The sequence below is a fragment of the Streptomyces sp. NBC_00691 genome, from assembly GCF_036226665.1.
GTDB lineage: Bacteria > Actinomycetota > Actinomycetes > Streptomycetales > Streptomycetaceae > Streptomyces.
Window position 1 is genome coordinate 8,077,020 of the sequence record NZ_CP109007.1, and the last position, 111,626, is coordinate 8,188,645.

At 71.3% G+C, this 111,626-nt stretch carries 109 protein-coding genes and 6 pseudogenes (1 of these 115 only partly in view); 66 read left to right on the plus strand and 49 right to left on the minus strand.

From position 1 onward, the window contains the following. Together OG392_RS36105 and OG392_RS36110 are read left to right on the plus strand one after the other, a co-directional pair. Positions 1-198: the 3' portion of an SGNH/GDSL hydrolase family protein gene (locus tag OG392_RS36105; RefSeq protein WP_329286626.1), read on the plus strand. Its footprint begins 780 nt before the window's first position; the window shows 198 of its 978 coding nt (coding positions 781-978); its start codon lies beyond the left edge, outside the window; its stop codon occupies positions 196-198. A gap of 358 nt (positions 199-556) precedes the next feature. After that, positions 557-961 (plus strand): type II toxin-antitoxin system PemK/MazF family toxin, encoded by a 405-nt coding sequence (locus tag OG392_RS36110; RefSeq protein ID WP_329286628.1) that lies wholly within the window; start codon positions 557-559, stop codon positions 959-961. Between the two features lie 149 nt (positions 962-1,110). Here the strand turns inward: OG392_RS36110 and OG392_RS36115 are convergent, their stop codons facing one another. Beyond that, positions 1,111-1,635 (minus strand): ATP-binding protein, encoded by a 525-nt coding sequence (locus tag OG392_RS36115; RefSeq protein ID WP_329286629.1) that lies wholly within the window; start codon positions 1,633-1,635, stop codon positions 1,111-1,113. A 219-nt stretch (positions 1,636-1,854) separates the two neighbouring features. Here OG392_RS36115 and OG392_RS36120 point away from each other — a divergent pair, with 219 nt between their 5' ends. Next, positions 1,855-4,290: a SpoIIE family protein phosphatase gene (locus OG392_RS36120; RefSeq protein WP_329286631.1), complete on the plus strand. Its 2,436-nt coding sequence runs from the start codon at positions 1,855-1,857 to the stop codon at positions 4,288-4,290. A 164-nt stretch (positions 4,291-4,454) separates the two neighbouring features. On the opposite strand, the gene OG392_RS36125 is transcribed toward OG392_RS36120, so the two are convergent. Continuing rightward, positions 4,455-5,822 (minus strand): pyridoxal phosphate-dependent decarboxylase family protein, encoded by a 1,368-nt coding sequence (locus OG392_RS36125; protein WP_329286633.1) that lies wholly within the window; start codon positions 5,820-5,822, stop codon positions 4,455-4,457. Between the two features lie 248 nt (positions 5,823-6,070). Between OG392_RS36125 and OG392_RS36130 the strand changes: the two genes are divergently transcribed. From OG392_RS36130 to OG392_RS36145, 4 genes are all read left to right on the plus strand, one after another. Next, entirely contained in the window at positions 6,071-6,655 is a 585-nt protein-coding gene (locus OG392_RS36130; RefSeq protein ID WP_443055123.1) for a 2Fe-2S iron-sulfur cluster-binding protein, read from the plus strand. Beyond that, positions 6,652-7,635, plus strand: a complete 984-nt coding sequence (locus OG392_RS36135) for an FAD binding domain-containing protein (protein ID WP_329286637.1) — start codon at positions 6,652-6,654, stop codon at positions 7,633-7,635. The genes OG392_RS36130 and OG392_RS36135 overlap by 4 nt, the downstream gene beginning before the upstream one ends. Positions 7,636-7,651: 16 nt before the next feature. Continuing rightward, a complete protein-coding gene (locus OG392_RS36140) occupies positions 7,652-9,823 on the plus strand; it encodes a xanthine dehydrogenase family protein molybdopterin-binding subunit (protein WP_329286639.1) in 2,172 nt (723 codons plus the stop codon). Positions 9,824-9,983: 160 nt separating this feature from the next. Then, positions 9,984-10,298: a hypothetical protein gene (locus tag OG392_RS36145; protein ID WP_329286641.1), complete on the plus strand. Its 315-nt coding sequence runs from the start codon at positions 9,984-9,986 to the stop codon at positions 10,296-10,298. Between the two features lie 24 nt (positions 10,299-10,322). Here the strand turns inward: OG392_RS36145 and ppk2 are convergent, their stop codons facing one another. Beyond that, positions 10,323-11,312, minus strand: a complete 990-nt coding sequence (ppk2, locus tag OG392_RS36150; protein WP_443055029.1) for a polyphosphate kinase 2 — start codon at positions 11,310-11,312, stop codon at positions 10,323-10,325. A gap of 443 nt (positions 11,313-11,755) precedes the next feature. Here ppk2 and OG392_RS36155 point away from each other — a divergent pair, with 443 nt between their 5' ends. The 7 genes from OG392_RS36155 to OG392_RS36185 all read left to right on the plus strand — a co-directional run bounded on the left by OG392_RS36155 (position 11,756) and on the right by OG392_RS36185 (position 16,997). Beyond that, positions 11,756-12,220, plus strand: coding sequence for a hypothetical protein (locus OG392_RS36155; protein WP_329286643.1), 465 nt, complete (start codon positions 11,756-11,758; stop codon positions 12,218-12,220). After that, complete coding sequence (locus OG392_RS36160) at positions 12,217-12,483, plus strand: DUF4235 domain-containing protein (RefSeq protein ID WP_329286644.1); 267 nt, start codon at positions 12,217-12,219, stop codon at positions 12,481-12,483. Before OG392_RS36155 ends, OG392_RS36160 begins: the two co-directional genes overlap by 4 nt. Positions 12,484-12,615: 132 nt before the next feature. Then, positions 12,616-12,885, plus strand: coding sequence for a hypothetical protein (locus tag OG392_RS36165; protein ID WP_329286646.1), 270 nt, complete (start codon positions 12,616-12,618; stop codon positions 12,883-12,885). Between the two features lie 207 nt (positions 12,886-13,092). Further along, the gene (locus tag OG392_RS36170; RefSeq protein ID WP_329286648.1) at positions 13,093-13,662 is read left to right on the plus strand and encodes a SixA phosphatase family protein; all 570 of its coding nucleotides are present in this window, start codon (positions 13,093-13,095) and stop codon (positions 13,660-13,662) included. 276 nt (positions 13,663-13,938) lie between these two features. Then, on the plus strand, positions 13,939-14,142 hold the full coding sequence (locus OG392_RS36175; RefSeq protein WP_329286651.1) for a cold-shock protein: 204 nt from the start codon (positions 13,939-13,941) through the stop codon (positions 14,140-14,142). Between the two features lie 248 nt (positions 14,143-14,390). After that, positions 14,391-15,902 carry a DEAD/DEAH box helicase gene (locus OG392_RS36180; RefSeq protein ID WP_329286653.1) on the plus strand — a complete coding sequence of 504 codons (1,512 nt, stop codon included), beginning with the start codon at positions 14,391-14,393 and terminating at the stop codon, positions 15,900-15,902. Between the two features lie 765 nt (positions 15,903-16,667). Then, positions 16,668-16,997, plus strand: a complete 330-nt coding sequence (locus OG392_RS36185) for a helix-turn-helix domain-containing protein (protein ID WP_329286655.1) — start codon at positions 16,668-16,670, stop codon at positions 16,995-16,997. 306 nt (positions 16,998-17,303) lie between these two features. Here the strand turns inward: OG392_RS36185 and OG392_RS36190 are convergent, their stop codons facing one another. Then, on the minus strand, positions 17,304-17,480 hold the full coding sequence (locus tag OG392_RS36190) for a CsbD family protein (protein ID WP_329286657.1): 177 nt from the start codon (positions 17,478-17,480) through the stop codon (positions 17,304-17,306). A gap of 376 nt (positions 17,481-17,856) precedes the next feature. On the opposite strand from OG392_RS36190, the gene OG392_RS36195 reads away from it, so the two are divergent. Next, positions 17,857-18,474 (plus strand): VOC family protein, encoded by a 618-nt coding sequence (locus OG392_RS36195; RefSeq protein WP_329286660.1) that lies wholly within the window; start codon positions 17,857-17,859, stop codon positions 18,472-18,474. A 131-nt stretch (positions 18,475-18,605) separates the two neighbouring features. On the opposite strand, the pseudogene OG392_RS36200 reads toward OG392_RS36195, so the two are convergent. Further along, positions 18,606-19,052 (minus strand): annotated as a pseudogene (locus OG392_RS36200) (LLM class flavin-dependent oxidoreductase); the annotation flags it as partial. A 128-nt stretch (positions 19,053-19,180) separates the two neighbouring features. Here OG392_RS36200 and OG392_RS36205 point away from each other — a divergent pair. Beyond that, entirely contained in the window at positions 19,181-19,354 is a 174-nt protein-coding gene (locus OG392_RS36205) for a hypothetical protein (RefSeq protein WP_329286661.1), read from the plus strand. Between the two features lie 166 nt (positions 19,355-19,520). Then, positions 19,521-19,694, plus strand: a complete 174-nt coding sequence (locus OG392_RS36210; protein ID WP_329286663.1) for a CsbD family protein — start codon at positions 19,521-19,523, stop codon at positions 19,692-19,694. Positions 19,695-19,845: 151 nt separating this feature from the next. Here OG392_RS36210 and OG392_RS36215 read toward each other — a convergent pair whose 3' ends face one another. Beyond that, positions 19,846-20,985 (minus strand): SRPBCC family protein, encoded by a 1,140-nt coding sequence (locus tag OG392_RS36215; RefSeq protein WP_329286666.1) that lies wholly within the window; start codon positions 20,983-20,985, stop codon positions 19,846-19,848. Between the two features lie 3 nt (positions 20,986-20,988). Further along, the gene (locus OG392_RS36220) at positions 20,989-21,984 is read right to left on the minus strand and encodes a histone H1-like repetitive region-containing protein (RefSeq protein ID WP_329286668.1); all 996 of its coding nucleotides are present in this window, start codon (positions 21,982-21,984) and stop codon (positions 20,989-20,991) included. A 203-nt stretch (positions 21,985-22,187) separates the two neighbouring features. Between OG392_RS36220 and OG392_RS36225 the strand changes: the two genes are divergently transcribed. The 9 genes from OG392_RS36225 (at position 22,188) to OG392_RS36265 (ending at position 27,160) form a co-directional block, all read left to right on the plus strand. After that, entirely contained in the window at positions 22,188-22,550 is a 363-nt protein-coding gene (locus OG392_RS36225) for a gas vesicle protein GvpO (protein WP_329286670.1), read from the plus strand. 28 nt (positions 22,551-22,578) lie between these two features. After that, positions 22,579-23,058 carry a gas vesicle structural protein GvpA gene (locus tag OG392_RS36230; RefSeq protein WP_329286671.1) on the plus strand — a complete coding sequence of 160 codons (480 nt, stop codon included), beginning with the start codon at positions 22,579-22,581 and terminating at the stop codon, positions 23,056-23,058. A gap of 3 nt (positions 23,059-23,061) precedes the next feature. Continuing rightward, positions 23,062-23,778, plus strand: a complete 717-nt coding sequence (locus OG392_RS36235; protein ID WP_329286672.1) for a GvpL/GvpF family gas vesicle protein — start codon at positions 23,062-23,064, stop codon at positions 23,776-23,778. A 24-nt stretch (positions 23,779-23,802) separates the two neighbouring features. Beyond that, on the plus strand, positions 23,803-24,051 hold the full coding sequence (locus OG392_RS36240) for a gas vesicle protein GvpG (RefSeq protein WP_329286673.1): 249 nt from the start codon (positions 23,803-23,805) through the stop codon (positions 24,049-24,051). 69 nt (positions 24,052-24,120) lie between these two features. Further along, a complete protein-coding gene (locus OG392_RS37635; protein ID WP_443055030.1) occupies positions 24,121-24,651 on the plus strand; it encodes a gas vesicle protein in 531 nt (176 codons plus the stop codon). Next, a complete protein-coding gene (locus OG392_RS36250) occupies positions 24,648-25,511 on the plus strand; it encodes a GvpL/GvpF family gas vesicle protein (protein ID WP_329286675.1) in 864 nt (287 codons plus the stop codon). The genes OG392_RS37635 and OG392_RS36250 overlap by 4 nt, the downstream gene beginning before the upstream one ends. After that, positions 25,508-25,723, plus strand: coding sequence for a gas vesicle protein (locus OG392_RS36255; RefSeq protein WP_329286676.1), 216 nt, complete (start codon positions 25,508-25,510; stop codon positions 25,721-25,723). Before OG392_RS36250 ends, OG392_RS36255 begins: the two co-directional genes overlap by 4 nt. Further along, a complete protein-coding gene (locus tag OG392_RS36260) occupies positions 25,720-26,199 on the plus strand; it encodes a gas vesicle protein K (RefSeq protein WP_329286677.1) in 480 nt (159 codons plus the stop codon). Before OG392_RS36255 ends, OG392_RS36260 begins: the two co-directional genes overlap by 4 nt. 259 nt (positions 26,200-26,458) lie before the next feature. Beyond that, entirely contained in the window at positions 26,459-27,160 is a 702-nt protein-coding gene (locus tag OG392_RS36265; RefSeq protein ID WP_329286679.1) for an HAD family hydrolase, read from the plus strand. A gap of 180 nt (positions 27,161-27,340) precedes the next feature. Here the strand turns inward: OG392_RS36265 and OG392_RS36270 are convergent, their stop codons facing one another. Further along, positions 27,341-27,964, minus strand: coding sequence for an SRPBCC family protein (locus tag OG392_RS36270; protein WP_443055031.1), 624 nt, complete (start codon positions 27,962-27,964; stop codon positions 27,341-27,343). Between the two features lie 413 nt (positions 27,965-28,377). Between OG392_RS36270 and OG392_RS36275 the strand changes: the two genes are divergently transcribed. Both OG392_RS36275 and OG392_RS36280 read left to right on the plus strand, forming a co-directional pair. Next, positions 28,378-28,533, plus strand: coding sequence for a hydrophobic protein (locus tag OG392_RS36275; RefSeq protein WP_329286681.1), 156 nt, complete (start codon positions 28,378-28,380; stop codon positions 28,531-28,533). Positions 28,534-28,663: 130 nt separating this feature from the next. Beyond that, on the plus strand, positions 28,664-29,227 hold the full coding sequence (locus OG392_RS36280; RefSeq protein ID WP_329286682.1) for a type 1 glutamine amidotransferase domain-containing protein: 564 nt from the start codon (positions 28,664-28,666) through the stop codon (positions 29,225-29,227). A gap of 194 nt (positions 29,228-29,421) precedes the next feature. On the opposite strand, the gene OG392_RS36285 is transcribed toward OG392_RS36280, so the two are convergent. The 5 genes from OG392_RS36285 to OG392_RS36305 all read right to left on the minus strand — a co-directional run bounded on the left by OG392_RS36285 (position 29,422) and on the right by OG392_RS36305 (position 34,113). Further along, on the minus strand, positions 29,422-29,775 hold the full coding sequence (locus tag OG392_RS36285) for a hypothetical protein (protein ID WP_329286684.1): 354 nt from the start codon (positions 29,773-29,775) through the stop codon (positions 29,422-29,424). A 123-nt stretch (positions 29,776-29,898) separates the two neighbouring features. Then, positions 29,899-31,203: a cation:proton antiporter gene (locus OG392_RS36290; RefSeq protein WP_443055032.1), complete on the minus strand. Its 1,305-nt coding sequence runs from the start codon at positions 31,201-31,203 to the stop codon at positions 29,899-29,901. A 478-nt stretch (positions 31,204-31,681) separates the two neighbouring features. Beyond that, positions 31,682-31,843: a hydrophobic protein gene (locus OG392_RS36295; protein WP_329286686.1), complete on the minus strand. Its 162-nt coding sequence runs from the start codon at positions 31,841-31,843 to the stop codon at positions 31,682-31,684. A gap of 149 nt (positions 31,844-31,992) precedes the next feature. Beyond that, the gene (locus tag OG392_RS36300; protein WP_329286688.1) at positions 31,993-33,711 is read right to left on the minus strand and encodes a PP2C family protein-serine/threonine phosphatase; all 1,719 of its coding nucleotides are present in this window, start codon (positions 33,709-33,711) and stop codon (positions 31,993-31,995) included. 78 nt (positions 33,712-33,789) lie between these two features. Then, the gene (locus OG392_RS36305; RefSeq protein ID WP_329286690.1) at positions 33,790-34,113 is read right to left on the minus strand and encodes a plasmid stabilization protein; all 324 of its coding nucleotides are present in this window, start codon (positions 34,111-34,113) and stop codon (positions 33,790-33,792) included. Between the two features lie 328 nt (positions 34,114-34,441). On the opposite strand from OG392_RS36305, the gene OG392_RS36310 reads away from it, so the two are divergent. Beyond that, a complete protein-coding gene (locus OG392_RS36310; protein ID WP_329286692.1) occupies positions 34,442-35,536 on the plus strand; it encodes a carboxylate-amine ligase in 1,095 nt (364 codons plus the stop codon). 179 nt (positions 35,537-35,715) lie between these two features. On the opposite strand, the gene OG392_RS36315 is transcribed toward OG392_RS36310, so the two are convergent. Beyond that, a complete protein-coding gene (locus OG392_RS36315) occupies positions 35,716-35,988 on the minus strand; it encodes a DUF6296 family protein (RefSeq protein ID WP_329286694.1) in 273 nt (90 codons plus the stop codon). A 371-nt stretch (positions 35,989-36,359) separates the two neighbouring features. Here OG392_RS36315 and OG392_RS36320 point away from each other — a divergent pair, with 371 nt between their 5' ends. Then, complete coding sequence (locus OG392_RS36320) at positions 36,360-37,142, plus strand: sulfite exporter TauE/SafE family protein (protein ID WP_329286696.1); 783 nt, start codon at positions 36,360-36,362, stop codon at positions 37,140-37,142. Between the two features lie 453 nt (positions 37,143-37,595). Then, positions 37,596-38,120, plus strand: a complete 525-nt coding sequence (locus tag OG392_RS36325) for a nucleotidyltransferase domain-containing protein (protein ID WP_329286699.1) — start codon at positions 37,596-37,598, stop codon at positions 38,118-38,120. 39 nt (positions 38,121-38,159) lie between these two features. Here OG392_RS36325 and OG392_RS36330 read toward each other — a convergent pair. Together OG392_RS36330 and OG392_RS36335 are read right to left on the minus strand one after the other, a co-directional pair. After that, positions 38,160-38,297 (minus strand): annotated as a pseudogene (locus tag OG392_RS36330) (IS5/IS1182 family transposase); the annotation flags it as partial. Continuing rightward, positions 38,281-38,436: pseudogene (locus tag OG392_RS36335) on the minus strand (nucleotidyltransferase domain-containing protein); the annotation flags it as partial. The pseudogenes OG392_RS36330 and OG392_RS36335, both read right to left, overlap by 17 nt. A gap of 270 nt (positions 38,437-38,706) precedes the next feature. Here OG392_RS36335 and OG392_RS36340 point away from each other — a divergent pair. Further along, positions 38,707-39,264 (plus strand): DUF3291 domain-containing protein, encoded by a 558-nt coding sequence (locus OG392_RS36340; protein ID WP_329286701.1) that lies wholly within the window; start codon positions 38,707-38,709, stop codon positions 39,262-39,264. Positions 39,265-39,384: 120 nt separating this feature from the next. On the opposite strand, the gene OG392_RS36345 is transcribed toward OG392_RS36340, so the two are convergent. Next, complete coding sequence (locus OG392_RS36345; protein WP_329286703.1) at positions 39,385-40,074, minus strand: hypothetical protein; 690 nt, start codon at positions 40,072-40,074, stop codon at positions 39,385-39,387. A gap of 416 nt (positions 40,075-40,490) precedes the next feature. Here OG392_RS36345 and OG392_RS36350 point away from each other — a divergent pair, with 416 nt between their 5' ends. Next, on the plus strand, positions 40,491-41,105 hold the full coding sequence (locus OG392_RS36350; RefSeq protein ID WP_329286705.1) for a DNA-binding response regulator: 615 nt from the start codon (positions 40,491-40,493) through the stop codon (positions 41,103-41,105). A 34-nt stretch (positions 41,106-41,139) separates the two neighbouring features. Here OG392_RS36350 and OG392_RS36355 read toward each other — a convergent pair whose 3' ends face one another. The 5 genes from OG392_RS36355 to OG392_RS36375 form a co-directional block, all read right to left on the minus strand. Further along, positions 41,140-43,041 carry an ABC transporter ATP-binding protein gene (locus tag OG392_RS36355; protein ID WP_329286707.1) on the minus strand — a complete coding sequence of 634 codons (1,902 nt, stop codon included), beginning with the start codon at positions 43,039-43,041 and terminating at the stop codon, positions 41,140-41,142. Then, positions 43,038-44,855 (minus strand): ABC transporter ATP-binding protein, encoded by a 1,818-nt coding sequence (locus OG392_RS36360; protein WP_329286709.1) that lies wholly within the window; start codon positions 44,853-44,855, stop codon positions 43,038-43,040. The genes OG392_RS36355 and OG392_RS36360 overlap by 4 nt, the downstream gene beginning before the upstream one ends. A 148-nt stretch (positions 44,856-45,003) precedes the next feature. Further along, positions 45,004-45,132 (minus strand): mycelium formation morphogenetic lantipeptide SapB, encoded by a 129-nt coding sequence (gene ramS / locus OG392_RS36365; protein WP_015037662.1) that lies wholly within the window; start codon positions 45,130-45,132, stop codon positions 45,004-45,006. 44 nt (positions 45,133-45,176) lie between these two features. Next, a complete protein-coding gene (gene lanKC, locus OG392_RS36370) occupies positions 45,177-47,831 on the minus strand; it encodes a class III lanthionine synthetase LanKC (RefSeq protein ID WP_329286716.1) in 2,655 nt (884 codons plus the stop codon). 209 nt (positions 47,832-48,040) lie between these two features. After that, positions 48,041-48,877 carry an SDR family oxidoreductase gene (locus tag OG392_RS36375; protein WP_329286718.1) on the minus strand — a complete coding sequence of 279 codons (837 nt, stop codon included), beginning with the start codon at positions 48,875-48,877 and terminating at the stop codon, positions 48,041-48,043. A gap of 512 nt (positions 48,878-49,389) precedes the next feature. On the opposite strand from OG392_RS36375, the gene OG392_RS36380 reads away from it, so the two are divergent. Then, entirely contained in the window at positions 49,390-50,568 is a 1,179-nt protein-coding gene (locus OG392_RS36380; RefSeq protein WP_329286719.1) for a serine/threonine-protein kinase, read from the plus strand. 67 nt (positions 50,569-50,635) lie between these two features. Here the strand turns inward: OG392_RS36380 and OG392_RS36385 are convergent, their stop codons facing one another. Beyond that, positions 50,636-51,811 carry a phospholipase D-like domain-containing protein gene (locus OG392_RS36385; protein ID WP_329286721.1) on the minus strand — a complete coding sequence of 392 codons (1,176 nt, stop codon included), beginning with the start codon at positions 51,809-51,811 and terminating at the stop codon, positions 50,636-50,638. Positions 51,812-52,045: 234 nt separating this feature from the next. Here OG392_RS36385 and OG392_RS36390 point away from each other — a divergent pair, with 234 nt between their 5' ends. Further along, on the plus strand, positions 52,046-53,173 hold the full coding sequence (locus tag OG392_RS36390) for a hypothetical protein (protein ID WP_329286723.1): 1,128 nt from the start codon (positions 52,046-52,048) through the stop codon (positions 53,171-53,173). Between the two features lie 65 nt (positions 53,174-53,238). Here OG392_RS36390 and OG392_RS36395 read toward each other — a convergent pair whose 3' ends face one another. Beyond that, on the minus strand, positions 53,239-54,165 hold the full coding sequence (locus tag OG392_RS36395) for a LysR substrate-binding domain-containing protein (protein ID WP_329286726.1): 927 nt from the start codon (positions 54,163-54,165) through the stop codon (positions 53,239-53,241). A 184-nt stretch (positions 54,166-54,349) separates the two neighbouring features. Between OG392_RS36395 and OG392_RS36400 the strand changes: the two genes are divergently transcribed. The 11 genes from OG392_RS36400 to OG392_RS36450 all read left to right on the plus strand — a co-directional run bounded on the left by OG392_RS36400 (position 54,350) and on the right by OG392_RS36450 (position 66,229). Continuing rightward, the gene (locus tag OG392_RS36400) at positions 54,350-55,765 is read left to right on the plus strand and encodes a 2-hydroxymuconic semialdehyde dehydrogenase (protein ID WP_329286729.1); all 1,416 of its coding nucleotides are present in this window, start codon (positions 54,350-54,352) and stop codon (positions 55,763-55,765) included. Beyond that, complete coding sequence (locus tag OG392_RS36405; protein ID WP_329286732.1) at positions 55,762-56,577, plus strand: 2-keto-4-pentenoate hydratase; 816 nt, start codon at positions 55,762-55,764, stop codon at positions 56,575-56,577. The genes OG392_RS36400 and OG392_RS36405 overlap by 4 nt, the downstream gene beginning before the upstream one ends. After that, complete coding sequence (locus tag OG392_RS36410) at positions 56,574-57,317, plus strand: 2-keto-4-pentenoate hydratase (protein WP_329286734.1); 744 nt, start codon at positions 56,574-56,576, stop codon at positions 57,315-57,317. Before OG392_RS36405 ends, OG392_RS36410 begins: the two co-directional genes overlap by 4 nt. After that, entirely contained in the window at positions 57,314-57,757 is a 444-nt protein-coding gene (locus OG392_RS36415) for a RidA family protein (protein WP_329286736.1), read from the plus strand. The genes OG392_RS36410 and OG392_RS36415 overlap by 4 nt, the downstream gene beginning before the upstream one ends. Continuing rightward, positions 57,754-58,326, plus strand: coding sequence for a 3-hydroxyanthranilate 3,4-dioxygenase (locus OG392_RS36420; protein WP_329286737.1), 573 nt, complete (start codon positions 57,754-57,756; stop codon positions 58,324-58,326). The genes OG392_RS36415 and OG392_RS36420 overlap by 4 nt, the downstream gene beginning before the upstream one ends. Continuing rightward, on the plus strand, positions 58,323-59,345 hold the full coding sequence (locus OG392_RS36425) for an amidohydrolase family protein (RefSeq protein WP_329286739.1): 1,023 nt from the start codon (positions 58,323-58,325) through the stop codon (positions 59,343-59,345). The genes OG392_RS36420 and OG392_RS36425 overlap by 4 nt, the downstream gene beginning before the upstream one ends. Beyond that, a complete protein-coding gene (locus OG392_RS36430; RefSeq protein WP_329286741.1) occupies positions 59,342-60,256 on the plus strand; it encodes an acetaldehyde dehydrogenase (acetylating) in 915 nt (304 codons plus the stop codon). Before OG392_RS36425 ends, OG392_RS36430 begins: the two co-directional genes overlap by 4 nt. Next, positions 60,253-61,329, plus strand: a complete 1,077-nt coding sequence (dmpG, locus tag OG392_RS36435) for a 4-hydroxy-2-oxovalerate aldolase (protein ID WP_329286743.1) — start codon at positions 60,253-60,255, stop codon at positions 61,327-61,329. The genes OG392_RS36430 and dmpG overlap by 4 nt, the downstream gene beginning before the upstream one ends. Before the next feature lie 91 nt (positions 61,330-61,420). After that, positions 61,421-62,656, plus strand: a complete 1,236-nt coding sequence (gene kynU, locus OG392_RS36440) for a kynureninase (protein ID WP_329287670.1) — start codon at positions 61,421-61,423, stop codon at positions 62,654-62,656. A gap of 180 nt (positions 62,657-62,836) precedes the next feature. Next, on the plus strand, positions 62,837-64,606 hold the full coding sequence (locus OG392_RS36445) for a hypothetical protein (RefSeq protein WP_329286746.1): 1,770 nt from the start codon (positions 62,837-62,839) through the stop codon (positions 64,604-64,606). A gap of 90 nt (positions 64,607-64,696) precedes the next feature. Next, positions 64,697-66,229, plus strand: coding sequence for an amino acid permease (locus OG392_RS36450; RefSeq protein ID WP_329286748.1), 1,533 nt, complete (start codon positions 64,697-64,699; stop codon positions 66,227-66,229). A gap of 100 nt (positions 66,230-66,329) precedes the next feature. Here OG392_RS36450 and OG392_RS36455 read toward each other — a convergent pair whose 3' ends face one another. Further along, positions 66,330-67,232, minus strand: a complete 903-nt coding sequence (locus tag OG392_RS36455) for an SDR family oxidoreductase (RefSeq protein ID WP_329286750.1) — start codon at positions 67,230-67,232, stop codon at positions 66,330-66,332. A gap of 331 nt (positions 67,233-67,563) precedes the next feature. Here OG392_RS36455 and OG392_RS36460 point away from each other — a divergent pair, with 331 nt between their 5' ends. Beyond that, positions 67,564-67,947 (plus strand): DUF6479 family protein, encoded by a 384-nt coding sequence (locus tag OG392_RS36460; RefSeq protein ID WP_329286752.1) that lies wholly within the window; start codon positions 67,564-67,566, stop codon positions 67,945-67,947. A 25-nt stretch (positions 67,948-67,972) separates the two neighbouring features. On the opposite strand, the gene OG392_RS36465 is transcribed toward OG392_RS36460, so the two are convergent. Further along, positions 67,973-69,385: a glycosyltransferase gene (locus OG392_RS36465; RefSeq protein ID WP_329286754.1), complete on the minus strand. Its 1,413-nt coding sequence runs from the start codon at positions 69,383-69,385 to the stop codon at positions 67,973-67,975. A 163-nt stretch (positions 69,386-69,548) separates the two neighbouring features. Between OG392_RS36465 and OG392_RS36470 the strand changes: the two genes are divergently transcribed. After that, the gene (locus OG392_RS36470; RefSeq protein WP_329286756.1) at positions 69,549-71,639 is read left to right on the plus strand and encodes a glycosyltransferase; all 2,091 of its coding nucleotides are present in this window, start codon (positions 69,549-69,551) and stop codon (positions 71,637-71,639) included. A 36-nt stretch (positions 71,640-71,675) separates the two neighbouring features. On the opposite strand, the gene OG392_RS36475 is transcribed toward OG392_RS36470, so the two are convergent. Both OG392_RS36475 and OG392_RS36480 read right to left on the minus strand, forming a co-directional pair. Beyond that, entirely contained in the window at positions 71,676-72,353 is a 678-nt protein-coding gene (locus OG392_RS36475; RefSeq protein WP_329287672.1) for a B12-binding domain-containing protein, read from the minus strand. Between the two features lie 153 nt (positions 72,354-72,506). Continuing rightward, positions 72,507-72,710, minus strand: a pseudogene (locus tag OG392_RS36480) (MerR family transcriptional regulator); the annotation flags it as partial. A gap of 315 nt (positions 72,711-73,025) precedes the next feature. Between OG392_RS36480 and OG392_RS36485 the strand changes: the two are divergent. Both OG392_RS36485 and OG392_RS36490 read left to right on the plus strand, forming a co-directional pair. After that, positions 73,026-73,319 (plus strand): annotated as a pseudogene (locus OG392_RS36485) (RNHCP domain-containing protein); the annotation flags it as partial. Positions 73,320-73,342: 23 nt separating this feature from the next. Beyond that, positions 73,343-73,754: pseudogene (locus OG392_RS36490) on the plus strand (RNHCP domain-containing protein); the annotation flags it as partial. A 177-nt stretch (positions 73,755-73,931) separates the two neighbouring features. Here the strand turns inward: OG392_RS36490 and OG392_RS36495 are convergent. The 4 genes from OG392_RS36495 to OG392_RS36510 all read right to left on the minus strand — a co-directional run bounded on the left by OG392_RS36495 (position 73,932) and on the right by OG392_RS36510 (position 79,040). Next, positions 73,932-74,933: an NEW3 domain-containing protein gene (locus tag OG392_RS36495; protein ID WP_329286759.1), complete on the minus strand. Its 1,002-nt coding sequence runs from the start codon at positions 74,931-74,933 to the stop codon at positions 73,932-73,934. 73 nt (positions 74,934-75,006) lie between these two features. Further along, positions 75,007-76,452 (minus strand): Gfo/Idh/MocA family protein, encoded by a 1,446-nt coding sequence (locus OG392_RS36500; RefSeq protein ID WP_329286760.1) that lies wholly within the window; start codon positions 76,450-76,452, stop codon positions 75,007-75,009. A gap of 226 nt (positions 76,453-76,678) precedes the next feature. Further along, a complete protein-coding gene (locus tag OG392_RS36505; RefSeq protein ID WP_329286762.1) occupies positions 76,679-77,635 on the minus strand; it encodes a formylglycine-generating enzyme family protein in 957 nt (318 codons plus the stop codon). 22 nt (positions 77,636-77,657) lie between these two features. Further along, entirely contained in the window at positions 77,658-79,040 is a 1,383-nt protein-coding gene (locus tag OG392_RS36510) for a sulfatase family protein (protein WP_329286764.1), read from the minus strand. Between the two features lie 318 nt (positions 79,041-79,358). Here OG392_RS36510 and OG392_RS36515 point away from each other — a divergent pair, with 318 nt between their 5' ends. Further along, positions 79,359-80,549, plus strand: coding sequence for a spore photoproduct lyase family protein (locus OG392_RS36515; RefSeq protein WP_443055034.1), 1,191 nt, complete (start codon positions 79,359-79,361; stop codon positions 80,547-80,549). Between the two features lie 97 nt (positions 80,550-80,646). Here the strand turns inward: OG392_RS36515 and OG392_RS36520 are convergent, their stop codons facing one another. The 3 genes from OG392_RS36520 to OG392_RS36530 form a co-directional block, all read right to left on the minus strand. Beyond that, entirely contained in the window at positions 80,647-81,414 is a 768-nt protein-coding gene (locus OG392_RS36520) for an anti-sigma factor (protein ID WP_329286766.1), read from the minus strand. Continuing rightward, entirely contained in the window at positions 81,411-81,977 is a 567-nt protein-coding gene (gene sigK, locus OG392_RS36525) for an ECF RNA polymerase sigma factor SigK (protein ID WP_329286768.1), read from the minus strand. The genes OG392_RS36520 and sigK overlap by 4 nt, the downstream gene beginning before the upstream one ends. A 161-nt stretch (positions 81,978-82,138) precedes the next feature. After that, complete coding sequence (locus OG392_RS36530) at positions 82,139-82,573, minus strand: ATP-binding protein (protein ID WP_329286769.1); 435 nt, start codon at positions 82,571-82,573, stop codon at positions 82,139-82,141. A gap of 230 nt (positions 82,574-82,803) precedes the next feature. Between OG392_RS36530 and OG392_RS36535 the strand changes: the two genes are divergently transcribed. Next, positions 82,804-83,196: a hypothetical protein gene (locus OG392_RS36535; RefSeq protein ID WP_329286770.1), complete on the plus strand. Its 393-nt coding sequence runs from the start codon at positions 82,804-82,806 to the stop codon at positions 83,194-83,196. A 222-nt stretch (positions 83,197-83,418) separates the two neighbouring features. Beyond that, positions 83,419-83,544, plus strand: coding sequence for a hypothetical protein (locus OG392_RS36540; protein ID WP_329286771.1), 126 nt, complete (start codon positions 83,419-83,421; stop codon positions 83,542-83,544). Positions 83,545-83,611: 67 nt separating this feature from the next. Here OG392_RS36540 and OG392_RS36545 read toward each other — a convergent pair whose 3' ends face one another. After that, positions 83,612-84,250, minus strand: coding sequence for a cytochrome b/b6 domain-containing protein (locus tag OG392_RS36545; RefSeq protein ID WP_329286772.1), 639 nt, complete (start codon positions 84,248-84,250; stop codon positions 83,612-83,614). Beyond that, positions 84,234-84,947 carry a molybdopterin-dependent oxidoreductase gene (locus OG392_RS36550; RefSeq protein WP_329286773.1) on the minus strand — a complete coding sequence of 238 codons (714 nt, stop codon included), beginning with the start codon at positions 84,945-84,947 and terminating at the stop codon, positions 84,234-84,236. The genes OG392_RS36545 and OG392_RS36550 overlap by 17 nt, the downstream gene beginning before the upstream one ends. A gap of 213 nt (positions 84,948-85,160) precedes the next feature. On the opposite strand from OG392_RS36550, the gene OG392_RS36555 reads away from it, so the two are divergent. From OG392_RS36555 to OG392_RS36575, 5 genes are all read left to right on the plus strand, one after another. Next, the gene (locus tag OG392_RS36555) at positions 85,161-85,307 is read left to right on the plus strand and encodes a hypothetical protein (RefSeq protein WP_329286775.1); all 147 of its coding nucleotides are present in this window, start codon (positions 85,161-85,163) and stop codon (positions 85,305-85,307) included. Between the two features lie 192 nt (positions 85,308-85,499). Next, positions 85,500-86,555, plus strand: coding sequence for an endonuclease/exonuclease/phosphatase family protein (locus OG392_RS36560; RefSeq protein ID WP_443055035.1), 1,056 nt, complete (start codon positions 85,500-85,502; stop codon positions 86,553-86,555). A gap of 67 nt (positions 86,556-86,622) precedes the next feature. Continuing rightward, positions 86,623-87,381, plus strand: a complete 759-nt coding sequence (cseB, locus tag OG392_RS36565) for a two-component system response regulator CseB (protein WP_329286777.1) — start codon at positions 86,623-86,625, stop codon at positions 87,379-87,381. 16 nt (positions 87,382-87,397) lie between these two features. Then, entirely contained in the window at positions 87,398-88,654 is a 1,257-nt protein-coding gene (locus OG392_RS36570) for a HAMP domain-containing sensor histidine kinase (RefSeq protein WP_329286778.1), read from the plus strand. 113 nt (positions 88,655-88,767) lie between these two features. Then, a complete protein-coding gene (locus OG392_RS36575; RefSeq protein WP_329286780.1) occupies positions 88,768-89,739 on the plus strand; it encodes a D-alanyl-D-alanine carboxypeptidase family protein in 972 nt (323 codons plus the stop codon). A 29-nt stretch (positions 89,740-89,768) separates the two neighbouring features. Here the strand turns inward: OG392_RS36575 and OG392_RS36580 are convergent, their stop codons facing one another. From OG392_RS36580 to OG392_RS36620, 9 genes are all read right to left on the minus strand, one after another. After that, complete coding sequence (locus OG392_RS36580; protein ID WP_329286781.1) at positions 89,769-91,385, minus strand: ArnT family glycosyltransferase; 1,617 nt, start codon at positions 91,383-91,385, stop codon at positions 89,769-89,771. Further along, entirely contained in the window at positions 91,382-92,371 is a 990-nt protein-coding gene (locus tag OG392_RS36585; RefSeq protein WP_329286783.1) for a glycoside hydrolase family 26 protein, read from the minus strand. The genes OG392_RS36580 and OG392_RS36585 overlap by 4 nt, the downstream gene beginning before the upstream one ends. Continuing rightward, on the minus strand, positions 92,371-93,975 hold the full coding sequence (locus OG392_RS36590; protein ID WP_329286785.1) for a glycosyltransferase family 2 protein: 1,605 nt from the start codon (positions 93,973-93,975) through the stop codon (positions 92,371-92,373). Before OG392_RS36590 ends, OG392_RS36585 begins: the two co-directional genes overlap by 1 nt. Before the next feature lie 287 nt (positions 93,976-94,262). After that, positions 94,263-95,675: a sensor histidine kinase gene (locus tag OG392_RS36595; protein ID WP_329286787.1), complete on the minus strand. Its 1,413-nt coding sequence runs from the start codon at positions 95,673-95,675 to the stop codon at positions 94,263-94,265. A gap of 206 nt (positions 95,676-95,881) precedes the next feature. Further along, complete coding sequence (locus OG392_RS36600; protein WP_329286789.1) at positions 95,882-96,472, minus strand: hypothetical protein; 591 nt, start codon at positions 96,470-96,472, stop codon at positions 95,882-95,884. 151 nt (positions 96,473-96,623) lie between these two features. Continuing rightward, positions 96,624-97,406 carry a cytochrome c biogenesis CcdA family protein gene (locus OG392_RS36605; protein WP_329286791.1) on the minus strand — a complete coding sequence of 261 codons (783 nt, stop codon included), beginning with the start codon at positions 97,404-97,406 and terminating at the stop codon, positions 96,624-96,626. Then, positions 97,403-97,975, minus strand: coding sequence for a TlpA family protein disulfide reductase (locus OG392_RS36610; RefSeq protein WP_329286793.1), 573 nt, complete (start codon positions 97,973-97,975; stop codon positions 97,403-97,405). Before OG392_RS36610 ends, OG392_RS36605 begins: the two co-directional genes overlap by 4 nt. A 23-nt stretch (positions 97,976-97,998) precedes the next feature. Further along, the gene (locus OG392_RS36615) at positions 97,999-98,814 is read right to left on the minus strand and encodes a thioredoxin family protein (protein WP_329286794.1); all 816 of its coding nucleotides are present in this window, start codon (positions 98,812-98,814) and stop codon (positions 97,999-98,001) included. 259 nt (positions 98,815-99,073) lie between these two features. Further along, entirely contained in the window at positions 99,074-99,625 is a 552-nt protein-coding gene (locus tag OG392_RS36620) for a hypothetical protein (protein ID WP_329286795.1), read from the minus strand. Between the two features lie 62 nt (positions 99,626-99,687). Between OG392_RS36620 and OG392_RS36625 the strand changes: the two genes are divergently transcribed. Continuing rightward, complete coding sequence (locus tag OG392_RS36625) at positions 99,688-99,924, plus strand: CAP domain-containing protein (protein WP_329286797.1); 237 nt, start codon at positions 99,688-99,690, stop codon at positions 99,922-99,924. 8 nt (positions 99,925-99,932) lie between these two features. Here the strand turns inward: OG392_RS36625 and OG392_RS36630 are convergent, their stop codons facing one another. After that, a complete protein-coding gene (locus tag OG392_RS36630; RefSeq protein WP_329286799.1) occupies positions 99,933-100,640 on the minus strand; it encodes a response regulator transcription factor in 708 nt (235 codons plus the stop codon). A 194-nt stretch (positions 100,641-100,834) separates the two neighbouring features. Here OG392_RS36630 and OG392_RS36635 point away from each other — a divergent pair, with 194 nt between their 5' ends. Next, complete coding sequence (locus OG392_RS36635; protein ID WP_329286801.1) at positions 100,835-102,349, plus strand: MFS transporter; 1,515 nt, start codon at positions 100,835-100,837, stop codon at positions 102,347-102,349. A gap of 181 nt (positions 102,350-102,530) precedes the next feature. Here the strand turns inward: OG392_RS36635 and OG392_RS36640 are convergent, their stop codons facing one another. Beyond that, positions 102,531-103,934: a DUF7507 domain-containing protein gene (locus OG392_RS36640; RefSeq protein WP_329286803.1), complete on the minus strand. Its 1,404-nt coding sequence runs from the start codon at positions 103,932-103,934 to the stop codon at positions 102,531-102,533. Between the two features lie 492 nt (positions 103,935-104,426). Between OG392_RS36640 and OG392_RS36645 the strand changes: the two genes are divergently transcribed. The 5 genes from OG392_RS36645 (at position 104,427) to OG392_RS36665 (ending at position 109,301) form a co-directional block, all read left to right on the plus strand. After that, positions 104,427-104,807 (plus strand): hypothetical protein, encoded by a 381-nt coding sequence (locus OG392_RS36645; protein WP_329286805.1) that lies wholly within the window; start codon positions 104,427-104,429, stop codon positions 104,805-104,807. Between the two features lie 16 nt (positions 104,808-104,823). Continuing rightward, positions 104,824-107,088: a telomere-associated protein Tap gene (tap, locus tag OG392_RS36650; protein ID WP_329286806.1), complete on the plus strand. Its 2,265-nt coding sequence runs from the start codon at positions 104,824-104,826 to the stop codon at positions 107,086-107,088. 15 nt (positions 107,089-107,103) lie between these two features. Beyond that, positions 107,104-107,661, plus strand: coding sequence for a telomere-protecting terminal protein Tpg (gene tpg, locus OG392_RS36655; protein WP_329286807.1), 558 nt, complete (start codon positions 107,104-107,106; stop codon positions 107,659-107,661). Positions 107,662-107,908: 247 nt separating this feature from the next. Then, entirely contained in the window at positions 107,909-108,508 is a 600-nt protein-coding gene (locus OG392_RS36660) for a hypothetical protein (RefSeq protein ID WP_329286809.1), read from the plus strand. A gap of 211 nt (positions 108,509-108,719) precedes the next feature. Beyond that, on the plus strand, positions 108,720-109,301 hold the full coding sequence (locus OG392_RS36665; RefSeq protein WP_329286810.1) for a nitroreductase family protein: 582 nt from the start codon (positions 108,720-108,722) through the stop codon (positions 109,299-109,301). Between the two features lie 130 nt (positions 109,302-109,431). Here OG392_RS36665 and OG392_RS36670 read toward each other — a convergent pair whose 3' ends face one another. Further along, complete coding sequence (locus OG392_RS36670) at positions 109,432-110,007, minus strand: CGNR zinc finger domain-containing protein (RefSeq protein WP_329286811.1); 576 nt, start codon at positions 110,005-110,007, stop codon at positions 109,432-109,434. 103 nt (positions 110,008-110,110) lie between these two features. On the opposite strand from OG392_RS36670, the gene OG392_RS36675 reads away from it, so the two are divergent. Beyond that, on the plus strand, positions 110,111-111,283 hold the full coding sequence (locus OG392_RS36675; RefSeq protein ID WP_329286813.1) for an epoxide hydrolase family protein: 1,173 nt from the start codon (positions 110,111-110,113) through the stop codon (positions 111,281-111,283). The last annotated feature ends 343 nt before the right edge of the window (positions 111,284-111,626 follow it).

The following is a 111,626-nucleotide window of genomic DNA, read 5'->3' on the forward strand; positions in this document are numbered from 1 at the left end:
GGCACCCAGGAAGCCGCCAGCTTCGTCGACCTCTACACCTCCTCCCAGAACCACAGCGTCTGCGACGACACCAAGTGGGTCGAAGGCATCTTCACCTCCTCTGGCCAGCCGTCCTTCGTACACCCCAACGCCCTCGGCCACCGCAACGCCGCCGACCATGTCGAAGAAGCGATGCTGAACGCCATCGACGGGAGCTGACCCCCCACCACCCTCAAGGCAATCCAGCAGGGCTGGCCTCGGCACCAGTCAAGAGGCCAACCCTGCACCCCAAACCCACCCCCAATCCGGCTTCTCGCCTCTGAGAGGCAGGCCCTAGCTCAGGCCCGGAGAAGGGCCCCGCCGCTGCCGGTCGACCCGGCTTCGGGGTTCGACCCGTGCGGAACCGGGCCGCCCGCGATCCGGTCCATCAGGCCCTCATGCGGCCCTGCCGGTGGGCAGGGTCTACCCTGCGACCTGCGGCCACTGCATGATCTTCCGTCTTCCCCCACCGATGATCAACGGTGGCTGCACCGTCTCCACAGCCCGTCAGGGTCGCGCGGCGTCTGCCCGCCGTCATGTGTCTGGAGGCGAAGTCTGGTGGGTCCAGTTCGACGAGCGGAGGTTGGTCGTACTGCTGTCGGGAGACGAGCCGGCCGGGATCCGGGTGATGCAGGTCGTCACTCCGGCAGGCGTCGACCTCAGCGGTCTGGGCATCGAAGTGAGGGTCGGCGCCGGTGAAGGACTGCCGTTCGAGGGCGTGCTGCGGCTCGCGTTCTCGCGTCCGGGCTTCACCCCGTGCACGTGGCTGACCACGGTGTCCCGGGACGACCTGATCGAGCGGGCTGCCGTCCTGTCCTCCCTGAAGCTCAACGAGATCGACGACGCCCTCCGACTCGCTGATCAAGCGCAGGAGGGGACCCCGGCCACGACCGCGAAGCTCAGGGAGATGAGGGATGCCCTCCGTCGCGGTGAACCCGGGTAGAGAACATCACTCGAAGCGCCGACATCAGTGCCTTCGTCAGGCAGGCGTAGCCCGCTGCGCGCCTTCACCGGCGGCCCGTACCAGCCCCGCCGGGAGACGGAGATCGCCTGGAGGATGAATCCTGAGCGCGGTTCACGCGGAGGCGGACCTCAACTCTTGACGGCCTGTGCGATCCGCAGGGCGGCCTGGGCGGGTGTGAGGTGCGTCGTGTCGACGACCTCCGCCTCGGCGTGCAGCCATGTACGCGCCGCCTCGGCGTAGGGCTCAAGGTGTCTGAGGCGGAACGGAGAGTCGGGGCCGAGGACGGTGTCGCCCGCGATACGGCCGCGAAGGGTGTCCTGGTCGGCGTGGAGAACGAAGTGCCGCACCGGAATGGCGTACTGCGCGAGCCCCCTGCTGATCTCCCGCCAGTACTGCTCGACCAGGACGGTCATGGGCATCACCAGCGTGCCGCCGGTGTAGTCGAGCAGGTGGCGGGCGGTCTCGACGACGAGGGGCCGCCACGGGGGCCAATGCTGGAAGTTGTCCGTCGTCGGCAGCCCCGGCGTGACGTCCATGAGCGTCTCGCCGACCTTCTCGGCGTCGAACACCCGTGAATCTGGGATCAACTGCTGCACGAGCGCGCTGGTCGTCGTCTTGCCCGCGCCATGGGTGCCGTTGAGCCATACGATCATGGGGCACAACCCTAACCTCGTGCTGACCGAGGGAGCAGGCACAGTCGCCAACCGGTCCTGATTCGGCGTTCCCGGGTGCTGGAGCGTGACCTCGGCAGGCGGCTCCCCACGGAGTCCTGATCTGCAACCGCCCGCAGATCACCTTCGGCACCGCTGACGGACTGATCGCTCTCGCCGGCACGGATCAGGGAGCCGCCGTCTTCACGGCACCCGAGGTCCATGGGCACTCCGACGGGATCGTCGTGCAGGGGGCGGAGGGCGACTGGGCCGGCAAGGACATCACACGGGCGTACGCCGCGCCGGCGTCGTGCGTCATCCACCCGGGACGGTGCCGTCCGCCGACGGGGACGCCACCTTCTTCTCGCCGGCCGCCCCGTTCACTCGAACGGTCTAGTCCACCTCGCTGAACGTGCCCGCCCTGGGCGAGGCTCGGGATCAGGGCTGCGCCGAGTCGTCCAGCGCGGCCGCACACTTCGGCCTGGCCTGGTGTCCGGACTCATTGACGGGTGGGAGGGACGGGTGAAGGGACACCCCGAAGTGCCCCGCGAACAGGGGTCCCGCGAACAAAGGGGCCGCAGCAGCCCTGAGCGCCGTGGCCGACCGGAACCGGACGCCACCGACAGTGAGTACAGCCGCAGGGGTGTCTGGGACGAGGCCATCCTCGAAGCGGTCTTCGCTCAGTCGGACGTGGGACTCCATGTCCTGGACACGAATCTGCGTATCGTCCGCGTGAACGCTGTCACCATCGGCGTGCTCGGTCTCCAGGCAGACACCATGGTCGGACTGCCGGCTGCGGACGCGTACGCGCCCGCCGGGGTTCGTTTCAACGAGGAGGTGCTGCGGGAGATCCTCGCCACGGGACGCCCGGTGATCGAACGACGCGTCACGAGCATTCCACCCACCGATCCGCGGAGCAGGCGGGTCTTCTCGGTCTCCGCGCACCGGCTCCAGGATCACGCGGGGCACGTACTCGGCCTGGTCGTCACGAGCACGGACGTGACCGAACGCGAACGCGCACAGGCCCGGCTTCGACTGCTGCACAGCGCCCGCGAACGGATCGGCTCCAGTCTCGACGTGGAGCGCACGGCCCGTGAACTCGTCGAGGTGACGGTGCCCGGCTTCGCCGACTGGGCGGTGGTCGCGCTGACCGACGCCGTGATGCGGGGGAAGGAACCCGGCCTGCAGGCACGGGACAGCGTTCCGCTCCTGCGCTGTGCGGCGGCCGGGAGCGCGGGCACGAGGGCGGGCGTGAACCTGGCTGTTCCGGAGGCAGGGGCCATCCTGCTGCCGGGAGTCTTCGGCGCCGCCCTGTCAGCGACCGCCTCTTCGGTCATGTCGGCGCCGGGTGGACTCCACGCCGGTACCGGTATCGCGGCGCCATTGGCGGTTCGCGGGCAGATCTTCGGTGCCGTCGCCTTTCATCGGCTGGCGGGGGCCGAATCGTACGGACCCGAGGACCTCGACCTCGTCGACGGCATGGCAGCCCGTACGGTGACCTGCCTGGAGAACGCCCTGCGCTTCACCCGCGAACACATCGTGATGACGGCGCTGCAGAGCTGGCCGCTGCGCCAGGAGCGGGTCACCCAGCGGGCCGTCGAAGTCGCCCAGCGGCATCGGTCCGGCGGCCGCGGCGCCGGCTCGTGGTTCGACGTCATCCCGCTTCCGGGGGCGCGCGTCGCGCTCGTCGTGGGCCAGGTCGAGCAGGCGGGGCCGAGTGCCGTCGCCACCATGAGCCGGCTGCGCACCGCCGTGAACAGTCTGACCACCCTCGATCTCGACCCGCACGAACTGCTCGCACGGCTCCACGCCACCACCCTCCGGCTCGCCTCCGAACAGGAGGATCCGTCCGACGCGGGAGTGCCGAGCGCGAGCTGCACGGTCGCCGTGCACGACCCGGTCGGGGGGCGGCTGGACATCGCGCGGGCCGGCCGTTCGTTGTTCGTCGTCGTCCACCCCGACGGAACGGTCGCCACGAAGGCGGTCGACGACGGCCCCCTGCTCGGAGCCGAGGGGCCGCCCTTCGCCTGCTCCTCACTCTTCCTGCCCGAGGGAAGCATCCTCTGCATGGCCTCCGCGGCGGCCTCGGTCGACGACGGCCCGTCGACGGAAGCCGTCGTCAACGCCCTGGTCCACCCCGGACGCACCCCGGAGGCGATGGCGGACGACGTGGACCGGCTCCTGGCCCCCGACCGCGTGCTGCTGGTCGCCCGCACACGCCATCTGCCGGCGAGTGAACTGGCCCAGTGGACCATTCCCTTCGACTTCTCGGAGGTCGCCACGGCACGGAGTCACGTCGAGTCGTGCCTACGGCGGTGGGGACACCCCGCCGACCCGTTCACGGTGGCGCTCGTCGCCAGCGAACTCGTCACCAACGCCATCCGCTACGGCGCGGCCCCCATCACGCTCCGGCTGATCGCGCAGGCGCCGGATCCACCGGATCTGCCGGATGCGCGCGATGTGCGGGATCCATCGGATTCAGCAGGCTCGACAGGGCTCATCTGTGAGGTCAGTGACACCGGCCCGGCCGCCCCGCATCTCCGGCACGCCAGAGCCGTCGACGAAGGCGGCCGCGGACTGCTCATCTGCGCCACCGTGGCGAAGAACTGGGGCGTGCGCCACTCCGACGACGGCAAGACGGTGTGGGCGGAGATCTGAGCCGCCGGGAGCGACCGCCGCCCGACCGGCATCTCCTGGGCCCCGGCATCCCCTGGGCCCCGGCATCCCCTGGGCCCCGGCATCTCCTGGGCTCCGGCATCCCCTCGGACCAGTTTCAGTCCGCGCGCTCAGGGGTGTGTGAGGGGTGGAGTCGACGGTCGCCGTCAGGTTCCCGCGGCCGCGCGCCGGATGGCGTCGAGTGTGCGCGCCACGTCGTCGTCGGTGGTCGACCAGTTGCTCACCGAGATCCTCATGACGCGTCGGCCGCGCCAGGTGGAGCCGCTGATCCACGCGGTGCCGTCGTCGAGCAGCCGGGCGAGTACGCGGTCGGTGCGTCCGTCGCTGCCGAACTCGGCGCAGACCTGTGTGAACGCGACCTCGTTGAGGACGGTCGCGCCGTCGATCTCGGCGATGCCGGTGGCGAACGCGGAGGCGTGGCGGCACAGCCGCTCGACGAGGTCGGAGACACCTGATCGGCCGAGGGACCTGAGGGCGGCCCACACGGTGAACGCCCTGCCGCGCCGCGAGAGTTCGGGCACCTTGTCGATGGGGTCGCCGTGCTCGTGCTGGATGAGGTAGTCGCCGCGATCGCTCATCGCCGCCCGGACCGCGGACGCGTCGCGCACGATCGCGAGTCCGCAGTCGTAGGGGACGTTCAAGGTCTTGTGGGCGTCCGTCGCCCAGGAGTCCGCGTCAGCGCAGCCCGCCGTCAGGTGGGCGTAGCGCGGCGAGGCCGCCGCCCACAGTCCGAACGCGCCGTCGACATGGACCCAGGCGTCCGCCTCGCGCGCCGCGCGGATGCTCGCGGCGAACGGGTCGAAGGCGCCGGAATGGATGTCGCCGGCCTGGAGGATCACGATCGTGGGGCCCTGTCCGCCGGCCGTCAGCGCCTTCCGCAGGGCCTCGGGCACGATGCGTCCTTGATCGTCCGCCGCCACCAGGTCGGGCCGGCCGAGCCCGAGGTAGCGCAAGGCCAGGTCGATGGCCATGTGCCGGGACTCGCCGGCGATCACACGGAGGGACGGGCTCGCCGTGAGGCCGTCGCGGGCGACGTTCCAGCCGGTGCGCCGCAGCACCGTGTCCCGCGCGGCGGCGAGGCAGGTGAAGTTCGCCATCGTCGCCCCCGTGGTGAAGCCTACGGAGCTGTCCCTCGGCAGGCCGAGCAGATCGAGCAACCAGGCACCGGCGATCTCCTCCGCCGCGGAGTACGCGGGTGAGACGCTGCGCATCACACAGTTCTGGTCCCAGGCGCTGACCAGCCAGTCGGCAGCGAGCGCGGCCGGTTCGGTGCCGCCCACCACGAACCCGTAGAAGCGACCGCTGGGGAACGCGGTGAGCCCCGGCTCACAGGCCGTGGCGAGCAGGTCGACGACGTCGGCGGGCGTGCAGGGGCCGGCTGGCAGTTCGGCACCGAGCGCGCCTACGACCTCCTCGACCGATGCGCGGGCGGGAATCCGCCGGTCGGGCAGGCTCGCCAGCCACCGGACAGCTTGCTCGTACGCCTGTCGGAGCGCCGCCTCACGCGCGTCCATATCTCGGACTATGCGACGGTCGCCGCCGCCCCGCAAGCCGACCGGGGGTCGGCCGGTCACGAGATCCGGGGAGCGGTGCCGTTGCGAGATCCGAATGGTCCACGGGGGGCGGCTCGGCGAGGGCCGTTCGCTGCGCCGTTCGGCGGACGAGCGGGACTCTCGGCGAGGAATCCCGGGAAGCCGGGGAAGTCGGCAAAGGAGACGACGGCCAGCAGGTGACCCCCATCGCCGTCGGAGGAGCGAGGACCGTGGACGAGACCGGGGCGACCAGAGGAAGCCGGACAGCGCGTGAACGAGGGGCGGACGGGCGACAGCCCGACTCCACGTCGTACGTCTCGCTCCGCATCAACGGGAACACGCACGAGCTACGGCTCGACAACCGTACGACCCTGCTCGACGCCCTGCGCGAGCACCTGGACCTCACCGGTGCGAAGAAGGGCTGCGACCACGGCCAGTGCGGCGCCTGCACGGTGCTCGTGGGCGGCCGGCGGATCAACAGCTGCCTGGTGCTCGCCGTCACCTGCGACGAGCCCGTCACCACGATCGAGGGCCTCGCGGGCCACGATCGCCTCCACCCCCTTCAGGAGGCGTTCGTGGCCCGCGACGCCCTGCAGTGCGGCTACTGCACACCGGGCCAGATCTGCTCCGCCGTGGGCATGCTGGCCGAGGCCGCCGCCGGGCACCCCTCACACGTCACACCGCCGGACCGCCCGGCCGGCGGCGGCCCGGAGCTCCTCACTCCGGAGGAGATCCGCGAGCGGATGAGCGGCAACATCTGCCGTTGCGGCGCCTACGCGAACATCGTGGACGCCATCGAGGAGGTCGCCTCGTGAAGCCCTTCGCCTACCTCCGTGCCGACCGCACCGACCAGGCGCTGGCCGCGTACGCGGCACACCCCGGCGCCCAGTACATCGCCGGAGGCACCAACCTCGTCGACCTCATGAAGCTGGGAGTGGCCGACCCGCCGTTCCTCGTCGACATCAGCCGACTCCCGCTGGACGGCGTCGACGAGACCCCCGACGGCGGCCTTCGCATCGGGGCGACCGTCCGCAACAGCGACCTGGCCGCCCATCCGCTCGTACGGACCCGCTACACCGCGCTGTCGCAGGCACTCCTCGCAGGAGCCTCCGGACAGCTGCGCAACGCCGCCACGACCGGTGGCAACCTGCTCCAGCGCACGCGCTGCCCGTACTTCCAGGACACCTCGAAGCCCTGCAACAAACGCGCGCCGGGAACCGGATGCCCTGCCCGCGAGGGCGTCCACCGGGACCTGGCGGTACTCGGCCATTCCACGCGATGCGTCGCCACCCACCCCTCGGACATGGCCGTCGCGCTCGCCGCCCTCGACGCCCGGGTGCACCTCATCGGCCTGGACGGCGAGCGCACCGTACCCCTCACGGAGTTCCACCGGCTGCCGGGTGACACGCCGGAGCACGACACGGTCGTCCGACCCGGCGAACTCGTCACGGCGGTCACGCTCCCGCCGCCCACCGGAACCCACAGCGCCTACCGGAAGGCCCGCGACCGCGCCTCGTACGCCTTCGCGCTCGTCTCCGTCGCCGCCGCCCTCACGGTCGAGGACGGAGTCGTCCGGCACGCCGCCCTCGCTTTTGGCGGGGTCGCGCACGCACCGTGGCGGGCCCGTGCGGCCGAGGAGGTCCTCCTGGGAGCTCCCGCCACGGAGGAGACATGGGTACGCGCCGCCGACACCGAGCTGGCCGCAGCCGAGCCGTTGCGCGACAACGCCTTCAAGGTGCCGCTCGCCCGTGGTCTCGCCGTCCGTGTGCTCACCGATCTCGCGTCCCGTCCCTGAGGAGCCGACCACCGTCATGCCCACGAACTCCCCGCCCCAGGTTCCCTCCGCGCCCGACGAGGACGATGCCGCCGGCCGTGACAGCGCCGTCGGTCGTGACGACGCTGCCGGCCGTGACGACGCCGTCCGGCGTGACGCCAGGGAGAAGGTGACCGGCTCGGCGCGGTACGCCGCCGAGCACAGCCCGCCCGGCTGCGTCCACGCCGTCCCCGTGCCCGCCACCGTCGCGCGGGGCAGGGTGACCGCCGTCCACGCCGACGAGCTCCTGCGCCGCCCGGGCGTCCACGCCGTCCTCAGTCACACGAACGCGCCCCGTCTCGGCGAGGCCGAGGACCCCACGCTGACCCTGCTCCAGACCGATCACGTTCCCCATCGAGGCTGGTACGTCGCCCTCGTGATCGCCGACACCCTGGAGAACGCCCGGGCCGCCGCCGACGACCTGCGGATCGAGTACGCCACCGAGGAGCACGACCCGGGTCCGCCCGCCGGCCACCCCGGTCTCTACGCACCCGAGGAGGCCAACGGGGGTCATCCGGCCCTGCGCGAGCGCGGGGACTTCGACGCGGCCTTCGCCACGTCGGCCGTGCGCGTCGACGCCACGTACACCATGACCGCCCAGCACAACCATCCGATGGAGCCGCACGCCTCCACCGCGTGGTGGGAGGACGACGCGCTGACCGTGTACGACTCCAGCCAGGGGGCGACGAAGGTACGAGACGTCCTCGCACGGCTGTTCCAGGTGCCCCGGCACCGCGTCACGGTCGTCTCCGCGTACGTCGGCGGCGGCTTCGGCTCCAAGGGCACCCCGAGGCCGCAGGCGGTCCTCGCCTCGATGGCCGCGCTGCACCTCGGACGGCCGGTGAAGCTGTCACTCCCGCGCCGCGAACTCGCCGCCGTCGTCGGTCACCGCGCCCCCACGGTCCAGCGCGTCCGCATCGGCGCGAACGCGGACGGTGTGATCAGCGCCCTCGCCCATGAGGTCGTCACGCAGACCTCCACGGTCAGGGAGTTCGTCGAGCAGGCCGCCGTCCCCGCGCGCACCATGTACACCTCGCCGCACAGCCGGACGAGCCACCGGGTCGTGGCCCTCGACGTGCCGACGCCCTCGTGGATGCGTGCTCCGGGCGAGGCGTCCGGGATGTACGCCCTCGAAGCCGCCATGGACGAACTCTCCGTCGCCACGGGCGTCGATCCGGTCGAACTCCGGCTGCGCAACGAGCCCGACACCGAACCCGACAGCGGCAGGCCGTTCAGCAGCAGAGGCCTCACGGAATGCCTGCGTGAGGGCGCGCGCCTCTTCGGCTGGGAGGGCCGCGACCCCCGCCCAGGAGTACGGCGAGCCGACGGACGACTCACCGGCACCGGAGTGGCGGCCTCGACCTACCCGTACCTCCTGGGCCCCTCCTCGGCCTCCGCGCACGCCGCGCCGGACGGCACGCACCTCGTACGGCTCGCCGCCACCGACATCGGGACCGGCGCCCGGACCGTCCTCGCGTACATCGCCGCCGAAGCGCTCGGCGTCCCGCCGGCCTCGGTACGCGTGGAACTCGGGAGCAGCACGTTGCCGACCGCCCCCCTGGCCGGTGGTTCATCGGGCACCTCGTCCTGGGGCTGGGCCGTCCACAAGGCCTGCACGGCCCTGGCAGGCATGGTGCGCGCCCACTCCGGCCCGCTCCCGCCCGAGGGCCTCACCGCCCGGGCGGACACCGCCGAGGAGGCGGGCCGGGAGTCCCCGTACGCACGGCACGCGTTCGGTGCGCAGTTCGCGGAGGTCGACGTGGACACTGTGACGGGGGAGGTACGGGTACGGCGCCTGCTGGGGGTCTTCGCGGCGGGTCGGGTACTCAGCCCACGGACCGCGCGCTCGCAGTTCATCGGCGGCATGACCATGGGGCTGGGCATGGCGCTGACCGAGAGCAGCACGCTCGACCCCGCGTTCGGCGACTTCACGGAACGGGACCTCGCCGCGTACCACGTCCCCGTCTGCGCCGACGTGCCGACGCTCGAAGCGCACTGGCTCCACGAGGAGGACCCCCACCTCAACCCCATGGGCAGCAAGGGAATCGGGGAGATCGGCATCGTGGGGACAGCGGCCGCGATCGCGAACGCCGTGCACCACGCGGTGGGCGTACGTCTGCGGGACCTGCCCCTGACCCCGGACCGGCTCCTCCCGCACCTGCACGGCTGACCATGGCTGACCCAGGTGTCGGACACGGTGGTGCGAGGACCGGTACGCCCCCTACGCGTGGCCGTGCGGCTGCCGGCCCGAGCAGGCCGCGCAACCGATATGCGTTCCGGCGATCGGCGTGCCCGCGCCGATGCCGCCGCGCAATGCCTACGCTCGTCGTATGACGGAGAGTGAGATCCAGCTCAAGGCAATCGCGGCGCTCACGGCCCTGCGCGGGGGAGTGGCTCAGGACTACGTCTCCGACCTGCTCGGCGAGGTGATTCCGACGCGGTTCCTGGTTCCCGACACCGACGACGCGGTGGAGGTCGGAGCCGCGGTCCTGACCCAGCTCACGGAACCGGTCAGTGCTCTGGTCCGCGGCTTCATCCTCGCCTTCGAGACGGTGGCCGACGCGTACGACCGTGCTGAGTCCGGCGAGCCCACCGAGCAGATCCTGCAGGCCCTGGCTCTGGAGATCGCGAGCGAGACCGACTGACCGGCCGGGTCACGGCGGTCGCGCCTACATGTCGCTGTCCGTCTCCGGGTGGGCTCCCGGGCCTTGATGCCGCGGGGCCAGGGGCGTGGGGGAGAGGGTGGACGTCTCCTCGCCCGCCTCCAGGAGGGTGTCCGCGGCGCCGATGACGAGCGGGTCGGGTTCCCCCACGGCCGCGGGGTCCTTGCTCGTGTAGTCGATGCGCCGGAGGAGGCTGCGCATGGCCTCCAGGCGGCCCCGGCGCTTGTCGTTGCTCTTGACGACCGTCCAGGGAGCGTGCGCGGTGTCCGTCGCCCTGAACATGTCGACCTTGGCGGTGGTGTAGTCGTCCCAGCGGTCCAGCGACGCCAGATCGGTGGGGGAGAGCTTCCACTGCCGTACCGGGTCGACCTGCCGGATCGCGAACCGGGTGCGCTGCTCGGATCGCGACACCGAGAACCAGAACTTCACCAGGTGGATGCCGTCGTCGACCAGCATGCGCTCGAACACCGGGCACTGGCGTAGGAACAGCGCGTACTCGTCGTCCGAGCAGAATCCCAGGACACGCTCGACACCCGCCCGGTTGTACCAGGAGCGGTCGAAGAAGACGATCTCGCCGGGGCCGGGGAGGTGGGCGACGTAGCGCTGGAAATACCATTGCCCGGCTTCCCGCTCCGTCGGCTTGTCCAGAGCGACGATGCGCGCGCCCCGAGGATTCAGACGCTCGGTGAACCGCTGGATGGTGCCGCCCTTGCCGGCGGCGTCGCGGCCCTCGCAGACGACGACCACCCGCGCGCCGGTGTCCTTGGCCCACCGCTGCAGTTTCAGCAGCTCGATCTGCAGGATCCGCTTGGCCCGCTCGTACTCGCCCCGCCGCAGCTTGCGGTCGTAGGGGTAGTTCTCCCGCCAGGTACGGATCGGGGCGCCTTCGGCGCTGAGGAGAACGGGCTGCTCGGGGTTGGTGTCGTCCACGCTGAGGCCACTGAGCAGATCCGTCCGGTCCGCGTCCCGGTCGTCGGCGCCGCTGATTCCCGTCACACCAATCACCTCGTTGTCGTGTCGTCGGCCGCGGACCCGGTCCTGCCGCCAGGAGCGGGCCTCTCCAAGGGATCCTTCCCCGATCATGAAGGACCATCGGCCGAGTCGGCGGTGTTCGCGGGGTGCGCCGCGAGTCCACCCGGTCGTGGTGACCGACGGCGCTGCCGCAGGAGCGGAGGGCACACCTGCGGCCATCGGCGTCCGTGGACCCCGGCGATGGCACGGAGACGGCTCCGAGACGGCCCTGAGACCAGGACGGACCGCGAGCCGGGTGGTGCACGGGTGGTCTGCCGATGACGGGGTAGGCGCGTAAGCGAACGGCACTCGCCCCGGGGCTCCGGGCAGCGGAACGCGCACGAGACCGTGGACGGACCGGGTTCTCCACGACAAGCCGTCGGCACCACCCGGCTCGACGCGCGCGAGATGAAGGAGAAGGCACACCGATGAGTCATCAGACGCGAGGCGACGCATCCGGGCAGGCACCCGAGAGACTGCGCAAGATGGTCGCGCACACCCGTGAGAAGCTCGGACAGACCGCGGACGCGCTGTCCGCCAAGGACGGCGTGACGGCCCAGGCCATGGAGAAGGCGGCCGACCTCAGGACGCAGGCCGCCGCGAAGGCCGCCGGCATCACCGGCCAGCTCCGCGAGACCGCGGAGCACGCCGCGCAGCTGGCGAAGGACAAGACCCCCGACCCGGCTGTGGACAAGGCGGCTCACGCGGCCGCGCAGCTGCGCGGCACGGCGGCTCGGGCGGGCCAGTTCGCCAGCGAGCGGACACCGGACCTCTTCGCCGACAAGATCGGTCAGGGGGCGGCCGCGACGCGGACCTACCGGACCCCGCTCCTCGTGGGGGCCGCCGTGCTCGGCGCTCTCCTGCTGGTACGCCGGAGCCGGAGGCATCGATGAAGACCGCCACACTGGCCTACCGCCCGGTGGGCCTGGCGTTCGGACTCGCCGGTGGCATCCTGGCCCGCGCCGCCTTCAACCACATGTGGAAGTGGGCCGGGCACGAAGACGACGCCCCCGACGCGATGGACGAGGAACGCACCTGGCGAGAGATTCTGCTGGCGGCCGCACTGCAAGGAGCGGTCTTCGCGGTCGTCAAGGCCGCCGTGGACCGCGCCGGAGCCACCTCGGTGCGGCGTCTAACAGGAACCTGGCCCAGCTGACGCCCGGGTGCCGCCGTCCGGTACGACGACGGCGGCGGCACCCGTCCGGACCGACAGCGGTCTCCCGGACGCGGGGAGAGAGACCGCGAAAGAACGGCATTCGCCCACGCCGTCAGAGGAAGGTGAACCTGTATGACCACCCAGCAGGAGCCCGAGGCGACGGACGGGCGCGACAAGACGGACCGGCGCCGTGAGACGGCCTCGCGCTACGAGGCGGACGAGCCGCTGCCCCGTGACCCGCAGAACCAGCAGGCGGAGCACGGAGAGGATCCTCTGGCCATACCCGTACCGGACTGGCCCGACTCCGAGGCGCCCGCGCCCGATGCGGCGGGAACCGGACGCCGGGGCGACGCCGACGAGGCGAAGCACACGCACATCGAGGTCGACGAACCGGTGGACTGATGCGAGCGCCCGGCCGCCCGTCGGCCCGGAGCGTCAGGTCGCATGCCCGCGACGGCAGGCGGCATCCCCTGAGCCTCCCGCTCGGCCCGGCTCCCCACGGGCCGCGGCGAGCCCGCCGCATCCGGGTTTCCTCGTCCACGCGATCGCCCTGATCATCTGAGATCGCCACTCCGGGAGGAAAGCATGTCGCCCCAAACCGAAATCCACGTGGCTGCCTCGGGAGCCGACAGCGGCGCCGCGTGCCGGCTGTTGCTCGTGCGCCATGCGAAGGCGGAACCCAAAGGGCGCAAGGACGACTTCGACCGGAAGCTGAGCGCTCGGGGGCGTGCCGACGCGGCCGAGACCGGCCACTGGCTGGAGCGGTCCCCGTACAGGCCCGAGCTGGTGCTCTGTTCTCCGGCTCGGCGAGCCCGCAAGACGTGGCGGCTCGTCGAACCGGCGCTGACCGACCGGCCGCCCACCGTGTACGACGAGGGGATCTACAACGCGGCTCCGAACGAGTTGGTCGCCACGCTGGCCGATCGGGGCAAGGGCCTCGGCGTTCTCGCCCTCGTCGGCCACAACCCCGGTCTCCACCAACTGGCCTCGGCCCTGTGCGGCAAGGGGCCCCGGGAGCTCCTGGAACCCTTGAGGGCGACGTTCCCCACCGCGGGTGTCGTCGTCGTGGACCTCGACGGCGGATGGGACGAGCTGGCCCCGGGCCGAGGCACCCTGATCGACTTCTGGTCCCCGTCCGGCCGGGAGCAGGATTCCGAACACTTCAATCGGAGCCGATGAATACCTGTGCTCGCGGCCTGAGGTTTTAGCGGCCATCGCAGACAGGTTATTTGTCGGCGGCACACAGGGAGACTTTCTCGGCGCCTGCGGACTGCGGTGACGTGCTACCGTCCAACTCGGTTGCAGTTGTGGTACCCGAAAACTTCAGGCTCTTCCCGCCGGCCGCGTGCCACGGGAATTGCTTTGTATTTCCGGTCGTTTTCCGGAGGGCATCATCGCGGCGACATGGCATCCGTACGGTACGGATGCCGGCGTACTGCCCTAAGGAGACATGACATGGCTGCTGGCACTGTGAAGTGGTTCAACGCGGAAAAGGGTTTCGGCTTCATCGAGCAGGACGGTGGCGGCCCTGACGTGTTCGCCCACTACTCGAACATCGCGGCCCAGGGCTTCCGCGAGCTTCAGGAGGGCCAGAAGGTCACCTTCGACATCGCGCAGGGCCAGAAGGGCCCGACGGCCGAGAACATCGTTTCCGCCTGACGCGCGCCGTACGACGTAGCTGGGGCCCGCATCCCTCGGGGTGCGGGCCCCAGCTGCATGCGTGCACAGCGGCCGTGCGTACCCGCACCGCAGCTGCTGCTTTCAGCGGACCGCTTGTGCCGAGATTCATTCGTCCTGGGCCAAGCATCCTGCAATTCACGCTTCACTCGGCCCGTGCCTGCGAATCCCGAAGCTGTTCATCCGCTTCCGGAATTCCTCGATACGCGCCGTATCGAGGAAGGTTCTGAATGAACCCCGCACGCACGGACAGCCGTTCCTCCCGAGGCCACCGCAACGGCGGCCGTCCCTACGAGACTCCTGCCGGGTCCGGTCGGGGAAGTCGCCTCGGCTCGTCCGCCCCGAGCCGTTCGAGCGGCCCGAGCCGCTCCGGCGGTCTCGGCCGTCGGTTCGGAGCGGTACAGGGTGAGTTCACCCTGCCGGAGACCATCAACCCGGCCCTGCCCCCCGTCGAAGCCTTCAGCGACCTCGACATGCCGAAGGCCCTGCTTGCCGCGCTCACCGCGCAGGGGGTCTCCGTCCCCTTCCCCATCCAGGGTGCGACGCTGCCGAACTCCCTCGCGGGCCGCGACGTCCTGGGGCGCGGCCGGACGGGCTCCGGCAAGACCCTCGCCTTCGGCCTGGCCCTGCTGGCCCGCACCGCCGGACAGCACGCCGAGCCCCGCCGGCCGCTGGCGCTGGTCCTGGTCCCCACCCGGGAACTCGCCCAGCAGGTCACCGACGCGCTCAGCCCGTACGCCCGCGCCGTGAAGCTGCGCCTGGCCACCGTCGTCGGCGGGATGCCGATCGGCCGGCAGGCGAGCGCGCTGCGGAGCGGCGTCGAAGTCGTCATCGCCACCCCCGGCCGCCTCAAGGACCTCATCGACCGCGGCGACTGCCGACTGAACCAGGTCGCGATCACCGTCCTCGACGAGGCCGACCAGATGGCCGACATGGGCTTCATGCCCCAGGTCACCGCCCTGCTGAACCAGGTCAGGCCCGAGGGCCAGCGGATGCTGTTCTCCGCGACCCTGGACCGCAACGTCGACCTCCTGGTCCGCCGCTACCTCACCGACCCCGTCGTCCACTCCGTCGACCCCTCCCAGGGCGCGGTCACGACGATGGAACACCACGTCCTGCACGTGCACGGCGCCGACAAGCAGCGGCTGACCACCGAGATCGCGGCCCGCGAAGGCCGGGTGATCATGTTCCTGGACACCAAGCACGCCGTGGACCGCCTCACCGACGACCTCCTCGCCAGCGGTGTCCGGGCCGCAGCCCTGCACGGCGGGAAGACGCAGCCCCAGCGCACCCGCACCCTCACGCGGTTCAAGACGGGGCACGTCACCGTCCTGGTCGCGACGAACGTCGCGGCTCGCGGAATCCACGTGGACAACCTCGACCTCGTCGTCAACGTGGACCCGCCCACCGACCACAAGGACTACCTGCACCGCGGCGGCCGTACCGCGCGGGCCGGCGCATCAGGCAGTGTCGTCACCCTCGTCACCGCCAACCAGCGCCGCGCCATGACCCGCCTCATGGTGGCGGCCGGGATCGCGCCGAGGACGACCCAGGTCCGCTCCGGCGAGGAGGCGCTCCGCAGGATCACCGGGGCGCGGACCCCCACCGGAATTCCGGTGACGATCACCTCGCCGCCCACCGAGCAGCGCAAGCGCGGTGCGGCCTCCCGCGGCCGGCGCGGTCCCGGCTCGGACGCTCGGCGCGTCGGCGGACAGCGGTCGGCCACCGGATCGGCGGCCTGAGCGCCCCGCCGTCCGGAAGCAGACCCACCCTCCAGGAGGCCCGCTGTGACGCCCGTTCACACGCGGCACCACCCGACGCCGTGAACTGACGATCGAACAGCTGAGAGGGCCCGCCCGGCATCCGCCGGGCGGGCCCTCTCTCGTTGTCACTGCTCAAGGCCGATTACCTGCCCACCGGACACGCGAAAGTCTGTCTTGGCGGTAGTAGACATTGGGTGGTGACCTCACTATGGTTTCTCTCGTAGCCCAGAGAGACCGCAGAGCCTGGCAGAGAGATCCGCCAGTATGCGGTACAGGTGGTCGCAGTTCGCAGTTCGCAGTTCGCAGTTCGCAGGAACGGTGCGGCGGTGGAGTTTCGAAGCCAGGAAGTGGCAGGTCGGCGACGGGACTGACGGCCGGACCGGGTGGCCCGCGGTCATCAGGGGCCGCCGCGCGAGGGACCGCAGTCAAGGCAGGAGCGGCACCCGAGCGAGTGCAGTGTGCAGTACCCGTAGCAAGTAGTGGATCATCGAGGGAGAACGGAGGAACCACGCCATCAGGATCGCCCGGGCGGAAAGGTGACCCGGGTACCGCAGGACATCGATAGTGAGGTGGTCTCCGGTCAAGCAATCGCGATCCTCGCATCCCCGGCATTGTTCCGGTCGGGTACGCGGACATAGAACGCCGGCGCAGTGTCAGGGCCGGCAGGTGGTGTAGTAGTTCCTTCGGGGCCCTGGTGCCGGTACGGCACCAGGGCCCCTCAACGCGTTTCGCAGAGAGGTGCAAATGACAGCAGATGACTCGTTCGGGCGTCTCGACGACGACGACTACCCCGCCTACACCATGGGCCGGGCCGCCGAAATGCTTGGCGTCACACAGGGATTCCTCCGCGCCATCGGCGAAGCCCGCCTCATCACCCCGCTGCGCTCGGAGGGCGGCCACCGCCGCTACTCCCGCTACCAGTTGCGTATCGCGGCCCGTGCCCGCGAGCTCGTCGACCAGGGCACCCCGATCGAGGCCGCCTGCCGCATCATCGTCCTCGAGGACCAGCTCGAAGAGGCCCAGCGCCTCAACGAGGAGTACCGCCGCGCATCGGCACCGCCGGACTCGGCCTGAGGTGAGACCGGTCGCCGTGGGCCTCGACTGACCATCCACCGTCTGCGGTGCCTGCTGGTGGAACCATCGCGGATGGACTCCTCTTCGGCCCCGCGCAGCGTGCTCGCCCCCGCCCGTTGGCTGCGCGAGGGCCCTCCGGCGGCGAGATAGCCGAACACGTCCCGGGTGTAATCCCGCCCCATGAGGCCCTGTGCGCCGGCTTCGAGCCCTACGGTCCCTGCTCCCAGGACAGGATCGAGCTTCGCCCGGACGGTCGCGGGAGAAGGGCCCGCCCCTTCGGGGAGGACCCTTCTCTCGGCGGATGGCTCAGTGTTCGTCGCGCTTGCCGCGGAGGGTGTCCTTGGCGTCGGACATGGCTTCCTTCGCCTTGCCCTTGGCCTGGTCCATCCGTCCCTCGGTCTTCATGCGGTCGTTGCCGGTCACCTTGCCGACCGTTTCCTTCGCCTTGCCCTTGACCTTGTCCGTGCGGCCCTTGTCAGCCATGACCTGTCCTTCTGGGGTGGGAAGCAATGTCGATGACAACATAGGACGAAGATGGGCATTCCGCTCATCGAGTCCGGAGTCGCGCACCGTGCGCGGGCAAGGTGCCGTGCGTGAACCGCCCTGCGCCGGTTCGCCTCGCGACCCGACGCCCTCGCGGGTTTAGGGTGGGAATAGCCTGTTCCGCACGAGTGATCCGAGGGAGACGACGGCCGTGCCGACGTCGAGCCAAGAGATCGCGGGCGCCCCGTGCTGGGTCAGCCTGCTGACCCGGGACCTTGCCGCCGCGCAGAAGTTCTACGCTGGTGTACTCGGGTGGGGATTCCGCCCCAGCGGCCTCGGGGAGGGGTTTTCGGTAGCTCTCCGTCATGGGGTGCCCGTGGCGGGGATCGGCGCGCCGGCCGAGCGTCTCGACATGCCGGTGGCGTGGACGCCGTACTTCGCCGTCGCGGACGCCGACCTCACGGCGGCACGGATCCGTGAACGCGGGGCCACCATGGCCGTGGGCCCCCTCGCGTTCGTCACCGGCCGGGCCGGACTGGCCGCCGACCCCGCGGGGGCGGTCTTCGGGTTCTGGCAGGGAGCGGTGGTACCCGACTGGTCGACGGGTCACGGCAGCCCGGCCCGACTGGAACTGCACACCCGCGACGCCCTTGAGGCCTCGGTCTTCTACGGCGAGGTTCTCGACTGGGCAGGGGGAGGATCCGGTTGCTGCGTGGCGTCGCACGAACACGGGCAGGTGGTGCTGCGCAAAGGCCACGACACCGTGGCGCGCATGATCGGCGGCTCGGCCGAAGAGGTCCCCGACCCCGCGATCCGCCCGCGTTGGCACGTCCACTTCCCCGTACCGGACCTGGAGAAGGCGGTCGAGGCCACCAGAGACCTGGGAGGTGCGGTCGTCAGCCCCGTGACGACGTCCCGCACGAGCCGGTCGGTCGCCCTCGCGGACCCGGACGGGGCACGGTTCACGGCGGTCGAGCTCCAGAAGACCTCCTGAGAGGCGCCCCGGCCAAGGGCCCGTACGAGCATGGCGACCACGACAGAAGGGCGGTGCCGGGCCGTGGTGGCCTGCTCGAAGTGGGCCGGGGTCGGGAGGATCTGGTTCAGCTCTCCCGGCAGCTGCTCGGTCGGCCACATGCGGTGCTCCGTGTCGACGGCCGCGTCCCGGTCCCGGCCCCAGCAGACCTTCAGGCCGCCGACGACGGGCTTGCCGGCGCCGCCCGCCTCGCGGAACGACGCGATGGCGTCGTCGTCGCGTCCCATGGTGGCGAAGCCGTCCCCGACGCGTCCCGCGAGTGCGGCGGCCTTGGGGCCGAAGCCCGAGACCGGGATGGCGGGCGGGGTCTCCGGAACGGTGTTGTGACGGGCGTTGCCGACCGTGTAGTGCCGGCCCCGATGGCTGACGTCGCGGCTGGTGAACAGGTGCCGCATCACCTCCACCGCCTCTTCCAGCATGTCCGCCCGTTCGTCGAACGACGGCCATCGGTCTCCGAACGTCCGGGTCCGGCCGCTCCCGGGGAGAATCTCCTGGATCTCGGCCGTGAGCCCTTCTGTGCGCCTGACCGCCGACGTCACGGAGAAACGCCTCGATCGTGCCGGAGCGGGATCTCATCTCTCACCGTGGCCGACCTTCCCGGGCTGTTTCCGGTTTCTCCGCCGCACCACGGGTACCCGGTACGTGTGAGTGTGGGAAGAGGTCCGAGATGAGCGCCAAGGAGAAGGCCAAGGCCAAGGCCGAGCAGATCGTCGGCAAGGCAGTCCAGAAAACGGCCCACGTACGGGGAAAGAGGACCACGGAGGCCAAGGGCGCGGCTCTGAGGCTTCGCGGCAAGGCCCGGGAGCGCAAGGAGAAAGCCAAAGACTTCTTCAAGCGGTGACTCCTTGTGGTGGATCTCAGCGAATTTCGATCGTCGTCCACCGTGCATGCGGGCCGTCAACGCGGGCAGTGGCAGCAGAGGAGACGACTCGCTGAGCGACGTGCGCGGAGAGTGGGCGTTGCTCGCAGACATGCGGGTGCGCAGCCATAGCAGGAAGGTGAGAGTCATGGCCGGAGGCAAGAAAGCCAAGAATGTGGCAAAGACCGCCAAGGGCAAGGTCAAGGAGACGACGGGCAAGGCCGTAGGCAACGAGAGCCTCGAGTTGAAGGGCCGTGCCGAACAGGCCGAGGGCGACGCGAAGCAGGCGGCGGAGAAGGTCAAGGACACGTTCAAGCACTGACCTCGTCGACCGCGACCCCTCAGGCGCGGAACCCGGGACGCGGAGGTCGGCGGGAGGAACAGAGCAGTATCACTGCGACTGTTCCTCCCGCCGACCTCCGCGCGACGATGCGCGAACCCGGAGCCCGGCATCGCCTGCCCGGGCGCGGGGCTCACTGACGGCGTCGGCGCCGACCGCGGCCCGCGGTCTCGTACTCGTCCTCCTGAGCCTCCTCGTCGTCCTCGTCCTCGTCCTCCATGGTGGCGGCGGGGCCTTCCTCGTCGTCCTCCGCCTCCTCGTCTTCCGCGTCTTCGTCGTACTCCTCGTAGGGCTCGCCTTCGTCGTCCTCCTCCTCGCCTTCCTCTTCCGGCTCGTACTCCTCCTCCGGCGCGCCGTCGTCCTCCTCGTCGGTGAAGCCTTCCTCGTCTGCCTCCTCTCCTTCCTCTCCTTCCTCGCCCTCCTCCTCGTCGAGCTCGGATTCGTCCTCGAGCGCCTCCTCGTGCGAACGGACCACCTCGCCGTCGCGAATCTCGCCACGCCAGCCCTCCGGCTCGTCGTCGGTGAGGGTGACATGCCGCCGGAAGTGCTTCAGGTCCAGGCGGAGACGTCGGCCCTGAGCCCGCCAGAGGTTGCCGGTCTTCTCGAAGAGGCCGGAGGGGTAGTACTCGACGGTGAGCAGGATGCGGGTGAGTGTCGGCCCCAGTTCGTGGAAGCTGACGCACCCCCGGACGGATCCCTTGGCGCCTTCGGAGGTCCACACGATGCAGTCGTCCGGGACCTGTTCCTGGACCGTCGCCTTCCAACTACGCGTAGATGGGCCTACCTTGACCTTCCAGTCGCTGGTGGTCTCGTCGCCTTGGGATACGTTGCGAACGCCCTTGGTGAACCCGCTGAAATCCTCGTACTGCGTCCAGTGGTTGTAGACCCTGCGTAGCGGAGCGCCCACGTCGATCGTCTCGACGATGCTGGTGATCTTCTGGCTGCCGCTCTTGCGCTTTCCTTTGCCCGAACCGAACAGGTTCGACGCGGCGTCGGTGACCTTGTCCTTGATTCCCCCGAGTGCCTGCCCCACGACAGCCTTAGCGGGGGAGTCCCCTTTCAGCAGCCGCCCCCCGATGTCGGTGAGCTTGCCGCCGTTCTCCGCCACGTCGTTCAGCTGATCGGTGACGTCGTCGAGTTTGTCCGTCGCCTTCTCGGCCAGTTTCCCGGTCTGCGCGCTGAGGAATTCGCCCAGTTCGCCGATCAGCCGGTCCATTCCGGATTCGGACTTCTGGGAGCCGTCCTGGTCGCGGTCGCGGTCTTCGGATGCCATGACCTACCTCCGCGTGGCCGGCTTGCGCGCCGACGTCTTCTTGGCCGCGGGCTTGCGTGCCGCCGCCTTCTTCGCGGGCGGCTTGCGGGCTGCGGCCTTCTTGGCCGTCGCCTTCTTCGCCGGTGCCTTCTTGGCTGCGGCCTTCTTGGCCGTGGTCTTCTTCGCTGCCGTCTTCTTCGCCGGCCCGGCGGCGGACTTCTTGGTGGCCGTGGCCTTCTTGGCGGGAGCGGTCTTCTTCGCCGGGGATCGGCTCGACGTCGACCGCTTCGCGGGCGTGGCCTTCGTCGCCGTTCTCGACGACTCCTTCTTCGCGGGAGCGCTCTTCTTGGCGGGCGATGCGGCAGGACGTCCTTGGGAGGCCTTGCGGGCGCGGGACGGGGTGGTTCCTGACCGGGAGCGGGACGTGCTGTCTCCGCTCGACCGTGCACGGGACTGCCCGCCGGCGGACCGGCGTGACCGTGGCTTCCTCGGCTCGGCTTCGGGCTCCCTCTCGTCAGGCTCTTCCGCTTCCTCCTCGGGTTCTTCCTCTTCCTCCTCCTCCCACGCGTCCTCTGCGCCCTCGTCCTCGTCCTCGTCCGCGTCCTCGTCGTACTCGTCCTCGGGTTCCTCTTCCTCCTCCCAGTCCTCGTCCTCGTCGTACGGTGCGTTCGCCTCTTCGTCCTCCTCCTCGTCCTCCCGGTCGCTGCCGCTGCTGATGGCGAGTGTCCGCTCGTGGAGGGAGTCGGCCAGGTCCGCGAGCTTGCGGTTGGCCGCCGCGGTCAAGGCCTGCCGGCCGGCGTCCAGTGCCTCCCCCCTCAACTGGTCGCCCATCTCGGCGATCTGGGGTACGTCCTTGAGCTTGGTGAGCCCCTGTGTCACGAGCTGTCCGGGCTCGAGGCCGAAGCGACGGCCCGCGAGGTACGTCGCCACGGTGAACGCGAGGCGAGCCTTCTTCGTCCGTCCCAGAAGGTAGCCGCCTGCCACGGCGGCTGCCAGGGCGACTTTGGTCGTGTCCTCCATGACTTCTGTCCCTTCACCGGGCGACCGGGGCCCTTCCGCCGCTCGTGCGGTGCGCCCTGGGTCGGGTCACGCGTCGGGTGGAAAGCGTGTGAGGACGCCGCGCTGGTGCGGTCTGGGACGAGCCTGCTCTCCCGGACATGGCGTATGTCCCTATAAGATGAAATTCTAGCCTTTAGTTGCTGGACGTCTCGTGGAAGTGTCCTATGGCCACAGCGGATCCCGATCGCCCTCGACGCGGTACCTCGCGTTCCGCAGGTGAGGGGCGTTCCCCCGCACGGCGGAAGCCGGCGCCCAGTCGCCCGAAGGCCGTGGACGCGGGCTCGGCCATGACGTCGGCCACCGAGCAACTGACGAGGCTGCTCGGCCGACTTCCCGAATCCGTCTCCTCGCTCAAGCCCATCGACGACGGGTGGGAAGCGCAGGTGGAAGTGGTGGAACTGGAACGGATCCCCGATACGACGAGTGTGCTGGCCAGCTACCGGGTCACCCTCGACGGGCAGGGCACGCTGCTCTCGTTCGAACGAACCCGGCGCTACACCCGAGGAATGATCGATCGGCCGTTCTGAGTGCCGTTCGGCCGCGGAAGGAGGCGCCATGACCATGGTGCCGCAGGGCGGCAGCGCCGTCAGCAGGGGCGGTGGTGGCTCCACGGGCAGTCTCTACGACGTCCTGGAGCTCATTCTGGACCGCGGGCTCGTGATCGACGTCTTCGTCCGTGTGTCATTGGTCGGGATAGAGATCCTCAAGATCGACGCGCGGATCGTGGTGGCCAGTGTGGACACCTACCTCCGCTTCGCGGAGGCGTGCAACAGGCTCGACCTCGAAGCGGGCCGCAAGGCTCCGGCGCAGCTGCCCGAGGTCGTCGGCGGCATGATGGAGGGCGGGGCCCACGGGAAGTCCAAGGGGGCCCTGACCGGGGCCGTCGAGGCCGTGACCGAGTCCCTGACGGGGAAGGGCCGCGGTGATGACGAGGAGCCGGAGGAGGAGCCGGAAGAGGAGGAGGCGGAGGAGGCACCCGTTCCCCGACGCCGACGGCCCGCCGCCCGCCGCTCGACGCGACGGGAGAAGGAGTGACCGATGGCCCTCTACGTCTATGCGATCACCGGGGAGCAGCACCCCCTCGACATCGATGACCTGTCCGGTGTCGGATCGGAGCCGAGTCCCGTGCGCGGTGTCGCCTCCGGGCCGCTCTGCGCGGTGGTGAGCGACATCTCCGAGGAGATCCGGCCCAAGCGCCGCGACCTGTTGATCCACCAGGAGGTGCAGGAGCGTCTCATGCGCGGCGGACCGGTCCTGCCCTTGCAGTTCGGCTACACCGCGGCCGACGAGCCGACGGTCGAACAGGCGCTCCTGAAGGACGCCGACGGCTACCTCGCCACCCTGGAGCGGCTCGAAGGGTGTGCCGAGTACCACGTGAGAGCGATGCAGGACGAGGAGGATCTCCTGCGGCAGGTCCTGCGGGAGACGCCGGAAGCCCGTGAGCTCAACGAGCGGATTCTCGGCGGGGACCAGGATCCCCAACTCCCTCTTGCTCTCGGCCAGTTGGTCGCCGCGCAAGTGCAGGAACGGCAGCAGGCACTGGCGTCCGGGCTGATCGAGGCACTCGTGCCGTTCGCCCGCGAACACACCGTCCGGCAGACGTCCGGAGCCGACCTCCTCAACCTCTCCCTCCTGGTCGCCGACGACCGGCGGGAAGAGTTCCGCGCTGCGGAGGGCAACCTGGCCCGGCAGATCGGGGACGGGATCGAGTTCAGGCTGAGCGGACCGCTGCCGCCGTACAGCTTCGTGGAGTGAGCACTGCCCGGAAGGAGGGCGACGATGGGACTTCTGACACACCTGCTGACCCTTCCCCTCGCCCCGGTGCGGGGCGTGACCTGGGTCGCCCAGAGAGTGCTGGACGAGGCCGAGGAGCAGTACTACGACCCGGCTCCCGTCTGGCGCGAGCTCGGCGAGCTGGAGGGTCGGCTGGTACGGGGGGAGATCGACGAGGAGACCTTCGAGCACCGCGAGGACGAACTGCTGGACCGGCTGGCGGAGATCACGGCCTTCCGCGCGGGCACACCATGACCGGGAATCGAGGACGTCGCCGTGTCTGACCCCCTGCCCGACCGATTCGGGACGGCACCCTCCAGGGCGTTGCCGACGCCTTACGGGCCCAGCTCCTCCGCGAACCTCGCCGACATCCTCGAACGCGTCCTGGACAAGGGCATCGTCATCGCGGGGGACATCCGCATCAACCTGCTCGACATCGAGCTCCTGACGATCAAACTGCGGATTCTGGTCGCCTCCGTGGACAAGGCGAAGGAGATGGGGATCGACTGGTGGGAGCATGACCCCTCGCTCTCCTCCAAGCACAGTGGAGGGCCGCTGGCTGAGGAGAACCGCCGGCTCCGCGCGGAGCTGGAGGCACTGCGGAGCGCGGCACCGGTCGCGAATGAGCCTCGGATCCCCGGGACCGACCGGGTCCTCGAAGCGGATGCGGCCCTTGAGCCGTACGACACCGGAGCGTCGGACGAGGAGCTTGAGCCGGACGAGGAGCCTGAGCCGGACGAGCGAGAGGAGCCGGACGAGCGCGAGAAGCGGGACGCCAACCGAGCACCGGGCGAGCGCAAGGGCGGCGGGTCGGCACCGCGCCGGAAGCCGGCACGACGGAAGCCCGGCACATGACCGGCAGCGGGAGACTCACCTACGTGTACGCCGTGGTGCCGGACGGCCAAGTGCTGCGGACGGTCCTCTCGGGCGTCCACGGGGTGTCCGGGGCACCGGTGTCCCTCCTCGGGGCCGACACACCGGGCACGCCCCCGGAGGGACCGGACCCCGCGTTCGTCGTCAGCCGCGTCGAGGCGCAGGAGTTCGACGAGCGGACGCTCAAGGCCCGCTTCGAGGACCTGGAATGGCTGGAGTCCGTCGCGCGCGCCCACCACGAGGTGGTGCAGGCGATCGCCGGCCACGACACCGTGCTCCCGTTGCGGCTGGCCACCCTGTACCAGGACGACGACCGCGCCCGCGAGGCGCTCGCCGCCCAGCGGAGCGTCTTCGCCGAGCGACTGGCCCTGCTCCGTGGCCGCAGCGAGTGGGGCGTCAAGGTGTACATCAGTGCGCCCGGACCCCGGGAGGACCGAGACGGTGCCGCTGGTCCCGCGAGCACCACGGAGCTCAGCCCCGGCAAGGCCTACCTGCGGCGCCGCAGGGCCCAGCACACGGTGCAGGAGACCCACTACCGGAACGCCCAGGTGGCCGCCGAGAGCATCGAGGCGCTCGTCTCCCGGTACACCACCCACCGTGTGCGTCATCCCGCTCAGCGCGGAGCACTCGCGGGGCCCGAGGAGAACGTCCTCAACGACGCCTACCTGGTTCCGGACGACCGGGCCGAGAGCTTCCGAACCGCGCTCGCCGCGGTGGCGGTGGACATCGACGGCGTACGCGTCGAAGTGACCGGCCCGTGGGCCCCCTACTCCTTCGCCATGCCGCCCCCGCCACCTGACCCGCCCCAGGAAGACGCCGTACGGGACGGCCCCGCGCCATGAGTGCCGCCCGGTCCACGGAACAGCTGCCCGGCCGCCAGGTCGCCCTCGTCGACCTCCTCGACAGGTTGCTGAGCGGCGGCGTGGTCCTCTCAGGTGACATCGTGCTGTCGATCGCCGACATCGACCTCGTCCGCATCTCGCTCCGCGCGCTGATCGTGTCCGTCGGCTCCGATGCGGATCCGCTCGGACCGTCCACCCAGGGGCGCGCGTGAACGGGCCGGGAGAAGGGCCGGCACCCACGCCCGGCGAGCCGGGCAGCGCCCCGGGTACGTCTCCGCCTCCGGGCTCCTCGTCCCTCGCGGGTACGTCTCCGGCCCTGGAAGGCGTCGGAGCGGCCCTGGGCGACGCCTTCCGCCTCGTGAAGGCACCTCCCGCGTCCGCCGGCGAACCCCACCGTCCCGCGCACAGGCTCCGGACGGACCACGAATCCGTCGAGGAGGACCTCCTCAAGCTCGTTCTCACCGTCGTGGAGCTCCTGCGCCAGCTCATCGAGAGACAGGCGCTGCGGCGCGTCGACGCCGGCGACCTCACCGACGACCAGGAGGAGGAGCTGGGCGCCACCCTGATGGCGCTGCACGACGCGTTGACCGACCTCTGCGCCGAGCACGGCTACACACTCCAGGACCTCAATCTCGACCTCGGCCCGCTCGGACCGTTGCTCCCTCCGGCAGACCGCGGAGAGGGGTGAGGACGGAGCGTCCGTTCCGTCGGCTCCCGGGCCCACGGCCTGCCTGCCAGACGGTGAAGCGGACCCAGCGCGACGCATGGGGCGCGCTTCGCCGGGTAGCCGCAGGGGAATCGCCGGACGTCCGCGACGACGTGGAAGAGGCGTGACCATGAGCGGGTTCGAGCGGACCATCGACGCCGATCGTCCCCTGCGGCCCGCGGACAACCAGTGCACTCAGGTCGACGCGTCGCCACGCCGGCCTGTACAAGGAGCCGAGGACATGGACCGTGCCGCACTGTTCGACGTCGACGGGACCCTCGTCGACTCCAACGCCCTGCATGTCGTCGCCTGGTGGGAGGCCCTGCGTCAAGGCGGGCACTTCGTCCCGACGCACGCCGTTCACCGCGCGATCGGCCTGCCGGGAGACAAGCTTCTGGAACACCTGCTCGGCCCCGACCGCGACCGGTCGCAGGACAGCCGTCTCAGCACCGCTCACGACACCCTGTACGGGAGCTGGTTCGAGCGGCTTCACGCCTTCGACGGCGCCGCGGAGCTGCTGAGTACCCTCGCCGGGAACGGCTGGAAGGTCGTCCTGGTCACATCGGCCAAGGACCGGGAGCTGGAGGCGCTCCGGCGGGCGCTGGACGCGGACGCGGCGATCGCGGCCACGGCCACCGCCGACGACGTGGAGGAGGGCAAGCCCGCCCCGGATCCGATCGAGCACGCGCTCTCGCTGGTGGGAGTGGCCGCGGAGCGGGCCGTGCTGGTCGGGGACAGCGTGTGGGACATGAAGGCCGCGAGTCACGCGGGTGTCGTCTGCGTCGGCCTCTTGTGCGGGGGCGTTCCGCGTGCGGACTTGGAGGACGCGGGCGCGGCCGCCGTGTACGACGACGCGACGGACCTTCTCGCCCACCTCGGTACGGGGCCCTTCGCGAAGGTCGGGGCAGAGCGCGAGGGGCTTCGGGGCCCGGCGCTTCCGTAGGGCCGACGTTGACACGGCTGAGGCGATCCGCCCCCCCTGGTGCAGGGGGGGGCGGATGGGCGACGGGAAGGGATGGACGAGCAAGGGCGGTTGGGGGCGGAGCCCGCCCGCCCCCAGATCACGGGGGCGGGCGGCAGACTGTGGACGGCGCGGGCGGTGCCGGCCGCACTCGCCCTGCGGTCAGCCCAGGCGGGGGCCGTCGGGGTCGCGGGGCGGCATCGGCCAGGCCTCCTGTGCTCCCGAGGGCGTGCTCGTCGGACCAGGAGCGCCCATCGTCCCCGGGGCCTCCCGGACCGGTGCGTCGGTCGGTGTGAGCGCGTCACCGCGGGTCGGACTGCCGGTGGTGTCCGAGGGCTGGACGCGGCCGCGCCAGCCGCCGGTCTCGTGACCGTGGTCCTCGATGAAGCCCTTGAACCGCTTGAGGTCTCCCTTGACGCGTCGGTCGAGGATGCCGAGCGCGTCAGCCGCCTTCTCCGCCATGCCGTCGGGTTCCACGTCCATGGCGAGACTCACCCGGGTGTGACCTTCGTCGAGCCCCTGGAAGGTGACGACGCCCTTCTGCTTCACGTCGCCGCCGATGGTGCGCCACGAGATGCGCTCGTCGGCCAGCTGGTCGACGATCTCCGTGTCGAACTCGCGTCGGACGCCTGCGATCTTGGTCTGCCAATGGCAGTGCCGGTCGTCGAGCTGAGTGACGTCCTCGACGCCTTCCATGAAGCTGGGGAACTCCTCGAACTGCGTCCACTGGTTGTAGGCGTTCCGCACGGGAACGTCGACGTCGATCGTCTGCTTCACCATGCTCATGTTGTGCCTCCTGCCGGTGTCGTGAACAATTCGGTGTCTTTCCGCGCGTACCCGGCGAGACCGACCCCAATCGTGGACGTCCGATGCGGTGTTCTCCCGCTGCGTCATCCGGCATGAGGACACGTGCGGTGGCCATCGCCGATCACCCTCGTCAAGGTCGAGTCGTGGTCAGGGCTCCTCACGGCGCATGCCCGCTGCTCGATCGCGCAACCGCCGGGACACCTCGATCCCGCGACTGTCGGGACACCTCGATTCCTCGACCGTCGGAAGGCGCGGTTCTCCGCCCCCGTCCGGCTCCTCGGGCGACGTAGGCATGAAGCCGTGGAGAGCGGGCACCCGCCAGGGGCGACGGAGGCCGCGCGCTCGCGCAGAGGGCGGCCCGACGGCCTTCGGCGGTATTCGGAGGTGGCGTCATGGTTCCCCTGCTTCTCGTCCTCCTGGTGATTCTGATTCTCTTCGGCGCGGGCTTCGCGCTCGACGTGCTGTGGTGGGTTGCCATCGCCGTACTCGTGGTGTGGCTGCTGGGGTTCCTGATGCGGAGCGGCAACAGTCGCTGGTATAGGTGGTGACCTTGCTCCGACGTCCGGCATGAGGGCGGTGGCGGTGGCCCGCCCTCGTCACCGCGGAAGGAGCGACGGGTGTCCGCCGGACGCCCGGAGGGACGACGGAACAGTCCGGACGCCCGGCAGGGAGGCAGACGTGTCACTCGACGGCAGGAACGTACTCATCCTCACGACCAACTACGGGACGGAGCAGGACGAGCTGACGAAACCGGCGGCCGCCCTGCGCGACGTCGGCGCCCAGGTCACGGTTGCGGCGCAGAAGGACGAGGCGGTCCAGACTCTCGTATCGGACCGTGAACCGGGTGCTCTGGTTCAGCCGGACACGACCCTGGCGAAGGCGACGGCGAACGGATTCGCCGCCGTGGTCGTACCCGGTGGCACCGTGAACGCCGACCGGCTGCGGACGGACGGGGACGCCCGGCGCCTCGTCTCGGCCTTCGCCGAGGCCGGCAAGCCCGTCGCCGCGATCTGCCATGGGCCCTGGCTGCTGGTGGAGAGCGGGCTGGCAGGATCCCGCCGACTCACGTCTTACCCGTCACTGCGCTCCGACCTCGAGAACGCGGGGGCCACCTGGCTGGACCAGGAGGTCGTCGTGGACACCTCCGGTCGTCATCCCCTCATCACCTCCCGCAGGCCCGGGGACCTCGACGCCTTCGCCGCGGCGATCGTCGACGCCCTCGACAGCGGACAGCGCGCATGACACGGGAGACGGACTGCCGCACCGACCGGGCTCTTTGACAGAGCGGAGGCCAGGAGGGATTCCTCCTGGCCTCCGCTGTGGTGTGCACGCGCCGTCCGGCTGTCAGCCGACGTGTCTCAGCCGTCCCGCTGCCGGCGTTCCCGCTGTCGACAGCCGCTGCTGCGCAGGTGCCAACGGGCGGCGTTGCACGGGTGTCAACGGCCGCCGCTGCGCGGGCTGCCGACGCTCCCAGGCTCGTCCGCGGTGAAGACCAGGGCCGCGCGCCCTGCCCGGAGCGTCTCCAGTTCCTGGATCTGCCGCTCTGCGCGCCGCAGCAGCTCCCGAACGCGTGCGACGTCGATGCGCCGTTCGGTACCGGCCAGCGCTTCCAGCGAGCGCCAGGCGCAGGCCTTGCCTTCCACACCCAGTCGCATGGCCTCGAGTTCGACCACGTCACTCAGGGGTGAGCGGGAGAGGACACGGCCGTTGAGCTTGAACCGGCCGGCCTTCTCGGCGAGCCGCCCGAGCGCCACGCGGCGTCGCAGCACAGGGAGGTCGAGGTCGGCCATGATGCGGCACAGGCTGTCGCGGTCCTGCGCCGCTTCCCGCGCGAGCGAGGCCAACGGCGCGCCGAGGGCCGTCCCCCGGTGGGCGCGTGCCGCGCGGCGGAACAGATCGACACCGGCAGCGGCTCAGGGCGGGATGTCGGCCGGACGGGCGTCGCGCAGCCGGTCCAGGCGGCGGATGGCCGGTGTCGCACTGATGCCGTGAACGAGAACGGACAGGGCCACCGTGACTGTCGTGAGCGCCCACAGGTCCCGGACCTGCCCTTCGAACCCGTGGTGGCCGAGCGCGTAGGAGAGGTAGTAGAGGGAACCGATGCCGCGCAGCCCGAAGATGGCGGTGACCACCCGCTCCCGGGGGCCGGTGACGAAGCCGACCTGTGCGATCCACCCCGTGACCGGGCGGACTATCACGATCAGTGCCAGGGCGAGCAGGACCATCTCCCAGGTCAGTGCCGTGAGCGCCTCCGTGACCAGATAGTGGCCGAGGAGGAAGAGCACCCCGGCGGTCAGGAGGCGTTCGATCTGCTCGGTGAAGCCGTGCAGCACCTTGTGATAACCGTGACCGCGTTCCGCGGCCCGTATGGCGCAGGCGGTGACGAAGACGGCGACGAAGCCGTATCCGTGGGCGAGTTCGGTGAGGCCGTAGGAGAGGAAGGTCGCCGCGAGGGCGACGAACCCCTCCATGTGCTCGGACAGCCTGAGTGACGACGCGCCGGCCCGGAAGAACATCCATCCCAGCAGCCGGCCGAGGGCGAGACCGACCGCGACGCCGATCGCGGCTTTGGCGAGGAGGTCCACCCCGAACCATCGCGCCCAGTCCACCTGTGCCCAGCTGCCTCCAGCGGCGGCGAGCGCGAGGGCGGCGAGGACGAAAGGGAAGGCGAGACCGTCGTTGAGGCCGGCCTCGGCGGTGAGCGTGAAGCGGACCTCGTCCTCGTCGTCCACGTCGTCCGTCGGTTCCCCCACCCGTACCTCCGCCGCCAGTACGGGGTCTGTCGGCGCGAGCAGGGCGCCGACCAGCAGCGCGGTGGCCCAGGGCCAGTCCAGGAGCAGCCAGGCGAGGGCGGCCGTCGCGGCGACCGTGAGGGGCAGGGTGATGCCGATCAGCCGTCTCGGTCCGGCCCAGGCGCGGAACCCGAAGGGACGGTTCAGGGCGAGGCCCGCGCCCATGAGGGAGACGATCACGCAGAGTTCGGTGAGGTGCTCGACCCAGACGCGGTTCGCCACGACGTCCATCTCCGGCAGGCGGAGCGGCAGCAGTCCGGAGAGCGCGCCGGCCGCCAGGAACACCATGGGCATGGACAGAGGTCTGCGGCGTACGAGCCGGGGCAGGACGGCTGCGGCGAGCGCTCCGAGCCCCAGGACCGCGTAGGAGGTGCCGGAGAGATCGGTGGCCGCGGCGACGGTGCCGGAGAGATCGGTGGCTGCCACGAGTGTGCCGGAGCTGGACAAGCACTAAGCCCTTTCCGTCACGGCCCTGCCGCGGACCTGAACATTCGGGAGGAGTACGCCGTCGAGCGGCCCGATCCGCGCCCCGAAAGGCGTCGGCACGGGTCAGCCGGTCGGCACGGGTCAGCCGGTCGGTCGGTACGGGTCAGTCGGTCGGTTCGCCGGGGACCGAGGGTGTCCGGGACCGATCGGTACGTCACGACTGCCCGACCCGACCGAACGTATGCGCGGCGACGCCTCGACGCCGCCACCAGGTACACCCCGGTGGGGAGCAAGAACAAGGACCGCACCACCGAATGGCCACTCGCCTCACCTGTTCGAGGGCGGTCCGGCGGGCGTCGAGCAGGGAGCGGATCCTGGGCCTGCCCCTCACACGACGACGCCTGTGGCCGCCCCCGAAGGAGCGGCCACAGGCGTCGAGTGCGGCGAACCGCCGCGGAGCGCCGGGAGACGCCCGGCGCTACCAGCGGTACCAGCGTCTGCTACCGCCCTTGGGGCGGGCCACGAAGCCGAGCAGCCACAACACCAGGACGATGATGGCGACCCACCAGAGGGCCTTCAATGCGAATCCCGCGCCGAAGAGGAGCAGGACCAACAGCAGGACGAGAATCAGGGGAACCATGAATATCAACCTCCGGGGCTCCGCGTGCCCCTGCTTTCGTCCCGTACACATGCGTCTTCACAAAAAAGTCGGACTGTCATGAAAGCGTTGGGCGGCGCACGCCCTGACCGAGGCCGTCACCGCACCGCGCCACCTCTGTCCGTCCAGGCTCAGTCCACCCGGATCCCCAGGACACAGGCATCGTCCTCATGGCCCGCGATCTCCGGGTCGGACAGGAGCGCGTCGATCACGCCCTGCGGCTGCAGTGAGGCGGCGGCCGCCACCGCCCGCGCCAGCCGCGCGATCCCTTCGGTCACGTCCTCACCCCGGCGCTCGACCATGCCGTCGGTGTAGAGCACCAGAAGATCGCCCGGTCTCAGCTGTGTCGACGCGGTCTCGTACGCGTACCCCGGCAGCGCGCCGAGGAGCGGGCCGCGCTGCTCGGCCGTCAGCGGCTCGGCACGGCCTTCGTGCAGGAGCAGCGGCGCGGGGTGCCCGGCGTCGGCCCAGTGCAGGACCTTGTCCTCGTCGAGGTGACCCACGACCACGGTGGCCGTCTGCCCGGCCGGGTCGCTGCACACCAGCTCGTTCAACCAGGTCGTGATCTCGCCGGCGGACGCGCCCGTCTGCGCCAGCCCCGCCAGCGCGTGCCGCTGCTGCGCCATCCGGGCCACGGCGTCCAGACCGTGGCCCGACGCGTCCCCGATGGCGATGAGCACCCGGCCGTCCGGCAGCAGCCGGCACTTGTACCAGTCACCGCCGACCGCGGCGTCGGGCTCGGCCGGGCGGTAGGAGGCCGCCACCGTCAGCCCGACCGCGGCCAGCGCCTCGGAATGCGTGGGAAGAAGCGCCTCGCGCAGCGCGTCCGCGACCCTCCGCTCCGCCTCCGTCTGCCGCCTCAGCCGATCGGACTCCCGCTCCGTCTCTGCCAGCCGCCTTCGGCTGCGGATCTGCGGTGTGAGGTCACGGGCCACCAGGTTGATCGCCCAGGCCCTGCCGTCGGTCCCGGTGACCGGCCGCCCGAGCAGGTCGAGCGTGCGGAGCTCGCCGAGTACGAGGAACCGGATCCGCGTCCAGGCGGGCTCCTCGCCCGCCAGCACGGAGCTGAGGAACTCCGCGAGGGCGGTCAGATCGTCCGGGAGCAACGCGTCGCACAGCTGTTCCAGGGTCCACGGCATGCGCACATCGGCGTGGAAGATACGACTGAGCCCCTCCGACCAGGTGATCTTCCCGGAGAGCAGATCCCAGTGCCCCCACCCCATCGACGCCAGGAACTGCGCGTCGATGGTCAGCAGCTCAGCCTGCGTCTGTACGGGCTGCCACGTCGCCAGCACCTGTTCACCGCAGCGGGCGGCGGAGTACAAGAGCGGCGCCCGGTGAATCCGGCCGAGACGCTGTTCCGTGTAGTCCACGACCAGCCCGTCGAGGGGCTTGCCGGTGTCCACGACGTCCGCCAGGGCGGCCAGCAGCCCGGAGGCAGCCGCACCCGGCCGCGCCTCCAGGAACCGCTGGCCGACCTGGCGGTCGGGCGCCTCCAGCCAGTCCGCGGACCGGACGCGGTTGCCGGCCACGATGCGGAAGTCCAGGACGGCGTCCGTGTCGTCCTGGACCGGTTCGAGCAGCACGGCCGAGGCGGGGATCGCGGCGAGCACCGAGCAGACGCCGCTGCCGCCCGGCTCATGGGCGCCGCATAGGCAGGGGGAGGCCCCGTCGGTCTCCGCGGACGGCGGAAGCACCGCCAGGGACTGCAAGGGCGAGGCCAGCTCCGCATGGGCCGAACCGCCGAGCGGGCGCTCCGCGTGCCGGCGCACCGCCGTGCGCAGCGAGGTGATCTCGCGGCCGATCATGTCCTTGAGGGCGTCGACGCTGTCGGGCAGGGGAAAGGTCATCGTTCGCCTCCGCGAACTTCAGGACGTGAAGAGAGTGTCGTGAAGAGAGTGTCGTGACGAGAGTGTCGTGACGAGAGCTCAGTGCCCCAGCGACTTCTTGAGCTCGGACTTGTTCATCGACGAGCGCCCGTGGATGTCGCGGCGCTTGGCCTCCGCGTAGAGCTGGTCGTACGTGGGGCTCTCCGAACCGCTGGAGGACCGCTGCCCGCCTCGCTTCGAGGACGACGTGTCACGCGTCGACGACGTGCTCGCGGTCTTCGACTCTCCGGAACGCGCCCGCTCCTTGTTCACCGTCCGCGCGGCGATCTCCTCGGCACGCCTCGTGCTCTCCCCGCGACCCTCCGCGCTCTCCTTGATGTGTTCGTACTGTCGCTCCCGCTTCGGACTCGATCCACGAGGCATGACGCTTCCTTTCGTGTTCCGTCGGACAGGCGGCGCGCGACGCGTGCGCGAGTGCGTACAGGGCCGCATCCCGACCTGCCGCTGCCTGCTGGGCCGGACGCCGATCGCTCGCCCTCCCATGATCTCCGTAAACCCCGAATGAGGTGCCCCGGGCGAGGCAGTCGGCGGTGTGAAGCCCACAGGACCGACTCGTACGGGTGGCGCGTCCGAACCGGGGAGGTACGCGATGTCCGGTACGCCCGCGACCTCGGGCCCCCTCGGCGGCCGAAACCGGTCCTCGTCGTGGCGTCCACGGGGTGATCATGCAGTGTCCGGGTAGACGCAAGGCGTGATCACGCTCGGAGTGGAGGAAGAGTATCTGCTGGTGGACCCGGCAACGGGCGTCCCGACCCCGGCGGCGAAGGACGTGCGCCGTGCGGCGGGCCTCGGCCCCTTCGCCGAGGGCGCCGAGATTCAGGACGAGCTGTTGCAGGCCCAGATCGAGGTGGCCACCCCCGTGTGCTGGAGCCTCGACGAAGTGGGGGGCCATCTCCTGCGGTTGCGCCACGCCGTCGCCTCGGCCGCCGAGGCGAGCGGCTGCCGCGTCGCCGCCACGGGTGCGGCCCCGGTGCGTGGTGGGACGCCCATACCCGTGACGCCCACACCGCGCTATCTGAGAATGGAGGGGGAAGCCCGGCAGCTGGCCGACGAACAGCTGATCTGCGGGATGCACGTGCACGTCGGCGTCCCCGATCCGGAGACGGGCGTCGCGGTGCTGAACAGGATCCGTGGCCGGCTCCCCACGCTGCTCGCCATGTCCGCCAACTCACCTCTGTGGGACGGGCGCGACACCGGGTTCGCGAGCTGGCGCACCATTGTCTTCGGTCGCTGGCCCGTGAGCGGCGTCCCACCCCACTTCGACGGACTCTGCGACTACGAAAGCCGTCTGCAAGCGCTCGTGGACTCGGGGGCGATCGCCGACCGGGGACAGGTCTACTGGCAGGCGCGGCTTTCCGACCGCTACCCCACCATCGAGGTGCGCTGCCTCGACGTCCAGCTGCGGGCCGACGACGCCGTCATGCTCGCCGGGATCGTCCGGGCGTTGGTGACCACGGCGATCGCGGAGGAGAAGGCAGGCCTGCCGCTGCCGGTGGCCGCGCCGGAGCTGACACAGGCCGCGAACTGGCACGCGGCGCGGCACGGCCTGGACGGGACTCTGCTGGACCCGCTCGGCCGCCCGCACCCCGGCGGAGAGGCACTGCACGCACTCCTGCGGTCCATCACGCCCGCACTGGAGGAGGCCGGAGACCTCCGTGGAGTGAGCGGCCTCGTGCACCGTCTCCTGAGAGTCGGCAATCCCGCCCACCGCCAGCGCCGCGCTCTCGACGAGAAAGGGCTGCCGGGCCTGCTCGGCCTGCTGACCGGCACCGACACGTGCGACTGAGCGCCACGACACTGCGGAACGCTGCGCCGAGGCCTGGGGGACCGGCCGGGACGAACCTGGCGGCATACGGGTGCGGGTCCGCTGACGAATGCGCGGGTGATGGAAGCTCCGTCGAGCAGGACGGAAGCGTCGTGCCCCTGGCAAGGGCGGCAGATCGGCCGGGTCGCGCACCGGGTCAGTCAGGTCGCGGGGGTGGACGGGCCGCCGGAACCGTTCGGATCCGCGTCGGTGAGACGGCGGGCCAGGACATGCTGAGTGGGAGCCTGATGCCCGCCCGAGGCGAGGATGCGTACCTCGTCCTGGGCGCTGATCTCCGCGCGGATGATGCCGGTGGGGTCGGCATAGACCGGATGGCCGCCGGGGCCCTTGGAAGAGGTGCGCTCGACGATCACGATGTCTTGGGGGGACCCCGTGTCTTCGGAGAACACCAACTCGTATCGGACTGGGTTCATTCATCCTATTTTACGCGGAAGGGTCGGCCGTGCCCCGGCTGGCCGGACCTGCGGTTTCCTGCCGGACGCACCGAGTGGCGGACGTCTGCCGAGCAGATGCCGGGATTGCCCCGGCGGCACAGCAGGTGGACAGAGCTGTTGTGGGCGACTCAGGAGCCGTAAACGCGCTCCGACCAGCCGCCGCACCCAGCGCATCCGTCACTCAGGGTGCACGCTTCACGGAGAGTGAGCCAGAACCCGAGTTTGGACGGCAGTTGTTCACCGTTTCGGGAGGCGGTTGGATAGGCGCGGGGCGGATGTGCACGAGAGCGGGAGGCACCTGATCCGGGGGCCGGCCCCCGGATCTCGTCGGAGAGTGCCGAGGGGGCGTCGTGGAGTGGCCGATGGGGTTGCTCGGGTTCGCTGCCGGGCTCCTGATATCAGTGGCCACCGCGCCCGTGGGCGTTTCCGGCGCGGTCTTCCTGCTCCCCGTCCAGGTCAGCGTGCTGGGCGTGCCCAGTCCGGCCGTGACACCAACGAACCTCCTCTACAACGTCGTGGCCGGCCCCGGCGCGCTCCTGCGCTACTGGCGGGCCGGACGGCTGGGCGGGCCGCTGACCCGGCTCCTGATCGCGGGTACCGTGCCGGGTGTCGTCGTCGGTGCAGTGATCCGCGTCTTCGCCGTCCCCGGCCCGCGCGTCTTCCGTCTCCTCATGGCCGTGCTGCTCCTGCCGCTGGGTCTGTGGCTGTGGCTGCGGACCCTGCGCCCGGCCCCACCCGGCACCCGAGACCTGCCGTCGTCCCGTGCGACGACATCGCTGGCGTTGGCAGTCGGTGTGGCCGGCGGCATCTACGGGATCGGAGGCGGTTCTCTGCTCGGTCCGATCCTCGTCGGTCGCGGCGCACCGGTCGCCACCGTCGCTCCCGCCGCACTGGCCTCCACCTTCGTTACGTCCGTCGTGGGCGCGGCCACCTACGCATTGCTCTCCCTCGCCGCCACCGGCGACGTCGCCCCCGACTGGCTCCTGGGCATGACCTGCGGCGTCGGCGGCCTCCTCGGCGGCTACCTTGGCGCCCGCCTCCAACCACGTCTGCCCGAGACAAGCCTCCGACTTCTTCTCGGCACCCTCGCCACCGGAATCGGCGCTCTGTACGCAGTCCAGATCCTTCGCTGACCGTGCAGGTCCCCCCAGGGCACCGAAGTGCCGCCGAAACACGTGCAATCCTGGAGAGCGACAGCGATGCGGGGGGCGACGGTGGGGCGACAGGTACGACGAGCCGCGGGGACGCAGTCCTTCATGGACCTGCTCAGGCATCCGACTCGCCTCATCGGGCAGCTCACAGGAGATGCCGGGCCTGGCTCTCGTCCGCGCTGCGCTGCGCGGACGTTGCACCGAGGCCTAGGCCGTTTCTTTCAGATCATCTGATTGTCGGTTGGTGTGTCATTGGCTGACGCGCAGTGGGCGCGGATGGAGCCGTTGCTGCCGGATCGGACGCCGAGGTAGGGCGGGTGACGGCGGGATTACCGGAGGCCGCGCGCTACGCCGAAGTCCGTCGCAGGGGACCCGGTTCGGTGAAGTCGTGAAAATCGCTGGATGCGATGTCGGTCCGACCTCTACCTTCGCACGGTGAGCCACTATGCGATGTCAGCCGAGGACGCACTCGCGCTTCTGGAGCGGCTTCACGCCCACGGCGTAGATGCGTGTGTGGGTGGTGGGTGGAGCGTGGATGCACTGCTCGGGAAGCAGACGAGAGATCATTCCGACCTCGATCTATGGGTGCCGGCCGTACATCTTGACCCGCTGTTCGTTGCGTTCGGGGAGGTCGGCGTCGACCGAATCTTCCCGTGGCCTGGTGACAGGCCGTGGAACTTCGTTCTGCACGACGGCGTAGGGTTGCGGGTCGACTTGCACCTCTACGAGGCTCTTGCGGATGGATCGCTGCACTACGGATCCGTGGTGGATGGCGCTGCCTTTCCGGCTGAGGCACTCGCCGGACACGGTTTCATCGCCGGGACCGCGGTGCGTTGCGAGTCGGCCGAGTGGGCGGTGCGCTGCCATACGGGATACCCGGCTCGTGATGTCGATCGCCATGATGTCCCTTTGCTGTGCCGAAAGTTCGGGATCCCGCTGCCTGAGAGTTTCGAGCCCTGAGTCCCCCAAGCCATTTCATGGGGATCACCTGGCTGACGTGACTGCTCGGATTCCGCGCCGTCGCAGGTGGCGGCGGATCGCCCGCGAGGAGTAGGCCTTGTCGGCCAGGACCACGTCGGGGGTGATTCTGAGCCGGCTGACCGGTCTGGGCACTCGTATCCGGTTCATGGTCCTGTCGATGCATCAAGTCCAAGTCGCGGTGATCCCCCGTCTGTTCACCGATCAGCGCGTCGATGCCCCACCCTCCACCGATCCAGACATCCACCTCCGCCCGCCGCAACAGAGCCAGGACCGACAACACATCTGCAGCCGTCATCACGGGACGCAGGCTAGGAGCAATCACCTCGGGCGGGGAGCGCATTCCCTGTACCGGCCTACCCGGGAAGCCACTTGGTCTGGGAAAACGCAACTTCGACAGAGGTCTCGGAGGCAGCTACCTTCACCTACGTCTTCGGCGATCGCCCGCCGTCGCACAGGAGTTCGTTCCGGCGTGGTCGTCTGCGGCGGGGGAGTGAGTCCCCCCGCCACGCGGCCTCGCCCGTGCGGCATCGCACGGCTCATCAGGCCCCCCTACCAGGAGAGACGTATGCCCCGACTCGCGCTGTACACCTTCGGTGTCCTGAAGTCTCCGCTCACCGATCCCACGCCTCTGACGGGTGAACTCCTCGACAGAGGCAGGGCCGTCTACCGGCACATCGGTGAACACCCCGGGTACCTCGGACGTGCTGAGGCGGCGGGAGGCGGCCCGGGCACGCACTTCGACCTGGACTGGGGTGCGTGGGGAGAGTTCGTCGTGCCCGCCTGGTACGGCAAGGGCCGTACGGTGCGGACGGCAGCCCTGGACGCGACCCTCTCGCTGTGGACCGACTCGTCCTCCGCCTGCGACGCCATCTACACCGGAGTGCACCGAGAGGCCCTGAGCAGGCGCTACGACTGGTTCGAGCGGACAGGACACCCGAGTTACGTGTGCTGGTGGGTCTCCGACGACGAGATACCGCGCTGGGTGGACGGGGTCTCCAAGCTGGAACACCTCCACGACCACGGCTCCGCGCCGCACGCCTTCACCTTCCACCACTCCTTCACTCCGCAGGGAACTCCGGCCACGATCGAAGCCCTCGGGCCGAGGAGCCACCGGGTCCAGTGACAAGGACCCACCATGCCTCCAGACCCCCCGTGGGCCTGTGGAGCGCCTCCCATGGCTCGGGCACACGCTTCCCACCCCCGACACTCCGGCGCTGGAGCCGACGGAAGGGACGCCCAGCCCTCAGCCGGGACGGTTCGACGTGGCCGGAGTGAGGGAACCGGGGGCCGCGAGTGCCGCACGTTCCAGGGACCGCAGCATCGCTTCCCGGTCCGCCGGTACGTACTCGTCCGCGGCGGCAGCCGCGTCCAGCACCTCCCGGATCTCGGCGGCCGTCAGGCTGCGCGTCTCGGCCGCCGCCACCAAGTCGGCCGCCCTGCCGCGCGGCAGGCCGCGCTCCGAGGCGATGACGTCGCGCAGCAATTCCTCGCGCACCGCGAAACGGCTCATTCCGCAGTCGAGGCCGTCATCGTCCAACTCGTCCGGGTAGGGCGCACGCGCCCAGGCGCCGTTCTCGTACCAGTACACACAGCCCAGTTCCCAGCCCTCCAACAACTCGCGGAGGTGCTCGTACGGCAGCCAGTCCGGCGCCTGCGCCAGCATGTCGATCGCGGGTTCATGCCACTTCACGGCACTGGACTCGTCCTCGCCGTACAGCAGATAGCGGCCGTCTCCCAGCTGCTGGAACGTCCACCAGGTGCAGCCGCGATCGTCGAGGTGCAACCCCTGCCGGTCGATCCATGTGCCGACGCGGCGGTCACCCCGAGTCTCCGACTTCGCCGTGGCCTCCAGCACGGCGACCAGGGCCCAACGCGCCCACAGCACTTCGGCCGCCGGCAGGTTCTCCGGCCGGCCAGGCCTGTCGATCGCCATTCCGTCCCCCAGTCCATCCCGTACGCGTACAGCGTTCCGCATGATCGCAGAACCGTGATCGTAGAACAGTGCCGGTACGCATCAGGAACGGGCGAGGGCAGCCGGGGCAGGCTCAGGTCGGGCAGCCGCCTCGGTGGACCGGCTGCACAGGAAGAGGCTCCTTGTAGGGGGCGCACTCCCGTCTCCCGCGCGCCGTACCGGTTCGATCTGGACATTTCTGGTTCGGTGCGGTCGACATCACATGCCGTGGGCCTGCTTCACCTTCGAAGTGACGCACCGGATCTGGCCGAGGTGCTCCGGAGTGCGCCCCCTGTGCACCCGGTGCCGTGTTCCGCCTGACGCGGCAAGGGCAGAGGGGTGGGGGTGGCTGCTCGCGTCGTGCACCCCTGGCACGACGGAGGACCGAAGGGGTGGGAATGATACGAGTGACGGTGGTCTACGAGGCGCAGCTCCTGCGGACCGCGCTGGTCGAACTGCTGAGGTCGGGCGGGGTCATGGTGGTCTCCTCGCTGCCCAGATGGCCGCAGGGCCCGGCGACGGGGCTGCCGGAACCCGACGTGTACGTGGCGGACGCCGAGTGTCTGCCGCCCTCGGCGACGCGGCCCGTGGCCGCTGCCGCACCGCCCTCGGGGGAGGGGTCCGGTGTCCGTCCGGCCCTGCTGGCTCTCGTCCCCGGGCTGCGGCCGGGGGTACTGCGACGGGCCCATGCCGCGGGGGCGACCGGCTTCGTCGACCAGAACGCCCCGAAGGGTCGATTACTCGAGGCCGTGCACCGTCTGGCCAGGGGGGAGCGCTACATCGACGACACCCTCGCGGTCGGGTTCCTCCAGGCCGCGGAGATGCCCCTGACCCGGCGTGAGCTGAGTGTCCTCTCGCTGGCCGCCGACGGAGCGCCGGTCGCCGAGATCGCCGCGACGCTGTTCCTGACCAAGGGCACCGTCCGCAACTACATGGCGAGTGTCATCCGCAAGGTCGGCGCACGGAACCGCGTGGACGCCATCCGGATCGCCCAGGGCGCCGGGTGGACCTGAGCACCGTCGCGGCGTCCTCACGGGCACGGTCCGCTCACCCTTGGACCTGGCTCCAGTGCCCCACAAGATCGCGGTAGAGAGCGGAACGCGCGAGCAGCTCGTCGTGCGTTCCGTACTGGGCCCGGGTGCCGTCGAGGACGAGGATCCTGTCGGCCCGGAGTGCCGACGACAACCGGTGGGCGACCACGACCAGGGTTCCCGGCCGCGCGCTCAGAGCCCGCTCGGCCGTGGCCTCCGCGACGGGGTCCAGGTGGCAGCTCGCCTCGTCGAGCAGCAGCAGCGGGGCGGGGGCCAGATGGGCGCGCCCCAGCCCGATCAGCTGGCGTTCGCCGAGGGACAGGGCGTCGGGCGTCAGCGTGCGGTCGAGCCCGCCCACCCGGTCGACGAGCGGTTCCAGGGCGAGCGCGTCCACGGTCCGGTCGACGGCGGACCGGTCGGCGCCGGGCCGCAGGTACCGCAGGTTGTCCCGCAGGGTGCCCGTGAAGACGTACGCCTCCTGGGGGATCAGCGCACGCAGGGCGGTGAGCTCCGAGGGCGGGCAGGCCGCGACGGCGCGCCCGAAGAGCCGTACGTCGCCGCGATCGGGGGCGAGCATGCCCGCCGCGACGTGCAGCAGGGTCGACTTGCCGATGCCGCTCGGGCCGACCACGGCGATGTGTTCCCCCTGCTCGACGGTCAGTTCCAACGCGTCCAGTACGGCGCGTGCCCCGGGGCCGTAGGCGGCGCGTACGTGGCGCAGCTCCAGCGCCGTGGCCGCCCGGTCCGCCCGGCGCGTCCGGCGCGTCCGGCGCGGGGAGGGCGGGGCGGAGACGGGGGGAGGGGCCGGGGGCAGTGGCTGGGTGAGGCGGTCGAGGACGACGAAAAGCCGCGCGCCGGCCGCGCCCAGGACGGTCATCAGTGTGTGCAGCGCGGGGAGCAGCGACTGGAGGACGTAGGTGAGGGCGCCCACCACGGCCCCGGCCGTGACGCCCTGGCGGAGAAGCCACGGCGCCGTGGCGAGCAGCAGGAGGACCGGCAGCTGTCCGGCCGTCGCCACCGAGAACGTGCGGACGGATGCCCAGCGGGCCAGGGCGCGCTGGGCGGCGGCCGCCTCGTCGACGGCACGGCGGTTCTGCGCGGCGGTCGCCTCCTGGGCGCCGCAGGCCACGATGTCCCGCAGAGCGGTGCGGGTGGTCTCGGCGCGCCGTCCGACTGCCTCGTCCGCGTCGAGGTACCGGTGCTGGGCGCGCGCCATGGGCCGCAGGGAGGCCGTGAACAGCGCGAGGCCCAGGACCAGCGGCGGCAGCACGACGAGGAGGAACTGCGGCGCGAGCGACAGCAGGCCGACGAGGGCCCCCACGGCGACGAAGACGAAGGAGCGCGTGGCGAGCACCAGTCCGGCGAAGCTGTCCCGGGCGATCTCGGTCTGACTCGTCAGCCGGGACACCGCGGTGGCGTCCACGCCCCCGCTCCCGCCCATGGCCGTGGTCGTGGCGGTGCGCAGGGCGCGGACCACCGACCCCCGTACGAGCTGGTCGCGCAGCGGTTCCGTGAGGTGGGGGAGCTGGGCGAAGACGCCCCGGACGACGGGAGCGCCGAGCAGGATGGCCACGGCGGCCCCGGCCAGCCAGAGGAGCCCGGTCGAGGGCGCGCCCTTCAGGAATCCGTCGTCGAGGGAGCGGGCCACGCAGTAGCCGCCGAGGAACGTCTGCGCGGATTCTGCGGCGGACCAGACCGCCAGCTTCGCCAGGACGCCTTTGCGGCGCAGGAGGAGGGACCGGAGCGAGGCCGTGACGCGCCGGGCGGGGTCCGTCTCCCGGGATGCGGACGCCGGAGCCGGACGGGTGACGTGCCGGGCCGGGTCCGCCTCGCCGGTGGCGGCAGCCGGTGCCGGACGGTCCGTCGCCTTCGGCGTTGTCGGTTCCTTCGCCCGCCCCGGGCTCAGATCGGGTGTCACTCGCCCGCTCCCGTCCCGGAAACGGCCGACGACGGCAGAGCGTCGGAGCCGGCGCCCTCCGGGGGAGAGTCCGGCGAGCATGGGTCGTCCGCGGACCGGGCCTCCGCGGTGAACACCGCGCGGTACTCCGGCTCCTCCCAGAGCAGGCTGTGCGGTCCGGACCTCCGCACACGGCCCGCCTCCATCCAGACGACCAGGTCCGCCCGGGCGGCCGTGGACACCCGGTGGGCCACGATCAGCCTGGTGCACGCCCGTGACGGCGTCGCGAGGGCGGTCTCCACCTGACGTTCGGTGGCCGTGTCGAGGCTCGACGTCGCGTCGTCGAGGATCATCAGACGGCCCCGGCCGATGAACGCCCTTGCCAGGCCGAGGCGTTGGGTCTCGCCTCCGGAGAGCGGGACGCCGTCCACCGGGGTCTCGTAGCCCAGCGGCAGCAGTCGGACGAAGGTGTCGGCGCTGGCGGCCGTCGCGGCGTCCCGGAGGCTCGTCGCCGTGGCCGGGCTCCGTGCGGGCCCGGCCCCGGCGGCCAGCGCGGCGCCGACCGTGGGGGTGGCCCCGCCGTCGAAGACGGGACGCGCGAAGGCGTAGGAGGTCGCCCCGCGCAGCTCCGGGCGGGACAGTTCCGCCAGGTCGACTCCGTCGAGGCGGACGCTCCCGGCGTCGGGGTCGGTCAGTCGGCCCGCGACGGCGGCCAGGGTCGATTTGCCGGCTCCGGAGCGGCCCACGACGGCGACCGTCGATCCGCCGTCGATCGCGAGCGTCACGTCCGTGATCAGGGGGACGCCGCCGCGCGTCACCCGCACCTCCCGCAGTTCCAGGTCCCCGGGCGCGTCGGGAGGCAGGACCGCGGAGCCGTGCGCCATCGGCGCCAGATCGGCGAGTTCGGCGGTGCGGCGTCCCGCGCCGCGGGCTCGGACCAGGGTGCCGAGCGGTGCCGCGATGCCTCCGATCCCGGCGGCGAGCGCCGCGTATCGCGAGGCGGCGAGCAGACCGCCCACGCTGACCTCGCCCGCGGCGAGACCGACCCCCGCCACCGCGACGACGGCCGTGGTGAGCAGCGGGAGGAGGACGCCGCTGCGGGCCACGGCGCGGCCGTGGACGAGCCACATGCGGGTGCCGTGCCGTGTCATCTCCGGCAGCGGGGCGAGGACGCGCTCCTCCTCGTGCCGTGCCGTGTCGGCGGCGGCGATGGTACGGGCGCCGGCCAGCGCTTCGGCCAGCCGGGCGGCGACGGCGCCCTGCGCCCGCTGGTAGTGGCCGACCGAGTCGGAGGAGTGGGCGGCGAACGCGCGGAGCAGCAGCAGGAGCAGGGGCAGACCGGCCACGAAGACGGCCGCGGTCCAGGGGTGGATGAGCGCCAGGGCCACGAGTGCGCCGATCGGCACGAGCACGGACGACACCGCGGTCGCGAGGGCCGCCGGGGCGGTGCCGCTGTCGGTGGCGTTGACGCACAGCCGGGCGGCGACGTCGCCGCCCGAGTGGGGTGCTGCCCGGTGGGGCGCGGTGCCGAGCAGACCGCCCAGGGCGCGCAGCCGGATCCAGGCGGTGGCGCGGGCGTTGGCGAGCTGCGTCAGAAGCACCGCGCCGGTCTCCAGGAGCACTTCGGCCGCGAGCAGTGCGGCGGTCCACAGCAGCCACGTCCCCGCCCCGGGCTGGTGACGCAGCAGCAGGTCCAGGGTCCTGCCGGTGAGCGCGGGGACGGCGAGCGAGCAGGCCGCGCCGGCGACCGAGCAGAGCAGCAGCGCCGCGGTGGTGCGTGCCGTGTGCCGTACGGCGCCGCGGAGCAGCCGGTCGGAACCGGTCGGCGAGGCCATCCGGCCCCCCTTTCTTCCCCTCCGGGAGCGACGTTCCCGCCGGGCCGCCGGTGTCCGGCCCCGACGGCCGGAGCCCCGGGAGCAGCGCTCCCGGGGCCCCGTGACTCCTCACCGGCGCTCGGCGCGCCGTGCGGGAAGCCGGATCGGGTCAGTTACAGGTCGTGACGCTGAGGCTGCTGTCACCGCAGAGCAGGAGGCTCGCGCGGCTGCCGGTCTCGACATCGCCGATGGCCTCGTCCTTGGGGGTCTCCAGCGACTGAAGGTCGAAGAGGTTCATGATCGTTTCCTTTCGTAGGGGACGGGTGGTGCGGGGCGACCCCTTTACGGGGCCGGTTCGTGGGGCCGCGGAAGCGGCGGAAGGAACGGCAGGTGGGCCGGGCGGTCGCCCAGGGCCGAGGAGAGGGCGAGCAGGACGCCCGCCGTACCGGTGGAGAGGTCCATGGAGAGGCGCATCATCTGCTCACCGGGGAAGGCGAGCCGGCCCTGGTAGGACATGGCGTGCCAGCTCAGGCAACCGACCTGGCGGCGTACGTCCCCCGGAGACGTGCCGGGCCCGCCGACGTTCGTACGGGCGAGGTGGAGCACCATCCCGGCGACGCCCCGGAAGAGACCGGGCTGGGCGTAGAAGGTGGCCTGCGCCGCCCGCACGATCTCGCGGCGCGCCCGGTCCAGGGCGGCGTCGCGCCGGTGGAGCAGATAGTCGTCGATCACCATGCCGATGCCCACGCTGCCCGCGCCGAGGTACGGCATCGTGCGCCAGCCCTCGTCGACCTGCAGGGTTCCGGAGGCGCCGCGGACGCAGCGGCTCAGGTCGTCGTGGAGCGCCTCGGCGGCGAGGTCGAGGAGGGCGGTGTCCCGGGTGCGCTCATAGAGCCGTACGAACAGCAGGGCCCGTCCTGCGGAGCCGTGCAGGAGTCCCGTGCGCACCTTGCCCGCCGGTCCCGCCGGTCCCGCCGGTCCCGCCGGTCCCGCCGGTCGGGCGGGCGCCCGGAGCGGGCGGGCGGACAGCTCGGCGCAGCGCAGGGCCGCCGCGTGGAGGCCGCTCTCACCGGTGGCGGTGGCCAGGGCGTCCAGGGCGAGGCCGATGCCGGCCGTCCCTCCGTACAGGTCGGGGGCGAGGCCCTCGTGGTCCTGTTCGGCGACGAGTGACGCCAGTTCGAGCGCGGCAGCCGGATGCCCGAGCCGTTCGAGGGTCCACGCGACGCCGGCGAGCCCGTCGTAGAAGCCGAACGGTGTGCCGGAGTCGGGCTGTTTGGCGTGCCGCAGGAGCCTGTCCTCCGCCTCCGGACATCGGGGCGCCCCGCTCTCGTGCAGGGCGTGGAGCACTCCGGCGGTGCCGTGTCCTACCGTCATGCCCCCGCCGGCCGTGGCGAACTGCGCGATGTCCCCGGGGAAGAACCGATCCTCCCTCTCGGGCGTAGCCGACGCCAGGATCGCGCCCACCATGGAGTCACGGCTGTTCGGCCAGTCGCCCGGCTCCGTGGGCAGGAACCGCGAGCGGCCCGCCGGACGGTCGGGTGCCCGCGAGCTCCCGCCGGACCGGCCGCCGGCCGGGTCACGCGTGATCTCCCGAACCGCCTCGTCCAGGAAGCCGGGGGGCACCGGGAACCGCGCCGCGGCGGTCTCCGCCAGGTGCGCGGCCTTGCCCCGGTCCACCGCGAGCAGACTCGTGAGCGGGATGAACAGCGCGATCCGGAGGCACGCGAGGGCGTAACGGTCCACATCGAAGCCCCGCCGGTCGGCGGGCGCCACGAACGCCGGGTTGGCGACGGTCTGGCGGCCGCCCTCCGCAGCGGGCTGGGCCGCCTCGAAGTCCAGCAGCACCACCGAGGACTCGTCCTCGGACACCATGATGTTGAACAGATGCAGGTCGTTGAAGACGATCCCGCGGGCGTGCACCGCGGCCACGGCCCGCTCGACGAGCCCGTGGATCCGCAGCGCCCACTCCGTGTACTCGGCGAGGCGCTCCGCCGGCGGATCGGCCTCCATCAGCGGATGCCTCCGCGCGAAGAAGGTGTTGAGCGGCTTGCCCTCCACGAACTCCAGGGCCAGGAAGTGGTGGTCGCCCACCGTGAAGCTGTCGAGGACCTCCGGCGTGCAGGCGAGCCCCGAGAGCCGTTCCAGCGCCTCGCGTTCGCGGTGCAGCCGCGTCACGGCGTCCGCGCCGTCGGCGGCGAGGCCGGCGTACGGCCGCGCCTCCTTCAGGACGACCCGCCGCCCGGTCCGCCGGTCCAGGGCCTCGTACACCCCACCGCCGTTGGAGAAGTGCAGGGCCTTCTCGATGACGTACGGCATGTCCTGGACGGTCACCGAGGCCCGGGCCTCCAGGTGCGGACGCAGGAAGTCGGGGGGAGTCACCCAGGCGGGCACGTGGAAGACGGGATCGCGCCGGTCGGGTACGAGCGTGCCGGACCCGTCCTCGACGGCCGGCCGCAGCTCCCCGTGCTCGTCGTAGCAGTGGCGGAGGGTGAAGCTGCCGTACCGCAGATGCACGGGCCCGCGGCCCCAGCGCAGATCGCTGAGGATGTACGGCCCCGGCCGGCCCTCCAGCAGGCCCGCCAGACCGTTGGCCACGCGCTCGCACTGCTGGTCGTCGGCCGGATACACGGTGATGAACTTGCCGCTCGCGGAGCGGTCCGCGTACTTGGCGTTGCGCTGGTGCAGCAGGTAGCGGCTGGGGACGAACTTGAAGGCCACGTCGTGCCCCAGACAGTACGCGCGGACCGTGTCGAGGATCGCCTCCGCGTTGTCGAGACAGGCGGAGACGTGGATCTTCCAGCCCTGCGACGGGAGCGCGTGGTCCAGGGGGCGCAGGGCGAGCCAGTCGCCCGTACGGTGGGACGTCCAGCCCTCGGGTACGGGGAGGGTGGCAGCCCGGTAGAGGGAGTCACCCGCTCCCTCGGCGAAGACCAGACGGTGCGGCGCGTCGTAGAAGTGACGGTCGGCGTCGCAGAACACCGCGTACCCCTTGTTCACTGCGCACTCCCTCGGTCGGTGACGGACACGACGCTGTCACGTCTCCCGAGGGCCCCGAAAGTCGCCGCTGTCACCTTCCAGCTATGCGGAACGCACAGGTAACAACAGCCCCGCGGATGCCTCCGGTCCGCACGGCCGGTCCCACTCCGGCGGCCGACGGCGGGGGTGCGGCGTGGGCCTCACGGCCCAGGACGTGGTGCGACGGTCCGTCACACCGCGGGCGGTGGCCCGTCGACCAGAGCCCGCGCCGCGGCGTACTCCTCGCGGGCGGCCTGTTCCGCGACGTCCAGATAGCCGTACGCGTCGGCGCCGACCGGGATGCGCAGGGGCGTGGGGCCCTCGGCGTGGACGATGGCGAGGACCCGTGCGGCGAAGTCGTCGGGACGTCCGGTCTCGGGGCTGTCGGCGAGTCCGCGCGCGCCTTCGAGCATCTCGCGGTTGGTCACGTCGTAGGCGGGGACCCGGTGGGCGGCTTCCGTCATGGCGGTGCCGTAGCGGGTGGCGAACATGCCGGGTTCGACGACCGTGACACGGATGCCGTGCGGGGCCGCCTCCACCGCGAGAGCCTCGCTCATCCCTTCCAGCGCGTGCTTCGCGGCCACGTAGGCGCCGAGGCCCGGGAAGGCCATCCGGCCGACGACGGACGAGACGTTGAGGATGTGTCCGTGCCCCTGGGCGCGCATCAGGGGCAGGGCGAGCCGCGTGAGTCTCCAGGGCCCGACGACCAGGATCTCCAGCTGTTGCCGGAGTTCGGCGTCGGATACCTCCTCGACCGCGCCGAACAGACCGACGCCGGCGTTGTTGACGAGGACGTCGATGCCGCCGAGGCGGTCGACGGCCGTCCGGACGGCCTCCTGGCAGGAGGCCGGGTCCCGCAGCTCCAGCGGGACCGGGACGATCCGTCCCGGCCAGTCGGCGGTGAGGTCCTCCAGATCCGCGGTCTTGCGGGCGGTGACCACGAGTTCGTGGCCCGCCCGTGCCGCCGCGACGGCCAATGCCCTTCCGAGGCCCGAAGAGCACCCCGTGATCAACCAGCGCCTGCCCATGGTTCCCCCCGTATGGATCGCCGAAGTGGTGACGCGCGAACGGTCCTGCCCTATCGCGCCGCCGGACGCGCATCGTCCCGTCCGCGCCGGGCGGGACGTGACGCGCTTCATCGTGGAGGCGAGATCCGGCCACGGCCATCCCTCACGCAGGGGCGCGTGGACGCACGGACGGGCGCAGCGGCGCCCGCTCCCCGACCCCTCCGACACAGCGAACCCCCTTGTCGGGGACGAGAGTTACTGCCGCCTCGCCCGGGAGCAGCCGGAAGCCGGCCTCCACCGCCCGAAGGCGGGCGGCAGCCCGCGTCGGCCGCGTGCGCGGACGTCACAGGGATGTCCCGGGGTATCCGGGGCAGCCGTACCCCAGGTCCGCGCGCGGCGGCCGTACGGCCGCGACGTTCGGAGGCGACCACCGCCCGGGGTGCGAAAGGTCCGCACCGGGCGGGGGCGGCACACCGCTCGCCGACGAAAGGGCGGACGGCAGAAGGCGGCAACGGAACACAGGGAGAACCGAGATGCAGGTCCGTCCGTGGCGCGTCCAACCCGACTCCCGGCTGACGGCTCACGCGGTCGCCGGCCGGTACCGGCTCGACGGCCTGCTGGGAAGAGGGGGAGCGGCCGACGTCTACGAGGCCGTGGACCTCCGGCTGCGCAGGCCCGTCGCGGTGAAGGTCTTCCGCCGCGGCGACACCCGGGCGGAGGAGCACTCCGACGGCGAAGGACGTCTCCTCGCCCAGCTGCAGCATCCCGGTCTGGTGACCCTCTTCGACTGCGGTCACGACGAAGGCCGTCCCTTCCTGGTGATGGAGCTGGTCAGGGGGACGACCCTGCGCCGGCGCCTCGCCCGTTCCGCGCTCTCGGTGGCCGAGACCTGCCGCATGGGGGTCGCGCTGTCCTCCGTGCTCGCCCATGTGCACGGAGAGGGAATAGTCCACCGTGACGTCAAGCCGTCGAACATCCTCCTGGACCCGACCGACGCCCCGCGCCTGACGGACTTCGGGATCTCCCGCCGCTTCGTCACCACCGACGACCCCGCGGCCGCGCCCGACGCCGCGAGCAGCGCGGCCGACCCGGTCACCGGCGGCGAGGACTTCCTCATGGGGACGGCTTGCTACATGGCACCGGAACAGGCACTCGGCTGGACCACGGGGCCGCGGGCCGACGTCTACAGCCTCGGACTGGTGCTCCTGGAGGCACTCAAGGGCGAACGGGAGTACGGGGGCCAGCCCCTGGAGGCGGCGCTCGCTCGGCTGCACCGCCCGCCGGCGCTGCCCGACGGACTTCCCCCGGGACTCGGCGCGCTGTTGAAGGCCATGACGGCGCACGAGGCCTCCCACCGACCCGACGCCCGCACCTGCCAGGAGACGCTGGCCGCGCTGCCGATCCCCGACGCGGGCGACCCGCGGCACGCGGCACAGCCGGTGACGGCGCCCGGGGCCCCCGGGCACCCGTCCGGAGTCCGCCGCTCGCCCGGTACGCTCCCGAGCGCGCGGACCACGCCCACGAAGGCGGAGCCGAGGACCAGGTCGCTCCTTCGCCCCGGGCGACTGCTCGCCAAGAGCGCGGCCCTGGCCGCCCTCGGCGTCACGCTGACGGGCTCCATCGGCGCCGCCCCCGCCGGGAGCGGGAGTGTCGTGGACCCGCTCTCCCGCCACGTGACCGACCAGCAGATACCGGACGCGGCGGGGCGGTGACGGTCGACTGACCCGTACGCCTCGACGCCGAGGGCCGGGGGTGGCGGCAGCGGCTGTGCCCGGCCGTCTATTGCAGGACGGCTTCGGCCCGCATGGCGAGGAAGTTCGCCTTGTAGGCATCGTGTGTCGCCGCGCCGGCGAGGCGGATCAGTGCCTCGTCGTTCTCCCGCAGGGAGGACGTGTCCAGGTTGTGCGAGCCGGTGAAGGTCCACTTCGTGTCCGGGTGGCCCGCGTAGTTGCCTTCGACGAGAAGGTACTTGGAGTGGACGAAGTAGCCGGCGGCGTCGAGGTGGTACGGCTTGATACGGGCGTGGCCCTGCAGGGCGGCGAGGTCGTTGGAGTCCTTGTAGACGATCTCGATCCAGCAGTCCTGGTCGGCCAGCGAGCGCAGCTTGGCCGCGATCGCGTCCCGGTGCAGGGCCCACGCGGAGATCCGCACGATGGTCTTGTGGGAGGTCGTGCCGGTGGTCGTGTTCCCGGTGCAGGAGACGTTGTTCAGGAACCCGAGCACGACGTCACCGGTCTGCTGCGGGAAGAAGTAGTACTTCGCGTCACCGGCTTCGCCCGTGCGGTAGTAGTCGCTCGTCTTGCTCATGGCGGCGAGATCGTTGAAGTACTCGGTGTAGGCCGTGTAGAGGGCCGTGTTGCCGACCACGGTGTACGCGTTGTTCCACTGCCGGGTGGTGGACGAGACCGTCTGGTTGGCGGAGCTCTGGATGACCACGTCCTCGGCGACGCCCGCATCGCCGATGCGGGAGAAGGTGAAGAACTTGTTGTGGTTGATCGGGTTGGTGCCGCCCGCCGCGATGCACGCGCCGCCCGCGGTGCACACCTGAACCCAGGAGCCCTGGGTCTTGTCGGTCCCCAAGGCGGCGATGAGGTTCTGAGCGGGGGCGGGGGTGGGAGCTTCGACGGACTTGTGGTCCAGGACGACACGGACGTTGACGCCGCGCCCGTGGGCGGCGACCAGGGCATCGGTGAAGTCCTGGTCCTGCATGACGTACAGGGCCGCCCGCAGGGTGCGTCCCCCCTGGGTGTTGTCGATCGCCTCGATGATGTGGTTCTTCACGGCGTCCTGCTCGGCCGCCGCCCCCTTCGGGTTGTTGAAGACGGCGCCGGTGACGACGGGGGGTGCGTCCTCGGCGGCGGCGGGGGCGATGCCTGAGAACACAAGGGCGAGGGCGACCGACACGGTCGCCCAGAAACGCTGGCGGATGACTCCTCCTCGGCTGGATGGTGGCATGAGCCTGCCATGACTGTCCGAGAGCGGGAACGAAGGGCCACCCGACGTCTCCGGACGGAGTACGCCCGCTCTGATGACGAGCCATCAGGACAAGTGGTCCGAAACGGACTTGAGGTCATCGTGCTCGCGCCCCGCCCTGAGCTGTTCCGAGAAACTTTGAAACATCTTCCACGGGTCGGCGCGTCAAAGGGGGAGAGCACGTACGACACCCGACTCCCTGCGAGGAATCCCGTCATGAACCTTTCCCTGCCCCGTGCGGCCACCGCCGTCGCCGTCGGCCTCGCCTCGTTCATCGCCGTCGCCGCGGCCCCCGCCGCCGCGGAGACCCAGAACTGGCGGAACGTCAGCCCGACGGGCAGCGACGGCAGTGTGCTGTTCGACGTCGAGACCGCGGGCGGCGCGACCTGGGCCGTCGGCAAGCGCAACGACGCGACCACCCGGCCCTTCGCGCCGGTCGCGCTGCGCTGGACCGGCACCCGTTGGCAGGCGCCCCCGCAGCCGGCCGATCACGGACGCCTGGAGGACCTCGCCGTCGGCGCGCCCGACCAGGTGTGGGCCGTGGGCACCCGCTACGAAACCGTCGGCGAGGACGACTGGGACCAGGGGCGCGCGCTGCTCCAGCACTGGAACGGCAAGGCCTGGAGGGCGGTCGAGCTGCCCTTCCCGAAGGGGGCGGAAGGCACGTCGCTGTCGGCCGTCGACGTGGACGCGCGCGGTGCGGTCTGGGTGCACGGCGGATACACCGACGCGACCGGCGAGTACCGGCCGGCCCTGTTCCGCGGCCGGGCGGACGGCAGCGGCGGCTGGACGCGGCTGCCGGCGGACACCGGGCTCAACTGGGTCTCCCAGCTTGAGGTGGGACCCGGCGGTGTCGCCTTCGCCATCGGCGACGGCGTCTCGCGGTTCGACGGCACCTCGTGGACCAAGCAGCAGCTGCCGAGCGGGCTCGACGGCGCCATGTACGACGGCATCGAGCGGCGGTCGGCGAACGACATCTGGGCTGTCGGTCACATGCGGGACGAGAACCTGTGGCGTCGTCCCGTCGTCGTGCGGTTCGACGGCCGAACCTGGTCCACCGTCCGTACCCCGGCCGAGACGGGCCAGCTGTTCGACATCGCCTTCGACGGCTCCGGCGGCCCGGTGATCGTGGGGGAGACCATGAACCCCGACGTCAACCCGGCCGGCAACTACGTCCTGACGCTCGGACCCAACGGCCTGCTCAAGCGTACGGAGAACCCGGGCGGAGCCGGCTTCCTCTACGGCGCCGCGACCGACGCGGCGGGCCGTGTCTGGACGGTCGGCGGCGCCGAGGGCGCGGAAGGCGGCATCTCCCCGTCGGCCTACGCGGGCATCCGCCGCTGACCCGAAACACCGGGGAGCCGGGCGGAGCCGCTCTGGTCCCGTGGACGGCAGCGACGGCGTAGCGCTCAGAGCGTCTCGCGCAGCAGCGCCGCCTCGTGGTCGAGGTGGTGGAGCAGGGCCTGGAGAGCCGGCGTACGCGTGCGGTGCGCCGCTTCCGTGGTGCCCACCGTGCGTCCCACCGAGGGGAGTTCGACCGGCAGGGCAGCGAGCTCCCCGTCGGCGCGCAGGACCAGCTCGGGCAGCAGCGCGACCATGTCCGTCTGCAGGAGCAGCGCGCGCATCGTGAGGATGGACGTGCACTCGACCCGGTCGGCGGGCAGCGCGAGGCCCCGGTCGGCGAAGAGGGCGCCCAGCTCCTGCCGGAGTGCGGTCTGTTCGACCGGGAGGATCCAGGGGAAGTCGAGGGTGTCCGTGAGCGTGACGCCGGCGGTCTCCAGGAGCGGGTGACCGGACCGGACCGCGAGCCGGATGCGTTCCCGGTAGAGCCGCCTCAGGCGCAGCCCGTCCCCTTCCTTGGGGGCCGGTCCCACCCGGCCGATGATGACGTCCAGTTCGCCCGCGAGGAGTGCCGGATGGAGGGCGTCCGGTGTGCCCTCCCGTACGACGACGGTGACGCGGGGCCGTTCGCGCTTCAGCTGGGCGATGGCCCGGGGGAGCAGCACATTGGTGCCCGCGAGGAGCGCGCCGACGGTCACGGTGCCCTCCTGGCCCTGGCGCAGCCCGGTGAGGTGTTCCCCGGCCCGGCGCATCTCGGCGATCACGGCGCGGGCGTGCTCCGCGAAGGCCTCTCCGTAGAGCGTCGCCCGCATGCCGCGCGGCAGGCGGACGAACAGAGGCAGGTCGGCGATGCCCTCCAGTTCCCGGAGGGTGCGGGTGGCGGCGGGCTGGGTGAGGTGCAGGGTCTCGGCCGCGCGCCCCACGCTGCCATGGTCGTGGATCGCGACGAGCAGGGTGAGATGCCGGAACTTCAGCCGGCCGTCCAGGAGGTCCATCGCCGGGGCTCCTTCCGAGAGCGGTTCCAGTGAGCCGGAGTCACGCATACCTGAATCGGTATGGACTGAGTGCCTTTTGGCATTGGTTCGGTATGGCTCGGTGGGTGCACGATACCGACACACGCCGGGGGACCAGAACCGAATCCCCGGCCCGGTAGCGGAGGTCTGCAAGGTGCGTCCACCTGTGCGGCATTACGTAGGGGGCGAGTTCGACGCTTCGGGCGTCCCGTTCCCGCTCATCGACCCGGTCCGCGGGGCCGTCGTCGGCGAAGCGCACGCGGCTCCGAAGGAGTTGGTGGACCGCGCGGTGGGTGCGGCGCGGGAGGCACTGCGCGGCCCGTGGGCGAGCTGGAGCCCGGTGGACCGGTCCCGGCTCCTGCACCGGATCGCCGACGGCATCGAGCGGCGTTTCGACGAGTTCGTCACCGCCGAGTGCGCCGACACGGGGAAGCCGCGCGAACTCGCCTCGACCATCGACATCCCGCGTGCGATCGCCAACTTCCGCTCGTTCGCCGACCTCCTGGCCGGCCGCGCCGAGCGGTCCTGGCACACGACCACCCCGGACGGCCGGGGCGCGCTGAACTACACGGTGCACAAGCCGCTCGGCGTCGTCGCCGTGATCTCGCCGTGGAACCTGCCGCTGCTGCTGCTCACCTGGAAGGTGGCCCCGGCGCTCGCCACGGGCAACACGGTGATCGCCAAGCCCTCCGAGCTGACACCGCGCACGGCCTGCCTGCTGGCCGAGGTGATGGCGGACGCGAACCTGCCCGCCGGGGTCTTCAACCTCGTCCACGGCGGCGGCGCGGACGCCGCGGGGCAGTGGCTCACCGAACACCCGGGGGTGGACGCCATCGCCTTCACCGGCGAGTCGCGCACCGGCGGGACGATCATGCGGGCCGCCGCCGCGCGACTGGCCCCCGTCTCGTTCGAGCTGGGCGGCAAGAACGCCGGGCTCGTCTTCGCCGACGCGGATCTGGACCAGGCGGTGGCGGGCACGCTCCGCTCGTCGTTCACCCACAGCGGGCAGGTCTGCCTGTGCACCGAGCGGGTGTACGTGGAACGACCGGTGTTCGACGCGTTCGCCGAGGCGCTGGCCGCCGGCGCCCGGTCGCTGAGCGGATACGGCCCGATGGTCTCCGCGGCTCACCGCGACAAGGTCCTGGGCTACCTCGGCAAGGCCGCGGCCGACGGCGAGGTGCTCGCGGGAGGGGGCGCGCCGCGCTTCTCCGACGAACGGGACGGCGGCTTCTGGGTGGAACCGACCGTGCTGGCCGGGCTTCCGGAGGACCACCCGGTGGTACGGGAGGAGATCTTCGGTCCTGTCGTCCACCTCGCGCCGTTCGACACCGAGGAGGAGGCGCTGGCCCTCGCGAACGCCGGGCCGTACGGGCTGGCCGCCACGGTGTGGACGGGCGACGTGAGCCGCGCGCACCGCGTCGCACCCGCCCTCGACGTCGGGATCGCCTGGGTCAACAGCTGGAACCTCCGTGACCTCCGCACCCCCTTCGGCGGGGTGAAGGCCTCCGGCATAGGCCGTGAGGGCGGCGACCACTCCCTCGACTTCTTCTCCGAACCGATGAATGTGTGCGTGAAACTGTGAGCACGGTGGACGAAGCGGTGGCGAGCGCCGCCGAACGCCTCGACACGGCCCGCCTCACCGGCGTTCCCTGCGACCCCGTCCGCGCACTGCTGCCCCCGGGGGACCTGGCGGCGGCCTACGCCGTCCAGACCGTCCTCGGCGAGCGCCGACGCGCGGAGGGGCGCCGGATCACAGGCTGGAAGATCGGGCTGACCTCGGCCGCGGTCCAGACCCAGCTCGGCGTCGACACACCGGACTTCGGGCGCCTCACGGACGACATGGCGGTGCCGGACGGAGCCGAGATTCCCTGGGGAACGGTGCTCCAGGCCCGGGCGGAGGCCGAGGTCGCCGTCGTCCTCGAACACGACCTCACCCACGAGCGGCACACCGTGGCCGACGTGATCAGAGCGACCGCCTTCGTGCTCCCTGCCGTGGAGATCGTGGGCAGCCGGATCCGGGACTGGGACATCACGGCCGTCGACACCATCGCCGACAACGCATCCAGCGGCGCGTACGTCCTCGGCACCCGCCCCGTCACGCTGCGGGAACTCGACCTGCGAACCGCCGGCATGGTGCTGGAGCGGCGCGGAGAACCTGTGTCCACCGGCGCGGGAGCCGCCTGTCTGGGCCATCCGTTGCACGCCGCCCTGTGGCTGGCCGACACGCTCGTACGCCTCGGCCACCCGCTGAGGGCCGGGGACACCGTGCTCACCGGCGCACTCGGCCCCATGACGACCGTCGAGCCCGGTGATGTGCTCGAAGCCCGCATCGACGGCCTCGGGTCGGTACGCGCGGCCTTCGGGCGCACCGGACGGGAGGGAGACACCCGATGAACATCACGGCACTGGCCGAGGCGCTGGACTCGGCGGCGCGTGAGGGCCGCCCGCTGGCCGGCGGCGGAAGCGGACCGAAGGACACCGGCGAGGCGTACGCCGTGCAGGAGGCGCTGGTCGCCCGGCGGCTGGCCCGGGGAGAGCGGCTCACCGGCTTCAAGCTGGGCTTCACCAGCGTGGCCAAGATGCGGCAGATGGGCGTGTCCGACCTGATCCACGGGCGGCTGACGGACCGGATGGTGATTCCCGACGGCGGGCGCCTCGACCTCTCCGGCCTGATCCACCCCCGGGTCGAGCCCGAGGTGGCCTTCCTGCTCGGGGACACGCTGCGCCCCGGTGGCGACCCCATGGCGGCGGTCGCGGGGGTGGCCACGGCGCTGGAGGTCATCGACTCGCGCTACCACGGCTTCCGGTTCTCGCTCCCCGAGGTGATCGCCGACAACACCTCCGCCGCGGGCTACGCGGTGGGCCCCTGGAACGCGCCGGTTGACCTGGACGACCTCGGTGTCCTGTTGGAGCTCGACGGGCGCCTGGCCGAGACCGGTTCCACCGCGGCCATCCTGGGGAGCCCCCTGCGGGCCCTCGCCGCCGCGGCCCGGCTCGCCGGTGCGCTGGAACCCGGCACGGTGATCCTCGCCGGCGCGGCGACCGCGGCCGTGCCCCTGCCGCCCGGAACGCATGTGCGGGCCACCGTCGCAGGCCTCGGCACCGTCGGCTTCACCACCGGGGAGGGCGCGTGATCGTCCCCGGTGCCGCCCCGCCGCGCGGCCGGTTTCCCCACTTCCGGCGCGCGGGTGACCTGGTCTTCGTCTCCGGCACGAGCGCGCGCCGCCCCGACGGCACGTTCGTGGGCGCGCGTGCCGACGCGATGGGGGTGACGGACCTCGACATCCGCGCGCAGACCCGGGCCGTGCTCGACAACATCGAGCGAGTGCTGGGCGCGGCGGGCGGCGGCCTGGCCGACCTGGTGTCCGTCACCACGTATCTGGTCGGCATGAACGACTTCGGCGGCTACAACGAGGTCTACGCCGAGTACTTCGACGAGAGCGGTCCCGCCCGCACCACCGTCGCCGTCCACCAGCTTCCCCACCCGCACCTGCTGATCGAGATCAGCGCCGTCGCCCACATCCCGCAGCACACCCCCGTGTCCCTCTCCCGGAACAAGGAACCGCGACCGTGACCATGAAACCGTTCAACCTCCACGCCTGGATCGAGGAACACCGGCACCTGCTCAAGCCGCCGGTCGGCAATGTCCAGATCTGGCAGGACGCCGACCTGATGGTCACGGTCGTCGGCGGCCCGAACCGCCGCACCGACTTCCACGACGACCCGATCGAGGAGTTCTTCTACCAGCTCAAGGGCGACATGGTGCTCCGCGTCATGGACCAGGAGGGGAGCCCGCCGCGCGACATCCACATCCGCGAGGGTGACGTCTTCCTCCTTCCGCCGCACGTGCGGCACTCGCCGCAGCGGCCCGAGGAGGACAGCGTCGGCCTGGTCGTCGAGTTCGCCCGCCCGCAGGGCAGCCGGGACGCCTTCGAGTGGTACTGCATGGAGTGCCACCACCTGGTCCACCGCAGCGAGGTACAGCTCACCTCGATCGTCGACGACCTCCCGCCCGTGTTCGACTCCTTCTACGGGGACGAGGCGGCGCGCACCTGCGGAAACTGCGGCGCGTCGCACCCGGGCAAGGACTGGCCGGAGGCGCTGCGTCCGCACACGCGCCGCGACGAGGCGGGCGGCGCATGACCGTCGTCGACATCCACGCCCATGTCTTCCCGGAGATCGGCCGTGCCGAGTCGCGGCTGCTCACCGGCTCCGACGACGGCCCCTGGCTGCGGACCACGGACGGTCCGGACGCCGGGATGATGATGGCCGGCTCCGCCGAGTACCGGCCGGTGCGCCGCACCCTGTGGGACCCTGCGGAACGCGTCGCCGACCTGGACCGGCTGGGCGTGGACATCCAGGTGCTGTCCAGCACCCCGCTGCTCTTCGGCTACGGCCTGGAGGCCGGGCGCGCCGCCGACTGGTGCCGCACGGTCAACTCCCGTCTCCTCGCGTATGGTTCGCACGCCCCGCACCGACTGCCCCCGCTGTGCCAGGTGCCGCTCCAGGACACCGAGGCCGCCTGCGCCATGCTCAGCGAGGCGATGCGTCAGGGGTTCCACGGCGTCCACATCGGCAACCACCTCGGCGACCGCGACCTCGACCACGGCGCGCTGCTGGAGTTCCTGACGCACTGCGCAGAGGAGGACGCGGCCGTCCTGGTCCATCCCTGGGACCTGCCGACCGGGCCGCGTTTCTCCCGGTACATGCTGGCCTGGCTCGCGGGCATGGCTGGCGAGACCCATCTGACCATCCTGTCGCTGATCCTCTCCGGCGCCTTCGAGCGCCTGCCGGCCTCGCTGCGGCTGCTGTTCGCCCACGGCGGCGGGAGCTTCCCGTACCTCCTGGGACGGGCCGACAACGCCTGGCACCGTCGTGATCTCGTCCGCGCCGACAGCCCCCACCCGCCCTCGCACTACACCCGGCGCTTCTCCGTCGACTCCGCCGTCTTCGACCCCGGGGCGCTGCGCCTGCTCGTGGACGTGATGGGCGCGGAACGGGTGCTGCTCGGATCCGACCATCCCTTCCCGCTCGGCGAGGAGGACATCGGCCGCCTGGTGCGGGAGAGCACGCTCACCCCGGAGGAGACCGAGGCCGTCCTCGGCGGCAACGCCGTCCGCTTCTTCGGCCTCACCCCGCTGCTGAAGGAGGCAGTCCGATGAAGGCAGCAGTGATCGGGTCGGGCAACATCGGCACCGACCTCCTCATCAAGATCGTCCGAGGGGCGGGGAACGTCACCGCCGCCGCGATGATCGGCATCGACCCGGAGTCGGAGGGACTCGCACGGGCCCGCCGCCTCGGGGTACGAACGAGCGCGGACGGTGTGAAGGGGCTGCTGGACCTCGACGACTTCGACGACATCGACCTCGTCTTCGACGCCACCTCGGCAGCCGCCCATCACCGCAACGCGGCCGCGCTCGCGCCGTACGGCAAAAGGATCGTCGACCTCACCCCGGCGGCCATCGGCCCGTACGTCGTCCCGCCCGTCAACCTCGACGAGCACCTCGACGCCCCCAACCTGAACATGGTCACCTGCGGCGGGCAGGCCACCGTCCCGATCGTCGCCGCCGTCTCGGCGGTGGCACCGGTGCACTACGCCGAGATCGTCGCCTCGATCGCCTCGCGGTCGGCGGGCCCGGGCACCCGGGCGAACATCGACGAGTTCACCGAGACCACCAGCCGCGCCCTGGAGCGGGTGGGCGGCGCGGCCCGGGGCAAGGCGATCATCGTCCTCAACCCGGCGGAACCGGCGCTGCTGATGCGCGACACGGTGCACTGCGTCGTCGACGACTGCGACACGGAACGGGTGGCCGCCTCCGTGCGGGCCATGGCGGCCTCGGTCGCCGCGTACGTGCCCGGCTACCGGCTCAAGCAGGAGCCGCAGTTCCGCGCGCTGCCCGAGGGCGACCCGCTCACCCGGCTCGCCGGCGGCGGACGCCTGCTCGTCTCCGTGTACCTGGAGGTGGAGGGCGCCGCCCACTACCTCCCGGCCTACGCCGGCAACCTCGACATCATGACCTCCGCCGCGCTGCGCACCGCCGAGCGCCTGGCCGAACGGAGTCCGGTCCGATGACCTCGGTCTACGTCCAGGACGTCACCCTTCGCGACGGCATGCACGCCGTGTCGCACCGCTACACCCTCGACCAGGTGCGGGCCGTCGCGGCCGCCCTGGAGGCCGCCGGCGTCGACGCCGTCGAGGTCGCCCACGGCGACGGTCTGTCCGGCTCCTCCGTCACCTACGGGCCCGGTGCGCACACCGACTGGGAGTGGCTGGAGGCGGCGGCCGAGGTGCTCGACCGGGCCAGGCTCACCACCCTGCTGCTGCCGGGCGTCGGAACCGCCGACGACCTGCGCCGCGCCCACGCCCTCGGGGTCACCTCCGTCCGCGTCGCCACCCACTGCACGGAGGCGGACATCGCCGCCCAGCACATCGGTCTCGCCCGGGACCTTGGGATGGACGTGGCGGGCTTCCTGATGATGTCCCACATGGCGCCGCCGGCTGAACTGGCCTCTCAGGCACGCCTCATGGAGTCGTACGGCGCGCACTGCGTCTACGTCACGGACTCCGGCGGCCGACTGACCATGGACGGGGTACGGGACCGGGTCCGCGCGTACCGCGACGTCCTCGACCCGGCCACCGAGATCGGCATCCACGCCCACCACAACCTCGGTCTGGGCGTCGCCAACAGCGTCACCGCGGTGGAGGCGGGCGCGTACCGCGTGGACGCCTCGCTCGCGGGCCAGGGCGCCGGAGCGGGCAACGCGCCGCTGGAGCCGACGGTGGCGGTCTTCGACCTCATGGGCTGGGAGCACGGCTGTTCCCTGTTCCCGCTGATGGACGCCGCGGAGGAGCTCGTACGCCCGACGCAGGACCGGCCCGTACGGGTGGACCGGGAGACCCTGACCCTGGGCTACGCCGGGGTGTACTCCAGCTTCCTCCGGCACGCCGAGGCCACCGCCCTCCGGCACGGTCTCGACACCCGGGACCTGCTCGTCGCGGCCGGACGGAGGCGGCTCGTCGGCGGGCAGGAGGACCTCCTCACGGACATCGCGCTGGACCTCCTCCGCGACCGTGACGCCTCCGCCGCCGCACCCTCCCTCGCCGCAGCACCCTTCCCCGCCGCCTCTCTCGCACCGACGGAGTGACCCCGTGCCGACCGGAACACCGATCGAAAAGCCCACCGGAACCGCAGCACCCTCCGAGCGGCCCACCGCGCCGCCCGACGATGACCCCACCCTGCTGGACGGACGCGCGGCGGCGCTGGACGCCGCCGACACGCTCGCGCACGTCAGGGACCGCTTCCTCCTCCCCGAGGGCGTCGTCTACCTCGACGGCAACTCCCTCGGCGCCCTCCCCGCCGCCGTCCCCCCGGCGGTCGAGGACGCCGTGCACCGGCAGTGGGGCACCGACCTGATCCGCTCCTGGAACGCCAACGGCTGGTGGGAGGCGCCGGTACGGACCGGCGACGCCATCGGCCGCCTGATCGGCGCGGCCCCCGGCCAGGTGGTGGCCGGGGACTCCACCAGCGTCCAGCTGTTCAACACCCTGCTCGCCGCCGCCCGGCTGCGCCCCGGCCGACGGCTGCTGCTGACCGACCCCGACCACTTCCCGACCGACCAGTACATCGCCGACTCGGTGGGCCGGCTCCTGGGACTGGAGGTCCGCCGCGTGCCCGCACGCGAGGCCGCCGCGGTGCTGGCCGCCGAGGGCACGGACGTCGCGGTCGCCGCCTACGCCCCGGTGGACTACCGCACGGGCGAGCTGTACGACATGACGGCGCTCACCGGTGCCGCGCACACCGCCGGGGCCCTGGTCCACTGGGACCTGTGCCACGCCGCCGGGGCCCTGCCGATCGCACTCGACTCCGTGGGGGCCGACTTCGCCGTCGGCTGCGGGTACAAGTACCTCTCGGGCGGCCCCGGCGCCCCGGCCTTCGCCTACGTCGCAGAGCGCCACCAGCAGGCCTTCGACCACCCCGTCACGGGCTGGCACGGGCATGCGGAGCCGTTCGCCATGTCCGGCGCCTACACCCCGGCCGCGGGCATCACCCGCGCCCGCATCGGCACCCCGGCCCTGCTGTCGCTGGTCGCCCTGGAAGCGGCTCTGACGGCGTACGACGGTGTCGACATGGAGTCCGTACGGGCCAAGAGCCTGTCCCTGACCGGCTTCTTCCAGGAGTGCGCCGACCACCTCCTCGACGGGATGGGCTTCACCCCGGCCACCCCGCGCGAACCCGGGCGCCGCGGCAGCCAGGTCGCCCTGCGGCACCCGGAGGCGTACCCCCTGGTCTCCGCGCTCACCGAGCGCGGTGTCATCGGCGACATGCGCGCCCCCGACCTGCTCCGCTTCGGCTTCAACGCCCTCTACCTCACGCACGCGGACGTCCTGCACGCCGTCCGCGAGCTGCGGGACATCGTGTCCACGGGCGCCCATCGGGCCGCCGCGCACCAGCGGCGTCCGACGGTCACCTGACCGTTCCGCACGACCACCCGGCCCGCGCGATCCCCGAGGTCACTCCACCCCCTGACCGCCGCGCGACCGGGGCCACACCGGTCGGACCCCTCCGTACCGGCGGGCCACGCCGTGCTTCCGCACGCCCGGCCCACCCCTTCGCACGTCCATTCTCCGCCGCCGAGACCCCTAGGACAGTCCATGCGATCCCTCCGCACCAGAGCGACCCTGGCCACGGCGGTCGCCGCCGCCACGGCCGCGACCCTCCTCGTGCCGGGCAGCTCCGGCGCCACCACCGCGGCCGCCGGCACCACCGATCCGAACATCCCCGAGGTCTGCGCCGACCGACGCCCCGGACCGGCGGACCCCGGCGCGTACGGCATGCAGCTGGACGACAGCTTCCGCCATCCCGCCCTCACTCCCGTCGACGAGGAGCACGAGCACTCCTTCCCCGGCCGCAACAAGGAGTACGACACCCGCTCGTACATCAAGAACATGAAGGTCGAAGCCGCCTACGAGGGGCCGGACTTCACCCCCGACTACTTCCACACCTGGCAGAACATCGTCGACTTCGACGGCCGGCGCTACATGTTCCAGTACGACCGCTCCGAGGGCCGCGTCTACGACATCACCGACGTGAGGAAGGTGAAGGTCGTCGAGCGGATGAGCCGCGAGGACGTGGACGGCGACGAGACCAGGGCGAACGGAGCCTGGGCGGCCAACGACTACTGGGGCGCCTCCACCATCCAGTGGAACAAGAAGCTCGGCGCCTACGTCATGGTGCAGAGCTTCGAGGACAAGCGGCAGATCCGGGAACTCACGGACGACCCGGCGCACGACAAGTACAGCAACCCCGAGGGCGTCAGGAAGCTGCGCGAGAAGCCGGGGCTCAAGGGCTTCAAGGTCTTCCGCCTGGACGGACCCCGCAAGAAGGACTGGAAGCTCCTCGCGACCGTCTCCACCGACGCCACCCAGAAGGACCCGCTCAGGAGCGACCCCGGCACGGCGCAGCAGGGCTCCGGCTCCCTCGACACCCCGTACTGGACCGGTCAGCGGTACATGTTCATCGCGACGGCGCCCGACGACACGTACTCCCGCACCGAGTACCCCACCAACCTGCACTCCGCCGGCTACCAGTCCTGGGACATGGCCGACCCGGCCCACCCGAAGCTCCTCGACACCTGGCACCTGCCGGGTCAGCGGACCGGCGAGGACGCGGCGTACCGGAACAACCCGCGCTGCGGCAACCGCACCAGCTGGATGGGCGCGCGCATGCCGCTGTTCATCCCCAAGCCGGTGGAACAGGGCGGGCGGTACGCGTTCGCGGCCATGGGCGGCTACGGCCTGACCGTCCTCGACATCTCGAACCCGGCCGACCTGCGGACCGTGAGCCACCTGGACCTGCCGCCGTCGGTCTCGGGCACCGAGGGCGACAACATCGACGTCTCGCAGTACGAGAGGACCGGGATCGTCTACTACTCCGGCTACCCCCTCACCGAGGACTGTTACGAGCCCTACAAGGACGTCTACCAGATCGACGCCAAGGACCCGAGGAACCCCCGTGTCGTCGGCGTCCTGCCCCGGCCGACCCCGCCGCCGTCGGCCGGCTTCACCGACTTCTGCCAGCGCCGCGGCAGCTTCGGCCCCAAGCGCACCGGCTCCTACACCAACCCGGGCCGGCACACCCCCGGCGTGCTCGGCTACGGCTTCTACAACGCGGGCGTGCAGTTCTTCGACGTCTCGGACCCGGCAGCACCGAAGATCGACGCCTACTTCGTCCCGAAGGCGTACGGCAGCGGCACCCCGGACTACGCGTACGGCAACCAGACCCACGGGGTCTACGTGGAGTGGGACCGCAACATCGCCTGGGTGCTGACCAACCACGGCATCTACGCACTGTCCTCGCCCAAGGTCCTGGGCAAGCCCGACCTGAACCGCCCCGAGAAGCCCTTCCGCAACAGCGAGTTCTGAGCCGCGGCCCTCTGCGGGGGCCGGTTCCGCCGGCCCCCTCCCACCCCCACGGGACCTTCCCGCCCCGCACCCGTACAAAGGACTCCTGCCATGACCGCTCCCGAAAGACCCGCCCAGGGCCCCGCGTCCCCTCCCGCCTCGGCGGTCCCCTCCACGCCTTCCTCGCCGTCCACCACCTCCCCGTCCGGCGGGAACGCCGGGAACGCCGACAACGGCCGGACCGGCGCGAACACCGGGACCGGCGAGCCGGGTAGGGCCACAGGCCTCGTCCGCTCGCTCACACCCCGCCAGACCACGATGATCGGCCTGGGCTCCGCGCTCGGCACCGGCCTCTTCCTGGGCTCGGGATCGGCGATATCCGCCGCGGGCCCCGCGGTGATCCTCTCGTACGCCATCGGCGCCGTCCTCGTCGCGGTCATCGCGGTCCTGCTGGGCGAGATGTCCGCCGCGCATCCCGTCCAGGGCTCCTTCGGAACCATCGCGCACACGTACCTCGGCCCGTGGGCCGGCTTCGTCACCCGCTGGATGTACTGGTTCAGCGCGGTCGTCGTCATCGGCACGGAGGTCGTCGCCTCCGCGCTCTACATCCGCTGGTGGTGGCCGGGCGTACCGATGTCGGCGGCCATCCTCGCCGTCGCCGCGGTGGTGCTCGCGGTCAACGTCATCAACGTGAAGTCCTTCGGCACCACCGAGTTCTGGCTGTCCACCATCAAGGTGACCGCGCTCTGCGCGTTCATCCTGTGTGCCGCGTTCCTCGTCTTCCTCGGACTGCCGGACACCGAGGCCGCGGGCTTCGCGCACCTCACCGACGACGGCGGGTTCGTGCCGCAGGGCGCCAAGTCCGTCTGGATCGCCATGTCCGTGGTGATGTTCGCGTACGCGGGATTCGAGGTCGTCGCCATCGCCTCGGCCGAGGCCACCGACCCGCAGCGGTCCATCCGCACCGCGATGCGCCAGCTCGCCTGGCGTCTCAGCGTCTTCTACGTCCTGGCGATCACCCTGGTCGTGGCCCTGATTCCGTGGCGGCGCCTGGCCGCCGGCGACGGCAGCGTCGAGGCCAGCCCGTTCGTGCGGGTCTTCTCCGACATCGGCGTCCCCGCCGCGGCGACCCTGACCAACGTCGTCGTGCTCATCGCGGCCGTCTCCGCGGCGAACGCGCATCTGTACGGTGCCTCCCGCCTCCTGCACTCCCTCGGCGACGACGGCCTCGCACCGGCCCCCCTGGCCCGCCTCACCTCACGCGGTGTCCCGGCCAACGCCCTGGCGGCCTCCACCCTGGGAATCGCGGCCGCCGCACTGCTCGCGTTCTACGACATCGGCGGCATCTTCGGGATCCTGATGTCGATCGCCCTCTTCGCGGTGCTGCTGGTCTGGCTGCTGATCCTCGCCTCGTACATCGCCTTCCGGCGGCACCGGGACACGCACCCCGAGGACTTCACGGGATTCAGCGTCCCCGGGGGCAGCAAGCTCGCGGTCGTGGCCGGAGCGGGCGTGCTGGCCGTCGCCGCCACCGCGGTCGAGGTCCCGGACATGCGCCAGGCCGCCGGCATCGGCCTCACCTTCACCGTGGTCCTGCTCGGCTGCTACGCCCTGACCTCGCTCCGCCGGGCCCGCCGGGCCTGAGCGAAGCGGGAGGGGCGGACGCGAGCGACGGCGGGCCGGACCTCCGGCCCGCCGTCGCCGAGCGCCTGCCTCTGACATCGCCGGATCGACAAGAGGCCCGTCAGCGCCCCCGTCCGTCGGCGGGGTACCGGCCGAGTGACGTCTCCTCGACACGGCCACCTTCGCCGAGCAGCCCGGTCTGCTCGAACCTGTGCTCAGCCATGAGGCGGGGCAGCTCCCGCCGGGAGAGCAGGTCGACGACCAGGGGGAAGAACGGGCGTCCCAACTGGGCGAGTCGGAGCCAGGGCGGGGCGTACACGGCTGCGGAACGCCGGTCGACCCCGTGGGCTATCCAGCCGGAGACCTGGGCGACCGGATAGACGCGGCGGGCAGGAGCGGGCATGTGCCCCCGCAGTTCCCGGAGCACCGCGTGGCGGTCCACATCGCGAATCATGTCGGTGTCGGTCCAGTGGAGGTAGGCGACGCCGACGGCGATGCCCTCGTGCGCCACTTCGGCGCGAAGCGACCGTGCGAAGGCCTCCGCGCCGGCCTTGGACGCGCAGTAGGCACTCATCATCGGGGCAGACCCGAACGCCGCGGTCGAGGCCACCTGGAGGAAGTAGCCACGGGTGGCCCGCAGTCCGGGCAGGAAGGAACGGGCGGTGACCGCGCTTCCGATGAGGTTGACTTCGACGACGCGACGCCATGTCCGAGGATCGGACGTCTCGAAGGGCCCTCCTTCGGCGATCCCGGCGTTCGCGATGACGACCGACGGAGCGCCCAGATGCCGCCGCACGTTCTCCGCGGCGAAACCCATCGCGGCATCGTCGGTCACGTCGACCTCGACCACGTGCGCCGGAGTGCGGAGCGTCGCGGCCACCGACTCCAGAGTCGAGGACTCTCGTCCGAGAAGCGCGACGCGCATCCCGCGATCGGAGAGCTGCCGAGCCAGGTCGGCGCCGAGACCGCGGGCCGCCCCTGTCACCACCGCGGCGCGTCCATCCAGTTTCCATGAGCCCGTCATGACCACTCTCCTTGCGTACAGGCGTGAAACCACCCCTCTGGGCTGGTGCGGGAAGATCCGACCGTTCCTCGGCCCTCCCGCGGATGGCTTGACGCACGCCTCACAGGTTCTTCCGGTCACAGCGGCATCCGGATGCACGAGCCCGGGCGAGGAGCTTGCCTTCCCTCGGCTCCTGACCGCCCGGGCGGATCGGGCGGACGGAGAGCGCCCCACCTCCGTGCGCATCCGTCACCGCCCCGAGAGCGGAAGAGGGGATGTCGGTGCCGAGCCCGGTGCCGTCCCGGACCTCGTCACGGTGTCCGGGACAGGTCCACAAGGACGGGGCAGCTTCATGCACACGCACATCCTCGATACCTCGACGCTGGCCGCCGGTGTCTGGCAGTCCGGACTCGCCCAGGTGCTCGGAGGCCTGATCGTGGTCGCCGTTCTCATCGGCGCCTTCATGTTCGGCATCAGGGTGAAGAACAAGGAGCTTCCGCCCCCGGACCCGGAATCGCACCCGCACCGTCCCGACACGGGCCAGCCGCCCGGCGAGGTCTCCGAGTACCGCAAGCCCGCGGAGATGCCGCACACCGACGGTGAGCACCGCCTCATGCCGTACAACTTGAAGAGCTCCGGTGAGGCCGACACCGATCCGCCGAGCGAGGAGAGGCGCAAGTGGCGCGGGATCTCCAGCGGCGGCTTCGGCAGCGGTGGCACCGGACACGGCGACTGAGCGACGCCCGAGCCGACGGTCGGTGTCAAGCTCGGCGGGCTTCTGAATCGTCTGCGGCCGTGCCACCGGCCATGGTCCTCAGAAGCCGCCGGGCCATCCAGTCGGGTCCTCGACGCCGCACTGTCCGCGTCCAACGCGGCAGGCCACCGGGAGGGTCGGCGAGCAGCCGGCGCAAGGCCGCACCCACCGCGTGCTGATCCAGGCGCGACGGATCGAGGCTGAGTGCGAGCCCGGCCCGCTCGGCGTCGTGCGCGATCGAGAACTGGTCGCTGGAGAAAGGCAGGATGAGGGCCGGTGTCGCGGAGGCGAGACATTCGGTGAAGGAGTTGTTCCCACCGTGATGGACCATCGCATCGACCCGCCGCAGCAGCCACCGTTGCGGGACGACGTCCGCGACGTGCACGTCCGGCCCCGACAGATCCGACAGCGATGCCGCGCGGTCACCCGCCGCGACCACCACCGCGCAATCCGGGACGTGGGCACGTACTGCCCGGACGAGCAGGGCCAGCACATCCGCGCGAGCCGAGAGAAAGGTGCCGAGAGCGATCAGCACCAACTGCCGGTGGGACGCCCTGAGCCGACGTACCACCCGTTCCCACTCCGCTCCGGGACCCGGCTCCTGGGCGGGGGAGCAGTGCCCTCCGTAGAGGAAGCGGGTGTCGCTCGGCAGGCGCTCAGGCAGCCACGGAAACCTCGGGTAGTTGAACACCACCGCATGCCGTGACGCGAGAGCGAAAGCACGCCCGGGAGGCCGCGCCGCGGCATGGCCGCGAGCGACCTCCGCGAAACGTCGCGTGAACGCCACCTCGTTGGCCAGAGCGGCCCGCCGCAGTTCGGCGAGGCTGTCCTCCGAGGGGCGGATCGCCGGCGGCCAGGCGTACGGCACGCCGAACAGCGCGTCCGGTGAATGGGGCAGATAGGTCGGATGACCCGGGCAGAACGTGGCGAACGGAAGACCGAGGCAGTGCAGAGCCAGCGTCACCGGATAGCTCAGCTGATCCACCACGTACCAGTCCGGTGCGAAGCGCTCCTGCAGTGCCCCGATTCCTGAAAGCACCTGTGCGGGGTCCGCCAGCATGTCCTCGCCGCGATGACGCGACTGCGTCAGCAGAGCCGCGACCGCCCCCCGGCGCGTAGAAGCGAGGAACTCCTCCAGACGCTCCGCTTCCCGCGCCCCTTGACGGGTGCTCCGGGCGATTCCGGTGTTCGCGTTACGCGTCACGGTCAACGGCACGAACCTCACCGCACCGCCCGACCCGTCCTCCCGGCCCTCCGCGAGCGGAGCGAACGCGGGAGCACTCACGAACAGCACGTCCGCCCCCGCCCCCGCCAGTGCGCGCGCCAGCACCGACAGCGGCTGCGCATGCGAAAGGAACGGGGGACTCACCACCGCGATCCGCGGCCCTCGGCCTGCACCGACGCCCTGAGAGGGTTCCATGCCGCATCATTCGGCCCGCCGGGACGCGACGGATGCACCCGCCGCCCGCATCTCCCGGAATCGTGCATCACGAGGCGGGGTGGGCCGGAGAGCTGCTCGTGCATCCGTGCACCGGAGCCTCGACGAATTACTCCAGGCCGAACGTCGTCGTCGAGGAGATCCCATGTCACGATTTCCCTCCGCTCCGGCCGTGGCGGAGAGCACCCCGGCCGATTCACCGGCAGAGCCGCCCGACCTGCCCGTGACGACCGTGCCCCCCGACCCGTTCGTGGGAGCCAGGGCCGGCTACTGGAAGCAGGCCCTGAGCAGCCCGCCGGTGTGGGACAGCTCCGCGCCGAACCTTCTCGCCGAACTGGTCCGTGCCGAGTACGGCCCGCACGGCGCACGCCGCACACGTCCCGCTGTCGCCACGCCCTCGGACCTGGTGCTGGCACGGCTGAGGCGCCGCCTGAGGGAGGGCGGAGTTCCGCCACCGCAGGAGTGCGTCCGGCTTCTCACCGGCTGTGACCACGCCGTCGCGGCCGTCTTCGACGTATGGCCGGACGTTGTCCGCCGACACGGGCGGACACAGGCCGCGAGCGCACTGCGACGGAGCCTCCATGGCGCCCACAGCCCTCGAACGACGGCTCTGGCGCTCGATCTCGCCGAAGCCACAGGACTGCGTCCCCTTCGCCGGCACGAACTGCTCCCGCTGTGCGCAGCGGACGAGCGGGAGATACGCCACGCCGCCCGCAGGCTGCTCTCCGCACACGACACCGCCTTCCCCGCAGACGACACCGCCTTCCGGGCACATGGCAGGGCCGGTGAACCCGAGGACATGTACGAGCGCCTGCTCGGCGAAGCCCTGCGAGCCGCCCCCTCGCATCTCGCGGATGCCGTCGGCCTCCGCCCCGGTCTGTTCATCGCACAGTCCATGCTGATGGGGCATCTCGACCGTCCGGGTGAGGGAATGAGCGGTGGGCTCAGCGTTCTGCTGGGATCCCTCGGGGACGCTCTCGCACGCAGTGACCACGTCGCCGGGGTCCTCACCGTGGTCACGGCCTGCGTCCCGGAACTGGAGGCGGACCCCGCGCTCCTTCGCCGCCGTGACGCCGGCCACTGGGTCCTCAGGATTCCTGTCGACAGCCCGCACCCGGTGGGCGCCGAGGAGATGGGACGCCACCGGGAGGCGATGGCCTGGTGGGCGACGCGGCTCTTCAGGTCCTTCGGCAGACCGATCGACGTCCTGCATGTCCGATACGCCGACGACGGCTCTCTCGCCCTCGCCGAGGCGGCCCGGAGGGCCGGGCTCGGTCTTGTCTTCACCGCCACCCCCGATCCCCACCGCCAGGTGACCGAGCGCCACGACGTCGCTCATCCGGACGCGGCCGCACTCAGACAGGACCTCCACCGCGTGTTCATCGCGGACCGGCTGGTCGACAGGGCCGACCGTGTCGTCGGAATCGCCGGAGGAGGCCAGGGCGCCACAGAGCTGCTCCGCCACTTCCCGCAACTGGCCGCACGCGGCCGCGCCGGCACTCTCAGCGCACCGCCGGAAGGCATCGCCCCCTACCGGCCGTCCGCGGATCGATCCCCTCGGCGCGAACCGCTGCTCGACACGATCGATGCCGCTGTGTCAGCGCACCCTGCCGAGAGACCGGCAGTGCTGCTCAGCGTCGGACGGCTGCACCCTGTCAAGCAACAGGACCTGCTGGTCCGTGCCTGGATCGACTCCGGATGCCATCAGGAGTCCCTCCTCGTGATCGTCGGCGGGAGCCCGAGGCCCACGGACCCGCTGGAACGCGCGATGCGCGCACGTATGGACCAGGCCGTGGCCTCCTGCGGTGAAGCCCGCGAACGACTCCTGTTCCTGCCGGCCCTGCCCAACTCCGAAGTGCGCATGCTCGAACGGTCTCTCGCCAGTCCGGCCAGGCGATTTCGCGCCCGGTACGTGTGCCCGAGCGCGAAGGAGGAGTTCGGTCTCGCGGTTCTCGAGGCGATGGAGGCGGGACTCCTGGTGGCAGGCCCCCTCCGAGGCGGCGTTCCCACCTACCTCGTCGACGGGCTCAACGGCATCCTGATGGACACCAGCAGCGCGAGCACTCTCGGCGACGGCCTGCGACGCCTGATCCAGGTCGACGACGACCACGCCAGATCGATGGCCGCACGGGCCCAGCACCTCGTCCGTTCCACCTACTCGTCGACAGCCATGGCCCAGGCCCTGGCGCGCCACTACACGGCTGTGACCGACCGCGTGCGGCGGAACACCCTCTGACCGATCGACGGCGGGCAGCCGTTCGAGCCGGGGCCGTCAGCCGAACGCAGCGCGGGACGGTTCCTGGGCGAGCCGACACACCACGTCCAAAGCGCCTCTCAGGCCGGACGGACTCAGAGCCGTGGCCGGGGGGATCGTCTGCCCGAGCCAGCCGGGACCTGCCAGAAGTACGTGAGGAGCCGTCCGCGCCCCCCGCACGCCGTACGCGGCGTCGGCGATGCGACCGGCGAGCGACATGTCCGCGGTCGGGCTGGTCTGCGACCAGAGGACGACAACCGCCGGCCCGATCCGCCTCACAGCCGCGTACAGGGCCTCTGACGGGACAGCCGCCCCGAACATGCGCACCAGTCGCCCTCTTTCCGCCAAGCCGACGGAGAGCGCTTCAAGGGGCAGCGTGTGACGCTCGCCGGGGACACAGGCCAGCACGACGGGGGAAGCCGCGCCGTGCGTCACCGCCCTGCCCACGCCCGCTCGCCGCAGCGCCGCGGACACATGCCAGGAGAGCAAGTGCTCCACGTCCACGAAGCGATCGTCGGAGGAGGCCCACTTGCGACCCACCGCACGAAGGGTGGGAGCGATCACCTCTTCCCACGCGACGACCAGACCGTGCTCAGCCAGCAGCCGCTGGAGCGACACCTCCATGACCGGACCGTCCAGGCGCATCGCCGCACGGGCCAGGCCGCGGCACTCCCGTCCGACGACGTCCAGCGGCACCCGGGTCCCCGCCCCGCCACGGCGAGCCCCGGATTCCGCCTGGTTCTCGGATCCCGTCACGTTCGCCGCCTGCCGGTCCAAGCGCTCCAAGGGCACCCCGCCGGAGACTCCCGCCGCCTCCGATCGCACACGCAGGGCGGCGTGGGCCGCCTCGGACGGCGGGACCCCCGAGGCCGTCATACGACACATCGCCTCCAGTACGGCCACGTCCGCCTCACGCCACCGCCGGTGACGCCCCTTCGCGTGCTCGGCGGGCCCGATGCCGTAGCGCTGGTCCCAGGAGCGCACCGTTGCCGGTGACACGCCCAGAAGACGCGCGACGGCTCCCGTGGTGATCCCATGAGTCGTACGGGTCATGCCTTTCACCGTCTCGATTCAGAGAAGCAGCGGTGCGTGAGGCCGCCGCGCCCGCTGCGCGGGGGCGTCGGCTCACGCGGATCTCACCGGGCCAGGGAGGTGACCACCCGCGGTCGAACCTCGTTCCGGCCGACGGGTGACGCGGTGCCCGATCAAAGCGACATTGATGCTTCGGGAAAGACGGCACGGTCGGATGCACGGATGCACGGATGCACGGATGCACGGGTGTACGGGTGTACGGATCGAAAGACACCGACACGGACACGGCACGGGCGCGGCGTCGGGCTCCGGGCGCCGGGTGCTGCGCAGAACACCGCCGCGTACGCCGCGGACGGCGCGCCACGCAACCACTGCCCCTCCTGCCTGCACTCCCGGCACGTCATCGATCATGTCGAGGGCGGTCCCAGCGGATGTGAGGGCCGGATGCCCCCGATCGCCGTCGCCGTGCTCCGCACCGGTGGCTGGACGGTCATCCACCGCTGCGTGCGCTGTGACGAGCTCACCTCGCATCCGGTCCGCGCGGACGACAACCAGCTCATCCTGATGCGCATGGCGGTCCGCCCCCTGGCCCAACCTCCGTTCCCGCTCGAAGCGTTCGGATCCTTCTGACCGCCCGTGAGGGAGGAGCACCCATGTCACGCAACAACAGCCCGCGCGGGCGGCGCCGTCCGCAGCGGCACAAGGACGTCCTGCACGCGCGGGACGGGCACCGGGGGAACGCGTTCCGGTGCGTCCTGCCGGCTCGACGTGCCGCTGGACGCACCCGGCACCGCGCACCGCAATCACTGCCCCGGCTGCCTGGGCAGCCTGCACGTCGACCGGAGGATCCCCGGCGACCGTGGCGCGGACTGCCGCGGCCGGATGGAGGCCCTGGGCATGTCCGTCCGCCCAGACGGTGCGTGGATGATCATCCACCAGTGCGTCTCCTGCGGTGCGCTCAGCGCCAACCGCATCGCGGGAGACGACAACCCGTACGCCCTGGTCCGCCTCGCGCTCAGACCGCTAGCCGATCCCCGGACCGCTGGTCGCGCCCTGCTGAGCCTGTCCTCCCCCCGCGACGGCCGTCAGCGGTCCGGCCAGGGTGCGGACATCGTCGGCACCACGGCCGCCGATCACTCGAGCCGCTCGTGGGGCGACGTGCCCTGAACCGTCCGCCCCGGTGCCGTCGGCCGACGGAGCAGGTATCCTCCGTCGGCCGACTGCGCGAGCACCTGGCCGGGGTTACGGCGCCAGGGCGAAGGCGAAGAAGTGCATGCCGGCATGGGCGGGCAGCACGACGACGTCGACCCGCTTCGTCGGGTCGAGTGCGATGGAGTGCGCGAACACGCGGTAGGCGATCCCGGCGTTGCCGTACCCGGTGGGCCGGTTGCGGCCGTCCGTCGACTTCACCAGGGTCGCGCCATGGCTGGCCGGATCCTGGAAGGACCAGTTGGGGAAGCCGATCGGTCCGGCGGTGCTCGATCCGTCAGCATAGATGACCGTTACCGTGCCGGAAGCGTCGAGTCCGCTACCGGAGCCGAGGAAGACCAGTCGGCTTCCCTTGCCGTCGGCCTTCACCGCCTGCCCGCCGCCGGCCACGGCGTTCCTGGTGCCAGGTGCCGTAGCCGGCCAGGTCAGCTGAGCCCCGAGGGCACTGACGGACGCTCCGGGAGTCAGTCCGACCGCAGCGAGCTTCTGCGCCGAGAAACTGTTCCCCTCGCCGTCGAAGTCGCCGGCCTCGGTGTCGCTCTCGTCGGTGATCGCGACCTCGTCGTAGGCGGCGGAGAGACTCTCGAGCGCGACGCCCGAGCGCTCCAGGCGTGTGCCCGTGGCCGCGCCCCGACCGTCGCCACCCCGGTAGGTGGCGGTGGCGGTGAACGTTCGCAGGGTGAATCCGGCCCGCCGTTCCGGAACTTGAACCCGGAATCCCACGGCCGTCGCGGTGCCCGGCGAGAGTGATCCCTCCACGCTCTGGACGGCGGGCTGCACAGCCCAGCCGACGGGGCCGCCGAGGGTGACTCTGAGCCGGGACAGACGCTGGGATCCCGGATTGGTGACCGTGACCTTCACCTCCGATATGGCCGGACCGTTCAGGTCCACCGGCGCGATCGTCACCTGGGTGAGCGCCTCCGACACCCCAGGGCCGTCCGCCCCCGCGGCGGTCCCAGGGCTGGAGACGAATGCCAGGGCCGCCACCGCCAGGGCAGCGACGGTTCTTCGTACGGTGGTCATGTGCAGGGACATGTGTGCTCGCTCCTTCTCGGTGGTTCGGGCGGTACCGCCCGAGGGCAGGGGCTCTCGCCGGGCCGGGGCGGCGTCACACGGGTGGCATCTCCGTCATGCGCGAGTCGAGGCCGAGACGGAGGTTCACCCATGCTCCACGGGTGAAGTCAGGCACGGTCACCGGCTTCCCCTTCCGCTCGAGCGACATGACGCTCAGGGGTACCGGTGCGCACCAGGCCGCGGAGTCGTAGACGTCGATGTCGGGCACGAGACCTGCCCGCATGAGCTGGACGGTTCGCCACTGGAGGACGTAGTCCATGCCGCCGTGTCCGCCGTTGTTCGCGGCGTCGTCGCCGATCTTCTTCCACAGCCAGTGGTCGAACTCCTTGCGGTAGGAGTCGAAGGCCCGCCAGGTGTGCCCGCCGTGGTCCGGCTCCACGTAGACACGACCGCCACTGCTCGTCATCACTCCCGCGTAGTCCTCGAAGATGCCCCGGCTTCCGGCGAGGGTGTTGATCCGGCTGTACGGGCGGGGTGAACTCACGTCGTGCTCGGCCCGGATGATCCGGCCCTTTGCCGTTTCGATGAGACAGGTGACCAGATCGCCGTTGACGTAGGTCTCGTTCCAGGACGGGTGGTCCCTGGGCACGAACCGCTCCCGGTAGTCGGCCAGGCCCTTCGGCTCGGTCGCCGTGGCGGTCAACGTGGTCAACCGGTCGCCCCGGTTGATGTCCATGGCAGCGGCGATCGGCGCGAGGCCGTGCATGGCGTAGAAGGAGGCGGTGCTGCGAGTGTGCCAGAGGCGGCGCCAGGAATCGGTGTAGTACGTGCTCGAGAACAGCAGGGCGCGCAGGTCGTGCAGGTACCCGCCGTGCCCGTTCGTGATCTCACCGAACAGCCCCTCGTGCGCCATCTTGAGCATGGCGAGCTCATTGCGGCCGTAGCTGCAGTTCTCTGCGAGCATGAGGTGCCTGCGGGTGCGCTCGGACGTGTCGACGAGGTCCCACAGCTCGTCGAGCCGCGTGGCGATGGGGAGCTCGACCACCACGTGCTTTCCGGCGAGCAGCGCCGCCTTGCCCTGCTCGTAGTGGAACTCCCAGGGCGTGGCGATGTAGACGAGATCGATGTCGTCGCGGAGCAGCATCTGCGCGTAGGCGTCCGCGGAGCCGCCGTACTCGGCGGGGCGGGGCTTGCCCGCCCTGACCAATTCGTCCGCGACTCGCCCGGCACGGTCCGCGCGGATGTCACAGACCGCGGTGACCCGGCAGCCGGCCACGACGGACCAGCCCTGCGTCATGCCGAAGCCGCGGTTGCCGAGGCCGATGACGCCTACCCGGACCTCCTGGTGGGCCTCGTAGGGCACGTTGACCATGGAGGTCTGGCCGGGGCGACGGCGAGGCTCGGCTGCGGCCGCTTCCGGACGACCGGGAGCGGCGAGCGCCGGAGCGGACGCGGCGACTCCGAGACCGACCGCGGCGGCGCCTGTGGCCACCGCTCCTCCGAGTACAAGACGTCGTGAGACTGCGGGGACATCAGACATGACGGGACTCCAGATTCGGAATGGTCGGCATGGCTTGCGGAACGACTGTGGCGGGCATGACACCTGAGTGTCAATACATGCTTGGAGAGGGGCTCAACTGTGCATCATCGAGCATTCTTTGTGCTTGCAGGTGCATGTTCTCCGGCAAGCCGCCTCGAGTCGCGCCTACGGAGGGGGTTCGCGGCCCGGCGGCCGCATCCTCGCCTTCGCCATCGTCGTGATCGCCTCACGCCGGGGCCGAGCCCGCGGCATCCGACGGCGGATCCCCGGCGTCCGCTGCCACCCGGAAGCCGATGTGGCCCGTCGAGGAGTCCGGTGTGTTGGCGGTCCTGGCCGAGCAGCGGTAGCGGTTGCAGTACGAGGCGTGGCACAGGTGCGAGCCGCCGCGCAGGGCTCTGGCGGGGGAGTCGGGCGTGAAGCGGTCGACCGTCCACTCCCAGACGTTGCCGACTGCGTGGTGCAGGCCGTGGCCGTTGGGCGCGAGGGAGCGTACGGGCGCGGTGCCGACCTCTGCGGTCGGCCGGTCCGGGAACTCGCCGCGGAAGATCACCGCGCGGTCCGGCGTCGGCGGTTCGTCGCCCCAGGGGTGGCGGGCCTGTTCGAGGCCGCCGCGGGCGGCGTACTCCCATTCCGCCTCGGTGGGCAGGCGGCAGCCGGACCAGGCGCAGTACGCCTGCGCGTCGTTCCAGGAGACGTGGGTGACGGGGTGGTCGAGACGGTCCTCCGAGGAGGACCCGGGACCTTCCGGCTCCCGGTGCCAGGCGCCCGGAACCGCCAGCCACCAGTCCACGCCGGGCACCGGCGCGGCCCGTTCGCGCGCTTCGGCGGTGACGCGGCCGCGGAAGACGAAGGAGTGGCCGAAGCGTTCGGCGTCGGTCCGGTAGCCGGTGGCGGCGACGAAGGTACGGAACTCGTCGTGGCTGACCGCTGTGGCGGCGATCCGGAACGGTGCCACGGTCACGGTGCGCACCGGCCCCTCGCCGTCCTCGGGGAACACGTCGTGGTCCCCCGTCCCCATGAGGAACGCGCCGCCGGGGAGCGACAGCAGCGGCGCGAAGGTGCCGGCCCCCCGCTCCCCGGCGGCGTGGTCGCCGCACTGCCTCCGGACACCCGGGTCGATCAACGGGAGCGCGTTTCTCTCCCGTGCGGCCGTGCGGCCGGGTGTGCAGCAGTCGCGGCTCATCGGTGCTCTCCCCGAGATGTCGTCAGGCGGTGCGGTCGGAGGCCAGCGCTGCCGCGAGGCCGGGGATGCCGAGGGTCTGCTCGTCCGCGGGTGTGGCCTCGTGGAGGCTGTTCCGCAGCTGGTACGGGTCCGCCTGGAGGTCGTAGTACTCGCGGAACCTCACCTGCCCGGTGCCGCTCACCGTGCCGGCGCCGTCGGTGTGAAGGTCGTAGTACTCCGTGTACTGGCGGTCCTTGGCGACATAGGACGACCAGGTGTTCTTGGGATCGGCCCCGGTGCCCTGCTTCCACCACTCGATGAGCAGGTGGTCGCGGGAGTGGGTGCCGAGGAGTGAGCGTCCGTCGTGCGGAGTGTTCGGGGTGATCCCCGCCGCGTCCAGGACGGTGGGGGCGATGTCGATGTTCGCGACGATGCGGTCGTCGGTGCTGCCGCTGCCGAGTCCTCCGGCGGGCCAGGAGAGGTAGAAGGGCACTTCGTGGGCAGGACGGTAGGGGACGGCCTTGCCGGTCAGGCCGTGGTCGGCCCAGTTGAACCCGTTGTCGCCGATGTAGATGACGAGGGTGTTGTCGAGTTGTCCCAGGGCCGCCAGCTTGTCGTGGAGAGCCTGCACGGCGTCGTCCACCGAGCGAAGGGTGCGCAGCTGCTTGGCGCGGATCTGGCGGCCGTCTTCGAGTGTCTGGGTGGCGTTGCGTACGTAGGCGGGCTTGTCGCTGCGGTCGCCCTCGGGCACGGAGGGCCGGCCGTCCCAGGCGGGCACCTCGCTGCCGGCGTACTTGGGTTCCGGGGTGAAGGGGCCGTGGGAGGCGTACGGGGTGACGTAGGCGAACCAGGGGCGGCTGTCGGTGCGGGATTTGTCGAGGAACGCGAGGGTGCGGTTCTTGATCACGGTGGTGGTGTAGCCCGGGATGGGCTGCACGGTGCCGTTCACGTTGAAGGTGCCGTCCGTGTACGAGGGCCGGAGCAGCGCGAATTCCTCGAAGTGCGGCGGGTTGTCGGCGATGTCCCAGGCGTTGAGGTACTTGCCGAACAGCCCCGTCCGATAGCCCGCCTGCTTGAGGTACCGCTGCAAGGTGGTGTGCTGGTCCAGCGAGTGCGAGGCGCTGTTGTTGCGCACTCCGTGGTTGTGCGCGAAACGACCGGAGAAGACCGAGGAGCGCGAGGGGGCGCACAGCGGGGTGGTGACGTGCCCGTTGGTGAAGCGCACGCCCTGGCCGGCCAGCCAGGCGACGGTCTTGGGGGTGGCCCACTCGGTGTGTTTCGGCTGGTCGTCGGTGACGATCAGCAGCACGTTGGGCCGGCCGGCGCCGGCGGCCCGGGCGGGGGAGGCGGCGAGCGCGGGCAGGGCGGCACCGGCGGCCACGGCCGCGGCGGTGCCCAGGACTCCACGGCGACTGGGACCGGACAAACTAGACGTGCCCATGACAGTGAGGACCTCTCGTCCATGTGCGGGGTCGGCGGGAAAGGCGCCGAGGAGGAGGCTATGGGCGTGCCGGGGCGTGTTCCATGCACGCGGCGCTAAGGGTTCGTTGCCGGGACGTTGCGACGCGGCCCCGCAGGGGCCGGCCCTTCGGATCCGGGGGTCGACCGGCCGAGCCCGGTCGATCGCCCACCGAAAGCTCCGGTGTGTCAGCCGCCCTCCGTACCCTTGGTGCACGCCTCCGCCCGTCGGCCCCGTCCGGCCGGTCGCGCGGACAGCGGTGGCGTGCGTGACAGTGGAGTGGAGATGCGACAGAGTTCCGGAGACCCCGGCCCGCCGGGGGACGACGCCGACGGGTTGTTCAGCATGAGCGACCTCGCCGCCGCCGCGACGCCGACGGAAGCCACGGACGGGCGTCGGTTCCGCGAGGGGCCGCAGGCGCGCAGGCTGCTCGACGTGAGGGAGATCCACGCCGAGCCGGCCGCCGCGGACTCGTTGCGGGGGCGGCAGATCATCTCGCGCTTTCCCGAGGCCCGGCTCATCGAGACCGACTCCCACTGGCGCATTCCGCATCTGCACGGCAATGAAGGAAACGTGGAGCGATGGGTGAGGGTCAAGCGCGACACCCTCGTCCTGGGCGAACGGAAGTCCTTCGGTATCCGGCCCAACGGACGCTCCGCCGACTGGATCGCCCCGGGGCTCTCCAACGGCTGCGCCATGGCCTGTGCGTACTGCTACGTCCCGAGGCGCAAGGGGTTCGCGAACCCCATCACGGTGTTCACCAACGTCGAGCGGGTCCTGGGCAGCCTGAGTCGCCACATCGCCGGGCTGGGGCGCAAGCAGGAACCCAGCCAATGCGATGAGCACGCCTGGGTGTACGACATCGGGGAGAACGGCGACTGCTCGGTCGACGACCTCATCAGTGACAACACCGCCGACCTGATCCGCGCGTTCCGACGGTGGCCCACCGCCAAGGCCTCGTTCGCCACCAAGTTCGTCAATCCCGACCTGCTACGGCTCGATCCGCGGGGCCGTACCAGGATCCGGTTCTCGGTCATGCCGTCCGACGACTCCCGGCTCCTCGACATCCGGACCAGTCCCGTCCCGGACCGTCTCGCCGCCGCCGCGGACTTCCTCGACGCCGGGTACGAGGTGCACTTCAACCTGTCCCCGGTGGTGATCCGCACCGGTTGGCAACAGGCCTGGGCCGATGTGCTCCGGGCCATGGACGACGTGCTCCCGCGGCGGGTGAAGACCCAGGCGGCGGCGGAGATCATCCTGCTGACCCACAACCAGGACCTGCACCAGGTCAATCTCGGCTGGCACCCGCGCGCGGAGGACGTTCTCTGGCGTCCGGACATCCAGCAGCCCAAGCGCTCCGAGAACGGCAGCTGGAACGTGCGCTACCGCAATGCGATCAAGGCGGAGGCCGTCGACACGTTGACCCGTTTGGTCGAGGATCGCGCCCCGTGGCTGCGGGTGCGCTACGCCTTCTGACGCCCGACGCGCCCGCGCACCGCGGGACCATGCCGCCGACGCGACCTCGATGCGGACCACCGGGCAGGTGGGGAAGACGGGAGTGTGACGACAGGCCCTAGGCCTCGGCGCTGATGGGGATGATGCCGAGGGGTTCCGTGGTCGGCTGGTCGGAGCCGCCCGCGGGCTCGACGGTGATCCCGACGGCGACCGCGTTGCCCAGGGGGCCGTCGAGGACGCGCGTGGCGCGCTCGCCGTCATCGGCCAGAAGGCCCGCCGGGCGCAGGTCCCCGGCCTCCCCGGCGTACCAGAGTTCGTACACCGCGCCACTCGGCAGCGCCGGGAGGTCGCGGGCGCTGAAGGCGGCCTTGGCCTCGGCGCGGGAGACGACGACCGCGGCCTTGGCTCCGTCGGGGAGCTCACTGGTGTGCACGGTGGCGTCGGGGGCCGTGAGAATGTCCGCGAAGGCTCCGCCCGCGGTGCGAGCCTGCTCCCGCGCCTGGACCGCCTGGGCACGCGCTTCGTCGGCCTCCTCGTGCTGCCGGACGGCGACAGCGCCGAGCGCGGCCGCCGCCACGACGCTCGCAGCGAGCGCGAGGCGCCATCCGTTCCGGCGGAAGAATCCGCCATGGGGCCGGGCGGTGGGATGCCGACGGTCCTGCGGCGTGCGGGACACCTGCTCCATGACGCGCGCACGCAGGCCGACGGGGACCGGGGCGCTCTCGGCGGAGGCGAGCGCGGCGGCTGTCCTCTCGAACACGGTCACGTCCTCGCGGCAGACATCGCAGCCGGCGAGATGATTCTCGAAGGCGGCTTCCTCCGCCGGTGTCAGCGCGTGCAGGACATACGCCCCGGCACCGAGGTGCGGATCCTCTGCCGTCGTCATGGTCCGGCCTCCAGACAGGTGCGCAGCTGATCGAGGCCCTTCCGCATACGGGATTTCACCGTGCCCTCGGGGGTGGACAGCGAGCGCGCCACCTCGAGACAGGTCATTCCCTGGTAGTAGGCGAGCACCAGTGGCACTCGCTGGAGGCGGGCCAGGGCCGCCAGACAGCGGTGGACACGGCGCCGCTCATCGAGGTTCTCGACGGTCTCGGCGACCTGGTCGAAATCCCGGTCCGTCGACAGCATCCCGGCACGCACCTCGCGGTCCTTGCTCGCCTGGACGGAACGCACCCGGTCCACGGTGCGCCGATGGGCGAGAGTCAGCACCCATGCTTTCGCCGTTCCGAGGTCAGGCCGGAAACGGTCCGCCGTCCGCCACACCTCGATCATGACGTCCTGGGTCACCTCCTCGGCCTGGCCGGCGTCCCGCAGGATCCGGCAGGCCAGCCCCATCACCGGCTGGACCAGCGCGTCGTAGACGCCGGCGAACGCGTCCCTGTCGCCGTTCGCCGCCCGGAGCATCAGCGTGTCGAGGTCGGCGTGCGGTTCGCGTGAGTGAGGCAATGGTCTTCCCCCATCGTGCCTCTGGTGGTCGGTCGCCCCGGTGTGTGTGGCCGGGTCGCCCTGCTCGAAGCGGCCCGACCTGTCCGACTCTGCCGCCTGGGACGGGGTCGTGCCGTGTGGCCGCGCCAGCCGGGTGAGTTCCGGCTCGGGGCCGTAGCCCTTCACGGCGGCCTCCGGCGGTCGTGTGCCGGGGCCTGGACCCGCAGCGCGACGTGGACGGTCTTGCCTCCGATGCGGGGCACCACCCTGACGGAGTCGCCCAGATGGTGCATGATCTCCAGGCCGAAGCCGCCTCGCTGGTCGCCGCCGGCGGGCCGGTGCACGTCGGGCATGTCCTCGCTGTAGTCGGTGACGGCGATGTCCAGGGACTCGCCGTCCTCGGTGAGCGTCAGGAGACACGGGCCGCGGGTGTGGCGGACGGCGTTGGTGACGAGTTCGGACACGACCAGGACGACGTCGGCCGTTCGGGTGCATTCGGTCTCTTCCAGCCACCGGACCGCGATGCGACGGGCCGCGGCCGGAGTCCGCAGGCCCCAGGGCAGAGCCACGACGAGGCGCGTCACGCTGGACGCTGAGGGTGATGCGACGACGGCCATGACCGCTCCCTGGGGACGGGGACCTTCTGTGAGGGATTCGTAGCCGTCCCGGGCGCGGATGAGCCCCGGGCGCCGTTCCCCTCCGATCCGCACGTTTTCCGGCGCTCCTTCATCTGCCGGTGGATCGGCTCCGAATCCCTGATGACCCCGCACGGCGAGTCAGCAGGTCGGACCCCACGGCATCGCTCGTCGTGCTCACGGAAGTCGATCAGTAGAGGGAGGTGTGTCCGATGACCGCGTCCATGCGCGCCCGTCGTCTGGTGGCAAGTGCCGCAGCGGCGGGACTGCTGGCCGGCGGCGCCGCGCTCGGCATGTCCGGCACGGCGACCGCGGCACCCGCGCCCGCATCCGTCGCGACCGTCGTGGCCGGTGACGGTCAGGACCACCACGACCGTCACGACCGGTGCGAGTGGAAGAAGGGGCACTGGGAGAAGAAGTGGGTGAAGGGCCACTGGGAGAAGAAGTGGGCTCATCACAAGACGTGGCACCCCGGCCATCACGACAAGCACGGTGACTGGCACAAGGGCTACTGGAATCACGATCGCCAGTACAAGTGGGTCTACGTCCCCGCCCACTGGGATCACCACTGGGTGAAGGGCCACTGGGACTGCCACCACCGGTGACCGCCGGTGAACGGTCGACCTCGTACCCCTGCCGCTGAGGGCCAGGCCTTGTGCCTGGCCCTCAGCGCGGGTCTGGGCGAGGATCAGCCCGTCCGGGTGGTTGTCCGGCCCGGCCTGTCCGGCGGCGTTCCGCCTCAGCCCGTCCGGTGGACCGTGACGCGGTCGATGCGGCCCGCGAAGTACCACGGGGGGCCGCCGTCGTCGACGTTGCGGCCGGCCCACATGCCGCGACATCACCGGTACGCCGCGAGCAAGACGGTGGAGGTGTACCCCTTCAACGGCCACGAGGGCGGAGGACGCGTGCACGAAAGCACCCAGCTCGCTTTCGTCCACGACCGCATCGGCTGACGACCTAGGGTGGTCTGGGAGGCCGTCCGCTCCGTCGGATGCAGGCGGAGCAGGCCGGCGGGGAACCTCAGGGCACCGTCCCAGGTGCCGACTCAGCGGGCCGTTCCTGCTCCCAGTGCGGATGCTCCCGTACGGCCCAGCCGCGGTCGACCAGTCCGGTGCGCATGCCGAGCCGGGCCTGGGGATCCCGTACCGCCATCCAGATGTGTCCTGCGGTCACCGCCGCGACGGCCCAGGCGAGCCAGTCATGGACGAACGTCGCACCCGGCCGCAGCGACGGCGGCGCGAGGTGGGTGAGCCACATCAACAGTCCCGTGCCGAGCATCACCAGCATCGATCCGAGCGTCCACTGCGCGTACAGCTTCTGACCGGCGTTGAACTTCCCCGCCGGGCGGTACGCGGTACGGGTCCGCACCGCCCGCAGCCACGCACGGTCCACAGGGGCGAACCGGCTCAGCCGGGCCACGTCCGCGCGCAGCGCCCGGAAGGCCAGCCCGCACAGCAGGGGCACCGGGAGGGCCACGCCGGCCCACACGTGCACGGTGGTGACGAGCCGCCGACGCCCGACCAGTTCGGCCAGGGGCGTCACATAGAGGCAGGCCGCGGTGAACAGGCAGGTCAGCATCAGCCCTGCGGTGGTCCGGTGCGCCCAGCGCACCGGGCGCGCGAAGCGGAGCAGACGGTCGGCATCAGGTGGTCGGCGCATCGTCTCGCCCGTTCGACCGGCCGACCCACGCGTCGACCTCGTAGCCGTACTGCTCCCAGTAACCGGGCCGCACCGTCGACGTGACGGTGATGCCGGACAGCCACTTGGCGGACTTGTAGAAGTACATCGGAGCCACGTACAGGCGCACCGGCCCACCGTGGGCATGGGAGATCGCGGCGTCCTGCATCCGCAGCGCCACCAGCACGTCGTCGCGACGTGCCTGTTCGAGGGTGAGGCTCTCGGTGTACGTGCCGTCGAAGCAGGTGAACCGTACCGCCCGAGCCTCCGCCCGAACACCCGCCACATCCAGCAGGTGCGCGAGAGGGACTCCCTCGAACGGTGTGTCCGGGACCCGCCAGCCGGTCACGCACTGCACATCACGCACGATGCGGCGCTGCGCCATGGCCCTCAGATCGGCCAGTCGGAAGCGGGCCGGACGCTCGACCAGGCCGTCCACGGTCAACGTGTAGGTCTGCTCGGTGCGGGCGGGCACCGAGGAGACCACGGAGTAGTACCGGAAGCCGCCACCGCCTGGCAGCAGCCCGCTCAGTCCGGTCGGATCCTTTGCGGCGAGAGTGCTCTGGGCCTGCTGGAGGTACGGCCCGGTCACGACGCCGGCCGCGCCGAGCCCGAGCAGGCCGAGCACGACGCGGCGGCCGACCGGGGCGCCTCGGGGATGTTCTCCTGCGCTGTTCACCTGCCCGATCCGACCAGCTCTCTCCGCTCACGACCAGGGCCGGAGCCGTTCCGTCAGACTTTCGTCATCTCCGTACGGGGTGTGCGACGCGACCGGCCCCGGTGTCAGACGGCCGCCGTCGGCGAGGGGCGTGACGTCGAAGTCCCCGCCAGGCGGGGAACCGCATCGGGCTCTCCCGAGTCATGACGTGCAGGGCGTAGGGAGGGGAACACCGTGGACGATGAGCCGACTTGGGGAGAACTCCTCCTGGGGTTCCTTCTCGTTGCGGGCATACCTCTGGTGATCGTCGGAGGGGTCATCTACGCGGTCGTGGGCCTGGTGTTCTGGGTGACCGCGCCGGAGCGCCGGTGGAGACGCTGATGGCAACGGCAACGGCAACGGCAACGGCAACGGCAACGGACCGTCCGGACCGCGGGAGCGTGCGCGTCGATACGCATCTGAAACACAGCCGTGGGGTGCTCGAAGCGGTGCTCGGGCCGGCTGGAAGGGTGGCCACGTGACTCTGTGCCGGTACCCGATTCCCGGGTGCACGTGATGCCGGAGGCCGATGTCGTGCTGAGTACTCCCCACCGCCCCGATCCCGCCGCTCCTCCTGCCGAGGAGGAGCCTGCCGCCCCTGCGGAGCCCACCACCCGGGCCGGGTCCGCCGACCCGTCCCGGGACGGGGGACGGTGGCGGCGCGCGGGCTGGATCCCGGTGGGTCGTCGTGGCCGCGTGGTCGCCGCATGCGCGTTGTGCAGTGCGGTGCTGATGCTGCTGCACGCCCGGATTCCCAACACGCCCGGCCATCTGGGCAGCCTCGTCGCGACCTTTCTGCCGTGGGCCGGGCTGAGCGTTCCGGTGCTGCTCGTCGTGGCTGCGGTTCGGCGGTCCCGGCCGGCGGCCGTCGCTGTGCTCGTGCCCGCGATCGTCTGGGTGTCCCTCTTCGGTGGCGTGGTGGCCGACAAGACCTCCGCCGGCGGCGACCTGGTCGTGGTCACTCACAACGTGGGGGAGGCGAACCGGGATCCTGGGCGCACCGCACGGGCGCTGGCCCGGTCCGGCGCGCACGTGCTCGCCCTGGAAGAGCTGTCCTCGACGACCGCACCCGTGTACGAGCGTGAGCTGGCCGCCGACTACCCCTACCACTCGGTACACCTCGGCATCGGACTGTGGAGCACGTACCCGATGCGCCGCGTGGAACCCGTGCCGATCATGCCCTGGACCCGTGCGGTACGGGCCACGGTGCACACCCCGAAAGGGCCCGTCGCCGTGTTCGCCGCTCACCTCGCGTCGGTACGGGTGACCCCTGCCGGTTTCGCCACGGCCCGCCGCAACGAGGCGGGCAGGAATCTCGCCGATGCCGTGCGCGCGGAGCGGCTGCCCCGGGTCGTCGTGATGGGCGACTTCAACGGGACGAGCGAGGACACGGCGCTGAGGCCGCTGACCTCACAGCTGCGCTCCGTGCAGGGGGAAGCGGGCGCCGGCTTCGGCTTCACCTGGCCGGCGGCGTTCCCGCTGGTACGCATCGACCAGATCCTCGTCAGGGGAGTGACCCCCGCCTCCTCCTGGTCGCTGGCGGCCACCGGCAGCGACCACCTTCCCGTCGCGGCCTCGCTGCGGCTGTGAACCGGACCCCTCGACCACCTGCCTAAGATGACAAAAGCATATGCTTGCGCACGAATAGATAGGTCGTATGTCGGTCATCCCCGTACCAGGCCCCGTCAGCCTCCTCGTCGTCGAGGACGACGCCGTCATCCGCCGAACCGTCCAACTCTTCCTGGAGCGCTACGGCTACCGGGTCGAGGTGGCCGCGGACGGACTCTCCGGCCTTGAGGCATTCCGGGCCGACGCCCACGATCTGCTGATCCTGGACGTCATGCTGCCCCAGCTCGACGGCATCGGGCTGTGCCAGCGGATCCGGGAGGAGAGCCTGGTACCGATCCTGATGATGTCCGCGCGTGGCGACGCCCTCGACGTCGTCGCAGGCCTGGAAGCGGGCGCTGACGACTACGTCGTCAAACCCGTCGACACCGCCGTCCTCGTCGCCCGCATCCGTATGCTGCTGCGCCGCGCGAGCTTCCAGCGGCCCGAACCGGCGGGGAGGGCTCCGAACCGCCCCCCGGACACCCACGCGCGCGCGGGCCGAGCCGGTGGGGGAGCCGCCGACGTCCTGGTCTTCGGCGACCTCACCGTCGACACCGTCGGTCTGGAAGTGCACCGCGACGGCCGGCCCGTCCCGCTGACCCCCACCGAACTACGTCTCCTCCTTGAGTTCGCCGCGTCACCCGGCACCGTGCTGGACCGCCGACGGCTGCTCCGCGACGTCTGGGACTACGGCTGGGAGGGCGACACCCGGGTCGTGGACCTGTGCGTCCTACGCCTCCGCAAGAAGATCGGAACCGGCCGGATCGAGACCGTCCGCGGCTTCGGCTACAAACTCGTCCGCGACTGAGAGGCCGGCCCGGCCCATGGCTCTCCTCAACCCACGCGCCCTGCGCTGGAAGATCGCGGCGTTGACCGCGGCCGCCTGCTGCGCGGTGGCCGCGGTGATCGGCCTGCTCGTCCACCAGGCCATATCCGAACGCGGCGACCGCACCGGCGAACAGCGCGTCGCCGCCCGCCTGACCGCCGCGGAGCGTGAGTACACCCGCACGGGCACCGCGCCTCTCGACATCGAGATCCGCACTCCCCAACAGCTGGACGCGCACCTCGCACGCGCCCTGACAGCCAAGGGGCCGAGCGATCTGTACGTGACCTGGTACGACAAGAAGCCCCCCAACTGGTACTGGCTGTGGGCGGCCATGCCCGTCGACGGCAACCGGGTACTCGTCGCCCGGACGGACATGAGTACCGAGGTACGCAGCCTCCAGCTCCTGGACCGCAGCATCGTCAAGGCCGTGCTGGCCGCCCTCGCGGTCATCGTGCCGCTCGCGGCCCTGGCCACCGAACCCGTCAACCGCCGGCTGCGCCACGGCTCCCGCACCGCCCGGGCGATCGCCGACGGGGACCTCGACGCACGGATCGGCTCCCGCGGCCGGGCCCGGGACGAGATCACCGAGATGTCGGCCGCCATGGACGTGATGGCCGGAACCCTGCAGCGCAAGCTGGAGAACGAGCGGCGATTCACCGCGGACGTCGCCCATGAACTGCGCACCCCGTTGATGGGGCTGTCCACCGCCGCGGAACTGCTCCCGCACGACGACGAAGCGGCTGAACTCGTACGGGACCGGGCCTCGGCACTGAACGGTCTGGTCGAGGACCTCCTGGAGATCTCCCGGCTCGACGCCGGGGCCGAACGGGCCCGGACCGACGTCGTACCCCTGGGGGAGCTGGTCGCCGACGTCGTGCGCCGCACCGGTACGCAGACCCTCGTCACGACCGGGGACGCCCAGGTGGTGGAGACCGACCCGCGCAGAGTGGAACGGATCGTGGTCAACCTCGTGACCAACGCGCACCGGCACGGAGCGATCCCCGTCGAGGTCACCGTCACGGGCACGCGGATCGTGGTGCGGGACCACGGGCCCGGCTTCCCCGCCACGATCCTCGACGAAGGCCCGCAGCGCTTCCGCACGGGAACCTCCGAACGGGGACGCGGCCACGGCCTCGGCCTCACCATCGCACTCGGGCAGGCCGATGTCCTCGGAGCCCGGCTGACCTTCGCCAATGCCCCCGACGCGGGCGCGACCGCCACCCTCGACCTGGCACCGCTCTCCTCTGAAACGTAACCGCGACAAGACTCCGCGGCGACGGAAACAGGGGCGTGCTCCTGCGGAAGTACGACCCCTCGAAGGTGAACTCAGGTGCGGGACACGCACCCGACTCGCCTTGGAGGTCGCCCATGTCCACCAGCCCTCGCCGTCGCCGCCCCGGGCTCCGCCCGCCCGTCGTCCCGTACCTGGCCGCCGCCCTCCTCGTCACCGGCGCGGCCACGTGGTACACCTCCGGTGGAGAAGGGCCATCCAGCCCCGGCGGCGCCTCGGAGATCGAAGCGCCCGCCGCCCCGAGCTGGTCGGCGGACCTGCCGTGGCCGACGGAAGGACAGTCGAGCGCGGAGGTCGAAAGCCTCGGCAGCCTCGGGACCAGGGGCGAACAGACACCGGTTCCGATCGCCAGCATCACCAAAGTCATGACCGCCTACGTGATCCTCACCGACCACCCCATGTCCGCGGACGAGGAGGGCGCCACGGTGACCGCCGACCGGCAAGCCGCCGACGAGTCGTACTCGTCGACCGAGTCGACCGCCCCCCTCGTCGCCGGCCGTGCGTACACGCAGCGCCAGCTCCTGGAGCTCATGATGCTGCCCTCCGGAAACAACGTCGCCAGACTTCTGGCCCGCTGGGACGCGGGCAGCCAGGAGGAGTTCGCCGAGAAGATGAACAAGGCCGCCGCGACGCTCGCCATGGACCGCACGAACTACACGGGAGCCTCGGGCATAGAGCCGAGCACGAAGAGCACGGCGACCGACCAGCTGAAACTGGCCCGCGCCGTCATGAAGAACGAAGCCTTCCGCCGGATCGTCGCCACACCCACCGTCACGGCCCCCGGCGTCGGCGTGGAGATCCGCAACAGCAACAGACTCCTCGGCCGAGACGGAGTGATCGGCCTGAAGACCGGCTCCTCCACTCCGGCCGGCGGCAACCTCATGTGGGCCGCCACGCAGAACGTCGGAGGAACCTCCCGCCTCATCCTCGGTGTCGTGCTCCACCAGCAGGCCGGCACCAACCCCACCCAGGCGATGGCCGCCGCCTTCGACGCCAGCCACACCCTGATCACCGCCATCCGCAGCGCCCTGCCCCAGGCCCTCGCGTAACGGGAGACGAGGGCAGAGCGGCGCCGAGGTCAGTGCCTGACCCAGATCCGGTAGCGGTGAGGATCCCGGTTCCCGCCCGGTTCCCCGGACGTCAGATGGGCGAGCAGCCGGTAGTGCGGGTTGTTCCGCAGCGACTCCGTGACGACGCGGTCGACGCGTGGGTTGGTGAATCCGTCGAGCACGACCAGGTCGAACGTGCCGTCCCGCACGGCCGCACGATAGGCGTCGTCCCCGGTGTACCGGTGGCCGCCGGGGTCGGTGTAGTCCATGCCGAAGACGCTTCGCCACCGGTCGTGCGAAGTCCTGTCCCGCAGGTAGTACACGGGTACCTCCGGGGTGGAACTCAGGTAGAGACCCTTGTCGTTCACGTCCGCGGCGATCGTCCGGACCATCGCGGTGGAGTCGGGCCAGTTCGCGAAGCGACTGTCCGACTGCGAGATGCCGAGGCACAGGGCGGTCGTCCACAGTGCGAGGCCGAGCTGCGGGTGACGGAAGTGCGCGCCGACGAGCCTGGTCAGGCCCACCCCGGCCATCGGCGCGGCGAACAGGAGCCCGAAGCCGACGTGCTTGAACAGCGATACACCGGTCCCGAGATGCACCTGGTAGACGGGAGCGAGGAGCGCCGTGCCGCACAGCAGCAGGCCCAGCAGGGCCCGGCGGCGACGGCCGGGTCCGCCGAGGCGCCAAGCGGTCGGTGACTCGTGCAGCCGGCCGCGCCGGGCGTACGAGACCGCGCCGCCGACCGCCGTCAGGAACAGCAGGGCGCCCCACTCGGCGGACCGGCCGAGCAGGAGCGCGGCCCCGTCGGTGCCGTGGTCGCGGGCGGTGGTGGTCTGCCGCACGCCGGCCAGCAGGTCCGTGCCGTGGACGCCGAGCGCCAGCAGAGCGCTCGTGGTCGCCACGAGCAGCAGGGGGCGCAAAAGCGCTTTCGCACCCCGGCCGGGCGGCGCCGTGAGCAGTGCCAGGGCGACCAGGGTCGGCAGGTACAGGCCCGCGGCGTACTTCACCCCGACGGCGAGGAGCATGACCGGCGCGGCCAGCAGTACGGCCGGTGCGGGGGCCCGCGCGGTGCGGACGACGATCCAGGCGGCCAGTGCCAGCAGGAACACGGTGGGCGCGTCGTAGGTGGCGAAGTAGCCCATGACCACCGTCGACTGGAGTACGGCGAACAGAGCGGCGGCGGCGAGACCCGTCCGTTCGTTGAACAGCCGTCGCGTGAACGAGTACAGCAGTCCGGTGGCTCCGAGCATGAAGCACAGGCTCATCAGCCGCGCGCCGTGGAGTCCGAACCGGGCGTCCACGAGCGCGGCGAGCACGGGGTACAGCTGGGGTGAGCCGGAGAAGTAGGCGGCGTAGTCGCGTGGTGCCGGAGCGCTGTGCAGCAGATGGTCCAGCTGGGCGTGACCGGCCGTCAGGTACAGGGCCTCGTCCTGGAACGCGGTGTTGGACAACCGCAGGGACAGCGCCGCCTGCAGGGCCAGGACAGCCAGCAGGGCCGCCCGGCTGACCCAGGTCCGCCGCGGCCCGCCGGCATCGCTCCAGGCGGACTCGGGAATCTCGGTCAGGCAGTAGGCGGGGGCCCGCTGGTCGCCCTGCTGCGCCGGGAACGGGGCAGCGGTCCGGAGCGGGGTTTCCGGGCGTGTCATCGCGCTCTCCGCACGTCGAAGCCGTAGAGGTCGTTCGCGGCGAGGCGGCGGAACTCGCCGACCCCGTCGGCGCTCGTGGACAGCCGCCAGTCGGCGCGCGCCTTGCGGTCGAACCAGGCGAAGCCCACGATGTCCGGGGCGGCCGTGACGCCGTCGAACAGGGCACGGACGTCGTTCCTGCGCTGCGGTCCCGGCATGGCGCCCGTCTCCAGCAGAAGCCGGGGTTTGTGGCTGAACCGCTGGACCTCGGCCAGGGTCGCCCCGAAGAGGCCGTCGAACGTGTGCGGATCCCAGCGGGTGAAGTAGCCGACCAGACCGACCCAGTCGACGTACCCGTCACCCGGATAGAAGCGGCTCAGATCCTCCTGGGTGTCCGGTTCGATGATGTTCGGTGACCACACCCAGATGACGTTCGTGGCACCGACGTCCTGGAACACGTCGTGGACGTGCCGCCAGGCCCGGACGTACTCCTGCGACGTCGTCCCGCGGGTGCCCCACCTCTCCCAGTCACCGTTCATCTCGTCCGCGAAGCTGATCCCGATCGGGAGGTTGAGGGTGCGGACCGCCTTCGCGAACCCTCGGAGGTACCCGTCGGTGGATCCGTCCGCGATCCGGGTGAGGCTGGCGTTCCGCGGCTCCCAGGAGACGACGGTCAGGGCCCCCGCGTTCCAGGCGTCGCGGGTGCCCGCGGCGTCGAAACCGTCACCCCAGGCCGCGTAGTAGGCGATCAGGTTCGGGTCCTTGCCGACCAGCCGGGCCCAGTCCTTCGCCGGCTCCATCGAATGGGGCGCGCCGGGCCGGGAGACACCGAGGTACTTCTTCTGCGGCCGGAGCAGCGGGCGTACGTCGTACGGCACACTTCCCGCCACCGGCGCATCGGCGGCGGGCCGGCCCCCGGGTCCCTGGGAGCATCCGGTCAGCGCGAAGGCGAGGACGAGGGCGACGAGGGAGCAGAGCAAGGCGGCAGGGGTACGGGGCGCGGGCATCATTGGGCTCCTTTCGCCCGGGGGAGCAGCAGGACCCGCGCCACGATCAGCGCGTAGAAGAGTCCAGAGGACAGGAGGAGGGCGAAGTCGACGGGGTCGCCGGTGAGCGTGCGCCAGAACCCGGCGGACACCCACGCCACCGCGGTGCCGCCTCCCCACAACCACACCGCGGTCCGGTGCCGGGTGGCGCCGCCCCGTCGCGCCGCGGACGATCCGGTCGCCTGCCAGCCCAAGCGCCGGCCGCGCAGGGCGTCCCAGAGGGCGAAGACGTGGGCCCAGCCGTACATCATGCGCGCCGCCCACGCCTCCAGGCGGTAGGGGACGCGATGCCACGACGGGAACACGATCGTCGTGTAGAGGACGCTCGGGAGGACCAGCCAGAGGCTGTCCACGGTGGCCTTGTCGGGGAACGCGATCAGCAGGAGCAGCGGGACGAGGGGCGCCACGAAGGTGAACAGGGCGGTGTGGAGGTAGTAGAGGAAGCCCGACAGGTAGCAGAGCCTGCTCGTGACACGGAGGTCCGCCTCGCGGAACTTGGTGCTGCCGAGAAGGCTCATCGAGCCGGCGCACCAGCGGTACTGCTGGTTGAAGAACGCCTGCGCGTTGTCGGGGCACACGCCCGCGGACAGCGCGATCGGCACGTACCGCAGATCCCAGCCGAGGCGGCGGAGGTCGAACCCGGTGTGCACGTCCTCGGAGTGCTCGATGAGGGTGGTACCGCCGTTCTCCTCCAGGGCGCTGCGCCGGTAGACCGCGCAACTGCCCACGCAGATCGCTCCGTCGTTGCTCTGCCGGGACACTTGGACGGCCCGGTAGAACAACTCCTGGACGGCGCCGGCTCCGCGCTCGATCCAGTTCTGCGCGTCGAGGACGCGGAAGTACTGCGGGGACTGGACGATGGCGAGCCGTCCGTCCGCCTCCAGGTAGGGGAGGAGTTCGTGCAGCAGGTCGGCGCGCGGCGCGAAGTCGGCGTCGAGGACCAGGATGTAGGTACCGTCGGTCCGGTCACAGCCGAAGCGGAGGTTTCCGGCCTTCTTGAACCAGCCGCGATCGGGCCGCGCGGCATACCCGAAACCGAAGTCGGTCGCCATGGCACGCAGCGCGGGGTCGTCCGAGTCGTCCAGGACGAGCGGCAGGCAGTCGCCCGGGTAGTGGTCGGCGAGCGTCCGTACGTGGGTCCACGTGTTGTGCAGCAGCTCGATCGGTTCGCCGCACACCGGGAGGAGGACGTCGACCCGGGGAGGGCTCGCGGGGCGCCAGCCGTCGACGAACGCACGGTGCGTCGGCAGGTGGAAGTCGCGACTGAACAGATTGGTGTACAGCGAGATGAGGTAGTACAGGGCGGTCAGGAGCAGGAACGGGGCGAACACCCACAGGACCGGTGTGGAGACGATCAGTCGGCACTGGCTGACGGCCAGGCATCCGACGCTCACGAGCGAGGTGAGGGTCAGCCACCACAGTCGCCGCCGGACGTAGCCGTACTTCTCGGCGTCGGACGGCGGTACGGGCAACAGGCCGCCTCGTATCGTTCCGTTCGACGGGCGCTCGCCTGGATGTCGCCGCACCCGCGGCGGCACCTCATGGGTGGTGTCGACTGCACTCATAGACGCCTCCGGACGGGCTCGCCCCGAACGGATCGCGGCGATGTGTCTGGAGAATGTAGGCGGGGCGAACGGGTGGAGGGCGGTGACGCGATCGGCAACGCCCGTGGTTGCCCCGAATTGGCGACGCGTCCGCCGTGGCCGTGGACGAGACGGTGGAGAGCGGATCTTCGATCGGAGCGGGGCCGTATACGCGGAAGTGCTTCGCCGCCGTCGCAGATGAGTGGATGAAGTACCCGCTGGCGACGTCGGGTCTCCCCCCCCGGCCGCCGGGCTCCCCGGGCCGGCTGTCAGTCGCCCGCCGCGCCCGGCGTCGTCCGGGCCGCGGTCGCCCTCCGGCTCCTGCGGCGCGAGCGTGGACGCCCGGGCACCGTGCCCGTCGACAGCTGGAACGTGACCGCCACGCGGGCGCCGCCCAGGGGGCCGTGCGTGATGCGGACGGTGCCCCGGGCGGCGAGGGCCGCGCGGCGGGCGATGTCGAGCCCGAGGCCGGTGGAGCCCGTACTCCCGCCGCGGGCGAGGGCGCCGTCCGGGTCGGCGATGCCGGGGCCGGCGTCGTGAACGGTCAGTTCCACGGTGTGGGCGGTGCGGCACACGGAGACCTCCAGGGCGGTGCCCCGCGAGGTGTACCGGAAGACGTTGCCCACGAGCGCGTCCACGACGGCCGTGATGTCCGCCTCGGGGAGACGGACGGGGGTCGTCTCGTCCGTGATCTGGAGCGTGCAGGGACGCTCCTGCTGACCCGCGAGCACGGCCCAGAAGGCCGCGCGCCGACGGACGACGTCGGCGACCTCGCAGTGATCCCCGCTCTCCCGCGGCCCGTCGGGTGACTCCTCGCCCCGCAGGGCCCGGCCCATCGGGCCGACGGCGAGCGGGGTGCGAGCCTCGGCGATGATCGCGTTGAGCTCCCGCTCCAGTTCGGCGACGGCCGTCTGGATCCGTCCGGTGTCGGCGCTCGGCGCGATCCGCTCGACCGCCAGGTGCAGGGCGGTGAGAGGAGTGCGGAGCCGGTGGGACAGGTCCGCGACCAGTTCCCGTTCGACGGCGAGCAGGTCCGTCATGCGGTCGGCCATGGTGTTGAACGCCGTGCCCGCCTCTTTCAGTTCCGGCGGCCCCTTCGGCTGGACGCGGGTGTCGAGGCTGCCGGTGCCGAGCCGACGTGATGCCTCGGCCAGCCGCTTCGCCGCCGTGACGACGGCGGAGCCGAGGCGGTCGGCGACCAGGACGGAGCCGCCGAGCAGGACGACCGCCAGACCGGCCATGACGCTCCATGACAGGGCGACGCCGCGGGTCAGGTCGTCGTCGGCGACGAAGTTCTCCACCACCGCGACCCGGTCCTGGGGCAGGATCACCGGCTGCAGGTAGATCCAGCCGCCGGGCACGTCCCGGGAGATGGACTCGCGTTCCTCCTCGGCCCGGCCCAGCAGGTCCGGCGGAGCGTGCCCCATGCCGCCCACCGTGCTGTGGTCCGGCAGATGGATGACCATGTGCTCGGCCGCGCGCAGCCCCGCCCCCGCCTCGCGCAGCTCGGCCGCGTCCGTCGTGAGGGTCAGGATCGGCGCCATCGCCGCCGCGCTCTGCTCGGCCGCCGTGATGCTCTGCTCGCGGGCGAGCGACATCACGAGCAGCCCCAGCGGGATCAGGAACGACAGCGCCACCATGGACGTGACGGCCAGCGCCACCCCTGCCAGGGAGCGCCTCACCTCGGGGCCCAGGGCTCGGCGTGGCGTCTTCGGGGCCCTCGGCTCACGGGTGCGGCGCTCCAACGGGTAGCCGTGCGCTCAGCGCCACGGTCGGGGGATGCGGGTCCGGCGGTCCAGGCGACGGGCCTCCGGGAAGTCTCCCGGTACGGCGTCCGCCGGGAGTGGCGTGTGCCGTCACCGGCCCCCTGACCCGGCACGACGGGCCGTCAGGAGGTGCCGAACGACAGGCCGTGCTCGCCGGTGCGCAGGGACACCGGCCGGTCGGCCACCGGGATCGTACACCCCTCGGTCGAACTGCAGCTCGCATAGCCGATCAACACCTTCGCCGCGCCCGGAGCGGTCGCCCGGATCGGCAGCGTCACCGTGACGGGGCCGTCGGGATAGACCGGTACGGCGGCCCGCACGCCCGGCACCGTGATGCTCTTGACCGGCTTGTCCACCGTCATCTCACCGGCGGTGGCGACCGAACCGACGGGACGGACCTCGGTCGGCCGCCCCACTCCTTCGACCCCCTCGGCGGGGAGCGCGGTGCTGTAGAGGTGGAAGCCGGCTTCGTCGGGCGTGAACGTGGCGACCAGGGTCCCCGCGTCGGACTCCCAGTCGGCCACGCTCAGCCGGACGGTGACCCCGTTCTCGTTGAACTCCGTCACGGCGCCGGTGTGCGACGGCGCGTACGCCTGGCCGCAGCCGGCCAGCGAGACGGCGGCCAGCAGCGCGGCCCCGGCCCAGGCGAGGCGCGGGCGCGCCGAGCGGGGCCGGCGGGGTGCCGGGTGGGGCGCGGGCATGGAGTGTCTCATGTCGTCTTTCCAGGTCTTTCTCGTGTTTCGGGGAGGTGGGTCGCACGCCGGGTGCGTGACCGGCCCCCTTGGGTACGGGGGTGGAGCCGTCCGGTCCGCTGGGGGAGTCGAGCCCTTCCGGGCGCGTGGCGCCGGTACCCGGTACCGGCGCTCACAGGGCCGCGGTCGTTCCCTGCAGCCGTACCTGCAACGCGTACACCAGGTCGGTCCACAGGCCCGTGACCAGCAGGACGCCGACGAGGACCAGAAGTGCGCCGCCGGTCCGCATGACGGTCCCGTGGTGGTCCCTGACCCAGCGGAAGGCGCGCAGAGCCCGCTGGAAGGCGAGTGCGGTGAGGAGGAAGGGCGCGCCGAGACCCGCGCAGTAGCAGACCATGAGGAGGGCGCCGCGCCCCGCGCTGGCCTCGTTCCAGGCCAGGGCCTGCACCGCGGCCAGGGTCGGCCCGATGCAGGGGGTCCAGCCCACGCCGAAGACGACGCCCAGCAGGGGCGCGCCGGCCAGGCCGAAGGAGGGCCGGCGGCTGCTGCGCAGCTCGCGCTGGGTGAAACCGGGCAGCCAGCCCGCGAACGCGAGGCCCATGACGATCGTGAACAGGCCCAGGACCAGTGTGATGCCGTCCTGGTAGGCGAGCAGGTTGCGCCCGACGAAGCCGAACAGGGCACCGCCGGACACGAGAACGCCGCTGAAACCCAGGACGAACAGCGCCGCTCCGGCGACCATCCGCCCGCGCCGCCCGCCGTCCGCCTCGGCGAGGTCGGACACCGACAGGCTGGTCACGTAGCTCAGGTAGCCCGGCACGAGCGGCAGGACGCACGGGGAGAGGAAGGACACCAGACCCGCGGCCACGGCCACCGGCACGGCGAGGAGCAGCGTGCCCGACACCGCGCCGGCGGCCGGCCCGGAGGCGAGCGCCGCCCACGTGGGGCCGGTCACGCGTCCTCCCCGGCGACGCGGTCCACGAGGGGCTCCAGGAGTGCGCGGGTGACCGGACCGGAGACGGCGACGGCGATCCGGCCCTTCCGGTCGATGACCAGCGTGGACGGGACGGCCCGCGGGTTGAGCACCGCGGGCGGGAAGGCCAGCAGCAGCTTCCCGTCGGGATCGTGGATGCTCGGGTACCGCAGACCGTAGGTCCTCTCGAACTCCCGGGCCGGCCCGGTGGAACGGTCGCGGACGTTGACGCCCAGGAGTTCCACGCCGCGCGGCGCCGCCGCACCGCGCAGCGCCTCCAGGTCGGCGGCCTCGGCGCGGCAGGGTGCGCACCAGGAGCCCCACACGTTCAGGACCACGACCTTGCCGCGGTACGAGCGCAGCGCCAGGTCCCGGCCCGTGAGGTCCCGGCCGGAGCTGTCGGGTGCGGAAGGGCGTTCGGCGACCGGCAGCACCGTCGCGGTCTCGACGGTGCGCGCTCCCGGCGCGCCGCCTTCCGCCCCCGCCACGGCGCCCCCGCCACAGCCGGTGGCCGCGAGGGCGAGGAGGAACAGGGCGACCGTCGCCGACACGCCGCGTCTGTGGCCGCGAGACCTCATCGGGCCCACTTCCGCAGGAACGCGCCGAGGCCCGTCTCGGTCAGCTCGGGGTTGCCGGTCGAGTGCGTCTCGGTCACCACCTTGCCGTTGCCGTCGAGGACGACCAGGACGGGCATCTTGTACGCGCCCTCGCCGGAGCAGTAGTCGCGCAGGAGGTCGAAGGCCGAGGAGTCCTGGCCGCCGATGTCGACCTTGACCACGTGGTACGAGGCGTCCAGGAGCGCACCCACGTCGCTCGTGGCGAACACCCGGTCGGCGGCCTTGCAGTTGCCGCACCAGTTGGCGCCGAAGTCGATCAGGACCTTCTTGCCGTCGGCCCTGGCGGCGGCGACCGCGGCCGTGACGGCCCCACGGGCGTCCGCACCGGACGGGTAGCCGCTGGTGAAGCCCGAGGAGCCGGAGACGGGAGCGCGCTTCTTCACGGCGGGCTTGGTCGGGGCGGGAGCGGTCGGGGCGGGAGCGGCCGTCGTCCTGGCGGGGCGAGGGGCGGCCTTGGTCGCGGCCGCGGGGCGCTCGGCAACGGGCGGGGAGGCGGAAGCGCTCGGCCGGGTCGTCGGCGTGACCGACGTCGCCGTGGCGGTGGGGGAGGCGGGTGCCGTCGCCGCCTCCATGGGAGCCGGGGTGCCGGTTCCCTGGTCGGAGGGCGCGTCCGGAGCCGCCGCCACGGACACGCTCTGCGCCGCGTCGTTCTTCGAGCCGCCCACGCCGCAGGCCGTGGCGACGGCGGCGGAGGCGACCGTGAGGGAGACGGCCGAGAAGCGGACGAAGCCCTGGATGCCGGCGGTGCGTGGTGTGCGTCGGTGTGCGGCCATGACGGATCAACCCCTTGTGTCGGTGAGTCCTCCGGGGCCTGGCGGCGGCCGATGCCGGAGCGGGCGCAGGACGCGGCCCGGCGTCCTGTCCGCCTGGGCCGGAGCGATCGTCCTGACCGACCGTGAGCCTAGATGCCGAAAACGCGTCCTGGACCGTCCTGATGCCACCCATCAGGCACGCTTAAGGAATTGCTCAGGTTCGTGACCGCAAGCCCTTGACCAGGGCTTCTCCGGCCGTCCGCAGCACCTGTCCGAGGACTCACAACCGGGTCTCGCGCACGCTGGCCTGAGCCCTCGGCACGACGGTCGCCGTGATCTGCGAACGATGGTCGTCGCTGGTGAAGACGACCACCAGGGTGCCGGGATCGCTCTGACCGGTGCTCGTGCGGAAACCCGGATCGGGAACGGCCGAGACGAAGCACACGCTGTCGCTGCCGTACTGGACGGTGACCTTGCCCCCCTCGGAGGGGACCGTGTGCAGCCCGGGGCCGCCGCCGCACTTGGAGGCCGACGGCCGGGGCGTGGACGTGACGGGCGTCCGCGTGGCCGTGGGCGAGGGAGTCCGGGTGGTCGGCGGCGGTGACGACGGGGACGCGGGCGGGGTGGTGGGCGCCTTCGGGGTGGTCGCGACGGACGAGGCCGGCACCCCGACGAGGACGGACGGGGAGGGGTACACCGCCTGCACCGACCGCGCGGCGGGCGGGGTCGGTCGGGTCAGGCCGATCACGAAGTACACCGTGAGCATCACCGCGGTGACGCTGGCCGCGGTGCACGACAGCCATATGAGGAGATAGCGCAGGAGGCGTGGCACCGCATCAGTGTGGCCGACGCCTGCCGCGCCACCGTTCCCGCCCTCGCCCTCACCCACGGAGAGTGGCACGTGTTCCGGACGCGCCGACGCGACTGCGGCGGCCCGACGGGGCGACCGCCCCCGAGCGGGTCCCGAACATCGCCGAGGGACAGGCCGACGCGGCCGCCGTCACGGATGCCTGGATGCACAGCCCCGGCCACCGGGCCGACATCCTCGACTGCGGTTTCACCGGGATCGGCGTCGGCGTCAGTACCGACGGAGGCCCCCTGGTGGACCCAGGACTTCGGAACCCCTCCTGAGCCTCTGCTCAGTGCGGCGCCACCAGCTTGATGCCCACCCCGCGCACGGTGCGCAGATAGCGCGGTGCCGAGGCCCGCTCACCGAGCTTGCGGCGTAGCGCGGACACGTGCACGTCGATGGTCTGGTCCTCGATGTAGGCCTCCTGCCAGACCTCCGCGAGGAGCCGGTGCCGGGACACCACCGTGCCGGCATGCCGGGCGAGAAAGGCCAGCAGGTCGAACTCCCGGCGCGTGAGAACCAGTTCGCGCCCTGCCAGATAGGCCGAACGCGCCGGCGGATCCACGGTCAGCTCACCGACCGTCACCAGACTCGACGGATCGGCGGGCGGGGCCTGCCCGGCGACTGCGGCGGGCACCGCGGTGCGCCGCAGCACCGCCGACAGCCGGGCCAGGAGCTGCGCCCCGGAGAACGGTTTGACGAGGTAGTCGTCCGCGCCCGCGTTCAGGAGCTTGACGATCTCGCTCTCGTCGTCGCGGGCGGTCGCGACCACCACGGGCACGTCGGATATCCCGCGGATCATGCGCAGCGCGTCGCCACCGTCGAGATCGGGCAGGCCGAGGTCCAGCACCACCGCGTCCTGCGAGCCCTGCGCCACCTCGCGCAGCGCGCCGAACCCGTCGCCCGTACTGCGCACGGAATGGCCGTGCTCCGCGAGGATCTCCATCAGCGAGGCACGGATGCTGGGGTCGTCCTCGACCACGAGTACGCGGGGCATGGCGGACACCCTACAACCGGCCGTCCGTCAGCCGGACAGCCTCACCAGGGCCGGGCCGGGGCCTTCCGGAGCACGGGTGATCGCCCTGGCAGCGCCGCCCCGCGCGCCCCGTACCGGAGAAGGCGTCCTGACCGCGCGGACATGACTCCTCCGGAGCGGGGCACCCGCAGGAAGGCGCCCAGAGAGAGGGAGTCATGACCGAAGACACGAGGCGGGGCACATCCGTTCCCGCAGCCACAGGAACCGTGACCACGGCCGTACCGGCCCGACTGGACCGCCTGCCCTGGTCGCGTTGGCACTGGATGATCGTGATCGGCCTCGGGACCGTCTGGATCCTGGACGGCCTCGAAGTCACCATCGTCGGAAACATCGCCGGCCGTCTCGCCGAGAGCGGCAGCGGTCTGGACATCACCGCCGCCCAGGTGACCGGAACGGCCGCCGCGCTGTACGTCGCCGGTGCCTGCTCCGGAGCACTCTTCTTCGGCTGGCTGACCGACCGTTACGGCCGCAAGAAGCTCTTCATGGTGACGCTGGCCGTCTACCTGGGGGCCACCGCCCTCACGGCCCTGTCGATGGAATCCTGGTGGTTCTTCCTCTTCCGCTTCCTGACGGGCTTCGGGATCGGCGGCGAGTACGCGGCCATCAACTCGGCGATCGACGAACTGATCCCCTCCCTCTACCGGGGGCGCGTCGACCTCATCATCAACGGCAGCTACTGGCTCGGAGCCATCGGCGGGGCCCTGCTCTCCATCGTCATGCTGGACACCGACATCTTCGCCCTCGACATGGGCTGGCGGCTCAGCTTCGCCCTCGGCGTCGTCCTCGGCCTGGTGATCCTCCTGGTCCGACGGCACGTCCCCGAGAGCCCACGATGGCAGTTCATCCATGGACGCGGAGAGGAGGCCGAGGGACTGGTCTCCACCGTCGAGCGCGAGGTCGAGGAGGAACACGGCCGCCCGTTGCCGGCGCCCGCCGGCGAGATCACCATCCACCAGCGACGCGGCATCGGCTTCGGACTCATCGCGAAGACCGTCTTCCGCCGCTACCCGCGCCGCGCCGTCCTCGGCCTCTCCCTCTTCATCGGCCAGGCGTTCCTCTACAACGCCATCACCTTCGGTTTCGGCACGATCCTTTCCACCTTCTTCGACGTTCCCACGGGCCGGACGGGCTACTACTTCGCCGTCGTCGCCGCGGGCAACTTCCTCGGCCCGCTGTTCCTCGGCAGGTTCTTCGACACGGTCGGACGCCGTGTCATGATCTCTTCCACCTACCTCCTGTCCGGCCTCCTGCTCTTCGGCACGGCATGGCTGTTCGGCAGCGGCGTCCTCAGCGCCACCACGCTCACGGCCTGCTGGTGCGCCGTGCTGTTCTTCGCGTCCGCCGGTGCGTCCAGCGCCTACCTCACGGTCTCCGAGGTCTTCCCGATGGAGACCCGCGCGATGGCCATCGCCTTCTTCTACGCGATCGGCACCGCGGCAGGCGGTATCAGCGGCCCACTGATCTTCGCCGAGCTCACCGAGTCCGGCATCCCGTCGGAGACCGTCCTCGCCTTCCAGATCGGCGCCGGCCTCATGTGCGCGGCCGGAATCGTGGCCGCCTTCCTCGCGGTCAAGGCGGAACGCCGCTCCCTGGAGGACATCGCCGAGCCCCTCTCGACGGCCCCCGCCGAGGCGTCCGGCACGTCCGACGCCGTTCCGCCCCGAGCCTGACGGAACCGCGCGCGGACGCCGCGGCCTCGCACGCCCGCACAGGTACCTCCCCGCCGCGGCGGGGAGGTACCTGTGTCAGTGGCGACGGGGACGCGGATCAGCGGCGGCGGCCGTGCCACAAGGCCGGTACGGCCGCCGCCTCCCGCGCCGTACGCCGGTCTCCTCCCCCCCCCCCGTCTCCTCAGGACCGGGGCACGCAGGGGGCGCAGCAGGCAGGCGCGGGCTCGACGCAGACGACGACGGAATCGGTGTTGTCGGACGGGTCGGGGTCCTTCTCGACGGCCGTGACGGTGGCCGTGTTCGTCAGACGGGCGGCCCTGGCGGCCTTCGCCCGCAGGACAAGGGTGGCTCGGGCGCCGACGCCAAGTTCGCCGACGGACCACTGCCCGGTCTCCGGAACGTAGGCACCGGCGCTCGCGTCGGCGGACAGGAAGACGAGCCCGTTCGGGAGCCGGTCGGCGACGGTCACACCGGTCGCCGGGCTGGGACCGGCGTTGTGGACGGTCAGCCGGTAGGTGACGGTCTGCCCGACGGTCGCGGTGGTCGCGTCGGCCGCCTTGACCACGTTCAGGTCGGCCGCCGGCCTGACCTCGGTCACGGCCTCGTCGGACGTGGACGTCAGCGGCTCGGGGGTGGCGCCGAGCCGGTTCTCGTACGCGGCGACGGCGGTGTTGACCACCCGCGTACCCGCCGTCTCCAGGCCGAGGACCACCCGGTACTCGACGGTCGTCCCCTCCGGCAGTGCGGCCGTGTTCGCCAGACTGCCGCCCTGGGACGCGGAGGCTCCGGTCCCGAGCCGGAAGACGACCGTGTCGCTCTCGGCGTCGTAGGCGGCCTGGTCGTCACCCGCCCGATCGGTCTTCACGCCGGCGTTCGGCCCGTCGACGACCCTGAGGGAACCGGGCACGTACGTCGTCCCCGGCGGCAGCACGTCCGTCAGCGTCAGTCGCTCGGCGGCCCCACCCCCCTCGTTCCTGGCCGTGATCCGGTACGTCACGACATCGCCGACGTCCAACGGGCCCTGCGGCACCGCGGTCTTGGTGAGCACCACGAGCGGAGCCGTACCGAAGAACACGCCGTCCAGGAAGTTGCCGATCCCCTGGTTGCCCCCGGCCGCCGACACCGACCGGAACGCGAAACGCGTGATGCCCTGCCTGGCCGGCACCGTGTACGTGCCCGTGTAGTACCCCCACGCCGTGTTCCCGTCCGTGAAGGAGCGCTGCTCGACCACGTTCCCCGGCGCCCCGATGTCCAGCGCCATCGTGTCCTGCCCCTGCCGGCCCCGGTGGTAGAGCCGCCAGTACAGCTTCGTGCCCGGCGTGGTCGGCAGGTCCTGGTAGAGCGTGGACACCTGATTGGCGTTCAGCTCGGCGAACTGCTCGCCCTCCGCGGACGGCACGCCGTTGAATCCCGAATGCCACAGCTCGACCATGTGGTCGGTGGCCGTGGTCAGCCAGCCCGGAACATGCCGCGGGGCCTGCGTCTGCGACGCGTCCGGCAGAAACGCCATGTCGGTCACGGCCGGCTGCTCGAAACTCCCGTTCACGAGAGCGACCCGCAGCGGGAAGGAAGGAGGTGTGCTCATGGTGCCATCTCCGATCGTTCGACGGTGCGCGAGAGACCCCCAGCCCCCGGACACGGGGCGAGGGGGTCGGAACACCCCGTAGCTCAGCGCCCCCTCCGCCCCGGGTACAGCCGTGGCGGAGGTGTCCCGGCCAGCACCGAACGGAGGGTTTACCCGGCCCGCCGCGCACCTGACGGCCTCGCTGCCCCTTCTCCGGCCTCGCCGGTGCCCTCGTCGGACACCTCAGGCCCACCGCCCTCGTGCGAACCTCCGACACTGACCGGATGGCATGACTCCCTGGCGTTCACACGCCGCCCGGAAGGGTGAATCATGGCCCGTCAGGTTGACGGCTCTGCGTGGGCGAGGCTGGGTCTTCAACTGGCCCGGTGTCGAGCGCGAGCCGGCCCGCCAGCCGCCCCGCCGAGAAGCCGCACCCTCCGTCCCCTGGCGACTCCGACATTCAACGAATCAACGTTTCGTTGTTCTCTTGCTTGCTGCGCTAGGGTGGAGATCATGCCGGAGGAGCCCTGGACCGCACCGCGAAGCCGCTTCGCCGGCCTGCCCGAACTCCCGCCCCGTGAGGACGCGCCCGCCCATGTGCTCCAGGGGCATGCCGTGCTGCTGGGGGCGCTGCTGGCCGCCACCGAACGGAGCGGCGGGGTGGAAGGGCAGACCGTGGCGGACGACGAGGTGGCCGCCGCTCTGGGCTTGTTCGAGGATATGCGGACCGCGCTGGACCGACTGGAGGCGCAGGTCGTCATCGAGGCCCGGCGACGGGGTATGGAATGGCGTCAGATCGCCGGTCATCAGGGAATGAAGTCGTCTCAGGCGGCGTCGCAGCGTTATCAGCGACTGGTGACCCGGCTGGAAGAGATCCGCCAGGGCATCAGGTGAGTGCAGGAGATCGTCCGTGAACCACCCCTCTTCCGATCCGCTCGATGCTGTCGAGGCGCTCCTGGCCGCTGTCGACGAGGGCCAGGTCCTGCCCGCTCCGGCCGAACGGGTCCGCCTGCGGGAGGCCGCAGGCCTGACCCGGGCCGCTGTCGCGCAGGCGCTCGGCGTCCGAGTGCCGAGCATCGAGGCGTGGGAGGAGGGTCGCGCGGAGCCGAGAGCGGAGCGTCTCCAGGCGTACCGCCGCCTCCTCGACGGCCTCGCTCAGCGCTACCCCACCCCGATGCCCGCCCGGCCCGCGGCACCGGCATCGGGCCCGGCGTTCGCTCCGGCCCCGATGCCGTCCCCCGAGCCGGTCACAGAGGCTCCGTTCACCAGCCAGGCTGCTGCCAGGGCCGCCACGGCACCCGAGAGCACCCGGAGCCACGAGAACACCGAGACTCAGCCGGCGGCCGCGGCGGCCAAGTCGCCTCCGGCACGCAGACCGTCGTCGACGCCACGCCGTCCGGGCGAGACGAACCCGGCCCCCGCCGGTACGCCGGCAGGCGGCTCCGATCCGCGGTTCGCGCACGGCCCCTTGGCGGTCGTGGACGTCGACGCCGACGGGCAGGTCGTGGCGTACTGCACGGGCGGCCTGGTCCTCGACGTACCCGCCAAGAGCCTCCCGGCCCTGGTGGACTGGACGCTCGAGGAGGCGAGGCTCGGTCAGCCGAAGCTTGCCGGGCCGGGCAAGGACGCCGATCCGCTGCTCGTGCTCACCGAGGCCGCGTTGGAGCGTTACGGCCTGCCGACCGCGCTCACCGATGCGGAGCGGCTCGCCGGGCGGATCCCGGAGAACCACAAGGTCGTCAGGCAGCTGCTGCGCGCGGAGTGGAAGCTGACCAAGCGCGGCCTGGGGCCGTGGGCGCGGATCTACCGCCCCGCCACAGGTTCGGAGCGTGCCTGCGTCCAGTTGTGCATCCCGTCGTGGAACGCGCTGGACACCCGCAACTGGAGCGAGACCGGGAACCTCCCGCCCGTGGACCTCGCCCGCGTCCTGGGCGTCTACGCCTCCCGCGTGATGACGCCGCGCGGCTCCACGGCCGTGACCGGTCTGGAGCTGATGACCGCCCTGCACCCGCCGACCCGCGCCTCCGCGCCCGACGCGGCCGGCAAGCGGCACTCCGAACACAATCCCGGCTCCCTGGGCAAGGACCCGGTGGACTGTGCCCCGTGCGAGGCCCCGGACGGGCACCCACTCCTGGCGGACCTGCCGCGCTTCCATATCCGTGGCCCGGGGGAGAAGCTGTTCGAGGAGGCGTACGACTGGGCACGGCCGATGACGGACGCCGAATGCACCCTGCGTCACCTGGTCGGCATCGACGTCAACATGGCCTTCGCCGCCGGCGCCAACGGCCTGACCGTCGGCCTCGGCGCACCCACCCACGTCACCGCCCCGGTCTTCGACCCGAAGCTGCCCGGCTCCTGGCTGGTGGACCTCTCCCACGTCGACCTGTCGAAGGTGAAGACAGGCAAGGAACGGGTCCGGCTCGACGGCTCCCTGCTGCCCTCCCCGTTCACCCCGAAAGGCGAGACCCCCACCGGCCCGGCCTGGTACGCGACACCGACGGTCGCCTACGCGGTGGAACTCGGCTACGAAGTCCGCCCGATCGAGGCGTACGTCCGCCATGACAACGGCCGCTACCTGGACGGCTGGTACCAGCGGCTGCGCGACGCCTACCTCGCCACCATGGCCGACCTGGGCGTCGGCGCCGACCTGCCGCCCGAGGACTTCCTCACGGCGATGGACGGCCACAAGGACCGTGACCCGCAGCTGGGACTCGTCGTCTCCGCGATCAAGGCGACGGTCAAGGGCGGCCTGGGCAAGCTGCGCGAGCGTCCGCGCGGGGAGGGCTGGCGGCCCGGCGAACCGTGGCGCGCTCTGGCCCGCCCGACGTGGCGGCCGGACATCCGTGCGGCGGTCATCTCCCGTACCCGGGTCAACCTGCACCGCAAGATCGTCAAGCACGCGGCGTTCACCGGTCAGTACCCCGTCGCGATTCTCTCGGACTGCGTCGTCTACGCGGCGGAGGGTCCGTCACCGCTGGACTTCCTGCCCTACCGGGAAGGCAAGCCGCTCCCCGGCGGATTCAAGCTCGGAATCAACCCTGGCCTGGTCAAGCATGAGGGCACCCAGAGCGTCCTGTGGGGCGAGGAGGTCAGGGACCGTTTCGACGCACCCGAGCTCAACCTCGCCCGGTACATCAAGGACGGCACCGTCACCGACGCCGACAACGGCGAATAGGGGAGAGAACAGCCGATGACCATGTTCGGGGACGGCCTGGACGCCGCGGTGCACAAGGCGTTCACCCGCCCAGCACCCAAGAGCGCGGGCGCGCGGATGCGCTACCTGGTCAGAAAGCTGGGCGGCACCAAGGCCGTCGCCGACATGCTGCGGATCTCCCAGCGCACCGTCGAACGGTACGTGAGGGACCAGATCAAAACCCCCCGCCCCGCCCTCGCCGTACGTCTGGAACGCGAGGTGAAGGCGCGCTGGCAGCCACAGATCCGGGCCAAAGCCCGCCGGAAGGCAGCTACCACCGGCGGCATCGTCATCGACACCCGCGCCCGTCTCGGCTACACCGCCCCGATCGGCTCGAGTGACCAGGACCGCATCCGGCACCTGACCGTCGCCCTGCCACCCGTCTACGCCGCCCGCCTCTTCGACGCCCAGGAAGCAGGCGCCGGCGACGCCCACCTCCAGCAGATCGCGGCCGAGGCACTCAAAGAGGTCTACTTCCAGGACGGCGGCCGCCGCGCCGGCTCCCTGGAGGAGGTGCGGTTCACCGACATCGAGCACCTGGAGTTCGACCTGTAACACGCCCGAGGCGTTGAGGTCGGTGAGGAAGGCGCGGTCGGCAGATGTCAGTGGGTGCCCCTACGCTCGTGTCCGTGACGATGGATGATCTTGAATGGAAGGGGAGCCGTTCCGGCGGCGCCGCCGAGGTCCATGTCGAAGCGGTCCTACGCCGGGCAGGGTGGCGCTTCTGCCGGACTGGCGCCATCCCCCGTATGCCCAGGCGGGTATCCGTCCGCCTCCGAACCGCCGAAGGGGACGAACCGTCATGAACCGCAGCAGGCAGGCGATCCGCCTCGCCGGGCACCTGACCCGGACGACCGCCGTCCATGTCGAGCTCGCCCACGTCAGCGGCGCCCTGTGGGCCCTCCAGTGGCACGATGGTCCGCACCGTGAGGAGATGCGGACGCACCTCGACGCCGCCCTCGCCGAAGGGGACCGCTTCGCCGCCATGAGAGACCGCAGGATCGGCTGCTCGCGTTTCCAGTCGCTGCCGGCCTGGGCGACCCTGGCCGCCGCCGCCCGCCGCGGGGGCGGTCTCGCCTCGGCCCTCGCTGAGAGTGCCGTACACAAGGGCGAAGAAGAATCCGACGAGGCGAACGCCCTGTGGCGTTACGTGAGGCAGCTCTGGGAGACCACCTCCTACCCGGAACGGGTGGGCGACCCCGAGGACGTTCCCCTCATCGAGCAACTCGTCTCCACCAGTCGCCGGACCCACCCGTCGGGCCGGTCCTTCGAGACCAGCGAGCTCTACATGGCGCAGGCACTTCTGGCGAGGTACGGAGACGCGCCTTCTGGAGGAGGCGACGCGAGCGCCCTGTCTGACTGGCCCGAGCTGAGCGGCCGCTCGATCCTCTCCGGCAAGTGACCGCCGCAGCCGCGTCGACAGCCTGAACGACGCATTTCGGGCGTGACCGCGGTCCGCAAGGGTCGTTGACCGTCAAGGTCGGCGAAGCCCAGGTAGGCCCCGAGGCACCCCGGGGTCTTCCTGTCGCCTACGCGCGAAGGCGGAGACGTAGGCGGTGCTTGCGCTCGCTCCGGCCGGAATACCCACTCGCGGTCGCCGGTTGCAGCGGAACATGCGCGATCATCAGGGGCCGCCCAACGGCATACACCCACTGCTTGCCGGGCGCTTCAGCCCGGGCCGGTTCGATCCCTCAGCGGTTGTCGACGACCACGCCCTCGGGCTCCTGCTGGAAGCCGCGCGGTGGGCACCGTCGGCGGGCAACTCCCAGCCGTGGAGCTTCTTCACCGGCAGGCCCGGTGAGCCGGACCACGACCGGATGCTTCCTCACCTTGCGCCGAGTTCGGCCCGCTGGGCGACGGACGCGGGTCTGCTCGTCGTCACGCTGACGCGCCGGTACGTCGATGACACGCGGCTGCTCTACTCCGAATTCGCGGACTACGATCTCGGCCAGGCCATCGCCCATATGACGGTTCAGGCTCAGGCCATGGGGCTGGCCGCACACCAATTCCGGGCCTTCGACCTGGAAGGGCTCGCCAAGGAGCTGGATCCGAACCCGGGCTGGTCGATCGTCTCCATGGTCGCGGTGGGCAAAGCGGCCGGCGGCCCCCCGGAGGGCCGTGACCGGCTCAGCGTCGCGCAGTTGCGATCCGCCCCTTGGTCACCGGCGGAGGAACAGCAGGGGCGTGATCATTGAGCGGCCTGGACGCTCCTGCGGAGAAGGAGCGCATCTCCTTCCCCGACTTCGGCGGTCCGGGTCACCGTCTGCTCACCCTGCCACTCCCTGGGCGGCGTCACCGCCTACCATGCCCTCACCGAGGTGACGATCACCCTGCTGTTCTGGGGTTCTTGCGCTTGTTCGCAGTGAAGCGTGCTTGCTTCTGACGATTCCCGCACGTGTTCATGTCGCGCCATCTGCGGGTGCGACTTCGACTGGTGTCGAAGAAGACGGCTTGGCAGGTCGGTGATGCGCACAAGGCCAGTTTTCCGTCTCGTTCGCCTGCGATGAGGCCGATCGCGTCGGAGGCGATCACGCTGAGGGCATCTTCGACGCAGGAGGGCGAGCTGAGCCGCCATTGCCGTTGACCCTCGGCCGTCAGGATCGCCGCGGCCCGGCCTTGAGCGCTGCGGTCGTTGATGACTTGGACAGCACATGCGGGGAGAGCGTCCTGGAGCGCGGCCGCTGTCGCGGCGGTGTGAATCGACTTCCTCAGCTCCCGAGCGAGGTCGAGCCGGGCAGTGGTGCAGAAGTCCACGGCGAAGCCGTTCACCACCAGCCAATCGATGAGTCGGTGCGGCGTGGGGATGCGCTCCACCGCGGCGCCATGACGCTCCGACAGGGTCCCGGTGAAGCTGGTCGCCAGCACGTTACCGAGGCGGAAGTCAGGGAACGCAGCACACATGGAACCACCTCAGCCGGTTACGCGCTGGCGTGAAGGCACGCGCGAGCCGCCTCAGCCGGTTCACGCAAGTGCGCAACCGGTGACGCGATGGCCAGGAGGTCTCATGCCCCGCCCAACCAGCGACGTGCAGGCATGTGAAGCCCACGCACCTGACGCCGACCTCGACGATCTGCGCGCGCGACTGGCCGCGGCGCGGCTACCGGAGGTCGAGACGGTCTATAGCGCCGCGCCCGGCCCGCGCAGATGGGAACAGGGAGTTCCTCTCGCCGACCTCGTCGATGTCGTGAACTACTGGCGTACCGGGTACGACTGGCGGTCGTTCGAAGAGCGTCTCAACCGGATCGGCCAGTTTCGCACGACCATTGATGGTCTCGGAATCCATTTCCTGCACCGCCGATCCGCGCGCGCGGACGCCACTCCTCTGATCCTGACGCACGGATGGCCGGACAGCATCGCTCGGTTCATCGACGTGGTGGACGAGCTGGCGGATCCGAAGGACACGCATGCGCCGGCGTTCCACGTCGTGGTCCCGTCGCTGCCAGGTTTCGGCTACAGCGACAAGCCGGCCGTCACCGGATGGGGAACCGAAAAGATCGCGGCCGCATGGGTGGAACTGATGGGAAGGCTCGGATACAGCAAGTTCGCAGCCCACGGCGGTGACTGGGGAGGCAATATCACCACGGTTCTCGGCGGCAGATTCCCGGCGCACGTCCTCGGCATCCACACGACCTTCGCGGAGGCACCGCCCGGATTGACAACGGACGGGCTGACGGCGGCTGAGCGCAAATGGACCGAGGAGACCCGCGACTTCTGGCGCCACCACGCGGCGTACGCGAAACAGCAGGCGACCCGACCGCAGACCATCGGCTACTCGCTCGTCGACTCACCGGTCGGTCTTCTTGCCTGGATCCTCGACAAGTTCGCCGAGTGGTCAGACACCGAGGACAGCCCGTTCGAGACGATTTCCAGAGACCGCGTTCTCGACGACGTCACCCTGTACTGGCTGACGCGGACCGGCGCGTCGGCGGCGCGCATCTACTACGAGAGTCACAACTCGCTCGACCCCGAGCTTCGGGTCGACGTCCCGTCAGCGCTCACCATGTATCCCCGCGACGTGGAGAAGTGTCCGCGGCCCTGGGCACAGGAGCGGTACCGAAACATCGTGCGGTGGGGATTGCCCGAAGCCGGGGGACATTTTCCGTCGCTGGAGGTTCCCGACCATTTCGTCAAGGACCTACGAGAAGGACTCACCGCCATACTGGCTGCCGAACGGTGAACGCGGCTGGGTGCGGGCGCTCGGATACCGCCCCGTCCGATGCGATGGGACGGAACGTGGCGGCCACGGGTGTGGGGTCGTATGGGTAGGTCAAGTCCGAGTGCGGAGGCGCCTCCTGGGAGTTCCGGGACACCTGCGGCGACCACCCCGGCAGGTGATCTCCGTCTGGGCTCGGCGTCCTTGACGGACCTCACCGAGTCCAGCCGTGGAAGCGCGCCCGCGGGGGACCGCACGCGCCGTCGGCGAGCGCCTGGTCGTAACGCCGCTGCACGGAGGCATCGACCTCGGCCTCGGACGTATCCATGGGGAGGTACGACCCGGAGTAGACGACGCATGACGCGTC

Excerpts from the sequence above, each read along its gene's own strand:
- OG392_RS36115 (WP_329286629.1), bottom strand. The coding sequence starts at position 1,635 with ATGATCGTATGGCTCAACGGCACCCATGGCGCGGGCAAGACGACGACC.
- OG392_RS36120 (WP_329286631.1), top strand. The coding sequence starts at position 1,855 with ATGGGCACTCCGACGGGATCGTCGTGCAGGGGGCGGAGGGCGACTGGG.
- OG392_RS36125 (WP_329286633.1), bottom strand. The coding sequence starts at position 5,822 with ATGGACGCGCGTGAGGCGGCGCTCCGACAGGCGTACGAGCAAGCTGTC.
- OG392_RS36140 (WP_329286639.1), top strand. The coding sequence starts at position 7,652 with ATGCCCACGAACTCCCCGCCCCAGGTTCCCTCCGCGCCCGACGAGGAC.
- OG392_RS36145 (WP_329286641.1), top strand. The coding sequence starts at position 9,984 with ATGACGGAGAGTGAGATCCAGCTCAAGGCAATCGCGGCGCTCACGGCC.
- OG392_RS36155 (WP_329286643.1), top strand. The coding sequence starts at position 11,756 with ATGAGTCATCAGACGCGAGGCGACGCATCCGGGCAGGCACCCGAGAGA.
- OG392_RS36160 (WP_329286644.1), top strand. The coding sequence starts at position 12,217 with ATGAAGACCGCCACACTGGCCTACCGCCCGGTGGGCCTGGCGTTCGGA.
- OG392_RS36165 (WP_329286646.1), top strand. The coding sequence starts at position 12,616 with ATGACCACCCAGCAGGAGCCCGAGGCGACGGACGGGCGCGACAAGACG.
- OG392_RS36175 (WP_329286651.1), top strand. The coding sequence starts at position 13,939 with ATGGCTGCTGGCACTGTGAAGTGGTTCAACGCGGAAAAGGGTTTCGGC.
- OG392_RS36180 (WP_329286653.1), top strand. The coding sequence starts at position 14,391 with ATGAACCCCGCACGCACGGACAGCCGTTCCTCCCGAGGCCACCGCAAC.
- OG392_RS36185 (WP_329286655.1), top strand. The coding sequence starts at position 16,668 with ATGACAGCAGATGACTCGTTCGGGCGTCTCGACGACGACGACTACCCC.
- OG392_RS36190 (WP_329286657.1), bottom strand. The coding sequence starts at position 17,480 with ATGGCTGACAAGGGCCGCACGGACAAGGTCAAGGGCAAGGCGAAGGAA.
- OG392_RS36205 (WP_329286661.1), top strand. The coding sequence starts at position 19,181 with ATGAGCGCCAAGGAGAAGGCCAAGGCCAAGGCCGAGCAGATCGTCGGC.
- OG392_RS36210 (WP_329286663.1), top strand. The coding sequence starts at position 19,521 with ATGGCCGGAGGCAAGAAAGCCAAGAATGTGGCAAAGACCGCCAAGGGC.
- OG392_RS36215 (WP_329286666.1), bottom strand. The coding sequence starts at position 20,985 with ATGGCATCCGAAGACCGCGACCGCGACCAGGACGGCTCCCAGAAGTCC.
- OG392_RS36220 (WP_329286668.1), bottom strand. The coding sequence starts at position 21,984 with ATGGAGGACACGACCAAAGTCGCCCTGGCAGCCGCCGTGGCAGGCGGC.
- OG392_RS36225 (WP_329286670.1), top strand. The coding sequence starts at position 22,188 with ATGGCCACAGCGGATCCCGATCGCCCTCGACGCGGTACCTCGCGTTCC.
- OG392_RS36230 (WP_329286671.1), top strand. The coding sequence starts at position 22,579 with ATGACCATGGTGCCGCAGGGCGGCAGCGCCGTCAGCAGGGGCGGTGGT.
- OG392_RS36235 (WP_329286672.1), top strand. The coding sequence starts at position 23,062 with ATGGCCCTCTACGTCTATGCGATCACCGGGGAGCAGCACCCCCTCGAC.
- OG392_RS36240 (WP_329286673.1), top strand. The coding sequence starts at position 23,803 with ATGGGACTTCTGACACACCTGCTGACCCTTCCCCTCGCCCCGGTGCGG.
- OG392_RS36250 (WP_329286675.1), top strand. The coding sequence starts at position 24,648 with ATGACCGGCAGCGGGAGACTCACCTACGTGTACGCCGTGGTGCCGGAC.
- OG392_RS36255 (WP_329286676.1), top strand. The coding sequence starts at position 25,508 with ATGAGTGCCGCCCGGTCCACGGAACAGCTGCCCGGCCGCCAGGTCGCC.
- OG392_RS36265 (WP_329286679.1), top strand. The coding sequence starts at position 26,459 with ATGGACCGTGCCGCACTGTTCGACGTCGACGGGACCCTCGTCGACTCC.
- OG392_RS36270 (WP_443055031.1), bottom strand. The coding sequence starts at position 27,964 with ATGAGCATGGTGAAGCAGACGATCGACGTCGACGTTCCCGTGCGGAAC.
- OG392_RS36275 (WP_329286681.1), top strand. The coding sequence starts at position 28,378 with ATGGTTCCCCTGCTTCTCGTCCTCCTGGTGATTCTGATTCTCTTCGGC.
- OG392_RS36285 (WP_329286684.1), bottom strand. The coding sequence starts at position 29,775 with ATGGCCGACCTCGACCTCCCTGTGCTGCGACGCCGCGTGGCGCTCGGG.
- OG392_RS36295 (WP_329286686.1), bottom strand. The coding sequence starts at position 31,843 with ATGGTTCCCCTGATTCTCGTCCTGCTGTTGGTCCTGCTCCTCTTCGGC.
- OG392_RS36300 (WP_329286688.1), bottom strand. The coding sequence starts at position 33,711 with ATGACCTTTCCCCTGCCCGACAGCGTCGACGCCCTCAAGGACATGATC.
- OG392_RS36305 (WP_329286690.1), bottom strand. The coding sequence starts at position 34,113 with ATGCCTCGTGGATCGAGTCCGAAGCGGGAGCGACAGTACGAACACATC.
- OG392_RS36315 (WP_329286694.1), bottom strand. The coding sequence starts at position 35,988 with ATGAACCCAGTCCGATACGAGTTGGTGTTCTCCGAAGACACGGGGTCC.
- OG392_RS36340 (WP_329286701.1), top strand. The coding sequence starts at position 38,707 with ATGCCCCGACTCGCGCTGTACACCTTCGGTGTCCTGAAGTCTCCGCTC.
- OG392_RS36345 (WP_329286703.1), bottom strand. The coding sequence starts at position 40,074 with ATGGCGATCGACAGGCCTGGCCGGCCGGAGAACCTGCCGGCGGCCGAA.
- OG392_RS36350 (WP_329286705.1), top strand. The coding sequence starts at position 40,491 with ATGATACGAGTGACGGTGGTCTACGAGGCGCAGCTCCTGCGGACCGCG.
- OG392_RS36360 (WP_329286709.1), bottom strand. The coding sequence starts at position 44,855 with ATGGCCTCGCCGACCGGTTCCGACCGGCTGCTCCGCGGCGCCGTACGG.
- ramS (WP_015037662.1), bottom strand. The coding sequence starts at position 45,132 with ATGAACCTCTTCGACCTTCAGTCGCTGGAGACCCCCAAGGACGAGGCC.
- OG392_RS36375 (WP_329286718.1), bottom strand. The coding sequence starts at position 48,877 with ATGGGCAGGCGCTGGTTGATCACGGGGTGCTCTTCGGGCCTCGGAAGG.
- OG392_RS36380 (WP_329286719.1), top strand. The coding sequence starts at position 49,390 with ATGCAGGTCCGTCCGTGGCGCGTCCAACCCGACTCCCGGCTGACGGCT.
- OG392_RS36385 (WP_329286721.1), bottom strand. The coding sequence starts at position 51,811 with ATGCCACCATCCAGCCGAGGAGGAGTCATCCGCCAGCGTTTCTGGGCG.
- OG392_RS36390 (WP_329286723.1), top strand. The coding sequence starts at position 52,046 with ATGAACCTTTCCCTGCCCCGTGCGGCCACCGCCGTCGCCGTCGGCCTC.
- OG392_RS36395 (WP_329286726.1), bottom strand. The coding sequence starts at position 54,165 with ATGGACCTCCTGGACGGCCGGCTGAAGTTCCGGCATCTCACCCTGCTC.
- OG392_RS36410 (WP_329286734.1), top strand. The coding sequence starts at position 56,574 with ATGAACATCACGGCACTGGCCGAGGCGCTGGACTCGGCGGCGCGTGAG.
- OG392_RS36425 (WP_329286739.1), top strand. The coding sequence starts at position 58,323 with ATGACCGTCGTCGACATCCACGCCCATGTCTTCCCGGAGATCGGCCGT.
- OG392_RS36430 (WP_329286741.1), top strand. The coding sequence starts at position 59,342 with ATGAAGGCAGCAGTGATCGGGTCGGGCAACATCGGCACCGACCTCCTC.
- dmpG (WP_329286743.1), top strand. The coding sequence starts at position 60,253 with ATGACCTCGGTCTACGTCCAGGACGTCACCCTTCGCGACGGCATGCAC.
- OG392_RS36445 (WP_329286746.1), top strand. The coding sequence starts at position 62,837 with ATGCGATCCCTCCGCACCAGAGCGACCCTGGCCACGGCGGTCGCCGCC.
- OG392_RS36450 (WP_329286748.1), top strand. The coding sequence starts at position 64,697 with ATGACCGCTCCCGAAAGACCCGCCCAGGGCCCCGCGTCCCCTCCCGCC.
- OG392_RS36455 (WP_329286750.1), bottom strand. The coding sequence starts at position 67,232 with ATGACGGGCTCATGGAAACTGGATGGACGCGCCGCGGTGGTGACAGGG.
- OG392_RS36460 (WP_329286752.1), top strand. The coding sequence starts at position 67,564 with ATGCACACGCACATCCTCGATACCTCGACGCTGGCCGCCGGTGTCTGG.
- OG392_RS36465 (WP_329286754.1), bottom strand. The coding sequence starts at position 69,385 with ATGGAACCCTCTCAGGGCGTCGGTGCAGGCCGAGGGCCGCGGATCGCG.
- OG392_RS36470 (WP_329286756.1), top strand. The coding sequence starts at position 69,549 with ATGTCACGATTTCCCTCCGCTCCGGCCGTGGCGGAGAGCACCCCGGCC.
- OG392_RS36495 (WP_329286759.1), bottom strand. The coding sequence starts at position 74,933 with ATGTCCCTGCACATGACCACCGTACGAAGAACCGTCGCTGCCCTGGCG.
- OG392_RS36500 (WP_329286760.1), bottom strand. The coding sequence starts at position 76,452 with ATGTCTGATGTCCCCGCAGTCTCACGACGTCTTGTACTCGGAGGAGCG.
- OG392_RS36505 (WP_329286762.1), bottom strand. The coding sequence starts at position 77,635 with ATGAGCCGCGACTGCTGCACACCCGGCCGCACGGCCGCACGGGAGAGA.
- OG392_RS36515 (WP_443055034.1), top strand. The coding sequence starts at position 79,359 with ATGCGACAGAGTTCCGGAGACCCCGGCCCGCCGGGGGACGACGCCGAC.
- OG392_RS36520 (WP_329286766.1), bottom strand. The coding sequence starts at position 81,414 with ATGACGACGGCAGAGGATCCGCACCTCGGTGCCGGGGCGTATGTCCTG.
- OG392_RS36530 (WP_329286769.1), bottom strand. The coding sequence starts at position 82,573 with ATGGCCGTCGTCGCATCACCCTCAGCGTCCAGCGTGACGCGCCTCGTC.
- OG392_RS36535 (WP_329286770.1), top strand. The coding sequence starts at position 82,804 with ATGACCGCGTCCATGCGCGCCCGTCGTCTGGTGGCAAGTGCCGCAGCG.
- OG392_RS36540 (WP_329286771.1), top strand. The coding sequence starts at position 83,419 with ATGCCGCGACATCACCGGTACGCCGCGAGCAAGACGGTGGAGGTGTAC.
- OG392_RS36545 (WP_329286772.1), bottom strand. The coding sequence starts at position 84,250 with ATGCGCCGACCACCTGATGCCGACCGTCTGCTCCGCTTCGCGCGCCCG.
- cseB (WP_329286777.1), top strand. The coding sequence starts at position 86,623 with ATGTCGGTCATCCCCGTACCAGGCCCCGTCAGCCTCCTCGTCGTCGAG.
- OG392_RS36570 (WP_329286778.1), top strand. The coding sequence starts at position 87,398 with ATGGCTCTCCTCAACCCACGCGCCCTGCGCTGGAAGATCGCGGCGTTG.
- OG392_RS36575 (WP_329286780.1), top strand. The coding sequence starts at position 88,768 with ATGTCCACCAGCCCTCGCCGTCGCCGCCCCGGGCTCCGCCCGCCCGTC.
- OG392_RS36580 (WP_329286781.1), bottom strand. The coding sequence starts at position 91,385 with ATGACACGCCCGGAAACCCCGCTCCGGACCGCTGCCCCGTTCCCGGCG.
- OG392_RS36585 (WP_329286783.1), bottom strand. The coding sequence starts at position 92,371 with ATGCCCGCGCCCCGTACCCCTGCCGCCTTGCTCTGCTCCCTCGTCGCC.
- OG392_RS36590 (WP_329286785.1), bottom strand. The coding sequence starts at position 93,975 with ATGAGTGCAGTCGACACCACCCATGAGGTGCCGCCGCGGGTGCGGCGA.
- OG392_RS36600 (WP_329286789.1), bottom strand. The coding sequence starts at position 96,472 with ATGAGACACTCCATGCCCGCGCCCCACCCGGCACCCCGCCGGCCCCGC.
- OG392_RS36615 (WP_329286794.1), bottom strand. The coding sequence starts at position 98,814 with ATGGCCGCACACCGACGCACACCACGCACCGCCGGCATCCAGGGCTTC.
- OG392_RS36630 (WP_329286799.1), bottom strand. The coding sequence starts at position 100,640 with ATGCCCCGCGTACTCGTGGTCGAGGACGACCCCAGCATCCGTGCCTCG.
- OG392_RS36635 (WP_329286801.1), top strand. The coding sequence starts at position 100,835 with ATGACCGAAGACACGAGGCGGGGCACATCCGTTCCCGCAGCCACAGGA.
- OG392_RS36640 (WP_329286803.1), bottom strand. The coding sequence starts at position 103,934 with ATGAGCACACCTCCTTCCTTCCCGCTGCGGGTCGCTCTCGTGAACGGG.
- OG392_RS36645 (WP_329286805.1), top strand. The coding sequence starts at position 104,427 with ATGCCGGAGGAGCCCTGGACCGCACCGCGAAGCCGCTTCGCCGGCCTG.
- tpg (WP_329286807.1), top strand. The coding sequence starts at position 107,104 with ATGACCATGTTCGGGGACGGCCTGGACGCCGCGGTGCACAAGGCGTTC.
- OG392_RS36660 (WP_329286809.1), top strand. The coding sequence starts at position 107,909 with ATGAACCGCAGCAGGCAGGCGATCCGCCTCGCCGGGCACCTGACCCGG.
- OG392_RS36665 (WP_329286810.1), top strand. The coding sequence starts at position 108,720 with ATGCGCGATCATCAGGGGCCGCCCAACGGCATACACCCACTGCTTGCC.
- OG392_RS36670 (WP_329286811.1), bottom strand. The coding sequence starts at position 110,007 with ATGTGTGCTGCGTTCCCTGACTTCCGCCTCGGTAACGTGCTGGCGACC.
- OG392_RS36675 (WP_329286813.1), top strand. The coding sequence starts at position 110,111 with ATGCCCCGCCCAACCAGCGACGTGCAGGCATGTGAAGCCCACGCACCT.